Consider the following 115,343-nt stretch of genomic DNA (forward strand, 5'->3'; position numbering starts at 1 on the left):
TCGATGGCCGGATTCTTCGAGCAACCCGACGGCCGACGGCCGGACGAGGCCATGGTTCCGCTCGTCGAGGTCTTCCACCTGGCCTGAGTCGGCCGGGTCTCCTCCTCGGCGGGCGAGCCGGTCCTGCCAGGCCTGCCTCCGTCGGCACTTGCCCCGCCCGCCTGCCTATCCGCTCGCCCGCCCGTTCACCTCACCTCAAGGGGTACGCATGAGACATCGCACGCTTTGCGTCGCCACGCTCGCCACCGCCCTCGCCGCGGTCTGCGCCGCCACCCCGGCCGCAGCGGCCCCGGAACCCGGCCCTGGCCCGGGCTTTGGCACCCTTACGCTCTCCGGCCCCGCCCCCGCAACGCACGCCGGTCTCGACAACTGCACCGCGACGACGGCCCCGGTCGCGGCGGCTCCGGTCACGACGGCCCCCGCCCCGGTCGTCTGCCGCTTCGACGTCGCCCCCGGCGCGTACGACGTGAGCGTCGTCCTCGGCGGGAGCGCGACGGAATCACGGACCTCCGTGCTCGCCGAGTCCCGTCGCGCCGTGCTCCCGGAGACCGTCACCGCCCCCGGCGAGCGGGTCCGGCGCACCTTTACCGTCGACGTCCGCACCCCCGAGGGCGAACCCACCGGGCCGGCCGGCACTCCGGGGCTGAGCCTTACCTTCACCGGCCCGGCCCCCGCTCTCTCCTCCGTCCGGGTCCGCCGCGCGGCGCACGCCCGTCAAGTGCTGCTCCTGGGCGACTCGACGGTCTGCGACCAGCCGGGCGAACCGTACGCGGGCTGGGGGCAGCAGCTCCCGCAGTACCTCAAGAAGGGGGTCTCGACGGCCAACTACGCCGACTCCGGCGAGAGTTCGGTGACGTACCGGGAGAATCCCGCGCTCTTTCCCACCGTGCGCAAGAAGATCCGCCCTGGTGACCTCGCGCTGATCCAGCTCGCGCACAACGACAAGCAGACGGACGCGGCGGCGTACCGGGCGAACCTCACCGCGCTCGTCGACGGGGTCCGTGCCAGGGGCGGCCGGCCGGTCCTGGTCACTCCCGTCGTCCGCCGCTGGTTCAGCCCCGACGGGACACTGAACAACCCCACCGCCCTGTTGGTCAACGGCCTGGGGGTGGACCACCCGGCCGAGATCCGCGCACTGGCCACCGCGTTGCGCACCCCGCTGATCGACCTGACGGCCCTGACCAGGGCGCGCGTCGAGGCGCTGGGGCCCGAGGCGTCCAAGGCGCTCTACCTCACCGCCGAGAAGCGCGACAACACCCACACCTCGGTGCGCGGCGCGACCGAGTACGCGGCTCTGGTCCTCGGCGAACTCCGCGCCCAGCACCTGCTGCCCCGGGGCGCGGTGCGCTGATCCCGGATCAGTACGGCCAGAGCGTGGGCTCGGTGCAGAAGTGCCCGCCGACACGGGTCTGTGCCGGGTCGGCGTCGGACAGCTCGCCGTGTTCGGCGAGCAGCTTCGCCGCGTACGGTTCGGAGTCGTCCCGCGGTACGTAGCCCAGCGCCCGCGCGCTCGAAAGGTCCCACCAGGTGCGGGAGTTGGCGGACGAGCCGTACACCACCGTGTGCCCCACCCCCTTGGCGGTGAGCGCGGCGTGCAACAGCCGGGCGCAGTCGGCGGGGCTCAGCCAGAGCGAGAGCATCCGGACCGAGGTCGGCTCGGGGAAGCACGAGCCGATGCGCACGGAGACGGTCTCCAGGCCGTGCCGGTCCCAGTACAGCTGGGCCAGGTCCTCGCCGAAGCACTTGGAGAGCCCGTAGAAGGTGTCCGGGCGGTGCGGTGCGGCGGCGGGGACCAGGTCGTCGCCCGGCCGCGCCGGGCGCGGGGTGAAGCCGACCGCGTGATTGCTGGAGGCGAACACCACGCGCGGGACGCCGGCTTCACGGGCGGCTTCGTAGAGGTGGTAGGTGCCCTCGATGTTGGCCCGCAGGATCTTCTCGAAGGGGGCTTCCATCGAGATGCCCGCCAGATGGATGATCGCGTCCACGCCCTGGACCGCCTCGCGCAGCGCCGAGCGGTCGCCGGGGTCGGAGAGGTCCGCGACGAGTGCGTCCGGCTCGCCGTCCACGGGGTGCATGTCCAGGAGGCGCAGCCGGTAGCCGTACGCGGGCAGCAGCCCCCGCATCAGCGTGCCGAGACCTCCGGCGGCGCCGGTGAGCAGGACGGTGCGGGGAACGGGCATGAAAGATGCGCTCCTTGGGAGGGGGCGGGGTGCGGGGTGCGTGCCGGGGCCCGACCACGCTAGAAAGCGCTTTCTATGCTTCCTCGGAAGGAGATGTCAACCCCCGTCCACCCCTTCCCTCCCTGCGATCCCCTCCGCACATTCACTCCGCGGTGCTCTACGCGCCGGACCCCGCGCGCTGGGCCGGGCGGGCGCTGCGCCCGTACCTGGCGGGGGAGTGGGCGCCCGGGGAGGCGTACGCCGAAGCAGCCGACGCCCTGCGTGCCGCCGGGCTCGGCGTGCACAGTTGGGTGGTCCTCGCCCACAACTCCCGCCTCGGTGCGGAACACCCCGACACCTCCGTGCGCAACGCCTACGGCGACCGCTACCCCTGGGCCCCGTGCGTCGCCCGCCCCGAAGTCCGCGGGTATCTGACCGCATTGGCGGCCGAAGCGGCGGCGAGACTCGGCGCGTCGGGCACCGAAGCTGCCGCCCTTCGCACCGCACACCAGGTTCCGTGCTCGCCGCCAACCTCCTCGTGGTCGCCTGCATGGGCGGCAGCCCATGACCCTGGCCACCGACGCGGCCCGCGCCGCCGCCCTCGGTGCGAACGAACTGCGGCTCTACCACGCGGGGTTGGCCTCGGACGCGGATCTCGCGGCGGTGCGCGAAGTCCTGCGCGCGGGGACCGCCCGCGAGTGAGGTCCGCGTAACGGCCGGGCAACAACCCGGTTTCGTCAGATCCGTTGACGAATGGCGGCCACCGCCCTAGCTTCACAGCGTCGTACTTCGTACGTCATATATGAGACGCGATACGCGAGATATGAGAGCAGCACGCATGGCCTTCGCCCCCAGCCCGATTCCCTCCCGCACCCAGTTCGTTCAAGAGGCGATCAAGCACGCCATCCTCGCCGGTCGGCTCCCACCGGGCAGCGCACTGGTGGAGGCCGAACTCGCCGCACAGTTCGGGGTGTCGAAGACCCCCGTCAGGGAGGCACTGAAGACCCTCGCCGGGACCGGACTCGTCGTCATGAGCCAGTACAAGGGCGTCACCGTCCGCACCGTCGACGCCGCCATGGCGCACGAGGTGTACGACGTACGGGTGCTGCTCGAACCGCAGGCGCTGCGCCGCTCGGTCGCCCGGCGGGTCTCCCTGGACGGGGCCGCCGAGGCGCTGGTGCGGGCCGACGACGCGACCGACGAGGCCGAACGCTCGCTGGCCAACCGGGACTTCCACCGTGCGCTGTACGCACACTGCGGCAACCCGCTGCTCGTCAGGATGCTGGACGAGGTGCGCGACCAGGCGGCCCTGGTGTCGACCGTGGCCTGGCACGCGGTTCCGTCCTGGCAGCAGGAGGCGGACGAGCACAAGGAGATACTCCGGCTCGCCCGGACCGCGGACGCGGCCGGTGCGGCGCGCGCCCTGCACGCGCACATCGAGTCCTTCGTCCACCGCGCGTTCCCCGAAGGCCCGCCGGGATCCGAAGGCCTGCCGGGACTGGAAGGCGTCCCGGCCGAGCCGGTATTCCCGCAGCCCGAGAAGGGCGCTCCCGGAACGACCGCCCACCCCGAGAAGGACACCCCCGCATGACCGCTCGCTTCGATCACTCCGCCCAGCGCGCCGCCCTCGCCGACGTCGTCGCGATCCCCGTCACTCCGTTCGCCGCCGACGGTTCGGTGGACGCGGTCACCTACCGCGCCCTGCTGCGCCGACTGCTCGACGCGGGCGTGCGGACCCTCACCCCGAACGGCAACACCGGCGAGTTCTACTCGCTCTCCCGGCAGGAGCGCCGCCTCGTCACCGAACTGACCCTCGCGGAGACCGGCGGCGACGGCAGCGCCGTCCTCGTCGGGGTCGGCCACGACCTGCCGACCGCCGTCGCGGCGGCCAGGGAGGCCCGCGCGGCCGGTGCGGGCATGATCATGGTGCACCAGCCGGTGCATCCGTACGTCTCGCAGGGCGGCTGGGTCGACTACCACCGCGACATCGCGGACTCCGTACCGGAGTTGGGGGTGGTTCCCTACCTGCGCGACCCCCTTCTCGAAGGGCGGACCCTCGCGCGTCTCGGCGAGCTGTGCCCCAACGTCATCGGTGTGAAGTACGCCGTCCCCGACGCCTCCCGGTTCGCGGCGGTCGCCCGGGACGCGGGACTCGACCGGTTCGTGTGGGTGGCCGGGCTCGCCGAGCTGTACGCCGCCCCGTACTGGGCGCTGGGCGCCACCGGATTCACCTCGGGCCTGGTCAACGTGGCCCCCGCCGTCTCGCTCGGTCTGCGCGACGCGCTGCGGGCCGGCGACTACCGGTCCGCGCAGAAGACCTGGGAGCGCGTCCGCCCCTTCGAGGAGCTGCGCGCCGCCGAACGGTCCGCGAACAACGTCAGCGTCGTCAAGGAAGCCCTCGCCGCACTGGGCCTGTGCCGCAACGAGGTCCGCCCGCCGAGCGAGGTGCTGCCGGACGCCCTGCGTGCCCGGGTCGCCGCCGCCGTCGAAGGGTGGGAGATATGAACGGCCCCGTGCGGGACGGGAACGGGGCGAAGACGGTCCGCGCGCCCGAGGAGTTGCGCAGCCACCAGTGGTACGGGACCGACGGCCTGCGCTCCTTCAGCCACCGGGCCCGCACCCGCCAGCTCGGCTACCTCCCCGAGGAACACCTCGGCAAGCCCGTCATCGCCGTCCTCAACACCTGGTCGGACATCAACCCCTGCCATGTCCACCTCCGCGACCGCGCCCAGGCGGTCAAGCGCGGGGTGTGGCAGGCGGGCGGCTTCCCCCTGGAATTCCCGGTCGCCACGCTCTCCGAGACCTTCCAGAAGCCGACCCCCATGCTCTACCGCAATCTCCTCGCCATGGAGACCGAGGAGCTGCTGCGTTCGTACCCGGTCGACGGCGCGGTCCTGCTCGGCGGCTGCGACAAGTCGACCCCCGCCCTGCTGATGGGCGCGGCCTCCGTCGACCTGCCGACCGTCTTCGTCCCGGCGGGCCCGATGCTGCCCGGCCACTGGCGGAACGAGGTACTCGGCTCCGGCACCGACATGTGGAAGTACTGGGACGAGAAGCGTGCCGGAACCATCGGCGACTGCGAACTGGCCGAACTCGAAAGCGGGTTGGCGCGCTCGCCGGGACACTGCATGACCATGGGCACGGCCTCCACGCTCACCGCCGCCGCCGAGACCCTGGGCGTCACGATGCCCGGCGCGTCCTCGATCCCCGCCGTCGACTCCGGGCACGACCGGATGGCCGCGGCCTCCGGGATGCGCATCGTGGACCTCGTCCACCAGGACCTGCGGCTCTCCTCGCTCCTGACCCGGGAGGCCTACGAGGACGCGGTGGCCGCGGTGCTGGCGCTCGGTGGCTCCACCAATGCCGTCATCCACCTCATCGCCATGGCCGGGCGTTCCCAAGTCCCGCTCACGCTCGATGACTTCGACCGCATCGCGCGCACCGTCCCCGTCCTGGCGAACCTCCGCCCCGGCGGTCAGCACCTCATGGAGGACTTCCACTTCGCGGGCGGCCTCCCCGCCTTCCTCTCCCGGCTCACCGACGTGCTCCACCTCGACCGGCCGACCGTCGCCCACTGCACCCTGCGCGCCCAGCTCGACGGCGCGCGCGTCCACGACGACGACGTGATCCGCCCGCGCGGCAATCCCCTCGCCACCGAGGGCGGAGTGGCCGTCCTGCGCGGCAACCTCTGCCCGGACGGCGCGGTCATCAAGCACATCGCCGCCGAACCTCACCTGCTCCGGCACACCGGCCCCGCCGTCGTCTTCGACGACTACCGCACCCTGCAACGCACCATCGACGACCCGGAGCTGGGCATCACCGCCGACAGCGTGCTGGTGCTGCGCAACGCCGGACCCAGGGGCGGTCCGGGCATGCCGGAGTACGGGATGCTGCCCATCCCCGCCCACCTCCTGAAGCAGGGGGTGCGGGACATGGTGCGGATCTCGGACGCCCGGATGAGCGGTACGAGCTACGGGGCGTGCGTGCTGCACATCGCCCCCGAGTCGTACGTCGGCGGACCGCTCGCCCTGGTGCGCACCGGTGACCTCATCACCCTGGACGTCGAAGCGAGAAGGCTCGAACTCGACGTAACGGAGGAGGAGTTGGCGCGTCGCCGGGCCGAATGGGTGCCCCCGGCGAGGCGTTACGAGCGTGGATACGGCGCACTCTACGAGGATCAGATCACCCAGGCCGACACCGGCTGCGACTTCGCGTTCCTGTCGGGCGCGGGCGGAGCCCCACAGCCTTACGCGGGCTGACCGCACCCCCGGCGCACCCGCCAAGAATCTTCCCCGGACACGTATGTCCGGTATCTCGAACAGTGTTCGCCATCACCCCTGCCCCCAGAACCTCCCCGATCGGAGATCCGTCATGGCCCAAGCCGCAGCCGTGGCCAAGCCGCCGCCGGCACCCCCGCCGCCCACCGGCCGCCGCCCACGCCCCCGCACCGGCTCCACCCCGCGCCGCCTGCCCTACTTGCTGATCGCCCCCGCCGGGCTGTTGATGCTGGGCTTCATCGCGTACCCGGTGCTCAGCGTCTTCTACTACAGCCTCCAGAACTACAACGTCACCAAGCCCTGGAAGAACGGCTTCGCGGGCCTCGACAACTTCACCCGGCTCTTCTCCGACGACCCGCTCTTCTGGTCCACCCTCGGCTTCAGCGCCAAGTGGGTCATCGTGCAGGTGAGCCTCCAACTCGCGCTGGGCCTGGTGCTCGCACTCCTCGTCAACCAGACCTTCGTCGGCCGAGCCGTTGCCCGCGCCCTGGTCTTCTCCCCGTGGGCCGTCTCCGGCGTCCTGACCACCACCATCTGGATGCTGCTCTACAACCCGTCCACCGGGATGAGCCGCTACCTCGCGGACCTCGGCATCGGCTCGTACGGCACCTCCGTGCTCTCCGACACCGGCACCGTCTTCTGGGCGGCCGTCCTCGCCGAACTCTGGCGCGGCGTCCCCTTCTTCGCGATCCTCATCCTGGCCGACCTCCAGTCCATCCCGAAGGACCTGTACGAGGCGGCCTCGGTCGACGGCGCGGGACGGCTGCGCCAGTTCGTGCACATCACGCTGCCACACCTCAAGGACGCGATCATCCTTTCCACGCTGCTGCGCGCGGTCTGGGAGTTCAACAACGTCGACCTGCTGTACACGCTCACCGGCGGCGGCCCGGCCGGCACCACCACCACCCTCCCGCTGATGATCGCCAACACCGGAATCGAGGGTCACGACTTCGGTTACGCCTCCGCGCTGACCACCGTCGCGTTCGTGATCCTCCTCTTCTGCTCGATCGTCTATCTGCGCCTGAGCAAGTTCGGAGGCGAGCGCACATGAGTGCCGCACTCGTAGAGCCCCGTACTCCGCTGCGGGAGGACCCCGTACCGCCGAACGCCCCGCGCGCCCCGAAACGCGAGCGCGCCTTCGACGACGTCCCGCGCTGGCAGATCTACCTCCCGCTCGGCCTCTACCTCCTGTTCACTCTGGTCCCCTTCTACTGGATGCTGCTCTTCGCGCTGCGCCCCGCCGGGTCCACGTCCCTCGTCCCCTGGCCGGTCACCTTCGAGCACTTCGAGAAGGTGTGGACCGAACGCAGCTTCGGGATGTTCTTCCAGAACAGCATGCTCGTCGGGCTGGCCACGCTGGTCACCACCACTGTCGTGGCCCTCGCGGGCGGCTACGCGCTGGCCCGCTTCAACTTCCGCATCAAGGGCGCCTTCATGCTGGCGCTGCTGTGCTCCCAGTTCATCCCGGGCGCACTGATGCTCGTCCCGCTCTTCGAGATCTTCCGCAACCTCCAGATGATCAATTCGCTCGGAAGCGTCATCATCGCCGAGACCGTCTTCCAGCTCCCCCTCTCCATCATCCTGATCAGCGGCTTCATCAAGAACGTGCCGGTCACCCTGGAAGAAGCCGCCTGGGTCGACGGCTGCTCTCGCTTCCGCGCGTTCTGCGCCGTCGTCCTCCCGCTCCTGCGGCCCGGCCTGATCGCTGTCGGCTCCTTCGCCTTCGTGCACAGCTGGAACCACTTCCTCTTCGCCCTGATGTTCCTCAGCGAACAGGACAAGCAGACGATCCCGGTCGGCCTCAACACCCTGATGGGCGCGGACAGCGTCGACCTGGGCGCACTCGCCGCAGGGGGCGTCATCGCCGCCATCCCGGTGGTCGTCGTCTTCGCGTTCATCCAGAAGTGGCTGGTCACGGGCTTCAGCGCGGGCGCGGTGAAGGGGTGAGGCGCGGGGCGCGCGGTGAGGGCGCGGGGCGGCGGTGGCCGTGCGGCCCCGCGGGCACGGTCGCCGCGCGCGGGGCGTGGACGGCGCGGCGGGCAACGCGCACGACGCGCCGCGTCGCGGAGCGTGCCGCCTGCGCGGGGTGTCCTGTACGGCGTCGCCGCAGCGCCGCTTGCACCCGGCATCCCACACACGGCCTCACCTCCCCACCGGCACCGGCACCGGCTGTTCCTCCGGCCCCGGCCGAGCCGGCCGCACCGGCCGTGCCTCCAGCGCCAGCGCCCGGCGGGCCAACCGCACCGGTCGAGACCACTCCCGTACGACCATCAACCCCGAGGAGTACGTCGCATGAGAGCGAGCCCCCGTCAACGGCTCAGCCGCCGCGCCTGGCGCACCGCCTGCGCGACCGTCCTGGTCACAGCCCTCGCGCTGCCCGGCGCGGCGCAGGCCGACAGTGCTCTGGGGGCCGTCGACCCGTCAGTCCCGGAGGCACCGCACGCCTCCGCCAAGAGCGCCCCCGACGCTCCGCCGGACTCCGCCGGGCCGGCTCCCGGGACAACTCCCGCCCGTGACCTCGGGCGCGAAGTGCTCGGTGCGAAGGACGGCTGGGCGAGTGCGGACGGGGGGACCACCGGAGGATCCGCCGCCGATGCCGCGCACGTCTTCACCGTACGCAACCGGACCGAGCTCGTCCGGGCACTGGACGGCGGCAGCGACACCCCCAGGATCATCCGTATCGCGGGGACCATCGACGCCAACACCGATGACCTCGGACGCCACCTGACCTGCGACGACTACGCCACCGACGGCTACAGTACGCACGCCTACCTCGCCGCCTACGACCCCCGAAGCTGGGGCGGGGCCAAGCCCTCGGGCCCGCAGGAGGAGGCTCGCAGGAAGTCGGCCGCCCGGCAGGCGGAGAGGGTCGTCCTGCCCGTCGGCTCCCGTACGACGATCGTCGGCGTCGGGCGCGACGCCGTGCTCAAGGGCGCGAGCCTCCAGGTCTCGGACGCGGACAACGTCATCATCCGCAACCTCGAACTCCGCGACGCGTACGACTGCTTCCCCGTCTGGCAGCCCAACACCGGCGGGCTCGGCGACTGGAAGACCGCGTACGACACCCTCTGGCTGCGCGGCGCCACCCACGTGTGGATCGACCACGTCACCGCCTCCGACAAGGGCCACCCGGACGACCGCGAGCCCACCCACTTCGGCCGCAACTACCTGCGCCACGACGGTCTGCTGGACATCACAGGCGGCTCGGACCTGATCACCGTCTCCTGGTCGAAGTTCGCCGACCACGACAAGGCCATGCTCATCGGCAACGGCGACAACGTCCCCGCCGACCGGGGCAGACTCCGCGTCACCCTGCACCACAACCACTTCACCTCGGTCGTCCAGCGCGCCCCGCGCGTCCGCTACGGCCAGGTCCACCTCTACAACAACCGCTACGACATCCCCGCAGGGCACAGCGACTACCGCTACTCCCTCGGCGTCTCCACCGAGTCCCACATCCACGCCGAGAACAACTCCTTCACCGCCCCCGGTCACGTCGAGGCCGCCGACCTCGTCAAGAGCTGGAACGGCACCGCCCTCCACCAGCGCGGCACCGAGTTCAACGGTTTCCCCGTCGACCTCCTGGCCGTCAACAACGCCTACAACTCCGGCAGCGAACGCGACCTGACCGACGACGTCGGCTGGAGACCGGCCCTGCACGGCCCCGTGGACCCCGCCGCGAAGGCGGCCCGGGACGTCCTGCGCGGCGCGGGCGCCGGGAGGCTCCGATGAGTACCGGCCCCATGGGATCCGAGCAGCTCGTACGAGTCGTACGGTACGGGGGCCAGTCCGTTCGGCACGGCGACCTCGGCGACGGCACCTACCGCAACCCGGTCCTGCACGCCGACTGGTCCGACCCCGACGTGATCGCCGTCGGCGACGACTTCTACCTCACCGCGTCCAGCTTCGGCCGCGCCCCGGGCCTGCCCCTGCTGCACTCCCGCGACCTGGTCAACTGGACGCTCGTCGGGCACGCCCTCGACCGGCTCGAACCCGCCGCCGAGTTCACCGCACCCCGCCACGACCGAGGCGTCTGGGCTCCCTCCCTGCGCCACGCGAACGGCCGCTTCTGGATCTTCTGGGGCGACCCCGACCACGGCATCCAGCAGATCAACTCGCCCTCGATTCACGGTCCTTGGACCGCCCCGCACCTGGTCAAGCCGGGCAAGGGCCTCATCGACGCCTGTCCCCTCTGGGACGAGGAGAGCGGCGAGGCCTACCTCGTGCACGCGTGGGCCAAGTCCCGCTCCGGGATCAAGAACCGCCTCACCGGCCACCGCATGAGCCCCGACGGCCGCACCCTCCTCGACGAGGGCACGGTGATCGTCGACGGCGACCGCATCCCCGGCTGGTTCACCCTCGAAGGCCCCAAGCTCTACCGGCACGACGGCTGGTTCTGGATCCTCGCCCCGGCCGGGGGAGTGAAGACCGGCTGGCAGGGCGCGTTCCGCTCCCGCGACTTCTTCGGGCCGTACGAGGAGAGGGTCGTCCTCGCCCAGGGCGCCACCGACATCAACGGCCCCCACCAGGGCGGCTGGGTGCGCACCCCGGCGGGCGAGGACTGGTTCCTGCACTTCCAGGCGCGGGGCGCGTACGGGCGGCTGGTCCACCTCCAGCCGATGCGGTGGGGTGCGACGGGGACGGACGACGCGGGCTGGCCGGTCCTCGGGGCCGGCGGGGAGCCCGTACGCCTCCATCGCAAGCCGCTCGCACCGCCGCAGCCGATGGCGTCCCCGGCCACCGACGACACCTTCCCCGGCGGGCGGTACGGGCCCCAGTGGTCCTGGACCGCGAACCCTGCCCCGTCGTGGACCCGTGCCCACGGCGCGAACGGGCTGCGCCTGGCCTGCGTACCCGCACCCGACGCCCATGACCTGCGGCTTCTGCCGCACGTGCTCACCCAGCGGCTGCCGGACGAGACCTTCACCGCGGAGGTGGACCTGGCCCTGGACGCCACTGGACCGGGAGCGCGCGCGGGGTTCGCCGTACTCGGGGACGCCTTCACCTGGATCGGCCTGGAGCGCGGGACGGACGGCGAGGTCCGCCTCGTGCACCGGTTCGCGGAAACCGTCGCCGAGCACGAACGCGACGCGGCGCACCCGCGTCCCGCGCCGGCCGGACGGGCGCGGCTGCGCATCGAGGTCTCCGCGGGGGCCCGCTGCCGGTTCCACGCGAACACGGGGGAGGGGTGGCAGGCCTCCGGGCAGGTCTTCGCCGCCCAGCCGTGGCGGTGGGTCGGGGCGCTGCTGGGCCTGTTCGCGCTCGCGCCGGAAGGAACGCCGGAGCCGGGCACGGACACAGACGCAGGCCCGGCCGCGGACACAGACGCAGGCCCGGGCGCGGACGCAGGCCCGGGCGCGGACGCAGGCCCGGCCGCGGATGCAGGTACAGGCCCGGCCGCGGACATGGGCACGGCCACGTTGACGAACTTCCGCGTCACGGCCCGTACATGCACCGACTGAAGCAACTCACCCAGCCATCAAGCACGTTGGGAGCCGCAATGACACACCGTACGAGCAAACGCTTGCTGCCCAGAGTCCTGGCAGCCGCGACCGCCTTCGCCGCCGGACTCGCCCTCCTGGTCGGCGCGCCGGGGGCGGCGGAGGCCGCACCTCCGGCGGTGAAGGCCCCCGCCTGGTCCGACACCGCCCACGGCTTCGCCTCCCTGGCCGGGGCACCACCGGCGGCCGGGGCGGGAGGGTCGTGACCGTACGCACACAGGCCGACCTGGCGAAGTACGCCGGGGCCGTCGAGCCGTACGTCATCCGCGTGGCCGGGGCGATCACCCACGAGCCCTTCGGCGCGGAGACCGTCGTCGCCTCGAACAAAACCATCGTCGGAGTCGGAACCAGCGGTGAAATCGTCGCGGGCGGACTCCAGTTGAAGCCCGGCACGCACAACGTCATCATCCGCAACCTCACCATCCGCGACGCCTACGTCGAGGGCGACTGGGACGGCAAGACCAACGACTTCGACGGTATCCAGCTGGACACCGTCCACCACGTCTGGATCGACCACAACCGCTTCACGCACATGGGCGACGGCCTGGTCGACCTGCGCAAGGACAGCGACTACGTCACCGTCTCGTACAACAAGTTCGACACCCACAACAAGGCGTTCGGCATCGGCTGGACCCCGAACGTCGTCACCAAGGTCACCATCGACCACAACTGGTTCAACGGCACCAAGCAGCGCAACCCCTCCGCCGACAACTGCGCGTACGCGCACCTCTACAACAACTACCTCACCGCGCAGGCCGACAGCGGCGACCCGGTGTGGACGTACGGTAACTGGGCGCGCGGCAGGACCAGGATGGTCATCGAGAACAGCTACTACCGGGACGTCCAGCACCCCCACCAGGCGGACACCACCGCCGAGTTGGTGCAGCGCGGCTCCATCCTGAAGAACACCACCGGCCGTCATGACGCCTGGGGCAAGGCTTTCGACCCGAAGTCCTTCTACTCCTACCGCCTCGACCCGGCCGCCGCCGTCCCCGCCCTGGTCACCCGCTTCTCCGGCCCGCAGCGCACCCTCGGCACCGACACCGTCCTGAACGTCCCCGCCGACTACCCGACCGTGCAGTCCGCCGTGGACGCGGTCCCGGACGCGAACGACGGCCGGATTACACTGCGGATCGCCCCCGGGACGTACCGCGAGCAGGTCCGCATCCCCAAGGGCAAGCCGCAGCTCGCCCTCGTAGGGGCGGGGCGCGACCGGTCGAAGACCGTGATCGTGCACAACACCCCTGCCGAGTACGGGGGTTCGACCGGCAGTGCCACGGTGCTGATCGCCGCGTCCGACGTCAGCGTCCGCAACCTCACCTTCGTCAACGACTTCGACGAGGCGGCCGTCGAGCTGAAGGGCGAGCAGGCCCTCGCCATGAAGACCACCGGCGACCGCATCACCTTCACCGACACCGCCTTCAAGGGCAACCAGGACACCCTGATGACCGACAGCCCCAAGCTGGACGTCATCAGCCGCGTCTACATCCGCGACTCGTACATCGAGGGCGACGTCGACTTCATCTACGGCCGCGCCACCACGGTCATCGACCGCTCCCTCATCAAGGCGCTCAACCGGGGCTCCGCCACCAACAACGGCTGGATCACCGCCCCTTCGACCTGGTCGGGCAATCCGTACGGCTTCCTGATCAACCGCAGCCGCGTCATCAGTGACGCCCCGCCACAGTCCTTCCACCTCGGCCGGCCCTGGCACCCGGGCGGCCAGCCGGAGGCGATCGGCCAGACGCTGTTCCGCGAGACCCGGCTCCCCGACGCGATCAGGTCCACGCCGTGGACCGACATGAGCGGCTTCTCCTGGAAGGACGCCCGATTCGCCGAGTACCGCACGTACGGGCCCGGCGCGACCGTCACCGCCGACCGCCCGCAGATGTCCCCCGCGGACGCCACCCGGCACGAGGTCGGCGACTACCTGGCCGGACAGGACGGCTGGGCCCCGTACAAGTCTTTCCGCGTTCACGCCAACTGACGTCCCGTCATTCTCAAAGAAGAGAGCACTGACATCATGACGCACACCAACCCCCGCAGAAACAATGGCCGTTCGGTCGCAGCCGTCTCGCTGGCCGCGATGATCGCCCTCACCGCCACCGCCTGCGGTGACGGCGGAACCACCGGCACCGGTGAAGAGGGCGCGGGCAAGGGCGAGATCACCTTCTGGGACAACAACGGCGGTGTCCGCACCGCCGTCTGGCAGGAGATCATCAAGGACTTCGAGTCGAAGAACCCGGACGTCAAGGTCAAGTACGTTCCGGTGCCGAGCGAGGACGTGCAGTCGAAGTACGACACGGCCATCGCGGGCGGCGGCCTGCCGGACGTGGGCGGCGTCGGCGCGGCGTACCTCGCCAACATGGTCGCCCAGGAGGCCCTGGAGCCGGTCGGCGAGCGCATCAAGTCCTCCTCGCTGAACGGCAAGCTGGTCCCCGTCATGGTGGACTCCGTCAAGACGGCCGGCGGACGTGACGACATGTACTCCGTCCCGACCTCCGCGAGCAACGGCACGCTCTACTACCGCACCGACCTGTTCAAGGCGGCGAACCTCCAGCCCCCGACCACCTGGAAGCTGTTCTACGAGGCCGCGGAGAAGCTGACCGACGCCAAGAACAACAAGTTCGGGTACACGATCCGAGGCGGTGCGGGTTCCATCGCGCAGGCACTGGACGCGGCGTACGGACAGTCCGGCATCACCGAGTTCTGGAGCGGCGACAGGACGACGGTCAACGACCCGAAGAACGTCGCGGCGCTGGAGAAGTACGTCGGCCTCTACAAGAGGACCACCCCTGCGGCCGACGTCAACAACGACTTCAAGAAGATGGTCTCCCAGTGGGCCACCGGCACCATCGGCATGCTGAGTCACAACCTCGGCTCGTACACCGACCATGTGAAGGCGCTGGGCGAGGAGAAGTTCAAGGGCATCCCGGGCCCGACCGGTGACAGCGGCACGCGCGTGCAGGTCTCCAATCCGGTCGACGGCCTCGGCCTCTTCAAGGGCAGCAAGAACAAGGCGGCCGCCTGGAAGTTCATCGAGTTCGCCGCCTCCCACGAGTCCAACAGCAAGTGGAACAGGTCGGCGGGCGCGATGCCGGCCAACATCGAGGCGGCCAAGGACCCGTGGGTCGACGCCTCCGAGCCGACCCGCCTCGGCGCGAAGACCTTGACCGACGGCTCGACCAAGCTGGTCCAGCTGCCGTACTACCTGCCCGACTGGAACAAGATCAGCAAGGCTGAGAACGAGCCGAACTTCCAGAAGGTGCTGTTGGGGACGATGCCGGCGAAGGACTTCCTGGACACGCTCGCCAAGCAGCTGAACGAGGCCCAGGCCGAGTGGAAGGAGCAGTCCAAGAAGTAACCCCCACAACGGCCCCACCCCACCACCGGGCTCGCGACGGCCCGCACACTACCGCCCCCGTTCCACCGCCCATCGGGGGCGGCTCCCACCGGAGGTGCCCACCCCGGTTCCGGCCCGCTCGGGTTCCGGGCCGCCCCGGCGGACGTCCCGAACCCTCCGTTCCGGCTGCCCGGCACCGGGCACGACCAGATGAGGCCCCTCCCCGCGTCGGTGCCCCGCGCCGGTGCCGCAGATCCGATGCAGCCCCGTGCCCCTGACGGGGTGGTCCTGGTCGCACCCCGCGTCAGGACCGCAGATCGAGTACAGCCCGCGCCCCAGCCGGGGCGCAGGCCCCCTCCCGCACGGAATGCGAGGCCTGATCCCCATGTCCATAACCCGCCGCACGGCCCTCAAGGCGTCCCTCCTCACCACCCCCCTCGTCCCATCCCTCGCGACGCCCGCGACCGCCCGCACCACGGACGGCCGCCCCACCCTCCACCTCGTGGGCGACTCGACCGCCGCGCAGAAGGCCCCCGCCGCCGCCCCCGAAACCGGCTGGGGCATGGCCCTCCCCTTCTTCCTCCACCCGCACCTCACTGTCGCCAACCACGCCGTGAACGGCCGGAGTTCGAAGAGCTTCATCGACGAAGGAAGGCTCGCGGCGGTCCTCCCGCTCCTTTGCCCCGGAGACCTCCTCCTCATCCAGTTCGGTCACAACGACTCGAAGTCCGCCGACCCCACCCGCTACACCGAGCCCTGGACCACGTACCAGCGGTACCTGCGCCAGTACATCGACGGAGCGAGGGCGCGCGGTGCCCGTCCGGTCCTCCTCACCTCCGTGGAGCGGCGCAAGTTCGACGCCGCGGGCAACGCCGTCCCGAGTCACGGCGACTACCCGGCAGCCGTGCGCGCTCTCGCCGCCGAGGCCCGGGTGCCACTCGTCGACGTACAGGCAGCCTCGCTCAAGCGGTGGCAGGAGGTGGGCGCCGAACCGCTCAAGGCGTACTTCAACTGGCTGGCGCCCGGCGAACACCCCAACTACCCCGACGGGGCGAAGGACAACACCCACTTCCGCCCGCGCGGCGCCATCGAGGTGGCCCGCATGGTCGCCACCGGCCTGCGCAACAACGGCGTCCTGCCCCCGCGCCACCTGCGCCGCCTGAACGCCCCGATCCCCGAAGAGTGGATCACCTGGCCGAAGGGCTGAGGCGCCACCCCGTGCCCCCGCCCACCCACCGAAGGAGCCACCATGAGCCCCCGCAATCGCACCCACACCCGCACCCGCATCCTCGCCACCGCCACAGCCCTCGCCGCCTGCGCCACCCTGGCCACCACCGCAACAGCCCAGGCCCACCCGCACCACCCGACCCACCCCAACCCCTCCCACGATCCCGCCCGCCAGACCCTCCCCGCCGGCGACGGCTGGGCCTCCGAGGGGTCCGGCACCACCGGCGGCTCCCGCGCCGCCGCCGCGCACACGTACACGGTCTCCACCTGGGAGGAGTTCCGTACGGCACTCGCCGCCGCCGGCACCGCCCCCAAGATCATCAAGGTCCGCGGCACGCTCGACGCCACCTCCTCCGGCTGCTCCGCCTTCGAAGCCCCCGGCTACGACTTCAACGCCTACCTCGCTGCCTACGACCCCGAGGTCTGGGGCCACGAGAAGGAGGTCACCGGCCCGCTCGAAGACGCCCGCGCCGCCTCCGCCGTCAACCAGGCCAAGGCGATCAAGGCGTACGTCCCCGCCAACACCACCGTCATCGGCATCGGCCGCAACGCGGGCATCACCGGCGGCAGTCTCCAGATCCAGGGCGTGGACAACGTCATCGTCCGCAACCTCACCGTCGAAAGCCCCCTCGACTGCTTCCCGCAGTGGGACCCGACCGACACGGCGAAGGGCGCGTGGAACTCCGCGTACGACGCCATGGTGATCCACGGCTCCACCCACGTCTGGATCGACCACAACACCTTCACCGACGGCCGCCACCCCGACAGCACCCTCCCCCGCCACTACGGCGAGCTCTACCAGCAGCACGACGGCGAACTCGACATCGTCCGCGGCGCGAACCACGTCACGGCCTCCTGGAACACCTTCGCCGACCACGACAAGACCCTCATGATCGGCAACAGCGACAGCGCGGGCGCCACGGACGCGGGCAAACTCAAGGTCACCCTCCACCACAACCGCTTCACCGGCACCGTCGAACGCGCCCCCCGCGTCCGCTTCGGCCAGGTCGACGCGTACAACAACCACTTCACCGTCACCCGCACCCAGCCCTACGTCTACACCTTCGGCATCGGCCAGGACTCCCGCCTGTACGCCGAGAAGAACGCCTTCACCCTCCCCGCCACCGTCACCCCCGCCACCCTCCTCAAGAAGTGGAAGGACGCCCCCCTCACCGCCACCTCCAACTACGTCAACGGCCGCCCCGTCGACCTGATCGCCGCCCACAACACGGCCAACCCCACCAACCCCCTCCGCTCCGACGCCGGCTGGACCCCGACCCTGCGCACCCGGGTCGACCACCCGGAAGCGGTCCCGTACCTGCTGACGAAGAACGCGGGCGCGGGCAAGCTGCGCTGACACCCTGACGTGCCGTACGTACGGCGAGGGGCGGGTGCTCCGGTGCCGGGAGCGCCCGCCCCTCGCCGTGCCCGGGGCACGGGCTCAGGTCACGTGGTCGAGGACGCGAGGCGCCGCTCGGCGGGGACGGCTGCGTCCAGTGGCACGGCGGAGAGGGTGAAGGGGAGTACCTCGGGCGGGAGTCCGTTGATCCAGCGGTTGTACTGGCTGTTGACGACCAGCGCCCGGCCACGGGCGAGGGAGATGGAGCTGGGGTGGTGGAAGCCGCCGGGTGCGAGCAGTCGACTCGTGTAGCGGCCCCGGGACAGGTCGGGGGACATGGCGATGACGGTGACCTGGGGGGTGAGGCCGGGGACGTTGTTGATGTTGCCCTGGACCACGTACAGCCGCCCGTCACGGTAGGCCAGCCCGTCGCCGTTGGGGAGTTGGTGGCCGCCGAGGTCGACGCGGTGGACCTGCCGAGAGTGCCGGTCGATGCGCCACAGTTGCCCGGTGGAACTGTTGACGGTCAGTAGGTGGCCGCCGACACAGGTGATGCCGTTGAGATTGTGCTTTCCGTCGATCCATTCGACGGGGGTCGCGGTGACGTCGAGCCATCGTTCGAGGTGCGGGCCGCTGCTGGAACCGGTGAGCCGGTAGACGACGGGCCGGAAGGAATCGGTGGCGTACGCACTGCCGTCCGGCGCGACGGCGATCTCGTTGACGAAGCCGCCGTCCACGCCGCGCAGCAGGGCCAGCAGGGCGCCGCGCTCGGTGTCGTACACCCGCAGGGTGCCGGTGTCCGCGCCGCCGACCAGGAGCCGTCCGGCGGAGTCGATCGCCACCCCGGAGGTGGTGGTGCGGCCGTCGGTGCCGTCGGCCGACCACGGGCGCAGCGCGGGCTTGGTCAGGTGACCGCGGTAGAGGGTGCCGTCCGCGGCGCTGCCGACATAGAGGTGTCCGGTGCGCGCGTCGTAGGCGTGTCCGCTGGGGAAGGCCCGGTCCCCGGGGAGGACGTACTCCGTCGGCAGCCGACCGGCACCGGGCGGCGTCGCGCTGCCGCCGGACTGCGTGGTGGTCGGCGCCGTCCGGGTCCAGGCCGTCGCGGACATCGCGGCCGCGGTGCCGAGGGCAGCGGTCAGTATCCTCCGCCGTGACACGGGGTGTTGTCCCATCAGATGCTCCGTCTCGTCGTGAACGACATGTAGGTGAGGGAGATCGCTGAAGTTTCCCCGCCGCCTCGAACCCGTTGTGCCGGTGGCGTCAGGGCGCCGACGGCCGACGCCGGCAGGGTGACAGGCGCGGTTCAGCCTGCGTTTCGAGCCTCGGCGGGGCCGGTACCCGCGCCCGTGGTGGTGATGGCGGCGACGATCTCGTCCACATCGGCGGCGGTCAGTTCCAGATCCCCCGCACCGATCCAGCCGTCGACCTGGGCGGCCGTGCGCGCGCCCACGATGGCGCCGGTCATGCCCGGCCAGGCCAGCACCCAGGCGACGGCCACCTCGGCCACGCTCACCCCTTGCCGGACGGCGATCGGCTTCAGCGCGTCGGCGAGCCGGAGGTTGGCGGCCAGCCCGGTGTTGAAGTCGGCGTGCGCGGACCGCCAGTCGTCGGCGCCCAGCGACGCCGCCCGTTCGGCGGTGAACGCGCCGGTCAGCAGTCCGGACTGCAGGGGCGAGTAGGCGATCACGCCGGTGCCGCTGGCGGCCGCCCACGCGACCTCGGCCGCAGCCGACCGGTTGATCGCCGAGAACGGCGGCTGAATCACGTCCACGTGCGCGATCCTCTCGGCCGCCTCCAGCTGCACCAGGTCATGGTTGGACAGCCCGATCGCACCGACCTTCCCCTCGGCCTTCAGATCGGCCATGACCTGCCAGTACTCCTCCAGCGGCGTGGCGTTGGGCGATACCTGGCCGGAGCCGTCACCGGCGTACTCCAGAGACTCGCCGGTGTCGGGCCAGTGCACCTGATACAGATCGATCCGCTCCACGCCCAGCCGCCGCAGCGAGTCCTCGACCTCGCGGCGCACGCTGGCGGGCTTCATGATCCGCCGAGGCGCGGCCGACGGGTTGTCCCGGTCCCACACCAGACCGGCCTTGGTGAAGACGTACGGCTTCTCGCGAAGGTTCGCGATCGCCTTCCCGACCAGCTCCTCCGCGTGGCCGAGGCCGTACACCGCGGCGGTGTCGATCCAGTTCACGCCCGAGTCGAGCGCGTGCCGGATGGCCGAGATCGACTCGGCGTCGTCGGTGTCGCCCCAGCTGAACCTCCAGCCGGACCCGGCCACCACCCAGGATCCGAACCCCACCCGGGTGATCTCCATCCCGGTACGGCCCAGCGTTTGTTTGGCAAGCATCGCTCTCTCTTTCCATGGCAATGGATGGTGCGGGTGGAATGTGCGGGTGGATGGTGCGGCTGGTGGCGCGTCAGCACTCCAGCTCGTAGCCGCTGAGTTCCAGGTGGTGGAAGTCGCCGACGATGCTGCCCTCGGCCCTGGCGCCGTTGTCGGCGCTCAGGTGGAAGCTCTTCTCGCGGACCACGTAGCTGCCCTTGAAGGCAGCCCGGGTGCCGTTGAGGTCTTCCTCGAAGGTGCCGTCGCGGGTGAGCCGCAGGACGGGTTCGCCGTCCTTGCTGGCCCACGTGCCCACGTGCCCACGAGTTCGGCGGGAATGCCCTCGGTCCCCGGCGTGCCCGAGGTACTCCGCGTGGGCGTGCCCGCCGACGCCGAGGGTTGTGCGACCGAGCCCGTCGGAGTCTCGGCCCCGGCGGTACAGGCGGTAGCAGCAAGGGTGATGAAGGCGACGATCACGAGGGCTTTGTACTTCATGCCGACCACCATCGGCCGGGCCGCACGAGCCGTACCAGGGCAGGTCCATCCTGGGGAAAAGCTCCCCACCCTGGCGGGGCGGTGTGCCGCCCATAATGGGCGGTGTGGACCGACGGACAGAGTTGAGCGAGTTCCTGCGCTCGCGGCGGAACCGGGTGACGCCGCAGGAGGCCGGGCTGACCACGTACGGCCGGCGCCGGGTGCCGGGGCTGCGCAGGGAGGAGCTCGCCCAACTCGCCGGGGTGAGCGTCGATCACTACGTACGGCTGGAGCAGGGACGCAATCCTCACGTGTCCGAGCACGTGCTCGACGCGATCGCCCGAGCCCTGCGGCTCAGCGCCGACGAGACCCGCCACTTGCGCAACCTGGCCCGTCCCGAGTCCCGCCGCGTCCAGCAGGAGCCGGTGGCCGACGTGCGTGCCTCGTTGCGGATGCTGCTGGACACCGTGGCGGGACCGGCCTACATCGTGGGGCCGCGCGCGGAGTTCGTCGCCTGGAACGACCTGGCCAGGGGCGTGTTCGCCGACTTCCCCACGCTGCCGGGAGCCGAACGCAACGCCGCCCGGCTGGTCTTCTTCGACCAGACCTTTCGCGAGCTGTTCGGACAGAGCCTGCCGGGCAAGTGCGCCGACACCGTCGCCTACCTGCGCCTGAACGCCGGTCGGCACGCCGACGACCCGCAACTCATCGAGCTCATCGGCACGTTGTCCATGCACAGCCAGGAGTTCCGCCAGTTGTGGGCGCAGCAGGACGTCCACGACAAGTCGCACGGCCGCTACCGGCTCGACCACCCGCTGGTAGGACCGCTCGACCTGCACTACGAGGCCGTGGACGTGGCCGGGACGGCCGGCTGGAAGCTGATCGCCTACTCGGCCCAGCCCGGCTCCCCGTCCGCCGACGCGCTGCGACTGATCGGCAGCTGGAACTCCGGCTGATCCGACGCACTCGTCCACGCCGTGCGGGATTTCGAACATCGGTCGAGATTCCAGAGAATATCTGCGCAACTCATTGACGCCCCTCAACAGGGAACTTACGGTCCCGTTCGAAGTCACGAGCACCATTCGTAATATCGAACATGAGGGGTGGGGTATGGGACGACCATCCTCCCTGAGCCGCAGGAACGTACTCGCCGGGATCGGTGGAACGGCCGCAAGCGGTGCGCTGGCGGGCGGGGTCGGCGGCTGTGCGGCGCCGCAGGCCATGGGTGCCGGGGCCGGGAAGACGAGGCTGCGCTACTGGCACCTCTTCGGCGGCGGCGACGGCGTCAACATGCAGGCGATGCTGGACGCCTTCCGCGCCGAACACCCGGAGATCGGGCTTGAGGCGGCGACGCTCGCCTGGGGTGCGCCGTACTACACCAAGCTCGGGCTCGCCGGGGCCGGCGGGCGGGCGCCCGAAGTGGCGGCGCTGCACCTGGCACGGCTCGCCGGGTTCGCGCCGGGGCGGCTGCTGGACCCGTTCGATCTGGGGCTGCTGGAAGAGTTCGGGGTGAAGGCCGCGGACTTCCCGGAGGCGATCTGGAAGCGAGGGGCGGTCGGCGGAAAGCAGTACGCGGTGCCGCTCGACACCCACCCCATGGTGCTCTTCTACAACACCGAGGTGTGCAAGAAGGCCGGACTCCTGGACGTCCGGGGCAAGCTCCAACCCATCGAAGGGGCAAAGGAGTTCACCGAGGCGCTGCGGGCCGTGAAGAAGGAGACCGGGAAGCCGGGACTCGTGACGGAGACGCTCGGCCCCGCCGTCGTCGGGCCGTGGCGGCTGTTCTCGACGTTCTACTCGCAGACCGGCGGACGGATTCTGTCGGAGGACGGCAGAACCATGGCGCTCGACGACGCCAAGGCGCTGGTCGCGCTGGAGTACATGCACATGCTGGTCGCCGAGGGGCTGGCGGTGCGACGCGTCGACTACCCCGGCGCGATCGGGGTGTTCAACGGCGGGAAGACCGGGTTCTTCCTGAACGGCGAGTGGGAGGTCAGTTCGTTCCTCACCACCAAGCTGCCGTTCTCCATGGCCAGGGTGCCGAACCTGTTCGGCCGGGCGACGGCGCAGGCCGACTGCCACTCGTTCGTGCTGCCGCACCAGGAGGACCGCGGCGGCGAGAGCAACCGGGCCGCGCACGCCTTCGTCGCGTGGATGCTGAAGCACAGCGTCGAGTGGGGCAAGGGCGGCCACGTACCCGCGTACCTGCCCACGCTCAAGGAGCCCGAGTACCTGTCGCTCACGCCGCAGTCCGAGTACCGCACGGTCATCGACGACGTCGTGCTGGACGAACCCGCGTGGTTCGTGGGGTCCGCCTCGCCGATGTGGATCGAGCTCGGCGCCGTGTTCTCCGGAGTGCTGACCGGATCCCGTACGCCGCAGAACGCGCTGGCCGAGGCCAAGAAGCGGCTGCGGAAGCTGCTCGACACCCCCAACCCCTTCGGAAACTCCGGCAGTTCGCTGGGAGGTGCGTCCGCATGACCGCCGTCGAAACGCCGGCCGTGGCAGCGGGGCCTGCCGCCGCGCCGCCGGCCGTCACCACACCCATGAGGGTCAAGAGGCACTGGTCGGAGCACGGGTTCGTCTTCGTCGCCCCGTTCCTGCTCGTGTACGCGCTGTTCCTGGTCTGGCCGCTGATCTCCGGGCTCGGCATGAGCGTCCGCAGCGAGAACATCACCGGCGCCGGAGCCGGCTTCGTCGGACTCGACAACTACATCGAGGCCGTCCAGGACCCGGACGTCTGGGCCTCGCTGTGGAACACGGTGTGGTTCACCGTCCTGTCGACCGTGCCGCTGGTGCTGGTCGGGCTGGTGCTCGCACTGCTCGCGCACCATCTGCGGGTCGTGCAGTGGCTGTGGCGGTTGAGCTGGTTCGCACCGTTCCTGCTGCCGTCCGGTGTGGTGGGCCTGCTGTTCCTCTGGGTGATCTTCCCGTCGGACTTCGGCTTCGCCGACCAGGCGCTGGCCGCCATCGGGCTTCAACCGGGCATCGGGTGGCTCACCGACGAGCGGTACGCCATGCTCTCGATCGTCCTCACCACGGTCTGGTGGACGGTGGGCTTCAACTTCCTGCTCTATCTGGCCGCCCTTCAGGCGATCCCCCCACACCTCTACGAAGCCGCCGAGTTGGACGGCGCGGGAGCCTGGCAGCGGCTGCGGCACATCACGCTGCCGATGCTCGCCCGCACCACCGGAGTCGTCGTCGTCCTCCAGGTGCTCGCCTCGCTCAAGGTCTTCGACCAGATCTACATCATGACCGGCGGCGGCCCCGACGAATCCACCCGTCCGATCCTCCAGTACGTGTACGACGCCGGATTCACCGGCTACCGCATCGGCTACGCCTCCGCCGTCTCGTACCTCTTCTTCGCCCTGATCCTGATCGTCTCCCTGGTCCAGCTGCGGCTGTCCCGGCGCAACCGCGAGGTGAACTCCCGATGACAGCAGCCGTGTTGGAGGCGAAGAAGGAACGGGCGTCGTCGACCGGGCGCAAGCCCCGCTGGACCCCCGGCCGGATCGTCATGCTGGTCGTGGCGCTCGCGCTCGTCGTCGCGTGGGTGCTGCCGATCGCCTGGGCGGTCGCGACCTCCCTCAAGCCCGAGGGCGAGACCACCAGGACGCCGTTGCAGTGGATCGGCTCCACGCTCACCTTCGACGCGTACCGCGAGGTGTGGAAGTCCGGCGACCTCGGCCAGTGGATGTTCAATTCCGCCTACATATCGGTCATGACGACCCTGCTGACGGTCGTACTGTGCGCGATGGCCGCGTACGGTTTCGCCCGCACTGACTTCAAGGGCCGCAAGGCTCTCTACGGTCTCGTGCTCGCCGGGATCATGGTGCCCCCGCAGGTGCTGATCGCGCCGCTCTTCGCGGAGATGGTCTCGCTCGGCCTCGTCGATACGTACTGGGGTGTGATCCTGCCCCAAGTCGCCGTCCCCGCCATGGTGTTCATCCTGGTGAAGTTCTTCGAGGGGGTGCCGCGCGAACTCGAAGAGGCCGCGTTCGTCGACGGCGCCGGGCGGTGGCGCGTCTTCTGGACCATCGTCATGCCGCTCTCGCGGCCCATCCTCGCCGCCGTCGCGATCTTCACCTTCATCTCCACCTGGAACAACTTCCTCTGGCCGTTCCTCGTGACCACCGACCCGAGCGGCATGACGCTCCCCGTCGGCCTGGTCAACGTCCAGTCCAGCTACGGCCTGCGGTACGCCCAGATGATGGCCTCCGTCGTCATCGCCGGTCTGCCGCTGCTCGTCGTCTTCGCGCTCTTCCAGCGCCAGATCGTACGAGGCGTCGCCCACACCGGCCTCGCCGGACAGTAAGCCGGACTGTAAGCAACTCTCCCCCCGTCCGCGCCATTTGAAAGGCAGCACCATGCCCCACCCCGTCGCCCGCTTCACCCTCGACCCCGCCTTCACCGTCGGCACCGTCGACCCCCGCCTCTTCGGCTCCTTCGTCGAGCACCTCGGCCGCTGCGTCTACACCGGCATCTACGAACCCGGCCACCCCACCGCCGACGAGGCCGGACTCCGCACGGACGTCCTCGACCTCGTCCGCGAACTCGGTACCACCGCCATCCGCTACCCCGGCGGCAACTTCGTGTCCGGCTACAAGTGGGAGGACAGCGTCGGACCCGCCGACGAACGCCCCCGCCGCCTCGACCTCGCCTGGCGCTCCACAGAGACCAACCGCTTCGGCCTCAGCGAGTACATCGACTTCCTCCGCAAGGTCGGCCCGCAGGCCGAGCCCATGATGGCCGTCAACCTCGGCACCCGAGGCGTCGCCGAAGCCCTCGAACTCCAGGAGTACGCCAACCACCCCGCCGGCACCGAACTCTCCGACCGCCGCATCGCCCACGGCGACAAGGAGCCCTTCGGCATCCGCCTGTGGTGCCTGGGCAACGAGCTGGACGGCCCCTGGCAGACCGGCCACAAGACCGCCGCCGAGTACGGCCGCCTCGCCGCCGAAACCGCCCGCGCCATGCGCCAGCTGGACCCCGCCGTCGAGCTCGTCGCCTGCGGCAGCTCCGGCCGCGCCATGGACACCTTCGCCGCCTGGGAGGCGACCGTCCTCAGCGAGACGTACGACCTCGTCGACCACATCTCCCTGCACGCCTACTACGAGGAGATCGACGGCGACCGCGACTCCTTCCTCGCCTCCGCCGTCGACATGGAGACCTTCATCGAGGCCGTCGTCGCCACCTGCGACCACATCGGCGCCCGCCTCAAGTCGTCGAAGAAGATCAACCTCTCCTTCGACGAGTGGAACGTCTGGTACATGAGCCGCTCCTCCGAGGAGGCCGCCGCCGCCCCACGCGACTGGCCCGAGGCCCCCCGCCTGCTCGAAGACAACTACTCCGTCACCGACGCCGTCGTCGTCGGATCGCTCCTCATCGCCCTGCTGCGGCACGCCGACCGGGTGTCCATCGCCTGCCTCGCCCAGCTCGTCAACGTCATCGCCCCGATCATGACCGAGCCCGGCGGCCCCGCCTGGCGGCAGACCACCTTCTTCCCCTTCGCCCAGGCCGCCCACCACGGGCGCGGCCAGGTCCTCGACGTACGGCCCGACTCGCCCACGTACGCGACCAAGGCGTACGGGGAGGTGCCGCTGCTGCACGCGACGGCGGTACGCGGCGAGGACGGCTCGGTCACCCTATTCGCGGTGAACCGCAGCCAGACCGATCCGCTCCCCCTCGAAGTCGCCCTGCACGGACTGGACCTGACGTCCGTCGCCGAGCACAGCGCGCTCTGCGACGAGGACCCGGAGGCCCGCAACACCCTTGAGGACCCGGAGCGCGTCGGCCCGCACCCGATCGACGGCACGACCCTCAAGGACGGCGTGCTGAACGCCGTACTGGAACCGCTCTCCTGGAACGTGATCCGCCTCAGCTGACCGGCCTGCCGGGTGCGCCGTCGCAGCAACCGGCGTACCCGGCAACGGAGTTGCCCCCCAACGGGCCCTCACGGGATCACGCCCCCCACGGCCCTCCCACGGACAAGGAGCACCCACGTGACCCGCACCCCCCGCCGTACCGCACTCCTCGCCCTGCCCGCCGCCCTCCTCCTCGCGCTCGTGCCGACGACCGCCTCCGCGTACCCCAACCCGGGGCACGTCACCGGCGACGTCGTCGTGCACGACCCGACGATGGTCCGCGCACCCAACGGCCAGTACCTGCTCTACTCCACCGGCGACGGCCTCCAGCTGCGCACCTCCACCGACCGCACCGCGTTCGTCCGCAGCGGGTCCGCGTTCCCGACCCGGCCGACCTGGTGGAAGAAGTACTCGCAGACCTCGGACGTCTGGGCGCCCGACATCTCCTACCACCGCGGTCAGTACTGGATGTACTACTCAGTCTCGTCCTTCGGCTCCCACACCTCCGCCATCGGCCTCGCCACCTCGCGCACCGGCCAGGCGGGCAGCTGGACCGACCGCGGACTCGTGTACGCGACGAACTCCGCCAGCGACCACAACGCCATCGACCCCAACCTCTTCGTCGACGACAACGGCAAGTGGTGGATGTCGCTGGGCAGTTGGTGGACCGGCCTCAAGCTGCTCCGGCTCGACCCGAACACCGGAATGCGCCACCCCACCGACACGGCCCTGCACTCCCTCGCCTCCCGGCCGACCGGAACCAAGGCGGTGGAGGCGCCGTTCATCGTCAAGCGCGACGGCTACTACTACCTCTTCGCCGCGTACGACGTCTGCTGCGCGGGCGTCGACTCCACCTACAAGATCAAGGTGGGCCGCTCGACCCGCGTCACCGGCCCGTACAAGGACAAGAGCGGCGTCGACATGATGAGGAACGGCGGCAGCCCGGTCATGGAGACCAACGGCCGCTACATCGGGCCGGGCGGGCAGTCCGTCATGAAGGACGTCGACGGCGACCTGCTCGTCTACCACTACTACGACGGCTCCGACAACGGCACCCCGAAGCTCGGCCTCAACCGCCTCGACTGGAAGGGCGGCTGGCCCACGGCGTTCTGAGCCGCTACCGGATACCGGATGTCGGATGTCGGACATGCGAGCGTCCCGCACCGGGGAAACTCCCGGTGCGGGACGTGTCACCTCTTCCGGCGGCGCAGCGCGGCCGTCCCGGTGCCGGTGGCGAGGAGTCCGCCGCCGAGCAGTGCGACCGAGGCCACGTGCCCGCTGCCGGTCTCGGAGAGCTGGGGGCGGGGCGAGTTCGGTGAGGACGAGGGCATCGCCCGCGGCTTGCCGTGGGGTTTGGCGGTGGGCTTGCCGGTCGGTTTGCCAGTGGGCTTTCCGGAGCCGGGTTCGGTCGGAGGAGGAGTGGGCTTCGGAGAGGGGGGCGGCGGCGGTACGAGGCGGTTGGTCACCGTGCACTGCGTCCCGGGCGCCTTGACGTCCACCGGGAACGACACGGTGCTCGCGCCCGGCGTTGCCGTCACCGCGGCACCGTCGCACTCGGCCCGTACGAACTCCCACCGGCCGGCCGACGTGGCCGCGGGCAGCGTCTCGGTCACGGTGTGGGCACCGAGGGACAGTTGGCGCGTGCCCGCCACGGTGGGGGTGTTCCCCGCCTTGGTCGTGACCGGGGCGAACACCGCCGTCTCTCCCGACGAGCCCTCCTTCGCGGTGAGGGCGAAGGGGCCACCGGCCGCGCCCAGCGTCTGCTTGCGCAGGGTCAGCGGGGCCACGCTGTCGCTCGGCGCGTTGGTGTACGTGCAGGTGACGGTGTCCCCGGCGGCCAGGTCGACCGTGGCCGCGCCCGCCGGCGTGGTGCTGGTCGTGCTGGTCGCCTTCGCCGACGCGCAGGTCAGGTCGGTGAGCGTCCACCCGTCCACGGGCTTCTCCAGGAACGACCACGGCTTCGCGCCGGTTCCCTTGCTCGCCGCCCTGCGGAACCGCATCTCGCCAGGGGCGCCGTCCACGACGTCGAGGGTGAAGTCCTTGTCGGTGGAGTAGGAGATGTCGCCGTTGTAGCCGAAGGACCGGGAGGCCGTGCTGTTTTTCAGCTGTTTGCGGACCACGATCTCACCGGCCCCCGCGGTGGAGGCGACCGTGTAGTAGTAGCAGAAGACGTGCTGGACGCCGGTCGGGTACGCGGCCCGGTCCACGTTGTCGTTCTTCTGGTTGTCGACCGCGCAGCGCAGGGCGCCGAAGGCGTACTTCGCGCCGAGGTCCGCGGTGTTCAGCGGGTCGGCGGGGGTTCCGCCCTGGATCTGCAGACGCCTCCGCTGGGCGACGTCCGTGTCGACCGGGCCCAGTGCCACGGTGACCGCGCCCGCGAGGTCTCGTCCCGTCGGGTCGCCCTGCTCGTCGAGGAGCGGTGTGGTGGCCCGGGTGACCGGCTGCTCCCCGGAGTCGCTGGGCACGACCGTGGCCAGCCCGTCGACGTCCCCGCTGATGCCGCGCCCGAGGGTGAACCGCCAACCGGGCAGTGGACGGCAGTTGGGGTGGTTGGGCTCCTCGACCGCGGGGGACACGGGCCGGCCCGCCGTATAGACGGAGTCCTTGCCGATGTCGCGGAGGGACTGTGCGTGGTTGTCCCGCAAGAGGTTGGCCATGATGTCGGTGTAGTCGTCGCAGACCCGGGCGGCCAGGGTCAGCCGCAGCCCGGGAGCCGCGGCCCGGCCGCGTTGGCCGCCCTGCTCTTCGACCGCGTCCCGGCCTCCGTCGATTTCCCGGCCTCCCCGGTCCGCCGGATTGCCGGGGGTTCCCGCCGTCGCTACCGGGGCGGAAGTGAGGGCAAGGGCCACCAGGGTGGCCGCGCCCGTGCGCAGAAGTGAAGATCGTGTGGTCACCGGCCAAGGGTGGGCCGTACGAGGGCGGGGAGGAATTGTGCCGCTCCCGGCATCCGGCGTTGATCATCTGATTGCAGTAGTGATTGCCCTAGTCGCAGAGGGCGCCCGCACACCGAGGGGGACGGCGAGTCCGACGAGGCGCTGACGGCAACCGCCGCCCCCGAACTTGCGGAGGCCGGGGGCGGCGGTTGCCAGCACGGGGAGGCGGAGTCAGAGAGTCCCGGTCGCGATGCCGGGCCGCCTGCCTACGGGGCCTTCTCGCCCGCGCCGAGGCCCTGGCCCCCTGCCGGAGCCGACGACCTGGTCCACAGCCGGAGTCCCTGCCCCGGCCCCCAGCCGGACACGCGGAACACGGGCGTTCAGGAGGAGAGCAACCTGTCGGGCACCACCTCGGGCCACTCGATCCGCTCGTCCGGCACCACGGCCTCCAGGTCGCCGAGCCATGACCCGGGCACCGAGCCCGTCTCCGCCAGCCCCCTCGCCACCAGCCGCGCCACCTCGATCGCCCCGCGCGGCCGGAAGTGCGTGTCGTCCCGGGTATCCCCGACCCACAGGAAGCACTCCTTCGTGGCCTGTGGGCCGAGTTGCTGCCAGCGGGCCAGGGACAGCGCGGACACGTCCACCAGCGGTACGTGCTCGCGCGCGGCCAGCGCACGCATCGCCTGCGGGTAGTCGCCGTGCGTGGGCACGGCCCGGCCCCCGGCGTCGAACGAACGGCGCTCCACCGGGGTGAGGAGAACGGGGTGTGCGCCCCGGTCCCGGGCGCCCTTCACATGGCGCAACAGGTACTCCTGATAGCTGGACCAGGGGTCGGTGTGCCGTTCGGGCCGGTCGCTCTGATCGTTGTGGCCGTACTGGATCAGCAGGTGGTCGCCCGGACGGAGGGCGGCGAGAACCGTGTCCAGCCGGCCCTCCTCGACGAAGGACCGCGCGCTGCGGGCGTTCATCGCGTGGTTGGCGACGTCCACGTCCTTGGAGAGGAAGAAGGGCAAGGCCATGCCCCAGCCGGCCTCGGGTGCGGCGGCAGCGTCCTTCTGCGCGGCGGTCGAGTCCCCGGCTAGGTAGAGGGTGGGAAGGATGGTCACGTCAGTCTCCCTTCGTCGCGGCGGATACGGCAGCCGCCACGGCTGTGTTCACGTACGCGGACACCGCGTCCCGGTCCGGCCGTCCGTCCGCCACCACCGTCACGACCCGCCGGGTCACCGTCTCCCCGGCTCCCAGCGGCAGGCGTTCCGACCAGGCCAGCGACGAGCCGACCCCCGGGTACTCCGACGTCCGTACGAACCACGGGTCGCGCCGGGTGGCCTCCGTCGCCCCGGCGAAGGCCAGCGTCCAGCCGTGGCCCGCGCCTGCGCCCGTGCCCCCGTCGCCGCCCGCGACCGCCACCCAGGCCGCACGGCTGCCGTGCGCCGACTCCTCCCCGTTCCCGTCGGCCGTGAACGCCTCGGGTGCCGCGGCTTCCTTCGGCGCCCGCCAGAAGAAGCCGCCGTATCCCGCGCCGGGGCGGCCGTTGGTGGCCGGGCTGCCGATCGAGAGGGCCCGGCCGGTGGAGTTGGTGAGGGCGAAGGAGAAGTCCAACGCCCAGGCCCGGGAGTCGAGTTCGCGGGCGGTGACGGTGCGCAGTTCGCGGATCAGCTCCTCGGCGCCCGGTTCCCCGTTGCTTCGCCAGCTCAGCGCCTCGTCGAAGCCGCCCGGCTCCCGGCGCTGCCGGCCCAGGTGCACCTGCACCCCGTGGTTGTCGAGACGGCGCGGGCCCTGGCCGCGTACGTACGTGCTGCCGCCCCAGAAGCTGATGCCGTCCACGTCGGGCACGGCCACGCCGACGCCCAGGTGATGGGGGTGGTCCTCGGGGAGCTCCTCCGTGACCAGGGCGCCGCCGAGCGTGTGCACCGGGTGGAGGTACGGGCGCGGGGACAGCCCCGCCGGAACGTCCGGACGGTGGCGGTAGCGGGCCACCTCCCGGCTCGAACCGCTCAGGATCAGAAGGGAGTTCATCGTGTGCTCAGTTCGGTCGGCCGGGCCCACGGGGCGCCCAGTTCGGAGTAGAGGGAGAGGGTTTCGGCGCTCGCGGCGACCAGGGCCTCCACCCCGTCGACGATCCGGCGCGGCGCCGATTCGCCGACGCCGGTCCGCCAGTGGGTGGCGGGCAGGGCGACGGGGTCGGGGGCGGTGCGAACCGCCTCCACCACCCGCATGAAGGCCCCCGTGCTCTCCGGCGGCACCAGCAGGGGCTCGCCCCGCGTCAGATGGCCCACCAGGTTCTCCAGCAGGTCGTTGCGACCGTACGAGACGTCGTACGGACTCTCCCCGTCGCGCTCCACCCGCACCCGGTCCTCCGTGTACCACAGGGTGATCCGGCCCCGGCTGCCGTGCACGACGACGTACGGCGCACAGGGCTGCGCCGCGCAGAGCGTGGCCGCCACGGTGACCGCGAGGCCGCTCGTGGTGGTCACCCGCACACAGGACGTGTCGTCGGACTCGATGTCGTGCGCGCGGAAGAGTTCCGTCTCGATCGCCGCGACGTCCTGCGCACGCGCACTCCCGGCCAGGGCGAGGGAGGTGGCCACGGCGTGGGCGAGCGGGTTGGTCAGCGCGCCGTCGACCACGTCCACACCGTCGAGCCGACGGCGGCCCGACCACGCGGCGCGGGTGAAGTACGCGGTGTCCCGTGCCCACGCGCCGGCGGCCCCGATGCCGCGCAGCTCACCGACGGCTCCGTCGGAGACCAGCTCGCGCACCGCCGGCAGCGCGTGCGAGCCCAGCGACTGGAAGCCGATCTGGCAGACCGTGCCCGCATCCCGCACCCCGTCCGTCATCCGCGTGAACTCCGCGTACGAAGGAGCGGGCGGCTTTTCGAGCAGTACGTGGACCCCGCGTGCGGCGGCGGCCAGCGCCAGGCCGGTATGGGTGTGCAGCGGTGTGCACAGGACGGCGACGCGCGCGCCCGTGGAGTCCAGGAGTGCGCCGAAGTCCGCCGATTGGGCGGGCTGCCGGGACGGGTCGACGAGTCCGGCCAGCTCCGTCGCGTCCAGCGGCTTCAGCTCGCAGATCCCGGCCAGGCGCACCAGGCCGAGGGCTTCGAGGCTGAGGATGTTCTCCAGGTGCCGGCGGCCGTGGCCCCGGGCTCCGGCCAGGACGACCGGCAGGGGGGCTGTGCTGTTCACGGGCCCTCCACGGGCAGGAAGGTGACGGTGAACTCCGCGTTTTCGACGCGAAGTTGATGGGCGGACAGGACGCCGGGTCCGCAGGACTGCGAGCCGATGCCCTGCTGCCGGTGGTCCAGGTTGATCCAGATGTGGTCGGGGGACGGCAGCAGGTCGCGGCGGTGTGCGGCGGCGTCGAGCTGTTCCGTGGTCCAGCGGCGGGTGGTGAGGGCGAAGTGGGGGCTCCCCGTCATCCGCAACCCGCCGTCCGGGCCGCTGAGTTCGGCCCAGCGGACGTCGGCCCGCGCGCCGTTCTCCTGGGGACGTACGTACGGGGTCTGCATCGCGTCGACCTCCGCCCGCCACAGGCCCGTCATGGACGCGGCCCGGGTGTCGGGGTACGCCTCGCCGGGCCCACCGCCGAACCACCGCACCGACCCGTACGAGGCGGGCACCGCGAAGCGGATGCCGAGGCGGGGGAGGGGTGCCGTCCAGTCCCCTTCCGGGGTGACGGACACGGCGAGTGAGAGCCGGGTTCCGTCGGAGGTCCAGCGGTAGGCGGTGCGCAGGCCCAGGTCGCGGGCGGCGGGCGCGACCCGGCCGCGTACGGTCAGCGCGTCGTCGGTGAACTCCACGTCATCCAGCCGGTGTTGCATACGGTGCAGGCCGAGCTCGCGCCAGAGCGTTCCGTAGCGGGTGTCGGGCTGCCAGGCGGCGCCGGCGTCGTTGTCGGTCGGGGCCCGCCACACGTCCAGGTGCAGGCCGGCGACCTCGGTGCGGCCGACGGTGCGCAGGGCGCCGGTGCGGGCGTCGAAGGAGGCGGGGCCGAGGGTGATCAGCGTGCCGTCGCGCCGTGGCCGGTCACCGGTGGCCGGGGGAGCGGGCCGGGCGGGCCGTTCGGTGAACTGGCCCCAGGCAACGGGGTGTTCGCGCGGGTCCCAGGGGGTGGTGGTGGCGAGCAGGGCCCGTACCGTCCACTGGGTCTCCCCGGCAGGGGAGGCGGGCGCGGGCGGCAGTTTCACCTCCGCCGTCCCGCCCGGCAGGAGCCGGGGCACCAACAGCGGGCCGGAGTCGACCGTCTCGCCGTCCACCTGGTACGACCACGTGAAGGCGAGGTGGGAGAGGTCCGAGAAGTCGTACAGGTTGGTGACGCGGACCGTGTGCGAGGGGGCGTGGCCCTCGATGCGCACCGGCTCGATGACCTTCTTGTACTCGATCAGTCCGGGGGAGGGGGTGCGGTCGGGGAAGAGGAGGCCATCGCAGACGAAGTTGCCGTCGTGGAGTTCCTCGCCGAAGTCGCCGCCGTACGCGTACCCGAGTGCCGGGTGCTCGATGCCGTGGTCGATCCACTCCCAGACGAAGCCGCCCTGGAGGCGGTCATGGGCCTCGAAGAGGCGCTGGTACTCGCTGAGGCCGCCGGGGCCGTTGCCCATGGCGTGCGCGTACTCGCAGAGGATGAGGGGGAGTTGGCGGCGGCGGGCCGGGCCGCCGTCCAGGCCGCGGCCGATCCGTTCGACCTCCTCGTGCGGCGGGTACATCCGCGAGTACACGTCGGTGTCGCGGCAGCTCCGGTCGCCTTCGTAGTGCAGCAGTCGGGAGGAGTCGTGCGAGCGTATCCACTGCGCCATCGCGGTCAGGCCGCGCCCGGTTCCCGCCTCGTTGCCGAGCGACCAGATGACGACCGAGGGGTGGTTCTTGTCGCGTTCGACCATACGGGCGGCGCGGTCGAGCAGGGCGGGCGTCCACCGGTCGTCGTCGGTGGGGTTGTCGCGCCAGAACTGGTCCTCGAAACCGTGGGTTTCGAGGTCGCACTCGTCGATCACCCACAGGCCCAACTCGTCGCAGAGGGAGAGGAATTCCGGATGCGGCGGGTAGTGGGAGGTGCGGACCGCGTTGATGTTGTGCTGCTTCATCAGCTCGATGTCGCGGCGCATCGTCGCGGTGTCCACGGTGCGGCCGGTGCGCGGGTGGAACTCGTGCCGGTTGACGCCCCGGAAGAGCAGTGGGCGGCCGTTGACCCTGATCAGGCCGCTCTCCACGGCGACGGTCCGAAAGCCCGCCCGCAGCGGCACGCGTTCGCCGGGCAGGGCCAGTTCGACGTCGTACAGGCGTGGGGTCTCGGCCGTCCACGGGGACACGGCGACGGTCGCGCTCTCGCCGGTCGCCAGGTCGAGCCCCAGCTCGGGGACCGTCACCCGGCCGGGCACGTCCGAGTCGACGCGCAGGGTGCCGGTGCCGGTGGTGTGGTCGTACGAGGCGTGGACGAAGAAGTCGCCCGCGCATCCGGCGGGCCGGTGCAGCAGTGTCACCTCGCGGAAGATGCCGGGCAGCCACCACTGGTCCTGGTCCTCCAGGTAGGTGCCCGACGACCACTGGTGCACCCGTACGGCAAGGACGTTGCCGGAGGGCTTGAGGAGGTGGCCGACGGTGAACTCGTGGGGGAGGCGGCTGCCCTTGAAGTCCCCGAGCTCCTCGCCGTTGAGCCAGACGCGGGCGCAGGACTCGACGCCTTCGAAGCGCAGGACGGTGTCGCTGCCGTCGTCGAAGTCGTCGCCCGCGGGCCAGGTGTCCGGCAGGTCGAAGGTGTGCAGGTGGTCGCCGGTCGGGTTGGCGGTCGGCAGGTGCGGCGGGTCGACCGGGAAGGGGTACGCGACGTTGGTGTAGGCCGGGGCGCCGAACGCGCCGTCGCCCTGGAGGACCCAGTGCCCCGGCACCTCGACGCGGTCCCAGCCGGACGTGTCGTGGCCCTGTGCGGCGAAGGAGTCGTCGTGCGCGTCGGCCGTCGCGGACAGCCGGAAGCGCCAACTTCCGTTCAGGGAGAGGCGAGTGGCGTCCGAGGTGGCGTACCAGGCGCGCGGGGGGAGGGCGCCGGTCCCCGGGCCGGGGTCTTCGACGTACGTGAGGGGCAGCGTGGACATCGGGCTCCTTGATCGGGGGACGGAGAACAGCCTCCGTTCCGGCAGAGGCTTCGGCAAGAGGGTTGGATAAGGTTCGTTCGAAGTGCGGTTCGGCGTTCGGGATATCGAATGACACCTGCGGGTGGCCGCTATGAGGGGAGCGTTCGAATCGTTTCAATAGATCGCTGCGCAAACCGTTGACGCTTCAGATGCGCACTCGTACATTTCCTCGGCAAGCGCTTCCTTAAAACGATTCAACCATGCGGCGAGGGGTTCAACCATGGGTACGCACAGGCACGTTGACCGGCGGACCGTCCTGAAGGCGGCCGGTGCCACTCTGGGTTCCCTGGGTGTCGGCGCGACGCTGGCCGGCTGCGGGGGCGCCGCCGGGTCCGGCGGCTCCGGCGGCGGGGCGGTCACCATCCGGTACGCCTGGTGGGGTGCCGACGACCGGGCCAAGAGGATCAACCAGGCGGTCGCGCTCTTCGAGAAGAAGTACCCGAAGATCAAGGTCAAGACGGACTTCCAGCCCTACCCCGACTTCTGGAAGAAGTTCAACACCCAGGCGGCGGGCGGCAACCCGCCGGACGTCATCCAGAACGCCGTCACCTTCCTGCGCAAGTACGAGGCCCGCAACGTACTCCTCGACCTCAAGCCCCAGGTGCGGGAGGGCAACCTCAGCACCGACGGATTCCGGGCCGGACTGGAGAAGTTCGCCGAGATCGACGGCAAGCTCCTCGGCCTGCCGGTCGGCTCCAACTCGATGGGCTACATCATCGACGAGAAGCTGTACGAGAAGGCGGGCGTCACCCCGGAGTTCGGCTGGACCTGGACACAGTGGCTGGCCGGCCTGGAGAAGATCAAGGACAGGACGGGCGTCGCGGGCGACTCGGGACCCGGCGGGATCATGTACTACTACGACCTGGTGCTGCGTCAGAAGGGCAAGGCGTTCTTCACCGACAAGGGCCTCGGTTTCGACGAGAGCGACCTCGTCGCCGAGTGGACCGAGGGGATGAAGCGCACCCGCTCCGGCCTCTACGCCAACCCCAAGCGCGTCGAGCAGCTCAAGCCCAAGTCGGCGACGGCGGCCGGAATTTCGGCGGGCGAGTTCACCTGGGACAACTTCACCGTCCGGTACGCGGCCGAGGGCAGGAGCGCGTACGGCATCGCCCCCGTCCCCACCACCGACGGCAGGAAGACCGGCCAGTACCTGGGCTCGCTCATGCTCAGCGGCACCCGCCGCACCAAGCACCCCAAGGAGGTCGCGACCTTCATCAACTTCATGGTCCACGACCCCGAGGTCGGCCGGATCATGGGCTACGACCGGGGCGTACCCGCCACCGAGAAGCAGTTCGAGGCGTTCCAGCCGACGGACAAGGTGAGCAAGCAGATCGCCGCGTACGAGACGAAGATCGCCGGGAGCGGTCTGCTGGAACCCATCACCCCGCACCCCGCCGGGGCCGACGTGGTCGAGACGACCTTCAGCCGCCTGGCCACCGAACTGGCCCTCGGCAAGGCGTCGCCCGGCGAAGCCGCACAGAAGTTCTTCGCCGAGGCGAAGACCGCGCTCACCTCCAACGGCTGAGACCGCACCTCCCTGCCGCCGGGGCCGCTGTGGCCCGTGGGGCCGCCCGGTCGGCCGGGCCGCCTCGGTCCCCGAGGCCGTTGTGACGTCGTAGAAGAAAGCCCGAGAGGTACGGCAAGTGACCCACACCCTGGAGACGCGGCAACCCCGCCCCTCCCCACCCGGAGCCCCCGCTTCCGGCACGGCAGCGCAAAGGTCCGGCCGTCGCCGGGAGAACCTGGCCGGCTACCTGTTCATGTCCCCCTGGCTGGCCGGCTTCCTGCTGCTCACGGCGGGCCCCATGGCGGTCTCGCTCTATTTCGCCTTCACCGACTACGACCTGTTCGACGCCCCGCGGTGGATCGGCCTGAGCAACTTCCAGGAGATGTTCTCCGACCCCCGCTGGCAGAAGTCGGTGGAGGTGACGGCCAAGTACGTCGTCATCGGCACCCCCCTGAAACTGGCGGCAGCCCTCGGCGTCGCCCTGCTCCTCGCGCAGAGCCGCCGCGGTCAGGGCTTCTACCGGGCGGCGTTCTACGCGCCCTCACTGATCGGTGCGAGCGTCTCCATCGCCATCGTGTGGCGGGCCCTGTTCAGCGACGGGGCGGTCGTCGACCGCGCCCAGCGAGGGCTCTTCGGCCTGAACATCGGCGGCTGGGTCGGCGACCCGGACTGGATTCTGTACTCCCTGGTCGCCCTGACCGTCTGGCAGTTCGGCGCACCCATGGTCATCTTCCTGGCCGGCCTCAAGCAGGTGCCGCGCGAACTGTACGAGGCCGCTGAGGTGGACGGGGCGGGGCCGCTGCGCCGCTTCTGGAGCATCACACTTCCGATGATCTCGCCGGTCCTCTTCTTCAACGTACTGCTCGAAACCATCCACTCCTTCCAGGTGTTCGGCTCCGCGTACATCCTCGGCGGGCAGGGCAACCCCTGCGGTCCCGCCGACGCCACGCTCGTCTACACCTGCTACCTCTACCAACAGGGCTTCGAGAACAGCCGGATGGGCTTCGCCTCCGCCATGGCCTGGATGCTGCTCATCGCGGTCGGCCTGGTGACAGCGGTGCTGTTCTGGTCGCAGAAGCGCTGGGTGCACTACGAGGAGAACGCCCGGTGACCGTGACCCACATACCCCGAGAAGCCCCGACTTCCCTCCCCGCAGGCCCCGCAGGCCCGGCCCCGGCCGTGGCCGGCCCGCGTGCTCCGCGCCGCCGCACCGGCTCGCTGCTCTGGCACTTCGGGGCGCTCGCCGTCCTCGCCGTCGTCCTCTACCCGGTGATCTGGGTGATCGGCGGATCGCTCAAGCCGAGCGAGGAGATCGTCGGCAGCCCGGACCTCTTCCCCACCGACCCGATCTTCTCGAACTACACCCGCCTGAGCGAGGGAATCGCCGACATCCCGGTGTCGACCTTCTTCGTCAACTCGACCGTACTGGCGGTCGGTTCGGTGGTGGGCGTCGTCCTCTCCTGCTCACTCGCCGCGTACGCCTTCGCCAAGATCCGCTTCGCCGGGCGGAACCTGCTCTTCGCGCTGATGATCGGCACGCTGCTGCTGCCCTTCCACGTACTGATGATTCCGCAGTACGTGCTCTTCCAGAAGCTCGAACTCATCAACACCATGGTGCCGTTGCTGCTCGGCAAGTACCTGGCGGTGGACGCCTTCTTCGTCTTCCTGATGGTGCAGTTCATGCGCGGCCTGCCGAAGGAACTGGACGAGGCGGCCCGGCTCGACGGCTGCGGACACCTGCGCATCTACTGGTCGATCGTGCTGCCGTTGTGCCGTCCCGCCCTGATCACCAGCGCGATCTTCACCTTCATCCACGCCTGGAACGACTTCATGGGCCCCCTGCTCTACCTCAACGACCCGGAGAAGTACACCGTGTCGCTGGGCCTGAAGATGTTCGTCGACCAGGACGCGGTCGCCGACTACGGCGGCATGATCGCGATGTCGCTGGTGGCGCTGCTGCCGGTGCTGGCTTTCTTCCTCGCCTTCCAGCGCTACCTGATCGACGGCATGGCGACCTCGGGCCTGAAGGGATGAGCGCGGCGGAGGGCCGGGCGGCCCTGCGGTTCCCGGGCTTCGCCGCCCGGTTCGCGGTCTTCGCGGAATGCCTGTGGGTGGGGGTGTGGGTGGTGGTCGCCTCGGTGCCGGTCGTCACGTATCCGGCGGCGCTCGCGGCGGGCGGGCGACACCTGCGCCGCCACATCGACCAGGAGAAGGGCGGCGTACGGGAGTTCCTCGGCGACTTCCGGACCGCCCTGCGCCGGGGATGGGCGGTCGGGGTCGCCGGATGGATCGCGGTGTGGCTGCTCTGGCTCGACCTGGCGGCGGTCCGGGCCGGGCTGCCGGGCGGCGCGTTCGTCGGCACGGTCGGGGTGCTGGCCTTCCTGGGGTCCCTGGTCGCCGGGGTCCGGGCGGCGGTGAGCTGGCAGCCGGGGGAGTCCTGGCGGGCCCTGTTGGGCGCGGCGGCCCGCCGTACGGTCCGGGACCCGGCGGGGTCGCTGCTGGTGATCGCGGGCTTCATGGTGATCGCCGTGTCCGGCCGACTGGTACTGCCGTTGGCGGTGCCGGTCGTGGGCGCGGTGCTGGCGGGCGCGATCGCGGCGGAACGCAGGTGGGAGGGGCGCGACCCGAGCTGAGCCGAGCCGCCCCGGACCCGGGCCGGAGCCGACGCTCCGGCCGACCCGGAGCCGGGCGGTGCGGGCCGGGGTGGGCCGGGGGAGGCCCGGGCGCGGGGCGGGGGCCGTTCCGGAATGGGCCGGGGGGAGCCCGTTCCGGGGCGGGCCGGGGAGGGGGTGCGGGGCCGGTCGGGTCCTGTGCGTTGCCTTTGGGCTTCCGGCCTTGGTTACGGGTCGGGGTGCGGGTCCGGTCGGGGCCCGTGCGTCACCCGCCGCCTTCCGCCCTGCGTTACCCGTTGCCTTCCCTCCCGCGTCTCGCATTGCTTTCCGTCCCGCACCACCCGCCCCTGCTGCCCACGTCACCCGCCCCTGCTGCCCGCACCACCCGTCGTCTCCCACCCACGTCACGCGTCGCCCCCCACCCCGCCGTGCGACCCACCGTCACCCGGCCCACCTCCAGGCAGCCCACCGCGCCCCACACTTCACGGAAGGAATCCCCATGCCCACCCACCCACGCCGCACCGTTCTCAAGGCCGCAGCCGTAGCCGGGGCCGCCGCGCACCTCGGGCCCCTGCTCGGCGGCGCGCACGCCCAAGCCGCCCAGGGAGCCCGGACAGCCGCAGCCGCCCCCGACTCCGGCCCCGTCGACCTCACGTGGCTGGAGCCCGGAGGACTCGGCGCCGCACCCGGGTCCACCCTCGGCGTCCCCTGGCCCAAGGGCGCGTACCCCAAGGACCAGACCTTCGCTCTGGCCACCGCCGACGGCACACAGGTCCCCGTGCAGACCTGGCCGATCGCCCAGTGGCCCGACGGCTCCCTCAAGTGGAGCGCGCACGCCGTCGGCCCCGGTGTGAGCAGCGAGAAGTACACCCTCACCGCCGGCACCCCCGCCGCACCCCGGCAGCGGATCACCGTCGCGGCCAGGGGCGGCGCCGTCGAGGTGTCGACCGGTGTCATCACCGCCCGCATCGGCACCTCCGGGTCCGCTCTCGTGAAGTCCGTCGTGCGCGGCCGTACCGAGATCGCCAAGAACGGCCGGCTCGTTCTCCTGCGGCAGGGCGAGATCGAGGACGGCGACCAGGGCCGCACCTCGTACGAACGTTTCGAGAGCGTCATCGGGAAGACGGAGGTCGAGCAGAACGGCCCCGTCCGCGCCGTCGTCCGCATCGACGGCAAGCACCGGCGCGGCAGCCGCAGCTGGATGCCCTTCTCCGTCCGGCTGTACTTCTACGCCGGCGGCGAGTCCTTCCGCATGGTCCACACCCTGACGTACGACGGGACGCAGGAGCCCGGCAGAGCGAGCGGCGACTTCGTGCGCGGGCTCGGGGTGCGCTTCACCGTGCCGATGCGCGACGCCTCGTACGACCGGCACGTCCGCCTCGGCGGCGACGGGACCGGGCTCCTGCGCGAAGCCGTGAAGGGGATCACCGGACTGCGCCGTGACCCCGGGACCACCGTGCAGAACGCCCAGTTCGAGGGGCAGAAGCTCGCCGATCCCGCTACCTGGGACCAGCGCGTGACCAGCCGCCTGCACCTGATTCCCGAGTGGGGCGACTACACCCTCAGCCAGCTCTCCGCCGACGGCTTCACCCTGCGGAAGCGGACGAAGCAGGGACACGGGTGGATCGCCGCAGGAGGCGGGCGACGGGCTTCCGGTTACGGGTACGTCGGTGGGCCGAGCGGCGGGCTCTCCTTCGGGCTGCGCGACTTCTGGGAGAAGCACCCCGCCGGCCTCGACGTCCGCGACGCGCACACCGACGAGGCCGAGGTCACCCTGTGGCTGTGGTCGCCCGAGGCCCCGCCCATGGACCTGCGCTTCTACCACGACGGCCTCGGCCAGGACACGTACGCCGAGCAGCTCGAAGGCCTCAACATCACGTACGAGGACTACGAGCCCGGCTTCGGCACCCCGTACGGCATCGCCCGCACCAGCGAACTCCTCTTCTGGGCCCATGAGTCCACCCCGAGCGCCGCCGCCCACGCCCGCGAGACCCAGGCGGTCCGCACGCCGCCCCAACTGGCCGCGCCGCCCGCGCAGTTGATAAGAGCGAAGGTCTTCGGCGGGCTCTTCTCCGAACCCGACCGGTCCGACCCCGCGAAGGCGAAGATCGAGGACCACCTCGACTTCCTCTTAACGTACTACCGCGACCAGGTCGACATGCGCCGCTGGTACGGCTTCTGGGACTACGGCGACATCATGCACAGCTACGACCCGGTGCGCCACCAGTGGCGCTACGACGTCGGCGGGTACGCCTGGGACAACTCCGAACTCTCCCCGGACCTCTGGCTCTGGTACGCCTACCTGCGCTCCGGCCGCGCCGACATCTTCCGCTTCGCCGAGGCCATGACCCGGCACACCGGCGAGGTCGACGTCTACCACCTGGGGAAATGGGCGGGCCTCGGTACCCGGCACGGCATCCAGCACTACGCCGACAGCGCCAAGCAGCAGCGCATCGCCAACACCACGTACCGCCGCATCCACTACTTCCTCACCGCCGACGAGCGCACCGGCGACCTCATGCACGCCAACGTCGACTCCGACGAGACCTTCCTCGTCCTCGATCCGATCCGGAAGATCCGCACCGAGCCGTACACCCCCGACCGGCACGCCCTCTCCGTCGGTTTCGGCACGGACTGGAGCGGCCTGGTGTCGGCCTGGCTGACGGAGTGGGAGCGCGGCGGCCCCAAGGCCGAGAAGGCGAAGGCGCGGGTGCTCTCCACGATGGAGACGATCGCCGCGCAGCCCAACGGCTTCGTACAGGGGACGGGACTGTACGACCTGGACACCGGGCGCTTCGCGATCGAGAAGGAGGCCAAGGTGGGGGTGTCGCACCTGTCTGCCGTCTTCGGGCTGGGCGAGCTGTGCGCCGAGCTGATCCACCTGGTGGACATGCCGAAGTTCAAGGAGGCGTACCTCGACTACTGCCGCTACTTCAACGCGACCAAGGCCGAGCAGCGGGCGCGCTACGGCAAGGACTTCGGCTCGCTGATCCTCTTCCAGGGGCATTCGCGTCTGGACGCGTACGCCGCCGCCCAGACCGGGGACGCCAAGCTGGCCGCGCGGGCGTGGGAGAAGTTCTACCGGAGCGACGGGTACAAGGAATCGGCCCCCTGGAAGACGGAGAAGGTCGAGGGGCCGACCGCGCTCGTGCCGGGCAGCGAGGCGAACTGGGTCTACACGAACGACACCGCCCTCTACGGCCTCGCCGCCATCGAGAACCTGGCGCTGATCGGCGACCGCATGCCGTAGGCCCCTGCGACGTACCTCCCGCCCGCCCTCCACCAGTACGATTCCGGTGACCGCACGCCGCCCGGCGCCGCGCGGTCACCGGCACCACACCGCCCCAGGAGTTCGGACCCGATGGCAGACACGGTAGGCATCAAGGACGTGGCCCGAGCCGCGGGAGTGTCCGTCGGCACGGTCTCCAACGTCATCAACCGGCCCGCCTCCGTCGCCGAGGCCACCCGCGCCCGCGTCCTCTCGGCGATCGAGAGCCTGGGCTACGTACGCAGTGAATCCGCCCGTCAGCTCCGGGCCGGGAGCAGCCGCATGATCTCGCTGCTCGTCCTCGACATGGGCAACCCCTTCTTCGTGGACGTCGCCCGGGGCGCCGAACGCACCGCCCGTGCCGCGGGCCTCGGCGTCATGCTCTGCAACAGCGCCCAGGACCCCGCGGAGGAGGCCATGTACCTCTCCCTGTTCGCCGAACAGCGGGTGCGCGGCGTCCTGCTGACCCCGGCCGACGCCACCGGCGGCACCGTGGAGGCGTTCCGCCGCCACCGCATCCCGTTCGTCCTGGTCGACCGGGTCGCCGACGACACCACGGGGTGCTCGGTGTCCGTGGACGACGTGACCGGCGGCACGCTCGCCGTCCGCCACCTCCTCGCCGCCGGGCACCGCGACATCGCCTACGTGGGCGGTCCTGCCGTGCTCCGGCAGGTGCAGGACCGCCGCGAGGGCGCGCACGCGGCGCTGGCCGCCGCCGGCCTGCCGCCCGCGGCTCTGCGCGAGATCCCCACCGAACGGCTCGACGTCGCGGCCGGCCGCGACGCGGGCGCCCGTCTGCTCGGGCTCGCCGAGCGTCCCACCGCCGTCTTCTGCGCCAACGACCTGCTGGCGCTCGGTCTGCTCCAGGCGATGTACGCGGCAGGTGTCGTCGTACCCGACGAGCTGGCGATCGTCGGCTACGACGACATCGAGTTCGCGGCGGCGGCCGCCGTGCCGCTGACGTCCGTACGCCAGCCGGCCGTACAACTCGGCACGCTGGCAGCCGAGTTGCTCCTTGCCGAACTCGCGGACGCGGATCACGAGCACCGCCGCATGGTGCTCCAGCCGGAGCTGGTGGTACGCCGCTCCACCTTCGCCGCGCACTGACCGCGCCGCGCACCCCATCGCGCCGAGAAGCTGTGCACCGGGGCGTCGTTGACGGAGAGCTGGTGCGGCGTGCCGTCCAGGGTCCTGCGGTCGACGCGGGTGCCGTAAGTATTTCGTCCTCCAGGGCAACCCCTTCACCGGTGGCGGCAACAACGGCATGACGACCGGCACACCGCCGGTCCCGTCCCCCACCCACGAACGGGAAATCTGCATGTCCCACACTCCCCAGTCCCCCCAGTCCCCCCGGGCTCCCCACTCGCACCGCAGGCGCACCGCGCGCCGCCGTGCCGTCCTCGCCCTCTCCGGTGTCGGCGCGCTCACCGCGGGCGCGCTCCTGACCACCAGCCTGCTGCCCACCGCGGGCGCGGCGAAGGCCCCCGCCACGCCCCGGGCCGCGGACGTCAAAGCCCCGCCCGCCTGGCCCACCCCCAACGGCAGCAAGCCCGTCACCGCGACCGTCAAGGTCACCGGCACCTACGACGGCAAGCTGAAGCGCCACTTCGGCAGCGGCGACCTGGGTGACGGCGGCCAGGGCGAGGGCCAGGCCCCGGTCTTCGAGCTCGCGGACGGCGCCGTCCTCAAGAACATCGTCATCGGCTCGCCCGCAGCCGACGGCGTGCACTGTCTGGGCAGTTGCACCATTCAGAACGTCTGGTGGGAGGACGTCGGCGAGGACGCCGCCAGCTTCAAGGGCAAGTCCGCCGGATCCGTGTACAAGGTGTACGGCGGCGGCGCCCGCAAGGCGTCCGACAAGGTCCTCCAGTTCAACGGCGCGGGCAAGCTGGTCGTCTCCAAGTTCCAGGTCGCCGACTTCGGCAAGCTGGTCCGCTCCTGCGGCAACTGCAAGACCCAGTACAAGCGCACCCTCATCGTCAACGACATCGACGTGACCGCCCCCGGCAAGTCCCTGATCGGCATCAACACCAACTACGGCGACACGGCTTCGCTGCGCGACGTCCGCATCCACGGCGACACCAAGAAGAAGATCCAGCCGTGCGTGCGCTTCACCGGCAACAACACCGGCAAGGAGCCCACGCAGACCGGCAGCGGCCCGGACGGCACGCACTGCCGCTACCAGGCCTCGGACATCAGCCACCAGTAGAAGCAGCCGAACGTCGGGCGGCCCGGTCCTCCCCCTGCGCGAGGGGGAGGGCCGGGCCGCCTTCGTCACTCCTTGATGCGCAGGAACGTCACCGAGTACGCCGGGAAGGTGTACGAGAACCGGGCGCCGACCCCCGCCAGGGTCGACTGCCGCGGCCGTACGGGCTGTGCCTCGGCGCTGTTCTCCGCGTCCGGTGCGCCCTGGAGGGTGGTCACGCGGGCGGTCGGCGCGCCCGGCGCCCGGCCGAGATCGACGGCCGTACGGGCAGGGCTCGCCTGCGCGTTGACCACCTTGACGATCAGCTCACCGGTCTTGGTGTCCCGCGTCACCACCTGCCGGAACGGCTCCGCCACCTTGTCGTCGGTGAAGCGGCCCCACTCCTTCCCGTCCAGGAAGAGCGCCACGTCCCGCCCCCTGACCTGCACCTTCACGTCGTATGTGCGGCCGGTCTCGATCGTGGCCGGCTTCTCGATCAAGGTCTGCTTGCCGCCGCCGACGGTCTTCTCCACGGCCGACCGGGTGTTGCCCCAGCCGCCCAGGTTCCACCAGTAGTGGTTGCCGGTGTCGCGCACTCCGAAGGCGACCAGGAAGCCTTCCTGTCCGGCCTTCTTCGTGGCCTTCACCTGAAGGTCGTAGTTCTGCCAGGAGGGGTCTCCTGCCGTGACGAGGGTGTCCTCGGCGGTCGCGTCCGACTGGGTGTACGCGCCGTCCTCGACGGCCCAACTCCCCCTGCCGGAAGCCTTCTTCCAGTTGCCGTCGCCACCGGAGAAGTCGTCACTCAGCAGCGCGCGGCCGTCGGCTCCGGTCACGTGCACGTCGTCGTACGAAGCACTGGTCGCCCAGGTGGACAGGCCGACCGCACCGGTGATCGGACCGGACGTCGCGGGCGTTCCGTCGGCCCGGCTCGGCACGACGCGGTCGCCGGTGTTGGTCATGAACAGCTTCTGCACCTCGTAACTGGTGGAGCCCCAGGAGCGCTTGTTGTCGAACCAGATCATGTCCGGCCGCCACTGCACCGCGTCCGTGTGGGCGAGCAGCGGTGCGTAGCTCGCCAGTTTCACCACGTCGGCGTTGCGTTCGAGGCCGGTCATGAAGGCGGCCTCGGACAGGGCGTTGGAGAACTTGTTGCCCTGGGAGGCGTACTCCCCGAGGAAGACCTTCGGGCCCTTCCGGTCGTAGGAGTCGTAGCGGTCGTTGTTCTCCAGGAACCACTGCGGGCTGTTGTAGTAGTGCTCGTCGACCATCGCGACGTTCGCGTCCCGGTTCAGCTTCCAGGCCCGGTCGAAGACGGAACCGCTGTCGTCGGGACCCGAGTTGCTGATCACCTCGATGCCGGGGTGCTTGGCCTCGATGGCCTCGCGGAAGGCGGTGAAGCGGGTGAAGAAGTCCTCGGGGAGGTTCTCCTCGTTGCCGACTTCGAGCCGCTGCAGCCCGAACGGCTTCGGGTGGCCCATCCGGGCACGCAGGCCGCCCCAGGTGGACGTCACGGGCCCGTTCGCGAACTCGACGAGGTCGAGGGTGTCCTGGATGTGCCGCTTCAGCAGCGCCGGGTCGTCGGTCACCTTGTTCTCGCCGCAGCCGGTGACCAGCGCGGGCACCACGGGCAGGGCCTCGGCCCCGATGTCCTCGGCGAACTGGAAGTACTCGAAGTAACCGAGGCCGTAACTCTGGTTGTATCCCCAGAAGTTGGCGTTCGTCGGCCGCTGCTCGACGGGTCCGACGGTGTCCTTCCACTGGTAGGAGCGCCGCCGGTCGAAGTGCGGGGCCTCGTACGCCCGGTGGCTGCCGGTGTTCACCAGGCACCCGCCCGGGAAGCGCAGGAACCCGGGCTCCAGGGCGGCGATCTTCTCGGCGAGGTCCTTGCGCAGGCCGTTCGGCCGGTTCTTGTACGTGTCCCGGGGGAACAGCGAGACCATGTCGAGCCCGAGCGTCCCGGTGCCGCCGGCGGTCACGGAGAGCCGCCCCGTCGCACTGTCGGCCCCGGCGGTGAACCGTGCCGTGTACTTCGCCCAGCGGTCTCCGCGCACCGTCACCGGCCGCGCCTCGGCGAGGGTGGCTCCGGCGGCGTCGCGCAGGGCGACGGCAAGGGGGGTGCCGCGCGGTCGGTCGGTACGGGCCCAGACAGAGAACTCGTACGCCGATCCCTTCCGGACGGAAATCCCCTGGCTGTAGCCGGAGTTGGTGACACCGAAGCGGGTGTCGCGGTCCTTGTTCTCCAGCTTCAGTCGCAGATAGCGGCGGTTCCTCTCGTTCATCCGTCCGGCGTCGTCCACGACCTGCGCGCTGCCGGTGGTGCCCTCGGGGGTCCAGGCGGTCATCGGGGTGTACGCGACGTTGTCGGCGCGGTCGAACTCGAAGGAGCGGTTCTGGACGAGCTCCGCGTAGAGACCGCCGTCGGCGGCCCGGTTGATGTCCTCGTAGAAGACGCCGTACATCGAGTCGGCGATCTCGGGACCGGGCCGGGAACGGTCGAGGGAGAGGGTGTAGTCGACGGGCTCGGCGGCGGGTACCGGCGCCGCCCCGGAGGGCGGGGCGAGGACGAGGGCGGCAGCCGTCAGCAGGCCCAGCGCGAGGGCGGACCTGCGCCGGTGGGGGGACGACGGGTGTCGAGCGGACATGGGCGGCTCCTGAAAGCGTTCGAGATCTCGGACGATGTACGGGATTTCGCTCGCAGAGGATCCATGTTCGAGTGGTGGCCGTCAACACCTGTGACAGGAAAGAGAGTTGGTGCGCGTGAGGGGCGGGGTCGGAAGGGCGCGCGGGGACCGGCGCACCCCGTGCCCGCCGTTTCAGCGGTGCCGGAACCACCCCGCCGCAGGCAGCGCCCGGTTGTCGTAGCCGAACAGGGCCTGGTTCTCCCAGCCGTTGCCCGAGACCGGATCGGCGGGGTCCCAGCCGTTGCCGGGGACCGCCGTCCAGGTGGCCTCCCAGTGGAAGACGCCCAGGCCACGGCCGTTCGGCACGGCCTCGACGACGCTCGTGATGTCCCGCATCCACGCCGCCTGACCGGCCGGCGTCGCGGGGTATCCGGCGACCAGCTCGGCGGGCGTGTCGATGATGTTGGTGTGCGCGTCCTTGCTGTCCAGCCGGAACGGGTACGCGGTCTCGGCGACGAACACCGGTCTGGCGTAGCGGGCCGCCGCGTCGTCGAGGGTGGTCTGGAGCTCGGCGAGCGAGCCGTGCCAGTACCCGTAGAAGGACAGCCCGATCGCGTCGAAGCGGACCCTGGCCGCCACCGCGCTGTCGAACCACCAGCGGGTGCCCGTCAGGTCGCCGCCCTTGGCGAGGTGCAGGGCGACGGTGGTGGAGGCGGAGACCTTCTTGGCCGCCTCGTACCCGGAGTTGAGCAGCCCGGCCAACTGCGGCCAGTTCTCCGTCGACCCTTCCGGCCAGAGCATGCCGCCGTTGATCTCGTTGCCGATCTGCACCATGTCGGCCGTGGTGCCCTGCGCCTTCAGCGCGTTCAGGACCTCGTACGTGTGGTCGTGGACGTCCTGCTTGAGCCGGCTGTACGAGTGTCCCGCCCAGGCGGCGGGCCTGCTCTGGGCGCCCGGGTCGGCCCAGGTGTCGGAGTAGTGGAAGTCGACGAGCAGCTTCATGCCCTGCGCCTTGACACGCTTGGCCATGGCGAGGACGTGGGCCTTGTCGTGGTAGCCGTCCGCCGGGTTCACCCACACCTTGAGACGGGCGTAGTTCATGCCGGAGGACTTGAGGAGGGCGAGCGCGTCCCCGCTCGCGCCCGAGACGCTGCGGTAACCGCCGCCGAGTGCCTCGCTCTTGGGGAGCGAGGAGACATCGGCGCCCCTGGCGCTCACACCGGTGCCGCCCGGTGTGAAGGCCAGGTCGTCGACGTTCAGCCAATTGCCCGCCTTCGCATCGGAGTTGACGCTCACGGTGCACCGGCCGCCGGTGACCTCGACCGAGGTGACGATCCGTACCCAGGAGCCGCCCGACACCGGAAGTCCGGTGCGCTGCTCGGCACTGCCGCAGTTCCTGAGCGCGAGGTAAGCGGAGTTCTGGCCACCGCCGGAGCGGACCTGGGCGGTCAGGGTGTACTTGCCGTCGGTGAGGCCGGACAGGTACTGGTACGTCTCCACCTGGTAGGCCGAGGCCGCGTAGTGGCTGAGCCGGTGACCGCCGCCACGGCCGCCGGCCTCGGTGAAGGAGGCCGCGTTCTGGCCCGTGGCGGAGTACGTCGACCAGCCGACGGGCCCGGCGGTGCCCGTGCCGTCCGACTCGAAGCCGCCGTTGACGAGCGCGGCGGCGGCCTGGGCGGGCGGGGCGGCGAGGAGGGGCCCGGTCAGACCTGCGAGCAGGAGCAGCGTCAGGACCGCGTACGGACGCCACCGGCCCCTGCGGCTGGTGGTGGCTGTGGGGCCGGTAGAGGCTGTGAGGTGGGGCGGAGGCTCGGACATCGTCGTTGCTGTCCCTTCGGGGCGGATCGGTCGGGGCGGTCGGCCGGGTGGGATCGGCCGGGGGCGGTCGGCCGGGGACTTCAGTCGTTCAGGCGGACGACCCGGACCGCGCCCGCGGGCACCGCGAGATGGCCCGCGTGACGCTCGCCGGTGAGCAGTTCGGTGCCGGGCGCGTCCAGCGGCACCTTCACCTCGACGGCGGTGTGGTTGATGACGAACAGGTGGTCGCCCCCCGCGCCCTCGCGGCGCACCACCTCGACGTCGCGGGGCAGTTCGGGGCGCGGCGCGAGACCGGCGTCCGCGCAGACCGGGTCGAGGAGGGTGCCGAGCCCGGTCGCGTCCAGCCGGGTGGAGACGTACCAGGCAGTGCCCTTGCCGAGCCGGTGCCGGGTCACGGCGGGGTGTCCGGCGGCGATGCCGTCCGCGTACGTCCACAGGGTCTCGGCGCCGTCCGGCACGACGAACTCGCTCCACACGTCACCGGTCAGCCCGGCGCCGTCGGGGCCCGTGATGCGTACGGTGTCGCCCGCCAGCAGCGGCGAGAACTCCTCCACCGTCAGGCCAAGCACCTCGCGCAGGGCGCCGGGGACGGGCCCCGGGTGCACCGCGTCGTGCTCGTCGACCACCCCGGAGAAGTACGAGACGAGCAGCGTGCCGCCGCCCTCCACGTAGGTGCGCAGATTGGCGGCCGCGGCGTCCGTCATCAGGTACAGGGCGGGCACGACGACCAGGGGATAGGCCGACAGGTCCGCCTCGGGGTGGGCGAAGTCGAGGGTGAGGTGCCGGTCGTACAGCGCCTCGTAGTACGAGTCGGCTCGCTCGCGGGCGTCGTGGTCCTCGCTGGGACGCCACTCCAGGGACTGCGCCCACCAGGAGTGCCAGTCCCACAGCACGGCCGCGTCGGGGACGGTACGGGCGCCCCGTACGGATCCGAGGGCGCCGACGGCCGCGCCGAGAGCGGTTACCTCGCGCCACACCCGGGAGTCCGTTCCCGCGTGCGGCAGCATCGACGAGTGGAACTTCTCCGCACCGCGCCGTGACTGCCGCCACTGGAAGAACATCGCGCCCTCGGAGCCGCGCGCCACATGGGCGAGGGAGTTGCGGGCCATCTCGCCGGGGGACTTCGCGGGGTTCCGGGGCTGCCAGCTGACACCGGACGTGGAGTGTTCGAGCAGCAGCCAGGGGGCGCCGCCCGCCACCGAGCGCGTCAGGTCCGCGGCCATCGCGAGGTTGACGTGGGTGCGGCGGCCGTCGGTGATCAGATAGTGGTCGTTGGTGACCAGGTCCACCTCGCGGCCCCAGGCCCAGTAGTCGATGGTGTCGCACTGGCTGAGTGCCGTCATGAAGTTGGTGGTGACGGGGGCGGCGGGTGCGAGGCGGTGCAGGATGTCGCGCTCGCGCACGAAGTTCTCGCGCAGGGTGGCGTCGGCGAACCTGCGGTGGTCCAGGGCCTGGGCGGGATTGCCGACGGTCGGCGTCGTACGGGGCGGGTCGATCTCGTCGAAGGAGCCGTAGCGCTGGCCCCAGAAGGCCGTTCCCCAGGCCTCGTTGAGGGCGTCGATACTGACGTACGTGGTGCGCAGCCAGCGCCGGAAGTGCTCGGCGCAGCCCTCGCAGTAGCAGGCGGCGACGGGCACCCCGTACTCGTTGTGGACGTGCCACAGCGCCAGCGCCGGATGGCTGCCGTAGCGGCGGGCGAGCTGTTCGGTGATCCGCGAGGAGGCCTCGCGGTAGGCGGCGTTGCTGTGACAGATGGCGCCGCGCGAGCCGAAGGCGAGACGGGTGCCGTCGGCGGTGACGGGCAGTGCGTCGGGGTGCGCGCGGTAGAACCAGGCGGGCGGCGCGACGGTCGGGGTGCCCAGGTCGACCCGGATGCCGTTCTCGTGCAGCAGGTCCAGGACGCGGTCCAGCCAGCCGAACTCGTATACGCCCGGGGCCGGTTCGAGCAGCGCCCAGGAGAAGATCCCGACGCTCACCATCGTGACGCCGGCCTCCCGCATGAGCGCCACGTCCTCGTGCCAGACGGATTCAGGCCACTGCTCGGGGTTGTAGTCCCCGCCGAAGGCGAGTCCGGTGAGACCGCTCGGGGCTCTCAGGGGGCCGTTCTGGGTGGGCTCCGGCATGTAAATCTCCCCTGGGGATCGATCAATTGGGAACGTGCACACACGCATGGGGCGGTGGCGAGCCCACATAACCGCACAGCAACGACCATTGACAAGTGTCCGGGAAGTTTCTCTACTGTGAACGCTCACAGACGCTAGGCAGCCTGCCCGCACAGGCGGCGTCCGTCCAACCGGGAGACTTCGATGGCTTTCACACAGGGCCGATTCACACAGGGGCAATCCACGAAGGGCCACTTCGCGCCGGGCCGTTCCGTGCGGGGCGGACGCCTCGCGTCCGTCTCGCTCGCCCTCACCCTCGGCACGGCCGTCCTCACGGCCTGTGGATCCACGGGCGACGGTACGGACTCCGCCGCGGGCCCGGTCTCACTGACGTACTGGACCTGGACGCCCGGCATGGACAAGGTCGTCGACCTGTGGAACAAGGGCCCCGGCAAGCAGGAACAGATCCAGGTCACGGTCAAGAAGCAGGCGTCCGGCGACACCCTGGTCACCAAGATCCTCACCGCCCACAAGGCGAAGAAGGCCCCCGACCTGGTCCAGGCCGAGTACCAGGCGCTGCCGACCCTGGTCAGCAACGACGCCCTCGCCGACATATCCGGGCAGGTGAACGGCATCAAGGGCAAGTTCGCCGACGGTGTGTGGCAGCAGATCACCCTCGGCACGGACGCCGCCTACGCGGTCCCGCAGGACTCGGGGCCGATGATGTTCTACTACCGCGCCGACCTCTTCAAGAAGTACGGCCTGACGGTCCCCACCACCTGGGACGAGTTCGCCACGACCGCCCGCACCCTGAAGAAGAAGGCGCCCGAGGCCGACCTCACCACCTTCTCCGCCAACGACTCCGGGCTCTTCGCGGGCCTCGCCCAGCAGGCGGGCGCCAAGTGGTGGACCAACAAGGGCGACAAGTGGCAGGTCGGCATCGACGACGCCGCGACGCGCAAGGTCGCCGACTTCTGGGGCGGCCTGGTCAAGGAGGGCGCCATCGACAACCAGCCGATGTACACCCCCGCCTGGAACAAGAAGATCAACACCGGTGGGCAGATCGCCTGGGTCAGCGCCGTCTGGGCCCCCGGCACCCTCACCACCGCCGCACCCGACACCAAGGGCAAGTGGGCCATGGCGCCGCTCCCGCAGTGGACCAAGTCCGAGCATGTGACGGGAAGTTGGGGAGGCTCGTCCACGGCGGTGACCACCGACAGCAAGCACCAGGAAGCCGCCGCGAAGTTCGCCGCCTGGCTGAACACCGACGAGAAGGCACTCACCGCGCTCGCCGAGAACGGCGGCATCTACCCGGCCGCGACGGCCGCCCAGACCGGCGGGGCCTTCGCCAAGCCGCCGGCGTTCCTCTCCCAGCAGGCCGACTTCTACACCAGGGCCGCCGAGATCTCGAAGACCACCGCCCCCGCCGCCTGGGGCCCGAACGTCAACGTCGCCTACACCTCCTTCAAGGACGCCTTCGCCCGGGCGGCCAAGAACAAGTCCGACTTCGGCGCCGCCCTGAAGACCATGCAGGACGCCACCGTCGCCGACCTGAAGAAGCAGGGCTTCGGGGTCGCACAGTGAGCGAGGTGCGCGCCGCGAGTGCGGCGGTCGCCGAGGGCGCGGAGGCAGGTCCCGAGGGTGCGGGGGTAGGTCCCGTGGGCGCCGCGCCCCGTGCCCTGCCCGGCGGCCGGGGTCCGTCCGGGCGCGGCAGTCGGGGTCCGTCCGGGCGCAGCAGTCGGGAGCCGTCCGGGCGCAGCGGCCGGAGATCGTACGGTCACAAGAGCGCCCCGTACGCCTTCCTGCTGCCCGCCGCAGCCCTGTTCGCCCTCTTCTTCGCCCTGCCCATCGGCTATGCCCTCTGGCTCAGCCTGCACGAGGTCGAGGTCAAGGGCCTCGGCCTCGGCAAGGGCGCCCGCAGCGAGGTCTGGTCGGGCCTCGGCAATTACGCCGACTCGCTCACCGACCCCGAACTCCTGGGCGGCGCCCTGCGCGTGCTCGGCTACGGCGCCCTCGTCATCCCGGTGATGCTCGGCCTCGCCCTGCTCTTCGCGCTGCTCCTGGACACCGACCGGGTGAGGTCCACCCGCTTCACCCGGCTCGCGATCTTCCTGCCGTACGCCGTGCCCGGCGTCATCGCCGCACTTCTGTGGGGCTTCCTCTACCTCCCCGACGTCAGCCCCTTCTACTTCGCCCTCGACAAGCTCGGCCTCCCGCAGCCCGACCTGCTCGACGGCGGACCGCTCTACCTGGCGCTCTCCAACATCGCCGTCTGGGGCGGCACCGGCTTCAACATGATCGTCATCTACACCGCGCTGCGCGCCATTCCGCTGGAGGTGTACGAGGCGGCGAAACTGGACGGCTGCTCGCAGTTCCAGATCGCGCTGCGCATCAAGATCCCGATGGTGTGGCCCTCGCTGGTCCTCACCTTCTTCTTCTCGATCATCGCGACGCTCCAGGTGTTCAGCGAACCCACCACCCTCAAACCGCTCACCAACTCCGTCTCCACCACCTGGAGTCCACTGATGAAGGTCTACCAGGACGCCTTCGGCAAGGGCGACATCCACTCCGCGGCCGCCACCGCCGTCCTCATCGCCGTCGTCACGCTCGCCCTCTCCTTCGGCTTCCTGCGCGTCGCCAACTCCCGTACGAAGCAGGAGGCCGCGCGATGACCGCCACCCCCGCCGTCCGCAGGTCCGCACCGGCCGCGGGCAGCACGCCCGGCACCGCACAGGGGCCGCCGGCGCGCCCCCGCCGCATCGCCCTGCTGCCCACCGCCGCGCTGCTCCTCGGCGCCCTTTACTGCCTGCTTCCCGTGCTGTGGGTGGTGATCGCCTCCACCAAGTCGGGCAGCGAGCTCTTCTCCACCTTCACGTTCTGGCCGGGCACCGGATTCACCGACAACGTCCGTGACCTGTCCGCCTACCGCGACGGCGTCTACTGGCAGTGGATGGCCAACTCGGCCCTTTACGCGGGCCTGGGCGCCCTGCTCTCCACCGCCGTCTCCGCGGTCAGCGGCTACGCGCTGGCCGTCTACCGCTTCCGGGGCCGCGAGAGCGTCTTCAACATCCTGCTGGCGGGCGTCCTGATGCCGCCGGTGATCCTCGCCGTACCGCAGTACCTGCTGCTGGCCGAGGCCGACCTGACGGACTCCTACGCCTCGGTGCTGCTGCCGCTGATCCTCTCCCCGTACGGCGTCTACCTCTCGCGGGTCTACGCGGCCGCGGCCGTGCCCGCCGACGTGGTCGAGGCCGGGCGCATGGACGGGGCGGGGGAGTGGCGGATCTTCACCCGGATCGCGCTGCCGATGATGGTGCCGGGGCTGGTGACGGTGTTCCTCTTCCAGTTCGTCACGGTGTGGAACAACTTCCTGCTGCCGTACATCATGCTCAGCGACGACGAGAAGTTCCCGATCACGCTCGGTCTGTTCACCCTCCTCGAACAGGGCTCCAACACCCCCGCGCTGTACACCCTCGTCATCACCGGCGCACTCCTCGCGGTGGTCCCGCTGATCGCGCTGTTCCTGGTCATCCAGCGCTTCTGGAGCCTGGACCTGCTGTCGGGAGCCGTAAAGTCATGACCATGAGTCAGACGGGGCGGCCGGGCCGGGCGGGTGCGGCGAAAGGCAGGCGCAGGGCGCCGACGATCAATGACGTGGCGCGCGAGGCCGAGGTCTCCCGGGGCACGGTCTCCCGCGTCCTGAACGGCGGCCACTATGTGAGCCCGGCCGCCCAGCAGGCCGTCGACGCCGCGATCCGCAAGACCGGTTACGTCGTCAACCGGGCCGCCCGCTCCCTGATCACCGGCCGCTCGGGCTCGGTGGGCTTCCTGCTCACCGAGCCGCAGGAGCGGTTCTTCGAGGACCCCAACTTCAACGTCCTGCTGCGCGGCTGCACCCAGGCGCTCGCCGCGCACGACATCCCGCTGCTGCTGATGATCGCGGGTACGCCCGACGAGCGGCGCCGCATCATCCGGTACATCGGCGCGGGCCACGTCGACGGAGTGCTCCTGGTCTCCAGTCACTCCGGCGACCCGGTCACCGCCGAACTGCACGGGGCCGGGGTGCCGGTGGTGGCCTGCGGAAAGCCCATCGGGCAGGGGGCGAAGGTGAGTTACGTCGCCGCCGACGACCGGGACGGCGCCCGCGACATGGTGCGTCACCTGCTGGCCCTGGGGCGGCGCCGCATCGCCACGGTCACCGGACCCCAGGACACCCCCGGCGGTGTCGAACGCCTCGCGGGCTACCGCGAGGTGCTCGCCGAGGCGGGCGTCGAGGCGGACGAACGCCTGGTCGTGCAGGGCGACTACAGCAGGGCCGGCGGTCAGGCGGCGGCCGAGGAACTGCTGCGCCGGGCCCCGGACATGGACGCCGTGTTCGTCGCCTCCGACCTGATGGCGCAGGGTGTCCTCACCGCCCTCCAGCGCTCGGGGCGGCGGGTCCCCGAGGACATCGCCGTCGGCGGCTTCGACGACTCGCCCGCCGCGATCGCCGCGGACCCGGCCCTCACCACCATCCGCCAGCCCTGGGACCGCATCAGCGCCGAGATGGTACGGGTGCTGCTCGCGCGGATCGGCGGCGAGGACCCGGCAGCGGTGATCCTGCCGACGGAGCTGGTGCGCCGCGAGTCCGCCTGACCCTACGTGTCACACCCCGCCGCGTCCGGCACGTACACGTAGTGGCCAAGTGGCGTGACGGCGCGGGTGAGTTGGCGGAAGACCGTCCATCCCCCGAAGTGCCTGGGTTAGGGTTGCCTAACTTGCACGCGCCGGCCCGTACGGCGTGCCGTGGCGCGCGCACCGTCCGGAGCGAAGGGGAACACCTGTGGCGAACGACGACGAGATCCGAGCAGCCGGCATCGAGGACCGCGGACACGTGGTGAAGCTCCTGTTCGGCAGCATGGTGTCCCAGACCGTGCGTGCGGCGACCCGGTTGCGGGTCTTCGAGGTGCTCGGCGAGAAGGAGCGGTCCGCCACCGAGGTGGCCGCGGAGACCGGGGCGCACGAGCAGGCCACGTACCGGCTGCTGCGGGCCCTGGCGAGTCTGGGACTGCTGGAGGAGCGTGCCGCGGGCACCTTCCGCGCGACGCCCGCGGGAACCCTCCTCGACCCCGGGCGCGCGGACTCGCTCGTGGACATGGCGGGCATGTTCACCGAGCCGGAGATGCAGCGCGGCTGGGAGCTGCTCGACGACGGCGTACGGACCGGGGCGACCACCTTCGACACGGTCTTCGGCAAGGACTTCTTCGCCCACCTCAAGGACCGTCCTGAGCTTTCGGCGCGCTTCAACGCGGCGATGAGCCAGGCCTCCTCCGAGACCGCCGCCAGGCTGCCGCACGCCTACGACTTCGGCCGCTTCCGTCGGGTCGCCGACATCGGCGGAGGCGACGGCACGCTCCTCAGCGCGGTGCTCCAGGAGTACCCGGAGCTGGCCGGAATCCTGTACGACACGGCGGAGGGGCTGGCCCAGGCCCCGGAGCGGCTGCGCAGGCTCGGGCTCACCGAGCGGTGCGCCCTGGTGCCCGGGGACTTCTTCCGGTCGGTCCCCGAGGGGGCCGACCTCTACCTGATCAAGAGCATCCTGCACGACTGGAACGACGAGCAGTGCGTCACCATCCTGGGCCACTGCCGCGCGGTGCTGCCGCCCGAAGGGCGCGTCCTGATCGTGGAGCCCGTACTGCCCGAGCTGGTCGACCCGGACAACCCCGGGCTCACCTACCTCAGCGATCTGAACATGCTGGTGAACGTGGGCGGCAGGGAACGCACCCGCGCGGACTTCGAAGAGGTGTGCGGCAGGGCGGGCCTCTCGGTCGTGTCGGTCACCCCGCTGGGTGCCCCGCACGCGTTCAGCCTCATCGAGGCCGAGGCAGCCTGACAGCGGTACGACGGCAACCTTCGTCTTCCGGGCGGCGCACCCGCACCGGAAACCACGGCCGCACCTGCCGCCGTACCGTGCTGCCCGTGGCCGCCGCCATCGGACTCGGCACCGCCCTGCCCACCCTGGCCACCGCCGGCCCCGCACCGCGGCAGGCCTCCGCCGAGACCTCCCCGGTCGGCTCCGGCGAACGCACCACCGGTGGGGGGCGGTGCCACCCCCGTCACCGTCACCACACCGGGCACCCTCAAGTCCGGACCCCTTCAATGGCTCCCTCGTCGGCCACAGCGAGTGGGGCGTTGCCCTGGCTGAGCGCCATGCGGATCTGCTCGCCCTCCGCCGTGCCCTCGCCGGAATGAGCGGCCGATACTCATTCGGCGGGAACCCGGCGTGAAGACCCGTGAATCGAAGAGGTAAATCCGGATGCTCCTGCCATTCGGCACCCCGAACGTGACCGCAATTCCGAACGTGAATCCGGTCGAAATGCTTCAGAGATTTCCGCGATGCCGCAGGGGTTCCCGCGCGGTCGCGGCAACCTGTCAGGCTCCCGGCGGCAACTGACACGCGTACGGAACGCACCCGCCAACAAGCAAGGCAGATGAGAAAATTGACCGGAAATCAGCACAAGCCGCAGCACCGCAGGCGCAGGCCGGTCCTGACCTTCGGCGTACCGCTGGCCGTGGCGTCCGCCGGGGTACTGGCGTACGGCGCGGTCTTCGGGGTCTTCGGCGAGGAGGCGCAGCCCAGGGCGTCGGCGGCGGGCGCCCCCGGGTGGGCCGACGACGTGGCCGACGGGTTCGCCTCCGTCAACGCGCTCGGCCAGAACGGCACGTACGGCGGACGGGGCGGCCGGACGGTCACCGTCCGCACGTTCGCCGAGCTCGAAAGGTACGCGACCGCTCCGGAGCCGTACGTCATCGTGGTCGCGGGGACCATCGCCGTGAACCCGGTGGGCAAGGAGATCAAGGTTGCCTCCGACAAGACCGTCGTCGGCGCCGGAACCTCCGGCCACATCGTCGGCGGCGGCTTCTTCCTCGGCCGCGGCGTGCACAACGTCATCCTCCGCAATCTGACGATCCGGGACTCCTACCAGGGCACCTGGAACGACAAGGAGCACGACTTCGACGCCGTGCAGATGGATGGTGCCCACCACGTCTGGATCGACCACAACGACCTGCGGCACATGGCCGACGGGCTGATCGACGTACGCAAGGACAGCACCAATGTGACGGTGTCCTGGAACAGGCTCGGCGACAACAACAAGTCGTTCGGGATCGGCTGGACGGAGAACGTCGTCACCGACATCACCGTCCACCACAACTGGCTGCGCGAGAGCGAACAGCGCAACCCCTCCACGGACAACGCCGCGCACGCGCACCTCTACAACAACTTCCTCGAAGACGTCCCGGGCACCGGCATCACCACGTCGTACGGCAACTACGCGCGCGGCGGCACGAGGATGGTCCTGGAGAACAGCTACTTCCAGGGCCTGAACAACCCCGTCATCAAGGATGCGAGCGCCGCCCTGGTCCAGCGCGGCAACGTCTTCAAGAACACCCGGGGACGCAACGAGAGCGGCGGAAAGGCCTTCGATCCGAAGGCGTACTACGTCTACACGCCCGACCGGGCGGCGGACGTACCGGCACTGCTGAAGTCCGGTGCCGGGCCCAGGAGTTCGCTGGGCTCGCAGACCGGCACCCCGCCGGGGGCGGCCACCGTCCTCACCGTCGCCAAGGACGGCAGCGGCCGGTTCGCCGGCGTGCAGCAGGCAGTGAACGCCGTGCCCGCCGGGAACGGCTCGCGCGTGGTGATCCGGGTCGCCCCCGGTACGTACCGCGAGACGGTCAAGGTGCCCGCGGACAAGCCGCACATCACGATCCAGGGCACCGGGGCCGGCCGCAAGGACACCGTCATCGTCCACGGCAACGCCGCGGGCACCCCGAAGCCCGACGGCTCGGGCACCTACGGCACCGCGGGCAGCGCCACCCTCGCGGTGGAGGCCGACGACTTCCAGGCCCGTAACCTCACCGTCTCCAACGACTTCGACGAGAAGGCCCACCAGGACCTCGTCGGACACCAGGCCGTCGCCCTGCGCACCGCGGCCGACAGAGCGGTACTCGACTCCGTGATCGTCACCGGCGACCAGGACACCCTGCTCCTGGACACCGCCGCCAGGGACAGGACCGGCCGGGTCTACGTCAAGAACTCCTACATCGTGGGCAACGTCGACTTCATCTTCGGACGGGGCACCGCCGTCGTCGACCGCTCGGTGATCACCTTGAAGAAGCGCTGGAACGGCACGTCACAGGGGTACGTCACCGCGCCGAGAACCCCCGCCGGCCGCAAGGGCTTCCTGATCACCCGCTCCACGGTCAACGGCGAGGTCTCCGCGGACAGCTTCCACCTCGGGCGGCCCTGGCACGCGGGCGGCGACGCCTCCCTCGACCCGCAGGCCACGGTCCGCGACAGCACCCTCGGCGCCGCGGTCAAGCGCGCCCCGTGGACCGACATGGGCGGCTTCTCCTGGAAGGACGACCGCTTCGCGGAGTACCGCAACACCGGCCCCGGCGCGGGTGCGGCGGGACCCGACCGCCCGCACCTGACCGACGCACAGGCCGCCGCTCAGGAGATCGCTGACTGGCTCGGCGACTGGACGCCGGGCTCCTGACCCGGGGCGCCGTACGCGGGCTTCGTCCACGGGGTCGCGTGCGCGGACGAAGCCCGCGCGAGCCCCTTGCCGCGGCGGTGGTCGCCGAGCCCGGCGAAGACTCGTCCCGGCAGACCCGTTGACCTCCTGACCGCACGCCCTTACCGTTTCGCCGTTCGGTATTACAGATGATGTTCGAGATATCGAATCGTCGATATCGCACCGAAAGCGTGAAAGCAGGCATGTCGATGACGCCAACGAGCCGGGGCGGGCAACTGCCCAGCCGTAGAGTCCTGTTGAAGAGCGCGGCCGCCGCGGGCGCGCTGGTCGCGATACCCGTCGGCGCCGCACACGCCGCCACCCCCAGGGCCGCCTCGCCGTACGCCAACCCCCTTGTCCGGCAGCGTGCCGACCCGCACATCCACCGCCACTCCGACGGCCGTTACTACTTCACGGCCACCGCTCCCGAGTACGACCGCATCATCCTGCGCCGCTCGCGCACCCTGCGCGGCATCGGGACCGCCGAGGAGTCCGTCGTCTGGCGCAAGCATGCGAGCGGCGACATGGCCGCGCACATCTGGGCGCCGGAGATCCACCACATCGACGGCAAGTGGTACATCTACTTCGCCGCGGCCCCCGCCGACGACGTGTGGAAGATCCGCATGTGGGTCCTGGAGAACGCGAACCGCGACCCGTTCAAGGGGAGTTGGGTCGAGAAGGGGCAGATCGCCACCGCCTGGGACACCTTCTCACTGGACGCCACCACCTTCCGTTACGAGGGATCGCGCTATCTCGCCTGGGCGCAGCACGAGCCGGGCACGGACAGCAACACCGGCGTGTTCCTCTCCAGGATGGCGAACCCCTGGACTCTGACGGGGCATCAGATCCGGCTCACCACACCCGAGTACGACTGGGAACGCATCGGCTTCAAGGTGAACGAGGGGGCCTCGTTCCTCCAGCGCAACGGGCGCGTCTTCATGACGTACTCCGCGAGCGCCACCGATGCCAACTACTGCATGGGGCTGCTCACCGCCCGCGCGGGCAGCGACCTGCTCGACCCGGCCTCCTGGACCAAGTCACCGAGGCCGGTCTTCACCAGCAACGAGACGACCAGGCAGTACGGTCCCGGGCACAACTCCTTCACCGTCGCCGAGGACGGCAGGACCGACGTCCTCGTCTACCACGCGCGGCAGTACAAGGACATCACCGGCGACCCGCTGAACGACCCCAACCGGCATACCCGCATCCAGCGCCTCGGCTGGAAGCCGGACGGCACCCCGGACTTCGGCATCCCGGTCGCCGACGCGCCCGCCGCCGGGCGGCCCCCCGGCTGACGGCACCAGCCGACGGCCGTCGGCCCGCGGCCGGAATCCCGCTTGCCCGCGCACGCGCCCCACGCCTCTGGAACGTCCCGCCGCCGACGAGGGGGCGCATGGTCATGGGGCGGGTGCGTGAAGAACTGCTGAGGGCACGCCTGCCGCTTCCCGTGCCTGCCTGGCGCTGTTGTGGTTCTTGGCTGGTTGCCCGTCCGGGAGATCATCGACCTCATCGGGCGTCCCCCGCCGGAGTGTTGCGCCAGGGTTGGATCCGGCATTCGGTTCCGGGGCTGTCGAGTCGGCGTGGGCGGCCCTGTGGGAGACCTGAACGGCTTACCCGCAAAGTACGGACCTAGCGTGCGAGCGCGTGGAGCAGGCGTACGTACGGAGACCAGCGGGCGGGGCGGGCCACCGTCTCCGTGCAGGCGAGCTCGGCACGGTCCAGGCTGTCCTCCAGGCAGGCGTCGTGCATCCAGCGGAATGCCAGCGGCCAGCTCAGGCGTGCCAGGCCGCTGGTCTTCATCGCGAGGGTGTGCCGCAGCACGGTGCGCTCTTCATCGACGGGCAGCACCGTGAACTCGTGGAAGCCGTGGAATCCGCGCGGCCCGCTGAAGGTGAAGCGGACCCAGGTCCCGGGCACGTACGCGGTGACCGTGTAGCGGACCGGGCCGTGGCCGCCGGTCGCGCCGACCGCCAGTGGGCGGTCGAACTCCATCGCAGGCCAATTCGGGTGCGGCCAGAGCCGGTCCGCTGCGCCGCCGGACAGACTGTCGATGAGCGCGCCCGCCTCACTCCCCTTGGCGGCCAGCAGGCGCTCGTGCACGTTGTAGACGCCCATGCGTCCTCCCCTCCAGATTATTAGAGACCAGTCTCTAATAATCTGGAGGGTACTCTCTGATTCATGGCGAGACCACCCCGCTTCGACACCGAACAGATCCTCGACGCGGCCGTCCGGCTGGCCGCCACCGCCGGACCGGCAGGCGTGACCATGTCCGCCGTCGCCCAGGCCATCGGCGCGCCGAGCGGGTCCGTGTACCACCGCTTTCCCGGCCGTACGGCCCTGCTCGCCGAGGTGTGGCTGCGCACCGTAGGACGCTTCCAGGAGGGGTACTTCGCCGCGCTCGACAGCTCCCCCGACCCCCTCCCGGCCGCCCGCGCGGCCGCCCGGCATGTCGTCTCCTGGAGCCGCACCCACCCGCAGGAAGCCTCGCTCCTCCTCTACGGCGCCGAAGAGTTCGGCCGCGCCGACTGGTCCGAGGGGCACAAGGAGCGCGCGGACTTGGGCAACCAGCGCGTGTTCGGCTCCCTCGGCTCTCTCGCCGAAGCCCTCGGCGCGGTGAGCCCACAGGACCACGAGCGCATCACCCTGGCCCTGGTCGACCTGCCCCTGTCCGTGGTCCGCCGCCACCTACGCGCCGGGCAGCCACTGCCGCCGTACTCGGAGGACCTCATCGAGGAATGCGCGGCGACTCTGCTGGCTACCGCGGCTGCCGCCGAAACGGACACCGGCCAGATCGCAGCTCCACCTGAATCGGTCACCCGCGGAGTACGGAGCTAAAGGGCGTTGCACAAGGCCGCGAACCGGTCATCTCCCATGTATGGCAGCGCTGTTGAGGGCTGAGGCGTTGTGGGTGGAGACGTTCACCGGGCGTGCATGTGAATGTAGATGGGGTGGCTCGGCCTCGCGTGCTCGATCTCGGCCGTCGGCCGCTGGTGCGCCGGGATCTACAGCCGTCGGCCGTCAGCCGTACCGTGGTGACGGTGATCAGCCTATCGGCGCGTACAGCACCCCCAGCTTGTCGATCTCGGTGCCGGCCCGTCCCGTGAAGCCGACGATCTGCCAGCCGGACGGTGCCGTGAAGGTCTTGGAGTCCGCCGTCGCCGTACCGGCGGACAGAGTGCGGCCCTTGTCCGTGGTGAAGGACGCTGAGAAGATCCGTGTACGGCCGTCCTTCTGGCCCTGCGTCAGCTTTACGGCGGTGAGGTGCTCGCCGGAGGCCAGCGTCAGGGACGTCGCCATGCCGCCCGTGCCGCCGTGGGTGAGGGCCGTGCCGCCGTCGTGTGTCAGGGCCACCGCGTCCAGGCGGGAGCTGCCGCGCAGGGTCAGGGTGCGCGGGGACCCCGACGCCGGCAGGTCGTCCGCGTCGTTGAAGGCCGTGCCGTGCGGGCCGCCGAAGAAGTCGCTCGCCTTAAGCCGGGAGTTGAGCGTGTAGGAGAAGTCGACCGTGTGCGGGAAGTGGTCGGAGAGGTTGCCGCCCGCCGAGTCCAGGAACGACGCCCAGTCGTTGTTGTAGCGGGTGGCGTCGAGCGTCAGGAGCTTGCTGCCGCGGTAGAGGACCTTGTCGACGACCTCGCAGCCGTTCGGCGGCGCCGTCGTCGGGCACAGCAGCGGATCCGCACCCTGCGTCGGCCGGACCCCGTTCCTGGCCAGCTGCACCCACGCGTCCGTCAGGCCGTTCTCGTCGGCGAGGGTGCGGATGTTGTCACCGCTGCGGGTGTACCGGGTGTTCGTGTCACCCATGACGATGACCGCATTGCCGGACGAGTTCGCCTGGATGAAGTCCGACAGCTGCTCGACGTTGGCGCGGCGGGCGGCCAGTGCGTCGTCCGTGGAGTCGGCGTTGGTGTGGACGTTGTAGAGGTCCACGAAGACGCCCTCGGCGAGGCGGACCCGGGCCAGCGAGAAGCCTTTGGGTGTCAGGCAGTTGGTGCCGGTGCACTTGTTCCACTTCACCCGCTGGAAGTCCTCGAAGGCGTAGTCCGAGAGGGTGTTGAGACCGTCACCGAAGGGCACGCCACCGCTGGTCGCGGTGCGGTGCGGGTGGTTGTCGCCCGCGTACAGGGCCGTGTGGTAGTTGAAGTCCTCCTGGACGTTCACGATGTCGTACGCCGCCAGAAGCGGTGAGATCAACGGGGTGTTCTTCTCCGGGTTGCCGGAGCTGATGCCCTCCGGAAGGCCCGCGACGTTGTAGGTGAGGACGTTGAAGGTGCCGGTGGTGGCCGCCACCGCGGGGGTCGAGCCGGTGGTGGTGAGGCCGGTCAGGGCCAGGGCGGTGGCCGCGAGCGTGCCGATCAGTCTTCTCATGGTGGGGGCGTCTCCGATGGGTGGCGAAGAAGATGAGTGCTGTTCAGGTTCTCCGTCAATCAGGGAGATGTGCAAGGGCAGTTGGGAACACGGTGAGGGAAGCGGCGTTCCGCCGAATCCAGGGTGCCCGGCCGCCAGTCGCTGCTTGGCAGCGCCGCAGGAGGCAGCCGCAGACGGCAGCGGCGTCAGGAGGGGCACGGCACATGGGACACGGGCGCGCGCACGGTCATCCCCACCACGGTCATCATCACCACGACGGACACGATCACGGCCATGACCACTCGCACGCTGCGGCGGCAGCCGCCTGTCCGCCGCCTTCGACACCTCCGTACCCGACGAGGCCCTGAGCCCCCAGCAGCAGTCGCGCCGCACGCTGCTGCGCCGGGCGGGACTGCTGGGCGCGGGAATGGCCGCCGGCAGTGTCGTCGCCGTACGAGGACACCCTCGTCTTCCTGGGCCTGGAATGGAACATCCCGGCCGCCGAGCACGGCACGGTCTTCGTGCACCCCGGCAAGCCTGACGGAGCGGCTTGGCGTGCTGGGTGGGCTGAGGGCTGTGGTGTGGTGCCTTCCTCAGAAGTAGCGAGTGAACGGCGTGGCATCGACGGCCAGCAAGCCGCTGAATGGTTCGTCCAGCTGGTGAATGAGGAGCACCATGAAGGTGATGAGTCCCGAGAGGCCCATGGCCATCACCACGTGTGCGAAGTTCCGTTGCACTCCGAAAAGAAACATGAAGGAGACGGTGAGCACCCCTCCGGCAACCAGCCCCAGCCACAGGATCGGAGAGAGGTGCTCGCCCAGGTCCGCCTCGCGCCCGCGCCGGGCACCGTCCAGCAGGCCCAGCTGAACGAGCGACTCCTCGGCGATGGTCTGTTCTGCGCGGGGCGCCCCCTCGGGGCTCTGCGCGGCGGCACGCACTTCCCGCAACAGACGCCAGCCCTCCGGAGGGAGTGGTCTGCCCGCGGCCATGTTCGGCCACTCGACCTCGGTCACGTGCCGTACATAGGTCTTCACCCGTGTCTGCAGTCGCATGCGTTGCTCTACGGGCAGCCCTTCGGCCAGCAGGTGGATCTGGTGCGTGGCACCGGCCTCGGTCTGGACGTGCTCTTCGGCGCTTGCGTTTGTCTCCCAGGCCGTGACCAGCGCCAGTCCCAGTACCAGGGCGTAGAGGACGCCGACCATCATGGAGATGTACTCGGCGACGTCTTCGCGTGGTTCGTCGTCGGGTCCCATCGGCCAGAAGCGGTGCTTGACCAGGACGACAAGGGCGGCGAGCATCGCGACGCCCAGGACGATCGCCAGGGTTTCTGTCATGGGTGGTTCCCGCTCTCTTGTCAGGGAGTGTTCAGTGCTTGCGGGCTCCCAGGACCGCGGCTGCCACAACGGCGGGGATCAGGACGAGGAACAGGGCGGTGAGCAGGCTGAGGCGCGCCGAGTGGTGACCGTGCCGTGAACTGCGGCTCAGCAGTGGACGGCCCGCCTGATCTGGTTGAAGGGCCGTTTTCAGGGGGGTGGCGGGGGGCCTTGCGGAAGCACCGGGTACGACCGATTGCGCGGGAGGCCTCAGGGCGAGAGGGACCGGTGGGACCGGTGGGACCGGTGGGACTGGCAGGCCATCGGGAGGCACCACGCCCAGCGGCGGCGGCCTGACCGCTTGCCGGGCGCGCGCGGCAGGTGGGGCAAGGCGTCCGCCGGGCCTCGGCGGAGTGGTGGCGTCGCGTGGATCTTGAGGCTGTGTTTCCCGTGCGGGTGGGGGCAGGGACGGCATGGGGCGGGGGGCCCGTTCGGGAACGGTGAAGCGAATGGATGCCCGTGCTGTCAGCCGGGGTGCGGCGACACGGTTGCCGTGCCGTCCGAGGGTACTGATCCGGTCGCTGCCTTCCGCGCGGCCCGCAGCGGTGTACAGGCCGGGGCCGCGTCGGACGGAAGTGGCACAGAAGACTGAGGAACCCGGGGTGAGCCGGGTGATGGTGGGGAGCCCGTTCGCGCATGTGATGCGAGGACTGCCCAGCACGGAATCCGTGACTTTCACGGCATGCACTGCACGGTTGCCCGTGTTGCGTACTTCGTAGCGGAGCACCACGAGCCCAGTGCTGGTGACGCGTGCTCTCTGCGTCAGCTCCAGTGCGCCGCCGACACCGGTGTAACCGGACTTCGCCGTGGCCCGGACCGCGGTGTGGAGAGAGGGGATGCGACCGCGTGCCACCACCTCGCGGATCTGGGTGCCCGGGCGGGCGACACCCTCCGCTTCACAAGTGATCCCGCGGAGGCCAGTGAGCCTCCGGACGTGATCGCTGCCGCCGGGGCATCGGATACGGGCTCCGAACAGCCCGGGATCCGTCACCTTCACGTCGTAGAGGTCCGCCCCGCCGCGATTGAACAACCGGTACGTTTTGGCCAGAGGTGCGTGGGCCCGGACACCTGGCCGCAATGCTCCCAGCCCCGGCTGCGCATTCACCGACACCTGCAATGTCAGACCCATGCTGTTCGCACCGTCCGCCACGGCCGCCTGCGGGCCTGCTGCGCCAACGGCCGTGACGCAAAGACACTGCATGAGCAGCCACGTCAGCCTTCGCACGCTCGCGGTCCGGCCGTGGGGCCTGCGACGTGATGTTCTGATCATAGGGAGACGATCTGGAGTTTCCGCTGCCGCACGTCCCGGACGCGCCGTATGCCGTTCGCGGTTCACCCCAATGCTGCCCGGTTCCCCTGCTGCCGCCTGCTGAGCGCATCGCAGATCGGACCGTCCTGGGTGGCCTCAGCGGTGGGCGCGAGGGGCAAGGCGGCCCGCGTCGTGCGGGGGCCGGCCAAAACGTCCGCAGCCGACGTTGTGTCAGGCAGCGCGCAGGAATGGTCACGGAGCGAGAATGCCGAACACCAGGAGGATCCGGGGACCGCCCGGTGCACGAGCCGCTGGGTGCCCTGACCCGCGCCTCACGGGTGTGTCGCCGCTTTGCGTGCCAGCCGTGGCGACATGTCCCCTTGATACCGCCGGACGGGATGGCGTCCGCTTCAGCCCTGGAGCGGCAACCGCTGAGCGATCTGGGCCGACACGAAGAGGAGCCGTTCTTGCTGCGGAGTCTGCGCTACAAGCTGGACAACGTCATGGCGCGTGGTACCCCTGCCCTGATTGGTGTCCTGGCCGTTGCTTGCTGCCTGTTCACGCTGGTCAACGGTGCGCTGCTACTGCTGTTGGCCCCTGTGGGCATTCATCACGGGGACGTGGGATCCTCCCTCTGGTCGGGGTTTCTGCGGGTGCTGAGTCCGACCGCCCTGATGCGGGACAGAGGGCCGGCGCCCTTTCTCGCGTCGGCCGTATTCATGGCCTTCGGCGGCATCCTGCTGATGAGCACCCTCATTCCGGTGATCAGCGCGGGCCTGCAGAATCAGTTGACTCGACTGCGTCAGGGACGGACGCCGGTGGTCGAATCGGGTCACGTAGTCCTGCTCGGCTGGTCACCTCAGGTGCACGTGCTGGTGTCGGAGCTGGTGGAAGCCAACCGCAGCAGGCGCCGGGCCTGCGTGGTCATCCTCGCCGAACGGGCCCGCACCGAGATGGAGGCCGAGATCCGTGAGCGAGTCGGCGATCTGGCGAGTACCCGCGTCGTCTGCCGGACCGGAGACCCGGCGGACGCCCTCGACATTGCTCTGGTGTGCCCCGAGCGTGCCCGGTCGGTGATCATCGTGGCACCGGAGGAGGACGAGCCCGACTTCGCGGTCATCAAATGCCTTCTCGCCGTCTCCTCGACCCGGCGGAAGGACGGAACCGGGCCGGCCATCGTGGCGGGAATCAAGAACGAGGAGAATCTGCCCGCAGCGAGGCTCGCAGGGGGCACGAACTGTCGTCTCGTCAGTGTGCAGGGATTCATTGCCCGGCTGTTGGTGCAGACGAGTCTGCATACCGGGCTGTCCTCGGTGTACACCGACCTCCTGGACTTCGCCGGAGACGAGATCTACGTCCGAGCCCAGCCCGAACTGGAAGGCCGGACTTTCGCCGACGCCCTGCTCGCCTACCGGACCTCCTGCGTGATCGGACTGATGGAGCAGGACGGCCGCATCCTGCTCAACCCGCCCGGCGCGACCCGTATCGAGGCCACACACCGGATCGTCGCCATCAGCGAAGACGACAGCACCATCCACATGGCACCGGTTCCAGGGGTACTGCCGGAACCGGCAGTACCCCTGGAACCGGTGCGTGCGGTACCCGCAGAGCGGGCGGTGCTGATCCTGGGCAGCAACCAGCGGCTTCCCGATATCATCGGACAGCTTCGCGCACATCTGGCCGCCGGCTCTCGGATCGACGTCGTGGCCGACCAGGGCCCTCCGCCAACAGTCGAAACGTCCGACTGCGGCATGGTCAGTTTCCGCCGTGCGGACGTCACTCGCCGTGACGTCCTCACGGCACTCGCTCTGGAAACGTACGACCATGTACTGGTCATCAGCCCCGATGCCTGCAACGTCGAGAGCGCTGACGCCCGTGCCCTCACCGTCCTGCTGAACCTCCGTGACCTCTTCGAGTCGCGCGGTTGCAGCTTCTCGATGGTCACCGAACTGGCTGACGACCGCCATCGTGCTCTTGCCCAGGCCGCCAAACCCGACGACTTCGTGGTGAGCGGCAACCTGCTGAGCCTCCGGCTCGCCCAAGTATCCGAAAACCCCCCACTGGACGCGGTTTTCGAGGAGCTCTTCTCCCCGGAAGGCTGCCGCATCGCCCTTCACCCGGCAGGCGACTACGTGCCCTTGGGCGAGAAGGCCGACTTCTACACCGTCGTCAACACAGCCCGCCACCGAGGAGAAATCGCCATCGGGCAGCACATTCATGCCCAGGCCCACCTGGCACCCCGCTTCGGGAACATCCTGAACCCGGACAAGCAGTCGAAGGTCGTGTACGAAGCCCTGGACAGAATCATCGTACTCACCCGTTGACGGCGGCAGCGGCCCGCCGGACGTCGCAGCACCGGGCTACCCGGCGAGGTGCACTCCGACGCCCCACCAGCAAGGTGAGGGGTGTGGTGCACAGCCCTCGTCCTTGACGCTCCGAGTCGGTGAAAATGCGCGGAACCCGGCACCCGGCGAAACTCGGTTCCATGCGTATTACGGTGTGCACCAAGCGAGACCTGCCTGGTTGTGTGGCTCTCAACCATTTGCTCCCCGGTTTGGCCGGACACCGGGTTCAGGTGCTGATGTCCGAGGTGGACCGCGCGGGGGAGCACAGGGTGCCGGAGCTGGCACGGCTGAAGCGCTTCGAACGAGACGTGCCGAACCGGGCACTCTTCCCGAAGCTCGACGCACTGGACACGCCGCCCGGCCGGCTTTTGAGCTTCGGACATCTCGGTCGCCGGTACGGGATGACGTGCCGGTCGGTCCAGGAGATCAACCGTGGAGACGGCCTGTGGTGCCTGCGGCAGTTCGAGCCGGACCTGATCATCTCCGTACGCTTCAGCCACATCTTCCGGGACGAGGTGCTGGCCATGCCCCGGCTCGGCATTCTCAACGTCCATCCCGGTGAACTGCCCCGCTATGCCGGGCTCTTCTCACCGTTCTGGGGTCTCCTGGAGGAACAGAGATACCTCGGCTGCACCGTGCACTGGATCGACGCGGGCATCGACACCGGGCCGGTGCTCGCTGCCGGACGCCTGCCGGCCGATCCCACGCGCTCGCTGGCATGGCACGTCACCCAGATCTACCCCACGGGCATCGCCGCACTGGTGGATGTCCTTCCGCAGGTGCTCGCCGGAGAGCCCGTCCCCAGCCTGCGCCAGGACGGACGGAAGCGCTGCTACCGGTCGCTGCCCGGTGCCCAGGACTTTGCCGCGTTTCATGAGCGGGGGCTGCGCCTTGTCGCCCCTGGCGACCACCGGGAACTGTTCGGCCCTTTCGCCGCCCCTGCGCCCTTTCGCGCTGATGAGCACAGCGTCGGACCGTCGGACAGCGCCCCGGTACGGGCATCGCGCTGAAGCGAAGTCAAGCACCACCGGTGACGGAGAGCGAACCCGTCAGCGGGCCGTAGCCCAACCGGCGACCGGCCACCGTCCATGCGATGGTCGGGCGCCCCCGGTACCGGGGGTCCGCGGTCTGCGCAACCAGCCCGAAGGGCAGTTCCTCCTGCGCCCGGCCGTCCGCGAAACGGCCGATGCCCGTCAGCGCCGCCCAGTCCGTGCCTGCCCGCAGGCAACCCGGCCCGGACATCGTGAAGACCCGGCCCTCGGTGGTGTGCAACACGGCACTGCCCTGGAAATCGAGTCCATGCCCCGGCCCGTGCACGTCGATCGTGCAGTCACCCGCCGTGCTGTTGCCCCTTGCCCGAACTCGAACGAGGCTCTGACGCGGTCCCGGCGGCACTCCTGTGTCGGGGTCGCTGACCGCATACGGTGGGCGGCGCAGTACGCGTCCCGCCCGGGCGCCTGTCAGCACCCCGTCGCGCATCGCGAAGACCCCGGCGAGCAGGACGGCGCTCACCCCTTCGGCGTACTGGCGGGGCCGCTCGTAGGTGGCGCGGTCACGAACGGACGAAGGATCGAACAGGACGAGGTCGGCGACCATACCGGGCGCGATGAGACCGCGGTCGGTCATGCCCAGCACGGAGGCGGGCAGGCCCGTCATCCGGCGTACCGCCTGCGGCAGAGTCAGCAGGTGCCGGTCGCGGACGTAACGTGCCAGCACCCGGGGCTGGGTGCCGTAGTTGCGGGGATGGGTGCGCGCGTCGAGACAGGCCCCGCCGTCCGAGGCCACAGCGACGAACGGCTCACGCAGAATGCGCTCCAGATCCGCCTCGTGACCGAAGTCGTAAACGGCCATGGCCTGAGGCTTCTGTTCCAGCAGATCCATCACCGCCTCTCCCAGCCCGACCGCCCTCTCGGAGCAGTACTGGCCAAGAGTCACTCCGCTGTCCTCCAGGTGGACGCTGCGCGCGTCCGCAACCCGGGAGTACAGCATTCGCTCGATGCCCTCCGCCACGTGCGGTCGCTGCTGCGGGTCGGTGAACCGCCCGACCATCGCCGTGTCGCCCCCCGAACGGAACTCGGCCGGAACCAGCACGCTCAGTCCGGTCCGGCTGGAAAGGTACGGGTATACCTCCCCGGCGGCGCGCAGCCCCCGGGCGCGGGCGTCAGCGACGGCCTTCAGCGTGCCTGTGGTGGCGCCCCAGTTGGCCGGACCCATTGACTTCATATGCGCGATGACGCCTACCAGACCGGCCCGCTCCGCGATCTCCAGGCTTTCCTCCGTGGCCGCCAGCACGGACGCCCCCTCATTGCGGACGTGGTTGCTGAAGGGCGCACACCACGGCGCGGCCGCGGACACCGCCGCCACCACCTCCTGCGTCGTTCCGTACGCGCTGGGCGGGTAGTAGAGGCCGGCCGAAACCCCCCATGCCCCCTCCTTCATCGCCCGCAGCACCAATTCCTTCATCCGCTGCAGGGCCCGCTCGCCAGGGCGCTCGTCGGCCGTGCCCGCAGCCGCCGTCCAGACGGCGCCGAGGCCGACATAGGCACCGATGTTCACGGCAATGCCCGGGGCCTGTTCCGCGAAGGCCAGCGTCGCGTTGATGTCCGGTGTCTCCATGGTGTCCACCCAGGGCGCGCCCCGGGTTCCGAAGCCGTCCGGATTGAGGATCTCCGTGGTCACGCCCTGACGGAGCGAGCTCTCCGCCTCCCGCAGCGCCAACGGGTCCCCGTGACTGTGGAGTTCGATGAACCCGGGGGCGAGCACCAGCCCGGCCGCCTCCACCCGGTCCCGCGCCCCGCAGGAACCGGCCGACGGGCCGACAGCGACCACGTGCCCGTCACGGACACCGACGTCGGCCACAAAGCCCTCGCGACCGGTTCCGTCGAGCACCGAGGCCCCCGTGATCAGTACGTCCAACGGGGTGGTGGTCGAGGCGGGCTCCGCATCCACAGGAAGGTCTCCGTTGCCGCTGGTAGGCGTGCGCCGCTCGTTCCGGGGCTCAGGGCCCGGCCCGTCCGGACTTCCGGGGCGGCTTCCGACGCTAGCGGCCCGCCCCCTCCTGCCGGATCCCCGACGCGCTGGCTGTCACCTGATCGGAGCGGCCCGCCTGGTGTGTTCGACGGCTCGCCCCACTCCGCCGCTGGATACGCTGAGGCCCGGCCACCTTGCAGAGCGGAGACCAAGCGGACCATGACGGAAGAGAGTCAACTGCTGCGGCGCAAGATCGACCTCTGCTTCGGTTATGCGGACCAGAACAGGGACGGCGTCCTGGACGCCGGAGACGCACTGACCCTTGCCTCACGGCTGATCGCCGCCGTCGGAGAGCCCTTCGACTCCCCGAAGTCCGTAGCGCTCCTGCGCGCGAGCGACCTCTGGTGGCGAGGGCTCTGCGCACTACTGGACACTGATCACAACGGCCGCGTCGACGCCGGGGAGTTCCGCACGGGCATGCTTCGGCTTTCGGCCCCCCAGCCCACCAGCCAGGACGACGAAGCGCTCGATGCCGCCTGCGCACTGATCTGGGCTCTCTGCGACAGAGACGATGACGGACTGGTGACAGCATCGGAGTTCGGCCGCTTCCAAGGCGCTCTCGGCGTCTCACCCGAAGCGCGGAACATGGCCTTCGACCACCTCGACCTGGACGGCGACGGCTGCCTCTCCGTCGAGGAACTCAGCAGTGCACTGCGAGAGTTCGTCACGAGCACGGATACCGCCGCTGCGGGGAACTGGCTCTTCGGCGACTCCTTCCTGACAGCTGTCAACTGACCGCGCACCATGCCCTGACGCAGGCGCTCCGGCGTGCGGCGCCGCTGGCCTTCGAAGGCGATCCCGAAGGCGTTCAGCGGGGCCTGCCAGCGCATGGCCCACTTTGCGGCGGCCCTTGCCGTGAGCAGCGAGGGACACGTCAACCGGATCAAGGTGCCGAAGCGACAGATGTACGGACGCGCCGGACTTCCCCTGCTCCGCAAGCGAGTCCTCCTCGCATGACCATCCTCACCCTGGGTCACTCCGTCACGGAAATCTTGACTGAGCCCAGCGACTGCCCTGACTCGTCCTCGAAGACCAGCCACGCACCGTGCTCCCTCACCTTCTCTTCACGCGCGGCCAGGTCTCCTTTCGCCACGAGGGGCTGCTCGGCTCACCGGCGGTCGCGCAGCGTCCGGGCTTGCCCCCGTGCTGCCGTTCGACGTGGCGGAGGCGCCCCGTGTTCTGCGGTCGAATCGTGCATGGGTTGAGATGCGAGCGATGTGCCGGGTGCACGACGGGCACGTCGGTGGCGTCTCAGGTGCCCTCACGGACGCCCGGCGGACTGGACGCGGGTCAGGCCGGGCGGAATGCCAGGACGGTATTGTGCCCGCCGAACCCGAAGGAATTGCTCAGGGCCAGGCCGATGCCCTGTGCGCGGGAGGCACCTGACACCAGGTCCAGCGGCGGGGCCCCGGCCTCGGGTTGGTCGAAGTTGGCGGTGGGCGGGACGAGACCGTGCTCGACCGACAGCACGGTGAGGGCGGCCTCGATGGCTCCCGCGGCGCCCATGGTGTGCCCCAGCACCCCCTTGGCCGAGGTGACGGAGGGCCGATGGGTGCCGAAGAGGGTGTGCAGGGCCGACGCCTCGGCGCGGTCGTTGAGCGGGGTGCTGGTTCCGTGCGCGTTGACATGATCCACTTCGTGCGCCGAGGCCCCCGCGGTGCGCAGGGCTTCCCGGGTGGCGCGGCGAATGCCGTCGCCGGTGGGGTCGGGGGCGACAGGATGGTGCGCGTCGGCCGATGCCCCGTATCCGGCCAGCCTTGCCCGGACCGGGGCGCAGCGGGCGTGGGCGTCCGGTGCGCGCTCCAGGACGAGGACGCCCGCCCCCTCCGCCAGCACGAAGCCGTCCCGCCCGCGGTCGAAGGGGCGGGAGGCGGCCGCCGGGTCTGCGTGACGTCTGGAGAGGGCGCCCATCTTGGCGAACGCGGCGGCGCACAGCGGGGTGACCATGGCGTCGCTGCCGCCCGCCACGGCGATGTCGCAGGAGCCGCTGCGCAGCAGCAGGGCCGCGGTGATGAGGGCGGTGGCCCCCGAGGCGCACGCGGTGGCGGTGTGCAGCACCGGTCCTCGCGCGCCCAGTGCGATGGCTGCCTGCCCGGCGGCCATGTTGGCCAGGAATGAGGGCAGCGCCATGGGAGACACCGTTGTGCCGCCTCCGTGCAGGAACTTGCGGTGCTGTGCCTCGTACGTCGTCACACCGCCGGCGGCCGATCCGAGGACGACCGCGACCCGTGTGCCGTCCCAGGTGTCGGGGCAGAGCCCGGCGTCGGCCACCGCCTCGTGGGCCGCGGCGAGTGCGAACTGGGTGAAGCGGTCGAACCGCCAGGACCCGGGGCCGGGATCGAAGCCGGAGACCCGGCAGGACAGGGTGACGGGGAGCCCGGCGAGTTCCGGATCGGTGGCCGCGGTCGGTGTGCCCGCACAGACACGTGCCCAGGTCTCCTTGACGTTCGTACCCGCCGGGGTGATCAGGCCGATGCCGGTGACGGCGAGGTCTGCACCGGTCGTGCCGGGCGTCATGTACGGTCCTGCGCATCGTGCGCCGGGTGGCCTGCGGGCAGTTGCGCCTGTACGTACTCGGCGAGCCGGCGCACGGTCAGCTCGCCCGCGGCCTCACCCTCGTCCAGAGCGACCTGCCAGTGGTCCTGGAGCGTCACGAACAGTTCCACCACGGCGAGCGAGTCCAGCTCAAGTGTGTTCAGAGAGACATCGGGGCCGATGAGAGCGGCATCGGCTTCGAACTTGTTCTCCAGTACGGTCACGAGGTGGTCGTAGACGGGCTGCATGGCTTCCTCCAGGAGGGGGTGCGGGCTGCGGACGGGACGGAGCGGGGTTCGGGATCGGCGGTGAGCGGGAGGGCGGACGGCCACCTCAGTGCGACCGATCCCCAGGTGAGACCGCCCCCGAAGGCGGTCAGCAGGCTGCGGGTTCCGGGACGCACCGCGCGGCGTGCGGCGGTCTGGGCAAGGGCGAGCGGTACGGATGCCGCCGCGGTGTTGCCGACTTCGCGGATGTTGCCGAAGCAGTTCCGCGAGGGAACGGCGAGGCGCTCGGCGACGGAGTCGAGGATGCGCTGGTTGGCCTGGTGGCCGATGAAGGCCCCCAGTTCGGACGCTTCCCAGCCCGCGCCGGCGAGGACGGCGCGGGAGGACTCCGTCATCCGCTGCACCGCCTGCGCGTACACCGCCCGGCCGTTCATGCGGAAGTAGCGTGCGTCGCGCCCCAGTTGCGGGGAGGTGTCGGGGCAGCGCGAGCCGCCGGCGGCGATGGCGATGAGGTCGCCGCCCGAGCCGTCCGCACCCAGGTCGACGGCCTCGATCGCACCGGGTTCACCTTTCTCGCCGGGGCGCAGCAGAACCGCGCCCGCGCCGTCCCCGAAGATCACCGCAGTGTCCCGGTCGAGTGGGTCGATGATCGTCGAGTATGTTTCGGCGCCGATCACCAGCGGGTGCTCGCAGACGTCGCTGCGGATCAGTGCGGTGGCGACCGTGAGGCCGTAGAGGAAGCCCGAGCAGACCGCAGCCAGGTCGAACGCGGGTACGGTGCCCAGGCCGAGCCGGTGGGCGACCTCCGGTGCGGTGGCCGGGCAGCGGCGGTCGGGGGTGGTGGTCGCGACCAGGACGAGGTCCGCGGTGGCGCCCGCGGACAGGAGAGCGGCCCGGCCGGCCGCGACCGCGAGGTCCCCGGTACTGGTGCCGGCTTTTACCTGGCGACGGCGTGCGATGCCGGTGCGCGAGCGGATCCATTCGTCGGTCGTTTCCAGGCCGCCGCGGTGTGCGATCTCCTCGTTGGAGACAACACGCGGTGGCAGGCAACTGCCGATGCCGCTGATTGCGGCGGTGGGGCTGGGGGGCGTCATCCGGCTGTCCTGCTCTCTTGGTGCGACCGGCTCTTCGCCGGGCGGGCGGTCAGGCCGTGGCGAACGGGGAGGGCGGCTTGGCGATGCCCGCGAGTCCGCAGTCGGGCACCGAGGCGCCGCCGTCCAGGAGCAGGGCGTGGCCGGTGAGGTAGGAAGCGGCGGGAGAGACGAGGAAGAGCGCCGCGTGTGCCACCTCCTGCGGTTCGGCCCACCGGCCCATCGGGACGTGCGCCATCAGCCAGTCGGAGAGTGGTCCGGTGGTGTGCACCGTGGCTGTCATGTCGGTCCTGGTCCAGCCGGGGCACAGGGCGTTGACGCGGATGCCCGCGCGGGCCCAGCCGACGGCGAGGGAGCGCACGAGGGAGATCTGTGCCGCCTTGGTCGCGGCGTAGGCCTCCATGAGCGGTGCACCGACCACTCCGGCCAGTGAGGACATCAGCACGACGCTTGCCCGCGGGGAGGCGCTGAGGTGGCGGTGAGCGTGCCGGCACAGTGCGGCTGTGGCATTGAGGTTGACGGAGACCACCTGGTCCCAGCCTTCCTGGTCCGAGTTCTGGAGGGGGACCATGGCAGGGGTGCCGTTGGGCTGGGTGGGGAGGATGCCCGCGTTGTGTACGAGGACGTCGAGGCCGCCCAGCACGGCCGCGGCCCCGTCCACGACGGCGGCAGCCGAGCCCGGTTCGGCGAGGTCCCCGGGTACGAGGACGGCGTCGTGCCCGTGCTTCGAGACCATCGCGGCGGTCTGTGCCAGTGCGTCCGTGGTGCGGGCGGAAAGGGCGAGCCGGGCGCCGGCCTGTGCCAGTGTGACGGCCACCGAGTGGCCGATGCCTCGGGAGGCCCCGGTGACCAGGACACGCGCTCCGTCGAGGCGGAAGGGGGCGTCGGCGGGGGTGGTGGGGGCGGTGTTCATGCAGAACTCCTCTGGAGAGGTGGTGTGTTCGCTCAGTGCCGGTCGGCGGGCGGGAGCAGGGCAGTGCGGGTGGTGGCGTTGCGGGGGTGGGTACCGGGGGGCGGGGGAGATGCCGTCAGCGTGGTGGGGGCCAGCCGGATGGAGGAGGCTCCTGTCCAGGTCATCAGGGCTCCGCCCCAGGTCAGTCCTGCTCCGAAGACGGCGATCAGAACCCGGCCGCCGACCGGCAGGAGCTTTTTGGCGGCAGCGCTGGCCAGGGCGTAGGGGGCGCTCGCGGCACCGATGTTGCCGACCTCGTCGCCGACGATGAGCATCCGGTCGCGGTGAATACCGATCCGGTCGCCCAGGGTGCGCAGCAGCACCGGGTTGGGCTGGTGGACGATGAAGGCGTCGATGTCGTCCAGCTTGATGCTGTTGCGGGCCAGCGTCTCGCTGACGATGACGGGGAAGATGTCGGCGATGAAGTCGCGTACTGCCCTTCCGTCCATGTGGATGCGGTGGCGGCGGCTGCCGAGCGTCTCCGTACTGGCCGGTGCGCGGCTTCCGCCGGCCGGGATGAGCACGTGGTGCGCCCCGGTCCCGTCGGAGCCCAGGCGGATGTCGTCGAACCCGCCGCGGGCGGGCACCGGGCCCATGATCGACGCAGCCGCGCCGTCGGCGAAGAGGACGGCGGTGCCCCGGTCCGCCGGGTCCAGGAATTTCGAGTAGACCTCGACGCCGACGACGGCCGCGTACCGGGCCGTAGGAGTGGCGGTGAGCCAGTTGTGCGCCACCTGGGTGGCGAACAGCCATCCCGAGCAGGCGGCGCCGACATCGAGCGCCACGGCGTTGCGCGCTCCGGTGAGCGCCTGCACCCGGCAGGCCGTGGACGGGCCGAGTTCGTCGGGCGTGGAGGTGGCGACGAGCAGCAGGTCCAGCTGTTCGATGTCGATCCCCGCCGCGGCGACGGCGGCCCGCAGGGCGGCGGCAGACAGGTCGGAGGCGGCCTCGTCGGGCGTTGCGGTGTGCCGGTTGCGTACTCCCGTACGTTCGCGGATCCAGTCGGCGCTCACGCCGGCGCCGCGGGCGACCTCGGCGTTGCTGCGGATGTGCCGGGGCAGGTAACTGCCCATGCCCAGCACGCCGATCCGCCGCTGCTCGGCGGGTTGTGCCGCACGTGCCCGGCGGGCGCGCGACGTGCCGTTCGTGGGTGTGCGTGCGGTCATGCGCGTGCTCCTTGCTTCGCGGAATGCCAGGTGAGGGACGCGACCAGCGCCGCGGTGTAGTCCTCGTCGGCGAGGGGCGCGCGGACGAGGTTTGGATGGTGTCCGAATGCCTCCTCCAGGGCGGTGAGCCGGGGGAGCAGCCGGTCGCACAGGGCCGTGGCGACGTCCTCCAGCGCGTCGAGGTCCTCGGGGCGCACGGTTGCCTCCGTCAGCAGGGACCCGGCCCACTGGCGGGCGGCTGTGACACCGCTGAGCGCGGCGAGCGCGGCCATCGTGTCGCGGACTTCCGGTTCGGTGATCTTGGTGAGGGCGTGGAGGACGTCCTGGGCGGCGAGCCTGGCGGCGTAGACCTCTCCGAGCTCGCCGGCCCGCAGCAGCAGCGGGTTCCAGAGCGCGAAGCCCCGGGCGCCGGCGGCGGCCCGCTCGTCGTGGATGCGGCGCAACCGGTGGGCGAGGCGCCGCTCGTGCGCCTGGACGACCGTGGGCCACCACGCCGGGTCGCCGGTGTCCGCGGCGGCGGTGGCGGGCGGGGGCGGCGGAGCCGCAGCGTCGGCTTCGGCGGTCAGTGACCGGCCGAGGTCGTAGAAGATCAGCTGGCTGTCGCCGCCCGCCGGGTCGAAGGCGTGGTGAAAGCCGTGGTAGCCCGCCAGCCGGTTGGCATCGAGGTGCCCCGAATAGCCGCACAGACGCTGGCAGGTGGCGGTGATGCGGGCGGCCGCGCGGACGGAGTGCGCCTTGTACGCCGACAGCGGGCGGCTCACGGACGCCCAGGGCGCGAACGTCATCGGGTTGTTGCTGCCGCCGTGGTCCGCGCCACTGGTTGTGCCTTCTCCGGTCCCGGCAGCCGGCTTTGGGGCGTGGGCGTGCCGCAGCAGTGTCCGGGCGCGGGAGGCCGCGCAGGTCAGACCGAACGCCTCGGCGAACGCCGCCAGCAGCGCGTACTGGTGGCTGCGGTAGGACAGCAGCGGCGCGCCGGGAGCCAGCCGTGCCTGGGTGGGGCGTCGGCGGGCGTAGCGCAGGGCGAGCACCGCAGACTGGCGGGAGACCGCCGCAGCCACCGAGGGCAGCGTTCCCCACAGTTCCTGGCCGACGCACAGCGTGCGTCCCAGACGTGCGTCCGGGCTCGGCAGCGGGTCGTGGAACGTGCCTGCGGCGGAGATCGTGGCGTCGTCGCGCAGCCACCTTTCGTAGGGAAGCCGGTGCCCGTCGAAGCGGACGAGGGCGTAGTCCAGGGGCAGGGCGCTCAGTTCGAGCGGTGAGGAGATCTCGACGCCGGGCAGTGGTCCGTCGGCGTCGGTGAGGTTCACGACGAAGGAGAAGACCCCGCAGTCCTGCCCCTGCACGCGCAGTCGGGCCAGGACGACCACGGTGCGCGGGACGCCGTGGGCGGTCGTGCCGCAGAACTTCGCCGCACCGTCGTCGGGGGAGTGCAGCAGGAACTCGCGGGTCCGCGGCTGGTAGACGGCTTCCGTACGGGTGGCGAGATGGCTGTTGGCCTGGCCGGCCTCCGTGATCAGATAGCCGCCCCTGGCCCGCCCCGACTCCAGTTCCTCGAACTCCGGCGCCAGTTCCTCGTGACGTGGGGAGAGCCGTGTCATCGACCCCAGGCACAGCAGGTGATGGGTGATCAGGGCCATGCACAGGGCGGGGTCGCTGACGGCCGCCCAGGAGAGGACCGCGGCAAGCCGGTCGGGTTCTGCGAGCAGACTGCGGGCAGGTGGCGCGGCCTCGCACAGGGACCGCAGCCGCTCGTTCAGCTGCTGTTCGCGTGGAGATGGGGGCGCTCCCGGGGGCGGCGGGTCCATCGCGAGCGCATCGCCGAGCAGGTGCAGGAACCGCGGCGGGCAACTGCCGTGGAGGAGCTGCTCCAGTTGCCGCGACAGCGGGGCATCGGGGCCGGGGGGAGGTTCAGTGGGCACGAGAGGTCTCCGAGGGGTGGGCCGGCGCGGGGACGGGGTGCGTGCGTACGCCGGGGGAGGCGTGGGCCGGCGGCCGTGGGGCGGTGACTGCGGGGGCCCAGCTGAAGTCCGTGTCGGCGAGTGGTGCGCTGACGACCGGCCGGGAGAGGGCCAGTACCCGGCCGACGCTGCGGGTGAGGGCCGCGCCGGTGCCGGCCTCGTAGAAGTGCGCGCTGCGCAGCTCTCCCATCCGGCCCAGAACGCCGGGCAGGCGCACGGGACGCGTCAGGCAGTCGGCCAGCCTCTGTGCGAGGTCTTCGTCGGCCCGGTAGCGTCTGCCGGCCACCGCTGAGAAGACGGCGGTGGGGGGTCCGGCGATCCGGTAGCGGCGTACGGCGTCGGCGAAGCGGTCTGCCTGGGCGGTGAGGGAAGGGTGGTGGGACCCGAAGGGCAGGCGCAGGCGCACCGCCGTGGTCCCCGCGCGCAGTGCCGTCTCCTCCAGTCGGCCGAGCTGGGGGAGCGGGCCGCCCACCAGCGTTTCGCGGTCGTCGTTCACACAGGCCACCACCACGTCCGGCGTCCGCGCGCGGTCGATCAGGTGGGTGGCGCGGCTTTCCCCGCAGGGCAGGAGCGTCAGCCCTCCGGGGCAGGAACCGAGCACCACGGCGAGGTCGTGGGCGATGCCCGCACCGTCGGCGACGGAGTAGGTCCCGGCGGCGGTCAGGGCGGCGATCTCGCCGAAGCTGACACCCAGGACCGCCGTCGGCGTGCCGTGCCGGACGCTCAGTGCCCGGTGTACGCAGACGCTCGCACCGAAGTGCGCGAGTTGCAGTGTGCCCGGTGCCGCGTGCGCGAGGTCCCTGCCGCTGGGCGGGTGCTCGCCGAACAGCCAGGGCCGCAAAGGCCGCAGCCCTCGCGTGGTGGCCGTCGCGTCGATCTCCTCGAACACGGATTCACAGGCCCGGCGAAGGGAGAGCCGCGCGTGGGCCGCGTGCAGGAACGTGCTGAGGGTGAAGTCCCCCTGACCTGGGAACAGATGTACTGCACCAGCCATGTCTTCCTCCCATACGCAGCGGGTCGTCGTGGGCCCGTCGCACCCACGCGGTGACGGATCGAGCCACAGGGCGAGGGGCTCGTTGCGGCCCCCTTGAGTGAGTAGTGCTCTGTTACGAGCACCCCAGCCGCTTCCACACCGCGCAACGTGTTGAAAGGAGGCGGGTGTTGAAACCCCGTTCGCACCGACGCCGCCCGTGGGCGGAACGCCTGTGGGCGGAACGCCTGTGAAGGAGCCTTCGTGAGACCACATCGCCCGCCCAATACGGCCCTGCGGGCCCTGCTGGACGAGGCCCGCTGGAGCGGCGCCCGGCTGGCCCGTGAGGTCAACGCACTGGCCGTCGAACAGGGATTGAGCTTCCACTACGACCGCACCGCGGTCAGCCACTGGCTGAGCGGTACCAGGCCGCGCCGTCCCATCGGTGAACTCGTCGCGGAAGCCCTGTCCCGGCATCTGGGCAGGAAGGTCTCGCTGCTGGACACTGGACTGGCCGCACCGCAACGCCGCCATGACGGGAACGAGGGGTCACCCGGAGGTGGAGACGTCATCGCCGAGATCGAACGGCTCGCGGTCGTCACCGGCCGCCGCAGCGTCACGCGCAACGGCGTCTTCTCCCTGGCCGCTCTGGTGCTGCCCGGCTGGGACGCGTCAGCGGGCCGGGCGTCCGTCCCGCCTCCGACCGGGCACCCGGGACGCGAGGCGCCGCCCGATGCGGCCGCCGCGCGTCTGCTGCTCGCCCTTTTCTCCCAGCACGACACGGCATTCGGCGCGGGCCGGATGCGCGACCCTCTGCGCGCCTATCTCGCCACCACGGTCGCTCCCTGGCTGCGGCAGGACGTACCGCCGCGACTGCGCAGTGAACTGTGCACCGTGGCGGCTCAGTTGACGTACCTGTGCGCGTTCGCCCACTTCGACGGAAACTTTCAGGAACGGGCCCAGCGGTACTACCTCGCCTCCATCAGCCTGGCGCGCGAGGCAGGAGACCGGACCGCCTTCGCTCTGGGGGCCAGGGGAATGAGCGTCCAGGCGCTGTCTCTGGGGCACGTGCGGGAGGCCGACCGGCTGGCCGAACTTGCCGTCCGCGTCGGGGTGCTCCGGGCGCCCGCCCACCAGCAGGCTCTGCTGCTGGGACAACTGGCCGTCACCAAAGCCCACTTGGGGGAGCCCGGCACTGCCTCCCGCCTCCTGGCCGACGCCGATAAGCGGCTGGAGCGATCGGACAGCGCACCCACTCCGGTGGGTGCCTTTCATTCCAGTTCATTGGCGTTGCACCATGCGGCCGTCGCCCGCGCCCAGCAGGACCACACGGTGGAGGTCCGTCACCTCCAGGCCTCACTCCGCGGGCGCCCCAAGGAGGAGATCCGTGCGCGATCCATCAGCCTGGCCACGCTCGCGGAAGCCCAGTTGAACTCGGGACACCTGGATCTCGCGTGCCGGACCTGGGGCACCTTCCTCGATCTGTGTCCGCACGTCAGTAGCGCCCGCGCCCACGACCGGCTGCTGACCCTGCTCGCCCGCCTCCGCCCGTACGCGGCCCACGCAGCTGTTCCGGCCCTCCTCGACCGGGCCCGGCCCCTGGCCGCACGGCGCGCTGCCCGGTAGCGGGGCGACCGCAGCGATTGGCTGGAACCGGTGGTAGTCCATCGGGGTGAGGAAAGCATTCTGCATCTCCGTGCGGTCAAGGACGCTGGATCAGCACCAGGGCGGCCCATGCCCCGGGCAACGTACACGGCCCCTCGTCCGTCCCGCACTCCATCGGAGAACCATGAACCGAAGCGTCCTGCTGGAAGAGTTCCCCTGCGTGCTCCCCCTGCCGGCCCGGCTGACCGTCGCGACCTCCTGGACGCATCCGCGAAGAGGAGACGTGCACAGTCCCGCACACCCCCTGCTCACCGCCGCCGCCCACCGGGAGCGCATCCCGGTACGGGAGGCGGCCCTGGGCGGCGGAGTCCTGCGTACGGAACCGTGCGAGGACCTCCTGATCGCGCTCTCCTACCAAGACCCGGACGGAACCACGAGAGGACTCGCCTTGGTCACACGAGCCGACGACGAAGCGGCGCTCCGCTTCGCGCGGGAGCAGATCCTGAGGTGGCGTGCCGTCCTGCGCACCCGTCGGATCATGCTGCCCGAGGGGCCCTGGAAGCTCCCGGTGAGTGGCGCCCGTCGCCCGGTCCCGGCCCAGCACACCGCACGCTGGTCGGCGTGCGGATGCCCTGCCTCAGCCCACTGCCCCGCGGTCACGGAGGCCACCGAGTCGGTGCGTGCGTTCCAGGGCCGCGGAGACGAGGTACTGCTGGTGGGACTGCCTCTCCTGGCGCACTGGGAGGGCCTGCAGCTCGGCCGGGAAGAGCGTGCGTCCCTCATCCCTGTCACCACCCGGGAAGAGGCGGCGGCGCTCTCGGTGGGCGACCCGGAACGCCTGGCGTTCGTCGTCGCGCCGGGCACCGCGACGCCACAGCTGAATCCTGTCCTGGCAGTGCTTCGTGAGAGGGAGCCGGGCCTGCGCGGACAGCACCCGCACCAGTGGTGCTACACCATGACCGACTGGTGGCTGGCCGCGGAGGGCGCCGCGCGCGAGAGCGACCGGATTCTCCTCCTCGGCAACGGCCGCAGCCCTGGTGACGCCGCGTTCCGGATGGCAACGGCGCACGCAGGTGCGCAGAACCTCCACACGGTCACGTCCTTGGCGGCGTTGGGTCCCGAACACGTGAATGCTTCCACCCTCGCCCTGGTGGACAGCGAACCCGATGGCACGCTCTCCCGCGTACTCGTCGCACTTCTCCAAGGACTCGGACCGTGCGACACGGTCCGCCGGAGTGTCACCTCGCAGCGCGACACGGCTGATCCGCGCAATCCCGGACGGAGTGACCGCTACCGCGGTCGGCCTTCGCGGCACGGGCACGCAGACCGGGACCAGCAAGGGCGCTGAAGCACGCGGCTGCCCGGACCGCCACCTCGCCCGAACACCTCGTTCTCATCGCCGCCGCCCACCAGAGGGAACTCTCCGCGAAGGTCAACCACACCGCCCTGGGCGAGCCGGTGCCACCCACCGTCGAGCTCACCGAGCTCACCGATGCCTGGTCCACCGGTCCAACTCGCAGGAGAAGCACCGTGACGGACCCACCCTGGCCCCTTACGGCTTCAGCCGGATGCCTTTCTTTGCCTTGCGCGGTGTGGTTGGCGCTCTCCTCTGCAGCCACGGATGCCGCGCGAAACTTGGCTCTTGCTGCGTGGGCGGTCCTGGCCCACACCGCCCGCCGGTACGGGCTGCGCCGCATCATCGCCTTCTGCCAGCGACTGGACACCGCGCACGAGTTCGTCCGCACCCTGCCCGTCCGCACCCTGCCCTCGACCCTGGCCCGCCTCGACCCCGCCAAAAGGCCGGCGGGACCCGTGCACGCCGAGCGGGTCACCGGGGAGCACACCCAAGCCCAGCGGGAACGCATCCTCGACGCACTGCGCGAACCCCCCGACGACTGGACCGTGGTGGCCAACGTCCGCTGCCTGTCCGAAGGCGTCGACGTACCGGCCGTCGACGGCGTCCTGTTCGCCCACCCCAAACGCTCCCAGGTCGACATCGTCCAAGCTGTCGGCCGCGCCCTGCGCCGCACCGGCACCGCCCAGAGCACCGCCACCGTGATCGTGCCCCTCGTGGTCCCCGGCTCCACCGAGGAGATCGGCGACCTGGGACCGGGCGAATTCGGCGACAAGGGTGTCCCGTCAGGGCGGGGCGTCACGGGGCCGCGCGCCCTGGGTTTTCGTGCCCTGGCGCGCGGCGCGGCGCCGGGCCCTGAGCTGTCGGAGGAAGTACGCCACCTCGCCGCTGACGCTGACTCCCGTGGCCAGGATGATCAGCATGGCCGCCGCCTGCACCATGTGGGTGAGCCCTTGCGGTACGCGATCGAGTGCCAGCTCGCTCAGGGCGCGGTAGAGCATGCTGCCGGGCAGCAGGGGGGTGACGGCGGGGATGACCAGGGGAAGAGCGGACGCCCGCGCCCTGTGCGCCAGGTACTGGCCGATCGCGCCGATGGTCCCGGCGATGATGCCGGTGGTCGAAAGCCGCAAGAAGCCCGCGTTGCGCAGGGCGATGTAGCCGAGGGCACCGGCGACCCCGAGAAGGGCCACGACGATCTGTTTGCGGCGGGGCACGCGCATCCGCGAAGCGATCGCCACAGTGAACATCGCGGCGCCGAGCACTCGCCAGGAGAAGTAGTTCAGGGAGGTGGCCTGCGGCAGAATCGGCAGGCTGTAGCCGGTCTTCGCCGCGATCGCCATGACCGCCCCCGTCCCGGAGACGATCGCCAGGAACACGAGCAGCGCCTCCATGAGCCGGGCGTACGCCGTCACATAGTGACCGGTCAGCGCGTCCTGGACGGCGCTGATGATGGTGAGTGCGGGCAACAGGGCCAGTACGCCGCCGACGATGATGGCCGGGGCGTTTTCGCCGTGACCGATGTTGTCGGCCACGATGGCGAACAGCGCCGCGGGCAGTACGGCGAGTGCGATCCGGTAGAAGAGGGGCACGCCGTAGGTGGCGAGCACGGTGGAGACGCGTCCGGCGACGGTGGCCGCGACGAAGGACGGGATCACGACCGGCAGGTCACCGCCGGCGAGCAGGCTTCCGGAAGCGGCGACCAGGCCCGCGTGCGCGGATTCCTTGGCCCAGAGGGCGGCGCGCCCCCGGTCGGCCCCGGTTTCGGGCTCGGTACAGAGGGCGATGGCGCGTGTACGTGCTTCGACGGCGTTCACGCGGCCGTCGCTGATGTCCTGGACGAGCTGGTGGGTGCGTTCCAGTGTGGTGAAGTCCTGGGTGCGGCGTCGGATGACCCGGTGTTCGGAGGTGGGTTCCGCGTCGTCGGCCATCCGGCCCGCGAGCGACACCACCCACAGCGTCACATCGGGCTCGCACCATTGGAGTCCGTACGACTCCGCCGTCACCAGCATGCCCGCGACCGTCTCCTCGGCAGCCGCGCCGTTGGCCATCAGGGAATCGCCGATCAGCAGCGCGAGGGCGACGACGAACGCGGCGTCCGGGTGCTCGGGGTCGGCGGGCGGGGCCATGAACGGGTCGGGCGTGGCCTCCAGACCACGCAGCCGCCCGAGGCTCCGCTGGAGCCAGGGCAGGGACTTGCTGGGCAACGGGGCCCTCCAGCAGGGGGGTTGACGAGTGCGCTCCGAACGGGTGCGGACGGATTCTTGGATCTGCCGTGCAGGGGTGGGGTGTGGAGAGTCGCGAGGGATGTACGTCGGTCAGGGTGTGCGTGGTGCGGCGTCGCGGCGGTACGAGGCCGTGGGCCCTGGCCCGGTTGAACCGGGCCAGGGCCCACGCTTCGAGTACGGCCTAGCAGTAGGGCTCTACCGCGCCGACGTTGGTGGCCCAGCCCGCCGGGATCCAGCCGCGACCGTCCGAGAGCTTGTACCAGCGGGGGTTGCCACGGACGCGGTCGGAGTTGACCTTGCAGCGGATGTTCACGATCCGGCCCTTGGGCAGGGAGCCCACCGGCTTGTGGCCGAGGCCCGGGCCGCTACGGATGTACAGGCTGCCGGGGATGATCCGTACCCGGTAGGGGCTGGTCTTCTGGCAGCAGTCCCCGTCTCCCTTGCCACAGCACGCCGCATCTCCCTTGGGCCCCCGGGGCCCCCGCTCGCCCTTCGGCCCTGCGGGGCCACGCCCGCCCGCGGGACCTGCCGAGCCGGTACTGCCCTTCGCCCCGGCGGGACCCTGCGGCCCGGCGGGTCCGGCCGGCCCCGCGGGACCCGCATCACCCTTCACGCCCGCTGCGCCGGTATCACCCTTCACGCCAGCGGGTCCTGGGGGACCGTCAGCTCCGGTGTCACCCTTCACACCCTCGGGCCCTGCCGGTCCTGCCGGTCCTGCCGGTCCAGGGGGACCGTCGGCTCCGGTGTCGCCCTTCACACCCGCAGGTCCTGCGGGTCCTTCCGGTCCTGCGGGACCGTCGGCTCCGGTGTCACCCTTCACACCCTCGGGTCCTGCCGGTCCAGGGGGACCGTCGGCTCCGGTGTCGCCCTTCACACCCGCAGGTCCTGCGGGTCCTGTCGGACCTGCGGGTCCTACCGGCCCTTCTGTCCCCGTTTCGCCTTGCGCACCTGCGGGGCCAGCCGGTCCCTGGGGGCCTGCCGGGCCTGCGGGTCCTTCGGCCCCCGTGTCGCCCTTGCGCCCCGCCGGGCCCTCAGCACCTGAGTCGCCCTTTGGACCAGCAGGGCCTTCGGCCCCTGTATCGCCCTGGGGGCCGGCCGGTCCCTCGGGGCCTACCGGCCCTTCTGTCCCCGTTTCGCCCTGCGGGCCTGCGGGGCCGGCCGGTCCCTGGGGGCCTGCCGGGCCGTCGGCTCCAGGGTCGCCCTTCGGACCGGCAGGGCCTTCGGCCCCCGTATCGCCCTGGGGACCTGCCGGTCCGACCGGTCCGACCGGTCCAGCGGGGCCTGCCGGGCCTTCGGCTCCCGTATCGCCCTTCGGGCCGGGAGGACCTTGCTTGGTGATCGGTGCGTCGAACGTTGAGTCGGTCAGGTCGGCCGTGACGGGGCCGTTGTTGGTGGTGTCGGGGTCGGACGTGGTGGCGTTGACCCAGGCCTGGTTCACCGGCAGGTTCGTCGCGGTGGAGGTCATGGTGCCGTTCACGGCGATCGTGACGGAGCCGCCCGCGGGGATGGAGGGGACCGGGCAGTCGAGCTGCGTCCCGGCACCCGCCGACAGGGGGGTGGTCGTACAGGGGCCGCCCCCTTGAATGACCGAGGCCTGCGGGTTGACGACGGTCGGGGGGAGGCGGTCGTGCACCACCACTCCGCGCGCGGTGCTCGGGCCCGCGTTCTGGACGGTGATCTGCCAGGCGACCCCACCACTGGGGCTGACGGTCTTGGTCGTCATCCTCTTGGTGATGCCCAGGTCCGCGGCCGGGGGTTCCTGGGTGACCCGGACGTTGGCGAGCATGGCGCCGCAGGCCGCGCTGGCCCGGGTCTCCGTCGAAGTGAAGGTGAGCGTCGGGTCGGCCGTACCGGCGGTGAACGTGTACGTGCTGTCGCGCCAGTTGCCGGTGTTCCGGGTGGCGACGCCCAGGGTGGTGAAGGAGGTGGTCGGGCCCCCGGTGCCGGAGACGGTGAAGGGCTGGCCGTTCGCCAGCTGTGTCAGGGTGCAGCCGTTCCAGGTGTTCGGGCTGTTGCCGAAGGTCACGACGACCGTGGCGCCCTGCGCGATGCCGGTGAGCTGCTGGCTGAGGCTGACCGCGGATCCGCCGTTGAGGTCCACCGCCTGGAGCCCGTCGGAGCGTTTGGCCATGGCCGCGGAGTAGACCTCTGTCGTGGCGTTCCAGTTCGGCACCGCGGTCGTGGTGAAGGTCTGGTCGCCGTTGGTCACCGCGGGGCTGGCGAAGGTTCCGTTCGCGACGGTGACGGGGAGGGGATCGCGGTAGGCGGCATGCGCCGCCATCGGCAACGATGCCGCCTGGAGAGCGAGGAGCACGGGGGTCAACACTGCGGTGCGTCTCCCCAGCCGTCGCGACGTGCGTCTCTGACTGTGCATGTCATTCTCCACGGTCGGGGCGGGGGAGGAAGAGGGGAAGACACCCGCGGGGTGCGGTCGATCAGGCGTCCGCCTCGTGGGCGTCGCGCAGCAGCATGGAATCTGATAGGGGGTCATACGGTGCTGCGACACGCCGCCGTACGCCGTACGCACCGCGCCTTTGGCCCTTCGGTTCCCCTGAGCCCGCATCCCCGCGGGAGCCCGGGTCTCCACCGACGACCGGGTCCGGACCGGTGCCCCGGCCCGCGCCGCCGGAAAAGAGGCCGACGGCTACTGCCCCGCCGACCGCCACCTGTCCCGCCGTCCCGCCCCGCGGCCGACGTCGCCCTCCTCCCGCTCGTACGTCGCGATGTCGACTGGCCTGCCCTGCGGAAGGTCGGCAAAGGGTGCGGCTCCCCGCTCGCGTCGCTTGCTCCGGTTCAGGGCGAGCACCTGGTGGCGCTGGAGCATGTCGGTCGGATCGCCTGGCGGTCAGCCGCACGGGACGAGCCCGGCTTCCCGATGCCAAAAGTCCCCCGGGTGCACGACACCGGGGGACTTCTGATGGAGGCAGTGCTCGGGGGCACCGTCCCTTTCAACGACCTTCCCGTCGGCCGGGTCACGGCCCACGTGCCCCCAACCAACAGTCAGCGGCCCTCTGTGAGGAGGCAGAGGAAGGCCAAATCTTCAAAGTCGGCCATGAAGCCAAGTCAGTTGGTGGGGGGCTCGGTGCCTGCTGCACCCAGCAGCAACAACCGCTCTGGCCTCAGGGCGAGCCAGAGATTTAGCCTCGGGGCGCACGTCCTACGGCACCAGAGGGTTCGGCGGAAACAACCCGCCTGGACGACGTGTACCGGCCGGGCCCCGGGAGCATTGCAACGTCTGGGAGGCTGCACAGGTACGCCCTTCCCCACACGCCCCGTACTTCCGCGGACAAGCCGCACCACGATTTCGCGCAGCCCATCCCTTGAACTCAGTCATCTGGCGTTCGGTGCGAGACGGTTCGCGATTCGAATGGCAGGTGTGTCCGCGGTGGGGTGTCGTCACGCCCAGTCTTCCGGTTCCCAGGCGTAGAGCTGGTCGAGCAGCCCCGGGTCCCCGTCGAGTTGCAGGGAGTCCAGCGAAATGCGGTCGTACCGCCAGAGGACCAGGTCATTGGCCGTGCCGCGTATGGAGAGGCCTGCGGCTTCCGGGGCCTCGCCGGTGGCGGGCAGCCGGGTGGTCCGTGCACCGTCGCCGTCGACAGTGAGGCGCCAGGAGCGGCCCTCGGTGGCATGGAAGTCGAACGCGGTGGGCTTGTGCGGCCAGGCACTCCTGGTGAAGCTGGCGATGAACAGGCTGTCCTCGACGCCGTCGAGTGCCACTTCGACAGGAAGGGAGGCCGGCTCGCCCACGGTGAGCTGGGCGTCGTAGGTGTGCACGGCGACTTCGTGGACCTGGTGCCGGGCGACGCCGCCGGCGGTGTGCGGCGTCTGTGTGACACCCCAGCCGGTGAAGCAGCCCTGGTCCGGTCCGGCCTCCCGGAGGGCCGCCAGCATCAGCTCGGTCGAGGCGGCCAGCCAGGCCAGCACGTCCTCGCGCTCCTGAGGTGCGACGGCGTTGCCCTGGGCCGGGGTCCTGGACGTTGCGTCCGGTCCGGCGGCGACGGTGGCAGCCCAGCGGCGGCGGCCCTCGCCGATGTGCTGCACCAGGTCGTACAGCGTCCACTCGGGGCAGGTCGGCACGGGCAGGCCGAGGCTGGGCGCGGCGGCGATGGCAGCGCGGAAGGCGGTTGAACGGTCGTCGATCAGCCGCAGCAGATCGGGAAACTCCAGAGTCTCGTGCACGGCGATAGTCCTATCATCTTGATCCGTTTGCCCGACAGCGGTTTTCTCAGCCGCTACGGCGGGGAACTCCGGCGCAGGCAAGCCCAAGCTCAGGCTTCGGCTGTGCCACAGCAGAGCCCCGCGTAGCAGGCGACAGAGCCACGATCCAGATGAGGAGGGCCTGCTGCGGGCGGTGGTGACACGGGGAGCGGTGGACTGCGGGGTGGAGAGCGCCGACGACGGACGCTGTCGGGGGGCGCTGCTCGATCTCACCGTGCGGCCCCTTCCCGTGTGCGGGCCCGGGGGCTCGCGGAACGGACAGCATCCTCTGTTCTTTCGCGTACCGGCGGCGGCGTTTCCGTTACCGGCTGCGGGCGGGCCGCCCGCATGTCACCGGCACGCCAGGCCACTTCGGCAGCGGTCGGTTCGGCTGGAGTGTTCGTGGCTGGGGGAACGGTGCTGCACGGCTCGGTCGCACGGCGCGCCGGGAGGTGGTGGCTCCAGCCGTTGCGCCGCAGCATCTGGGCGATTCGGACAGCGTGAAACTCTTGTGGAACCGGAGTCCGATGAGGGTCTTGATCCGCGCCAGGGGCCAGGTCTGGTCCGGCCAGCCGTGCGCGACCGGTCCCTTGTCCAACTCCCGCTCCAACGAAGCGAACAACTCCTTGCTCACCTTCGGCCGAGATGGCTGCCCCTTCGAACGCAGTGCAGGCCGACCACCGGTCTCCCAGGCCCGACGCCACCGCTGGACCGACCTGACACCGACCCTCATTTCCTTCGCGACCACGGCGTTCGGCACCCCCTCGGCAAACAACCCTGCCGCCAACAGACGGATCCGTTCACGAAAAGCCTGACGCTCGGCAGTCACCCGCCACCCTGCGGATACCTCATTCGACCGACATACCGCGACGATCAGCCGACGTCACCCCCAACGACACCGCGCCTACAGGCTCAGTAACCGAGTTCTTGCGCAGGGGGCGGACTCCATCGACACGTGGTTCGTCGTGACCCAGGCGGTTTCAGCCCTATGCGTGTCGGTCGGTGGGGGGGGCACGTGATTGGTTTTTCGGATCGTGCGGGTCTTCTTCGAAAGCCTTGGCGGCTTTGCGCTCGCTCTCCGCCGGGCGGGGAGGAGGCGCTCGAGGGGGGCGGGCCGCGGCCCGGTGTCCGGCGTGGCGCACACCGTCATGGCACCGGAAATGGTCCCTCCCGGTGCGGACGCCGCCTCGGATGCTGATGCCAGTGTCCGGCCCGCTACAGGTATGGGCGTGGCGGGCGCGGCCGCGTCCGGCAGGGGCAGCGAGCGCACTTCCGCTGTGGGCTGCGGTGCAGTGGCGGGTGTGAAGAGATCCAGCAGTGCTTCGGGGGCCGGGCGCCGCGCGGGCTCCTTGGCCAGGCAGACTTCGACCACCGGCCGCAGGGACGCGGGCACCGCGGAGAGGTCCGCCTGCTCGTGCACCGCCCGGTACATCAGCCCCAGCGGGGTGCCCTCGCCGAACGCCTTGCCTCCCGCCGCCGTGACCAGCACCGCACCCAAAGCGAACACATCCGCAGCTGCGCCGACTTCGAGCCCCTGCGCCTGCTCGGGTGCCAGGAAGCCGGGGGTGCCCAAGGCGGCTCCGGTGGAGGTGAGCCGGGTCGATTCCAGGGCGCGGGCAATGCCGAAGTCGAGCTCCCGCGGCCCGTCCTGGGCCATGATGATGTTGCCCGGCTTCAGGTCGCGGTGCACGAGGCCGCAGGCGTGGACGGCCTGCAGTGCCTCGGCCGGCGCGGCACCGAGCAGCCGCGCAGTGCGGCCTCGTCCATCGGCCCTCGGTTGGCGAGCAGGTGGGACAGCGTCGGCTCCTCGATGTAGGCGCTCGTCGGCCAGGGCGCTGCCGCGTCGGGGTCGGCGTCGACCACCTGTGCCGTATGGAAGCCGCCGACCCTGCGCGCCGCGTCGACCTCGGCGGGGAACCTGGCCCGGAAGTGCGGATCAGTAGCCAGCTCCGGACGGGCCACCTTTACGGCGACGGTGCGTCCGCCCCGGGAGCGGGCCAGATACACCGTGCCCATGCCACCCGCCCCCAGCTCACGCTCCACCGTGTAACTGCCCACGAGCTCCGGCAGATTCACACGCCCGACCCCGTCCCGCCCATGTACCCCACGCTCCCCTTTGCCAAGACCACGCGGCGCCCAAGCTCCGGATAGGCCCGGCCTGCTCTGGCCCGTGGCTCACAACATCACAGGCAAGGCGGCGCGACGAAGGACGACCCGGGCTTCCGAACGCAACGGGAAACATAAGGCGGCCGGCAAGCAAATCACTCCTCCGAGAGCTCGGGGTAGTAGCCGCGCTCGTAGTACTGCAATGTGGCCGCGCGCTTCTCACCGGCCCCACGGCAAATCGGACACACCCGGTCCTGGTGGCACTCCGAACAGCTGCGGCGCCCCCGTTCGACGTCCGGCACCCAGGCACGCCCCCAGCAGGACGCACACCAGCCCAGACCCTCGCACTCGTAGCACAGCACGTACCCGGGAGAGAGGGTGTCAGCGGTCCGCACGGATTCGGGCTTGACGAGAGCCTCAGGCGTGTGAAGGGCCATCGACGGGGTTTCTGCCTGGTAGAGCACCACGTCGGAGATCTTGGAGATCCGCACCCGGATGACGACGCCGTCGCGTCTGCCAGTGACGAAGTGGGCCTCGGTGACCTCTTCCTCCACGCTCCAGCCCGCGGCGGCCAACAATTCGGCTGCTCGCCGCCCCATCTCCGCCGGAGCCACGGTTTCCGTCCGGGCACCACGGAAGGTCATCGTGTGGTGAAACCGGAGTGGCTCATGCCAGTCAGAAACCGAGGGCACCCCCAACTCCTGCGGAAACACCTTGGCCCCCGGCGTCAGCCGTGTCACCAACGCGCGGACCTGCGTGTGCATGAAGCGGCCCAGCCGCTCCAGTTCCTCGCGCGCACCCGGTATCTCTGCCATCAGCCCCCTGCAGAACGCTAACTCAAGCGCAGCAGCGTGCCCAGACCGAGCACCTGAACTTCCTTTCCTCTGGCGTCCAGTGGGATCAGCGCCGAGGCTGGGCCTACTCCGCCGTCCAGGAGGACCGGTCCACGTTCGTCGAGCGAGCACCCCGCGCCAGCTCCAGGCATTGGGGCTCCCACCGCCAGGATTTCCCTACTGGACTCCGGAGACTCTGGCCGGGAGGCAGGTACACTCCCGCTCCACAGCAGCGTGTCCACGCCCGGTGGCATACACGAGGTAGACCGCCACCAGCGCCTTCTCGACCTTGCCCGCCGTGCCGGTGTACGGCGCCCACGTGGTCGACGACGTACTCACGCTGATCGTCATGAACTGCGTCCGCGTCCCACTTCGCCCGCTCCAGAAGATGCTGCATTCCATCCGGTGTGGCCTCACCGGCCCACTCCGCGATCGTCCAGCAGCCCTCGGACGAACTTCCCCATCCGGCGGCGGGGTTCGGCACGCGCGGACCGTCCGGCTGTGCGCCGCATCAGCCCTGCGAAGTCATCGTCCCAACGGCCCGGGTCTACGCTGTGACCAGCGGCCACCGCCTGATCTTCAGTCTTCACACACCGATGATCGCCGGTGGCCGCAGGGCTGCCCCCATCTGGTGCTGTTAGCGGCGTACTTGGTGCTGACGGTCACCCCCTGGCGGCACCGGTTCTCGCCCCGGGGTATCTGCTGCTCAGCCCCGGGATCAGTGCCGCCGCCACCGCCAGGTGCATCAGAGCGAGGGAGGCCCGGGTGCCGCCGTCCATGCCGTCGCCGATGAGCGGCAGGAAGGACACGGCCAGTACGGCGCCGGCCACCCCGGTCCAGATGGTGCGGGCACGCCGTACCCCGAACCGCTCCAGGACGGCCAGGAGTCCCCAGCCGGAGAGCGACGCGTGCAGTGCGACAACCGCCACGGGCGCGGCGCCGATGTCGAGTGTCTGCTCACCGTCGGCGATCCGCAGCCGGTGCCTCAGCAGTGGGTCCGCGACCAGCCACACCAGGACTGGGGCCAGGACGGCCAGGGCCGTAACCCTCAGGCGCCTTCTCCGCGCGCTCACTTGGCGCCCCCCGAGAGCGCCCCGTGCAGGAAGACCTCCACGAGTTCCTGCGAGGTCAGGTCGGGCTCGTCCTCCGTACGCGGCTGGGTGAAGAGCAGCCCGATGAAGAGGGCCGCGATCTGCTCCGGCGGCCGACGCAGGGCGGCCTTGTCGGGCTCCAGCAGCTCCGTGAGGGCCGCGCGGATACGGGTCGTCGACTCTTCGCGGCCCGCGCCGCGCACCGTGCCAGGGTGCTTGCCACCGCCGTGCCCGAGCGAGCCGATGATCGCGCCAAGCCGGTCCATGTGCGCCTGGAGCGCCTCGGCCGCCTCCGCGAGCCGGTCGGGCAGCGGCTGGGACACGTCGATCGCGCCCAGCTCGCGGATCGCGTGCTCGGGGGAGAGCGCCTCCGCAATGCAGGCTTGCAACAGCTCGTCCTTGTCGGCGAAGACGCGGAAGATCGTGCCCTCTCCGATGCCCGCGGCGCGGGCGATCTTGGCGGTCGTCACGGCGGAGCCGTACTCGGTGATCAGCGGGATCGCGGTCTGCATGATCATTTGGCGGCGCTGCTCCGGTGACATGCCGGGGGCACGGCGGCGAGTGGTCTGGTTCTCCTTGGGTGCTGTCATGGCCACGAGTGTACGGAGTGAGTACTCACTCCGTCAATGAATGAGTGAGTACTCACTCCGCTTACTTACTGCGGCTGGAGTATTAGCCCTGATGGGCGTGCGGCACGACGGCCCGACGGCGCACCCCCGGAGTTCGCCCGTCCTGCGAGCGAGGGGTGCGCCTGCGGGCAGGGCCAGCCGCCGGATCATGCCCGGCGGTCACTCACCGGGTGGTGTAGCCCCCGTTGGCGAAGATGGTCTGGCCGGTGATCCACCAGCCGTCCGTGGCGAGGAAGAAGACCAGCGGGACGATGTCCTCGATCTTGGTGAGCTGGTTGCCGAGCGCCTGGGACTTGTGGAACTCCACGCGCTCGGGGGTCTCCTGGCCGTAGAAGAAGGGGGTGTCCATCGGGCCGGGGGCGATGTTGTTGACGGAGATGCCCCGGGCGGCGAACTCCTTGGCTGCGGCCCGCGTGTAGTGCTCGACCGGGGCCTTGCTTCCGGCGTACGTCGAGTAGCCGTCCGTGAACGCGGCCAGCAGCGCGGTGACGATCGTGATCAGCTTGCCGTTGTCGTTGAGGTGCTTGCCCGCCTCGCGCATGAAGAAGTAGGCGGCCTTGGAGTTCACCGCCGCCATCCGGTCGTACTCCTCCTCGGAGGTCTCCACGATCGGCTTGCGCAGCACCATGCCCGCGGTGTTCACCGCGACGTCGATACCACCGAACTCCTCCTTGGCCGACGTGAACAGCCGCTCCGCGACGTCCACCTGGGACAGGTCTCCCTGGACGGTGAGGGACTTGCCGCCGGCCGCCTCCACGGCCTTGGCGGTCTCCTCGGCGTCGGGCCTGGTCGCGTCCGAGTGGTAGTGGATCACCACGTTCGCACCCTGTTCCGCAGCGGTACGACTGATCAGGCCGCCCAGGTTCTTCGCTCCGGCACCGACAAGCACGGTCTTGCCGGACAAGGTGCTGCTGCTCATGTGGGTGCCTTTCTCACTGGGCGGAGCCCGGGAAACCGGTCCTGGACATTGGGAACCCTTCCCCCGCCCCCACAAGATCGCAACCGCACGACGCGGCGTGAACGTGAAAAGGGGCGGCGCCGACCGCCCTGGGCCCACAGTTCCTCTGCATACGCGGGCCCGATCCGGACGATCCGCCGGTGGTGCCCTTGCGGGGGACACCGGCAGGGCGAATCGGCTCGGTGGACCAGACCGTAAGGACACTTTGTCTCCATGTAGTCCACACAATTCGCACATGTCCGGAGGAACCCGAATGAAGCGCCTCCCCGGCTTCCCCCAGACGGTCCGCCGCCCGTGGCTCCCGCGCCAGGACGCGCCTGCTCGCGTGGTCCCTGCCGGCCGTACTGCTCGCTTCCTTGGCGCAGACGGTCATCGCGCATCCCGCAGCCGCGGCCACCCCGCCCACGGGCGACCGCTGGATGGGCCGCGACTCCCCTTCCGAGGGGGAGCCACCGCTCGCCTTCCGCGTCTCCAGCGGCGACCCGGGCTTCGGGCCCCACGACTGGACCGTGCCGCGCCTCGCCGTGATGCCGCTCGGCGACTCGATCACCCAGGGCGTCGGCAGCACCACCCGCTCCGGCTACCGGGCCGAGCTGTGGAACCTGCTCCGGAACCGCGCACCCGTGCTGGACTTCGTCGGGTCGCAGAAGCACGGGCAACTGCCCGACACCGACCACGAGGGCCACTCCGGCCGGCTGATCGACCAGATCGTCGCCGCGTCCCCGGACACCGCGATCTCCGTCGCCTCCCTCGTGCCGTCCGCCTCCCCGGCGGTCCAGACGAGGATCAACGCGTACAACGCCACCATCCCCGGCATCGTGGCGGCCCGGCAGTGCCAGGGCCACAAGGTGTCGTACGTCGGCATGTCGACAGCCCTGATCACGGCCGACCTCAACGACCGCCTGCACCCGAACGACGCGGGCTACCTGAAGATGGCCCGCGTGTTCGCCGACGGCATCTCCCGGATCGCGCGGTCGGGCCAGATCGTGCCGGGGGTCGCCGTCAGGCCCGCCACGCCGCGAACCTCCCACAGTGCCATCGCATCCGGCCCCGGCATCCGGACGGCCGATGAGCGCGTGCCGTCACTTCTTGCCGATGCGCACCACGTCCCCCGCCCCGCCGCCCGCGAGGACCTCGATGCTGACCCCGGTGGCGGGGTCCGTGAAGCTCTGGCCCGGTGTGTGGGCGGCCATGTCCAGCGGGGTGCAGCCGGCGGGCGGGGTGGCGGTGGGGTTCGCGTTCACGACCCTGACCGGGCCCTCACCGGTCGGGGTCGAGGAGTTGACCCGGTAGACCAGGACTCCGGTGGAGCAGGCGGAGGAGTCGCTGCCCTCGGCCCTGCGGGACTCCGCCACGTACGCCGTCGTCGGGCCGGTGCGCACGACGGCGATCTTGGTGCCGCCGGGGCGTTCCACCGGAGTGAGGCGGACCGTGCGCCGTCCGGGCGCGGACAGGCAGGTGACCTGGTCGTCGCGGATCCAGCCGAGCTTCCAGGAGTGCCAGCCGAGGTACTGCGGGGCGGCGCCCGCGATGTTGCCCATGACGTCCCAGCCGCCCACGTACTGGTGGGTGGCTCCGGTGAAGGAGTACAGGTCCGGCAGGCCGAAGGTGTGGGCGGTCTCGTGGGCGACGACCTTGTGGCCCCAGCGCCACATGTCCTGGCCGAAGGTGACGGCCCACTTCAGCCGGGTGCCGTCGGCGGTGATGCCGGGGGTGGCCGGGTCGTAGAGGTACGTCGGCGAGAACGGGATCGCGGTCGCCGCCCTGGCGGGGACGACCCGGACCATGTCGTACCGGGAGAAGTCCGTGTACGGGTCGGCGGCGCGGACCGCGTCGCGCAGGTACTTCTCGTGGGTCTCGAAGGTGAGGCCGCGCTCGAAGCCGTACGAGGTGGAGTCGGCGGGCATCCGTGTCCAGCGGTCCGGCGAATCGGTGTCGAGCCGGAGTCGGCCGTAACTGGCCCTGGCCAACCATTCGGCGGAAGGAGCGAGTTGGGCCGCGTACGCGTCCGTGGAGCCGGTGGCCGGCGCGTCCGGGAAGTCGACGAAGAGGGTCAGGACACGGCGGGTTCCGGTGGACGGCTGGAACTGGTTCCGGTCCGTGTCGTGCCCCTCGTCGGTCCAGCCGGTCGCCCCCTTGATCGCGCAGGTGGAGGCGGCGGAGGAGGGGGCTGCGGAGGAGGAGGCGCCGGAGGAGGCGGCGCCGGAGGACGGGGCGGCGGAAGCGGGCGCGCCGAGCGTGAGATACGGGACAAGAACGAGCGCCGGCACGAGGTGGCACAGCCGGATCGGCAGAACAGGCATGTCTCTCCTGGGAGCGAGAAGGGCACGCCCCACAGGGGCGCGGGACTGTACGGAATATGCGGCTCCGCCGCGCGGGCACGACCAGCCACGCTGCCGCCGCAGATGAACGACAACACCTCGGAGGGCACTTCGGAGGCCACACCGCGAACCCGAGCGGAGCGCTCAGCTCCGGCCCGCCGCCATGTCCATCAGGCGTGCGAGCACCCTCCCGCCCGACGCGGAGACGCCGTCGTGTTCCCATTCGTTGGTGACCCACGTGCGGGTGGCGCCCACCTCGCGGGCCGTGCGCAGGGAGAGTCCGGCGTCCACGTACATGTCGTCGTGGTAGACGATCGCGGCCAGCGGCACCCGGTTGGCGGCGAGGCGGTCCGGGTCGTACAGGGCCGGCCAGTCGGTGCGGGCGGCCAGCAGGTCGGCGGCGTCCGCGAAGGGGCGCAGGCCCGCGATCTCCCGGACCATCCAGGGGTACATCATCTCCCCGGTGAGCAGCAGCGGGTCCGCGTCCTCGGCGAACTCCGGGAAGCCGGCCAGCGCACGGTCGGCCGCCCAGCCGGTCGCGCTCGCGGCACCCTGTGCGAACAGCGACTCCTGCAGGACGACGAACAGCGGGTTGTCGGTGAAGCCGGTGAGGCCCCGCACCTGGTGGAGGAAGGTGTCGGTCAACTCGCCCGCCGCGTCCAGCGCTTCGTCGAGCAGCCAGTGGATCCGCTCGAAGCCGTCGCCCATGCCGAGGGCGAGACCGAGGGTGCGCAGCCGGCGGACGGTGAGCCGGTCCCCGTCGGGCAGCCGGACGTCCCTCGACGCGAGCAGGTCCGCGATCCTGCGCAGGAGCGGCGCGTCGTCCGGGTAGCGGGCGTAGAAGTCGAGGACGCGGTCGCGGACGCGCGGGTAGGTGCGGGCGTACACGTCGTCGGCGGTGGCCGCGAGGCCGGGCAGGCCGCCCGTCACGTAACAGGCCCGCAGCCCTTCGGGTGCCCGGGAGAGATAGGTGAGGGTGATGAACCCGCCATAGCTCTGGCCGAGCGTCTCCCAGGGCTCGTCGCCGCAGAGCCGGCGGCGGACCAGCTCGGCGTCCGCGACGATCGCGTCGGCGCGGAAGTGGCCGAGGTACGAGGCGAGTTGCTCGGGGGAGGCGAAGCGGGACGCCGCCCGAGCGGTGACGGGGGTGGAGCGGCCGGTGCCGCGCTGGTCGAGCAGGAGCACCCGGTGGGTCTTGAGCGCGTGGGCGAGCCAGCCGGGCGAACCGGCCGACGGGCGGGGCGACTTGCCGCCGGGTCCGCCCTGCAGATAGAGGAGCCAGGGGAGTTGCTCGTGCGCCCGTGCGGGGTCGACCACCTCACGGGCGAAGACCTGGAGGGTCGGGCCGTGCGGGACGGCGTGGTCCAGGGGGACGGTGAAGACGTGGTCGACGGTCGCGTGGGCGGGGTTCATGGATCATCTCTTTCGTGGTCGCTTTCTGGCGGGTCCCTTCGGGTCCTCGCCCCTGGCCCAGAGGGAACGGACATGGCCCAGGTGCTCGGCCATGCACTCCTCGGCACCCCGCGCGTCACCCGCCAGCATCAGATCGAGGAGCTCCAGGTGCTCCTCGGCCGAGGGGATCAGCTCGCCGCGCTCGTCCAGCGCGGTCAGCCCGTACAGGCGCGACCGCTTGCGCAGGTCACCGACCGTCTCCACCAGGCGCTCGTTGCCGGAGAGTGCGAGCAGGGAGAGGTGGAAGAGGCGGTCGGCCTCCAGATAGCCGATGAGGTCGTGGTCGCGGGCCGCGCGAACGATCTCGTCGGCGACCGGCCGCAGCGCCTCCAGGTCCTCGCGGGCGGCGGACCTGGTGATGCGTCCGACGAGGGGAATCTCGATCAGGGCGCGGATCTCGGTGTACTGGTCCAGGTCGCGCTCGTTGACCTCGGTGACCCGGAAGCCCTTGTTGCGGACGGGCTCGACCAGGCCCTCCCGGGCCAGGTCGAGCATCGCCTCGCGCACCGGGGTCGCCGAGATCCCGAAGTCCTCGGCGAGGGCCGGTGCCGAGTACACCTCGCCCGGCTGCAGCTCGCCGGAGACCAGGGCCGCCCGCAGTGCGTGGGCGACCTGGTCGCGCAGCCGTTCCCTGGTGGCGTTGAGGTCGCGCTGTTTCAGATGCCCCATGTCGTTGGTGATCCCTTCGTACCGGAATGGATCACCAGCGTACAATTTCACATTGCTTTCGCAGGTGAGAGGGTGTAGGTGCGGCTGGAGGTGTAGAACTCCAGGGCCGCGTGGCCCTGTTCGCGGGGCCCGTAGCTGGAGGACTTGGTGCCGCCGAAGGGCAGGTGGAAGTCGACGCCGCTGGACGGCGCGTTGATCCTGATCATTCCGGTGTCGATCCGGTCAAGACCGCCCAGGGCCGTGTCCAGGTCGGTGGTGTGCACCGAGGTGACCAGGCCGTACGGCACCGAGTTGGTGATCCTGACCGCGTGGGCCAGATCGTCGGCCGGCAGCAGGGCCGCCACCGGTCCGAAGACCTCCTCGCGCAGCAGCCGGTGCCCCGGGGACACCCCGTCGACCAGGGTCGGGGCCGCGTACCAGCCGGGGCCGTGGGGCACGGAACCGCCGGCGAGTGTGCGCAGGCCGTGCCAGGCGCCGCTGACCTGTTCGCGGGCGTACTCGCTGATGAGCGGCCCGCACACGGTGGTGGGGTCGGCCGGGTCGCCCACCGGGACGGCCCGCAGCGCCTCGGCGAGGGCCTCCCGCAGCGGGTCGAGCGCGGCGCCGACCGCGATGACGCGGCTGGTGGCGGTGCACTTCTGGCCGGCGTACCCGGCGATCGCGGCGGCGATGTGGGAGGCGGCCTGCTCGATGTCGGCGTCCGGCAGGACGAGGGCCGCGTTCAGTCCGCCCATCTCGCACTGGACCGGGACGCCCCGGCCGGTGGCGACACGGACGACGGCCTGACCGACGGCCGTCGAGCCGGTGAAGGAGACGGCGTCGGCGGCGGTGACCAGGGCGTTGCCTTCAGTGGCGCCACCGGGCAGGAGGGTGAACACCCCCGCGGGCAGGGCCTGTTGGATGATTTCGGTCAGGCGCTGGGCACAGGCCGTGGCCTCGGGGGCGGGCTTGAGGACGACCGCGTTGCCAGCGGCGAGCGCCGGGGCGGCCTTCCACGTCGGGATGGCGAAGGGGAAGTTCCAGGGCGTGATGAGCCCGGCGACCCCGTGCGGGCGGCGGCGGGTCAGCAGCAGCCCCGGGCCCGCCGCCGGTTCGTGGACGGCGCCGGTGGGCTCGTAGGGGGCCTGGGCGTAGTACCGCCAGATCGCGGCGGTACGCGCCACCTCGCCCCGGGCCTCGGTGAGCGGCTTGCCCACTTCGCGTACGGCGAGAGCGGCCAGCTCCTCCGCGGCGGCCTCGACGGCCGCGGCGACCGCGCCGAGCGCCGCCGACCGGGCCGCGGCCCCGCCGGCCAGCCAGCCGGGCTGGGCCACGCGGGCCCGCTCCACGGTGTCCACCGCGGCGAACGCCCCGGGGGCCGGGAGATGGACCAGTACGTCGTCGGGGTCTGCCGGGTTGCGGGAGGTGAAGGTGGTTACGGCGGTGGTCACAGGAGGAAGCCTCCGGGGAAGGGGTCGTCCGGGTCGAGGAAGTACTGGGCGGTACCGGTGATCCAGGCACGCCCCGTGATGGTCGGTACGACGGCGGGAAGCCCGCCGACCTCCGTCTCGGCGACGAGCCGGCCGGTGAACTCCGTACCGATGAAGGACTCGTTGACGAAGTCGCGGTCCAGTGGCAGTTCGCCGCGGGCGTGCAGCTGGGCCATCCGGGCCGAGGTGCCCGTACCGCAGGGCGAACGGTCGAACCAGCCGGGGTGGATGGCCATCGCGTGCCGCGAGCGGTGGGCGTCGGAGCCGGGAGCGGCGAGGTAGACGTGCTTCACCCCGGCGATCTCCGGCTGCTCCGGGTGGACCGGGCGGTCGGGCGAGGCGTTGATCGCGTCCATGATGGCCAGGCCGGCGTCCCGCAGGTCGTCCTTGCGGGCCCGGTCGAAGGGCAGGCCGAGCGCGTCGAGTTCGACGAAGGCGTAGAAGTTGCCGCCGAAGGCGAGGTCGTAGGTGACCGTTCCGTACCCGGGGACCTCCGCCTTGCGGTCCAGGCCGACGCAGAAGGCGGGCACATTGGTGAACGTGACCGACTTCGCGGCACCGTCCTTCACCTGTACGTCGACGCTGACCAGCCCGGCCGGGGTGTCGAGCCGCACGGTGGTGACGGGCTCGGTCACGGGCACCATGCCCGTCTCGACGAGGACGGTGGCCACGCCGATCGTGCCGTGCCCGCACATCGGCAGCAGCCCGGACACCTCGATGTAGAGGACTCCGAAGTCGGCGTCGGGGCGGGTGGGCGGCTGGAGGATGGCCCCGCTCATGGCGGAGTGCCCCCGGGGCTCGTACATCAACAGCGTACGGAGATGGTCGAGTTGGTCGATGAAGTGCAGCCGACGCTCGGCCATGGTGGCGCCGGGGACCGTCCCGACGCCACCGGTGATCACGCGGGTGGGCATGCCTTCGGTGTGCGAGTCGACCGCATGGAAGACATGACGAGTACGCACGGAGATTCGTCCTTTCAGCTCTGTGTCAGCAGGGGCAGGGGGTCCGACCGGGTCAGCGGTGGCCTTCTGCCGCGGCCTTCTCGGTGGCCTCGCGCACCCCTGCCTCGATCGCCCCGGTGAGCGGGTGGCGCGGCGGGCGGGTGGGGCCGCCGCGGCGGCCGACGATGTCCATCGACAGCTTGATGGACTGTACGAACTCCGTCTTGGAGTCCCAGCGCAACAGGGAGTGGAGGGACTTGTAGAGCGGCAGGGCCTTCGAGAGGTCACCGGCGACGGCGGCGTGGTACAGCTCGGAGCAGGCGGCGGGGAAGGCATTGGGGTATCCGGCGATCCAGCCGACGGCCCCGGCCAGGGCGAGCTCCAGGAGCACGTCGTCGGCGCCGATCAACAGGTCGAGCTCCGGGGCGAGTTCGCCGATCTCGTACGCCCGGCGCACATCGCCGCTGAACTCCTTGACTGCGACGATGCTGCCCTCGGCGTGCAGAGCGGCGAGCAGGGCCGGGGTCAGGTCGACCTTGGTGTCGATGGGGTTGTTGTATGCCACCACCGGCACTCCGGCCTTCGCCACCTCGGCGTAGTGGGCGCGGACGGCCTGCTCGTCGGCGCGGAAGGCGTTCGGCGGCAGCAGCAGGACCGAACCGCAGCCGGCCTCGCCCGCCTGATCGGTCCAGCGGCGGGCCTCGGCGCTGCCGTACGCGGCGACGCCGGGCATCACGCGCGCCCCGTCGCCCGCCGCCTCGACGGCGGTGCGGACCACTTGGGCGCGCTCCTCGTCGGTGAGGGTCTGGTACTCGCCGAGGGAGCCGTTCGGGACGACGCCGTCACAGCCGTTGTCGAGGAGCCATCGGACGTGCTCGGCGTACGCGTCGTGGTCGACGGAGAGGTCGTCGCGGAACGGCAGCGTGGTGGCGACCATGATGCCGCGCCAGGGGCGGGTGGGGTTCCAGGTGGCAGTCATGCGAGGGGCCCTTCTGTGGTGTGTGACATGTTACTCAGTGGAGTGCGGCACCCCCGAAGGGGTGTGCGCGGGGGATCAGCTGGGGATCAGCTGGTGGTTCTGGGTGATGTGGCGGGGGAGCCGCCCGGCTCCGGGAGTGCGCCGAGTGCGGCGAGCGTGACCGGCACGGCGATCGGGCGGCGTTCGGCGAGGGGTTCCACCGCGCCGCGGTTCACCGCGCCGCCGTTCGTCGCACCCCGGTCCGCCGCACCGCCGTCGGCCGAGCCGCCGTCCGCGGTGCTTCCGTCCGCGGCGTCTGCGCCCGCCGCGAGGCAGGCCACGGCCGTTCCGCAGGTCCGCCCCTGGCACCAGCCCATGCCGGCCCTGGTGAGGAGCTTGACGCTGCGCGCGTCGCGGGCCCCCAGTTCGGTGACCGCCTCATGGATGCATCCCGCGGTCACCTCCTCGCAGCGGCACACCTCGGTGTCGTCGGCCAGCCAGCGTGGCCAGCCGGATCCGGGTGCGTGGGCGGCGGTCATGACATCGGCGAACCTGCGCATACGGCCCCGGCTGCGAAGGAGTTTGCCGGCCCGGCCGCTGTGCGTGGGCCGCAGCCCCAGCCGCGCGGCGATCGCAAGAGCGGCCAACTCGCCCTCGGTGCAGGCAAGTTGGACTCCGCCGATGCCACCGGTCTCGCCCGCGGCCCACAGGTTCCGTACCGAGGTCTCCTGGCGGTCGTCCAGGACCAGGGCGGAAGTGCGGTCGGACAGCGGGCGGGTGGCGCAGCCGAGCGTGGTGGCCAGCTCGATCTGCGGGACGAGCCCGTGCCCCACGGCCAGCGCGTCGCACGCGATCCGGCGGCCCGACCTCCGTACGGGCCGCCAGTCGGCGTCGAGCCGGCTGACGGTGACGGCCTCCACCCGGTCGGTGCCGTGCACCTCGGTGACCGCGCTGCGCAGCCGCAGCGGGACCCGGTGCCGCAGCAGCGCGCTGCCGTGCACGGCAGCTTCGACGAGCTTGTGCGGGTTGGCCGCGAGGGCGACGGGGTGGCGGGCGTAGCGCAGATAGCCGGCCGCCTCGACCACGGCGGGCACCCGCGCTCCGGCCGCGGCGAGCGAGGAGGCGACCGCGAGCAGCAGCGGACCGCTCCCGGCCACGACGACGCGTTTGCCGGGCAGTACGAGCCCCGACTTGAGCATGGCCTGGGCGCCGCCCGCGCCCACCACCCCGGGCAAGGTCCAGCCCGGGAAGGGGAGTTGGCGTTCGTACGCCCCCGTCGCGAGCAGGACAGTCCTGGCGCGCACCTGGACCGGCTGCTCCCCGTTGCCGTCGTCGCCGGTGACGGCGTGGACCGTCCACAGGCCGTCGGTCTCCTTGGTCACGGTCCAGACATGGTGTCCCGCGAGGTGGGTGACGTCGCTCGCCGCCAGCCGACGGTACAGCCCGGCGAAGGTGGACCAGTCGTGGTGCAGCGCTTCGGGGCGCACCGCCCCCATGGCCGGTGCGGGGTGCCGGTAGAACTGCCCGCCGCTCTGCGGTGCGGCGTCCAACAGAGCGACGCTCACGCCGAGTTCGGCCGCGGTGACGGCTCCCGCGAGACCGGCGGGGCCCGCTCCGATCACCGCGAGGCCGTACGGTTCAGCTGCCGGTGCGGTCATGGCCGTGTCCCTCCTGGGTGGTGATCGCGTCGCCGGGGCGTGCCGGTACCAGGCAGGCCCTGCGGTTGGGTTCGCCGTTGACGGTGGCCAGGCAGTCGTAGCACTGCCCGATGCCGCAGAACGCGCCGCGCGGGCGGCCGCCGTTGCGGGTGGTGCGCCAGGCGAGGATGCCCGCGTCCCAGAGCGCGGCGGCGATGCTCTGTCCCGGCAGGCCGGTGACGGGGCGGCCGTCGAAGGTGATCTCGAACTCGGCTCCGGGCTCGGCGCCCACGAGGCCGGCGGGGGTGCGCTCACGCGCCATCGTGCGGGTCCTTCCGGGGGGAGGGGTCGGGAGAAGTGTGCGGGGACGGGTCCGCGAACCGGTCCGGCCTGAACGGCTCCAGGGGCAGCGGGGGTTCCTCGCCCGTCAGCACCCGCGCGACGAGCAGCCCCGTCACCGGAGCCAGTCCGACCCCCGCACCCTCGTGACCGCAGGCGTGCAGCAGCCCGGGGGTCCTGGGGTCGGCGCCGATCGCCGGGAGGTGGTCGGGCAGATACGGGCGGAAGCCCGCGTACGTCCGCATCACCCGGACCCCGGCCAGGACCGGGAAGAGCGCGGTGGCCTGGGACGCCAGCCGGCGCAGCACCTCGGTCGAGAGCGTGCGGTCGAAGCCGACGCGCTCCCGGCTCGCGCCGATCAGGACCGGGCCCGCCGGGGTGCCCTCGACCACCCCCGAGGTCTGCAGCGCCGCCGAACCGCTGGCGACGTCGGCGACATAGTCCGCCGCGTACACCTTGTGCCGCACGAGGCGGGGCAGCGGTTCGGTGACCAGGACGAAGCCCCGGCGGGGCAGGACCGGGAGGTCCACGCCCGCGAACCCGGCGAGCTCGCCGCCCCAGGTGCCCGCGGCGTTCACCACGGCACCGGCGTGGATCTCGCCGGTGGCGGTGCGTACGCCCCGTACCCTCCCGCCCTCGTCCGTGAGCAGCCCGGTGACCTCCTCGCCCAACCTCGGACGCACCCGGTCGCCCGCGGCCCGCAACAGATGTGCGGCGGCCAGGGCGGGCATGACCTGGGCGTCCTGCCGGTAGTGGAAGCCACCCGCCAGGCCGGGAGCCAGGTGCGGCTCCAGTTCCTTCAGCCGGTCGGACGGAACCTCGTCGGCCCGTACGCCGGCCTTTTGCTGGCCGGCCGCGAAGACGCGCAGGGCGTCCATCCCGGCCTCGTCCGATGCGACGACGAGACCGCCCTTGGCCTCGTACTCGACCTGGGGGAGCAGCTCGGCGAGCTCCTCCCACAACCCGGCGGAGAGCAGCGCGAGTTCGAGCTCGGGGCCGGGCTCCTTGTCGGAGACCAGGAGGTTTCCCTCACCCGCACCCGTGGTGCCGCCCGCGACGGGGCCGCGGTCGACCACGGTGACGGAGAGGCCTGCGAGCGCGGCGTAGTAGGCGCAGGCGGCGCCGACCACTCCCGCCCCGACGACGATGACATCCGAAGTTTTTCTCGTGGGCACCTCAGTAATATTTCACATGGCACAGTCGATGCCAAGGGTTCGGGGCGGGGGGTTTCGGGCGGGGGTCCGGAGGTTCGGACACGGGTGGATAACGGACCCGCCAATGCCTTGTCAGTACAATTTCACATTACTATGTTACGGGTCACATTCCAGCCAACTCCTGTGCTGGCCAACTGTTCTCGGAGTGACCACTGATGAACAAGCGCACCCTCGCCGTCCTCTCCACCGCTCTGGTGGCGTCCTTCACCCTCGGCACGACCGGCTGCTCCAGCCCGGACAAGTCCGGCGCGCGAGACGGCGGCGCCAAGAACCCCGCGACCGCCAACGCGGGCACCATGGTCGGCGGCACCCCGAAGAAGGGCGGCACCCTGACGGTCCTGTCCAACCAGGACTTCGAGCACCTCGACCCGGCCCGCAACTGGGTGGTGAACGCCATGGAGTTCGGCACCCGGACCCTCTACCGCACCCTGGTCACCTACAAGGCCGCCCCCGGCACCGCGGGCGGCGAGCTCGTACCGGACCTGGCGACCGACCTCGGCACCGCGTCCAACGGGGCCAAGACCTGGACGTTCCGCCTGAAGAAGGGGGTCAAGTACGAGGACGGGACCCCCGTCACCGCCAAGGACGTCAAGTACAACATCGAGCGGTCCTTCTCGCCCGACCTGCCGGGCGGCGCCGACTACGCGGCCCGCTACCTCAAGGGCGCCGAGGGCTACCAGGGCCCCGCCCAGGGCAAGCACCTCGACTCCATCAAAACGCCCGACGACCACACGATCGTCTTCGAACTCCGCAAGCCCTTCGCCGAGTTCCCCAACGCCACCGTGATGCCGACGTTCTCCCCGGTGCCGCAGGCCAAGGACAAGGGACCGCAGTACGACAACCGGCCGTTCTCCTCCGGCCCGTACAAGATCGAGTCCTACCAGCGCGGCAAGAAGCTGGTCCTGGTGCGCAACACCCACTGGGACGTCTCGACCGACCAGGTGCGCAAGGCGTACCCCGACAAGCTGGTCATGGTGATGGGGCTCAAGCCCAACCAGATCGACGACCGGCTGATCGCCAGCCAGGGCGCGGACGCGTCCGCCGTCTCCTGGGGTGCGCTGCGGCCGGAGAGCGCGGCCAAGGTGCTGCCCAACGCGGAGGTGCGGGGGCGGCTGATCGCCGAGTCCACCAACTGCACCGACATGGTCCAGATGCACACCGGGCGCGCCCCGTTCGACCAGGTGAAGGTCCGTCAGGCCGTGCAGTACGCGCTCGACAAGGAGCTGGTGCTCACCGCATCCGGCGGGCCCGCGTTCAACGACCTGTCCACCGCTTACATGCCCGCCACCCTCTTCAACGGCAAGCAGCCGGACACCCTGAAGATCCCGGCGGCCGGCAATGCGGAGAAGGCGAAGCAGCTGCTGAAGGAGGCGGGCAAGGAGGGCGGGTTCACCACCAAGATGACCGTCTCCAACGGTGACAAGGGGCGCGCCGAGGCGATCCAGCAGGCACTCGGCAAGGTGGGGATCAAGGTCACCATCGAGACCGTCGACCCGTCCGCGTTCTACGGGACGATCGGCGACACCAAGAACCGTACCGACATGATCTACACGGGCTGGTGCCCCGACTACCCGTCCGGGTCCACCTTCCTCCCCTTCGTCTTCGACGGCCGGTACATCAAGGAGAAGGGCAACTCCGGCAACCACTCGCTCTTCCGCGACGCCCCGACCATGAAGCGGATGGACGAGATCGCCGCCCTGACGGACGCCAAGCAGGCGGCCGCCGCCTGGCAGCAGCTGGACGGCGAGATCCTCACCAAGGCCCCGACCGTCCCGGTCCTGGTGCGCCGCTGGCCGCTGGTGCTCGGCACCAACATCGCGGGCGCCTACGGCCAGACCTCCTTCGGCGGTCAGCTCGACTACGCCACGGTCGGCCTCAAGGACCCCTCGAAGAGCCAGGGCTGAGGATCCATCAGATCATGACTCTCACTCCCGTCCCCGAAGCCAAGGACACCGCGGCGGCCCCGGCCGGCCGCGGCCCCTGGCAGCTGGCCCGCGCACAACTGCGCCACCGCACCTCCGTCAAGATCTCCCTCGTCGTGGTCGCGCTCTTCCTCGTCATGGCCGCCGCGGCCCCGCTGCTGAGCGCGCTCGGCGGCTGGTCCCCCGAGGAGTTCGACAAGAGCGCCGTCGACCCGTACCTGGGCGGTCAGCCCATCGGCGCGCTCGGCGGGATCTCCGCCGACCACTGGCTCGGCGTCGAACCCGTCACCGGGCGCGACCTGTTCGCCCGCGTCGTGCACGGCGCGCAGGTCTCCCTCCTGATCGCCCTCACCGCGACCGCGATCGTGGTGATCGCCGGCACGGCGGCCGGGATCGCGGCCGGCTACTTCGGTGGCCGCATCGACACGGTCCTCAGCAGGCTCATGGACCTGACCATGTCCTTCCCCTCCCTCATCTTCATGATCGCGATGATGTCGGTGGCCAAGGACGTCAACCGGATCCTCCTGATGACCGCCGTCATCGGCCTGTTCGGCTGGCCCGGCATCGCCCGCGTCGTACGCGGCCAGACCCTCTCGCTCAAACACCGCGAATACGTCGACGCCGCCCGCGTCGGCGGCTCGGGACCCTGGCGCATCCTCACCCGCGACGTTCTGCCGGGCGTCGCGGGGCCCGTCATCGCGTACACCACCCTGATCGTCCCCGGCATGATCGCCACCGAGGCGGCCCTCAGCTATCTGGGGGTCGGCGTGCGCCCGCCCACCCCGTCCTGGGGCCAGATGATCGCCGAGAGCGTCGCCTTTTACGACACGGACCCCATGTACTTCGTCATCCCGAGCGTCTGCCTCTTCCTCACGGTGCTCGCGTTCACCCTGCTCGGCGACGCCCTGCGCGACGTCCTCGACCCGAGAGGAAGCCGTACGTGACCCTCTACCTCGGCCGCAGGCTGCTCGGCGTCATCGGCGTGCTCATCGCGATCGCCGCCGTCACCTTCACCATCTTCTACGTCCTCCCGTCCGACCCGGCCGCCACGGCCTGCGGCAAGTCGTGCAGCGCCGAGCGACTGGCGGCGATCCGCGTCCACATGGGCCTCGACCAGCCGATCTGGCAGCAGTTCTGGGAATTCCTCTCCGGCATCTTCACCGGCCGCACCGTCGGCAGCGGCAAGTACGCCCTGCACTGCGACTTCCCGTGCCTGGGCTACTCGTACGAGAACAGCGAATCCGTCTGGGACCTCCTCATGGACCGGCTGCCGGTCTCCGCCTCGCTCGCCCTCGGCGCGGCGGTGCTGTGGCTGACGCTCGGCCTGTCCGCGGGAGTCCTCGCCGCCCTGCGCAAGAACACCCTCACCGACCGGATCCTGATGGTCGGCGCGGTCGGCGCGGCCTCCATGCCGGTGTACTTCACCTCGATGATGCTGATCTACGGCCTCATCCGGGTCGCCGGACTGCTCCCGTACCCGACCTACGTCGCCTTCGGTGCGGACCCCGTCCACTGGGCGAGCAACCTGCTGCTGCCCTGGGTGGCGCTCGCCGTGCTGTACGCGGCCATGTACGCGCGCCAGAGCCGCAGTTCGATGATCGAGACGATGGCGGAGCCGTTCATCCGCACCGCCCGCGCCAAGGGGCTGCCGCGTCGCACGGTCGTCGTCAAGCACGGGTTGCGGGCGGGCATGACCCCCATCCTGACCCTCTTCGGCATGGACCTCGGCGGTCTGCTCGCGGGCGCCGTCATCACCGAGTCCATCTTCGGCCTGCCGGGCATCGGACGGCTCTTCTACGGAGCCCTGTCCACCGGCGACCAGCCGGTCATCCTCGGGGTGACCCTGCTCGCCGCCACCTTCATCGTCGTCGCCAACCTCGCCGTCGACCTGCTCTACGCGGTCGTCGACCCGAGAGTGAGGCTGTCATGACCGTACAGAAGCAACCCCTGCTGTCCGCGGACAGGCAACCCTCCCGGGCCGGGGACCGGCAACCCCTGCTGTCCGCGCGGGACCTGACTGTCACCTTCCCCACCAGGCACGGCCCCGTCCGCGCGGTGGACCAGCTCAGCTTTGACGTCCACCGCGGCCGCACCCTCGGCATCGTCGGCGAGTCGGGATCCGGGAAGTCCGTCACCTCGATGGCCGTCCTCGGCCTGCACACCAGCGCCGAGGTCACCGGCTCCCTCACCCTCGAAGGGCAGGAGCTGATCGGCCGCACCGAGCGCGAACTGAACCGGCTGCGCGGCCGCCGGATGGCGATGATCTTCCAGGACCCGCTCTCCAGCCTGCACCCCTACTACACGGTCGGCGAGCAGATAGCCGAGCACCACCGCGTCCACTTCAACTCCCGGCGAGGGGCGGCCCGCCGGATGGCCGTGGAGATGCTCGGCGAGGTCGGTATCCCCGAGCCTGCGCGCAGGGCGGGCGAGTACCCGCACCAGTTCTCCGGCGGCATGCGCCAGCGCGTGATGATCGCGATGGCACTGGCCTGCGAACCGGAGCTGCTCATCGCGGACGAGCCGACCACCGCCCTCGACGTCACCGTCCAGGCCCAGATCCTGGAACTGATCGCCCGGCTCCAGGAGCAGCGCGGACTCGCCGTCGTCATGATCACCCATGATCTCGGGGTGGTCGCCCGGGTCGCCCACGAGGTACTGGTGATGTACGGCGGCCGGGCCGTCGAACAGGCCACGGTGGACACCCTGTTCGCCGCCCCCGCCCACCCCTACACCCGGGGGCTGCTCGACTCGCTGCCCCGGCTCGACGACCCCGACGACGTACCGCTGCGGGCGATCCCCGGCAGCCCGCCGTCGCTGCTCACCCCCGCACCCGGCTGCGCGTTCGCGCCCCGCTGCGCCCGCGCCGCGAGCGCGACGGGCAGTGAGCGGCTGCGCTGCGGGACCGAACGGCCCCTGCTCACCGGACCGGCCGGCCATCCGGCCGCCTGCCACTTCCCCGCGTACGAAGGCATCACCTCATGACCACACATGCCCAACCGCTCCTGCACGTACGGGACTTGACGGTCGCCTTCCCCGGCAAGCGGCGCAGCGCGCCACCCGTGCGGGCCGTCGACGGCATCACCTTCGAGGTGGCCCAGGGGGAGACCCTCGGCCTGGTCGGGGAGTCCGGCTGCGGCAAGTCCACCACCGGACGCGCGATCGTCAGGCTCCTCGAACCCACCACAGGGTCGGTCACCTACGACGGCCGCGACATCAGCCACCTCTCGCAGCGCGAGCTCAAGCCGCTGCGGCGCGAACTCCAGATGGTCTTCCAGGACCCGCACTCCTCCCTCAACCCCCGCCAGACGGTCGCCCGGATCATCTCCGACCCCCTTCTGGTGCAGGGGAGTTCGGCGGCCGACGCCCACAAACGCGCGGTCGAGCTGATGGAACTCGTCGGGCTCATCCCCGAGCACGTCGACCGCTATCCGCACGAGTTCTCCGGCGGGCAGGCCCAGCGCATCGGCATCGCCCGCGCGCTCGCCACCGGACCCCGCCTCATCGTTGCCGACGAACCGGTCTCGGCCCTCGACGTCTCCGTACAGGCCCAGATCGTCAACCTCATGGAACGCCTCCAGCAGGAGCTGGGCCTCGCCTACCTCTTCATCGCCCACGACCTGTCGGTGGTCAAGCGGGTCTGCGACCGGGTCGCCGTGATGTACCTCGGCCGGATCGTCGAGATCGGCGCCAAGGAACGGGTGTACGCGGCCCCCGCCCACCCCTACACCCGCGCCCTGCTCTCCGCCGTACCCCTGCCCGACCCGGCGGCCGAACGGGCCCGCGAGCGCATCATGCTCCTCGGCGACCCGCCCAGCCCCGCGGCGCCGCCGCCCGGCTGCACCTTCCACCCCCGCTGCCCGAAGGCGCAGGACGTGTGCCGCACCGAGGCACCGCTGCTGCGGATCGCCGCGCCGGGCGAGGCGCGGCAGGTCGCCTGCCACTTCCCCGAGGCGGCCTGAACGAGAGGTGGGTGTGCCCCGGAACCGCGTGCGGTTCCGGGGCACACCCGTGTCTGCGGGACTGCTCCTTACTCGGCGGCGGCCGGCAGCCGGCCGCATTCGCCGCCGGCGCACTTGCTCAGCCAGTCGGCGAAGTCGGCGTCGTACCTGGTGCCGATGGTGTCGCGGAGCAGGCTGTAGGCCGCCTCGTACTCGCCCGCACGGTAGTGGCCGAGCAGGGTGGCCACGTCCTGGGGGTGCGACTGGAGCAGGTAGCGGACGCCCAGGTAGCCCCACTGGTAGATGCGGGTGGTGTCGGCGTTCTCGTAGGTGGTCCCGAAGAGCTGGCTGAGCTTGTACGTGTTCTTGCCCGCCTCCTCGATCGCCCTGTCGTAGGTCAGGCCGCGGTACGAGTAGGAGAGGTACTCGGCGAAGCCCTCGATCCACATCACCGCGGGGACGGCCTGCCCGGCGGCGAAGTCGCCGTGCATGTCGTAGCGGCCGTCGAGGTAGTGGGTGTACTCGTGGTTGAGGTTCCAGATCTGGAAGGCGCCGTCCTGGGCCGCCTGCTCGTAGGCGATGAAGCGCGGCTGGTTGCCCGCGGCGGCCGGGTCGCCCTCCAGGTACATGCCGCCGTTGTTGGTGTCGATGCCGAAGACGACACCGGCGTAGGTCTTGTAGTCGGTACTGGAGTTGAAGGCGACGATCTCGATGTTGGTGTTGTTGTCGTCCTTGACGGGACCGCTGTCCTTGACGATGTTGTGGAAGACCGGGTCCTGCTTGAGGACGCTCTCGCAGGTGGCCGCCAGTTCGGCCGCGGTCAGCTGCTGTGCGAGGACCTTCGCGCTCGGACCGCAGCTGTGCTTGACCGTCAGGACGGTGTCGCGCACCCGGTCCTGCAAGTCACAGGTGCCGTAGTCGGCGCAGTTCTCCTTGTCGAACTCGGCCGTCATCTCGGCGAGTCCGACCCACAGGGGAGCGGTCCGCCCGGTGATCTGGCTGCGCCCGAGCAGCTCCTTGACCAGCGGCTTGACCGTGTCCTTGAGCTCGCCATGACGCAGGAACCGGGCGAGTTCGCGCCCGGCGTTGGAGGTCAGGTAGGACTTGTCGGTGCCGAGCAGGCCGTCGTGGGCGACGGCGAAGTCACGCAGGCCGGTGAGGACGCTCGGGTCGGCCTTCACCGCTGCCACGAACTCCGGCACCTGGTGGCCGCGGAAGAGCACGGTGTAGGTGTTGTTGACCGCCGAGAGCATCCAGTAGAACGCGTCGTAGGAGGAGTCGTAGTCCTTCAGCAGGCGCTTGACGACGTTGAGGTAGCGGGCGTTCTCCTCGGCGCTGTCGATCAGGGTGACCGCCTCGGCCAGGGTCTCGCCGTTGGCCTCGGTGACTTCGAAGGCGCGGGACGAGCCGAAGAAGGCGTCCAGGGCGCCCTGAATGGAGCTCTTCAGGGTCGGCCCGTACTCGCCGACGTTGTCCGGCTGGTTGTACTGGATGTAGTAGCCGGCCCGCAGGTAGAGCACCAGCTGGGCGGCGGAGGTGCTGTTGTTCCCCGGGTAGTCGGCGGCGACCTCCTTGAAGGCGTTGGCCACCGTGACCATCTGTTCCTCACGGAAGAGGGCCTTGGAGTCCGAACCGGCCACGCCGAACAGCGTGTTGATACAGGTGGTTTCCGACTGCTTGATCTGCTCGACCAGTGCGGCGCCGGTCTTCGAGGTGAAGTCACTGACCCTGCACTCGGCCGCGGCCTTCGCCGTGGAGCGGGCCTTCTTGCGCTGCGCGGCGTTCTGGGTCGCGGGGAGCGGTGCGCGGTGCACGGAGTTCGCGGCCCTGGCTGCCGACCGCGTGGGGGCGGTGGCATGTCCGGGTGCGAGGTCGGCGTCGAGCACGGTGGCGCTGGCGGGCTGCGGCGCGAGCCTGGGCGCCTGGGTGTTGGCCTTGGTCTTGGCGTTTGCCTGGGCCTGGGCCTTGGGCGCCTCGGCACCAGTCGGTGCCGCCGGGGCGGCCGCGCCGTGGGGGGCGAGCAGGGTGAGCCCGAGGCCGGCGGCGGTCACGGTGGGTATCAGCAGCCGG

The 115,343-nt window shown here is 70.8% G+C and carries 87 protein-coding genes and 7 pseudogenes (2 of these 94 cut by a window edge); 48 read left to right on the forward strand and 46 right to left on the reverse strand.

Annotation, left to right across the window (positions count from 1 at the left end):
• Positions 1 to 87: the 3' end of an L-rhamnose mutarotase gene (locus ACZ5PB_RS08705; protein WP_468689091.1), read on the forward strand. Its footprint begins 234 nt before the window's first position; 87 of the gene's 321 nt are visible here — the last part of the coding sequence; the start codon falls outside the window, past its left edge; the stop codon is at positions 85 to 87.
• A gap of 121 nt (positions 88 to 208) precedes the next feature.
• Positions 209 to 1,351 carry a rhamnogalacturonan acetylesterase gene (locus tag ACZ5PB_RS08710; RefSeq protein WP_468689092.1) on the forward strand — a complete coding sequence of 381 codons (1,143 nt, stop codon included), beginning with the start codon at positions 209 to 211 and terminating at the stop codon, positions 1,349 to 1,351.
• Positions 1,352 to 1,358: 7 nt separating this feature from the next.
• Here the strand turns inward: ACZ5PB_RS08710 and ACZ5PB_RS08715 are convergent, their stop codons facing one another.
• Positions 1,359 to 2,180 carry an NAD-dependent epimerase/dehydratase family protein gene (locus ACZ5PB_RS08715; RefSeq protein ID WP_468689094.1) on the reverse strand — a complete coding sequence of 274 codons (822 nt, stop codon included), beginning with the start codon at positions 2,178 to 2,180 and terminating at the stop codon, positions 1,359 to 1,361.
• A gap of 5 nt (positions 2,181 to 2,185) precedes the next feature.
• On the opposite strand from ACZ5PB_RS08715, the pseudogene ACZ5PB_RS08720 reads away from it, so the two are divergent.
• The 13 genes and pseudogenes from ACZ5PB_RS08720 to ACZ5PB_RS08780 form a co-directional block, all read left to right on the forward strand.
• Positions 2,186 to 2,656, forward strand: a pseudogene (locus tag ACZ5PB_RS08720) (hypothetical protein); the annotation flags it as partial.
• Positions 2,657 to 2,723: 67 nt separating this feature from the next.
• Positions 2,724 to 2,861 carry a hypothetical protein gene (locus tag ACZ5PB_RS08725; protein WP_468689574.1) on the forward strand — a complete coding sequence of 46 codons (138 nt, stop codon included), beginning with the start codon at positions 2,724 to 2,726 and terminating at the stop codon, positions 2,859 to 2,861.
• 136 nt (positions 2,862 to 2,997) lie between these two features.
• Positions 2,998 to 3,639, forward strand: a pseudogene (locus tag ACZ5PB_RS08730) (GntR family transcriptional regulator); the annotation flags it as partial.
• A gap of 107 nt (positions 3,640 to 3,746) precedes the next feature.
• Positions 3,747 to 4,664 (forward strand): dihydrodipicolinate synthase family protein, encoded by a 918-nt coding sequence (locus ACZ5PB_RS08735; protein ID WP_468689095.1) that lies wholly within the window; start codon positions 3,747 to 3,749, stop codon positions 4,662 to 4,664.
• Positions 4,661 to 6,418, forward strand: coding sequence for an L-arabinonate dehydratase (gene araD / locus ACZ5PB_RS08740; protein ID WP_468689097.1), 1,758 nt, complete (start codon positions 4,661 to 4,663; stop codon positions 6,416 to 6,418). Before ACZ5PB_RS08735 ends, araD begins: the two co-directional genes overlap by 4 nt.
• Positions 6,419 to 6,530: 112 nt before the next feature.
• Positions 6,531 to 7,487 carry a carbohydrate ABC transporter permease gene (locus ACZ5PB_RS08745; protein WP_468689098.1) on the forward strand — a complete coding sequence of 319 codons (957 nt, stop codon included), beginning with the start codon at positions 6,531 to 6,533 and terminating at the stop codon, positions 7,485 to 7,487.
• Positions 7,484 to 8,383 (forward strand): carbohydrate ABC transporter permease, encoded by a 900-nt coding sequence (locus ACZ5PB_RS08750; protein ID WP_468689100.1) that lies wholly within the window; start codon positions 7,484 to 7,486, stop codon positions 8,381 to 8,383. The genes ACZ5PB_RS08745 and ACZ5PB_RS08750 overlap by 4 nt, the downstream gene beginning before the upstream one ends.
• Before the next feature lie 345 nt (positions 8,384 to 8,728).
• Positions 8,729 to 10,168 (forward strand): pectate lyase family protein, encoded by a 1,440-nt coding sequence (locus ACZ5PB_RS08755; protein WP_468689102.1) that lies wholly within the window; start codon positions 8,729 to 8,731, stop codon positions 10,166 to 10,168.
• Positions 10,169 to 10,179: 11 nt separating this feature from the next.
• Entirely contained in the window at positions 10,180 to 11,898 is a 1,719-nt protein-coding gene (locus tag ACZ5PB_RS08760) for a glycoside hydrolase family 43 protein (RefSeq protein ID WP_468689555.1), read from the forward strand.
• Positions 11,899 to 11,936: 38 nt separating this feature from the next.
• A pseudogene (locus tag ACZ5PB_RS08765) lies at positions 11,937 to 13,924 on the forward strand (pectinesterase family protein).
• 36 nt (positions 13,925 to 13,960) lie between these two features.
• Positions 13,961 to 15,301, forward strand: a complete 1,341-nt coding sequence (locus tag ACZ5PB_RS08770; protein WP_468689103.1) for an ABC transporter substrate-binding protein — start codon at positions 13,961 to 13,963, stop codon at positions 15,299 to 15,301.
• 364 nt (positions 15,302 to 15,665) lie between these two features.
• On the forward strand, positions 15,666 to 16,487 hold the full coding sequence (locus tag ACZ5PB_RS08775) for a rhamnogalacturonan acetylesterase (RefSeq protein ID WP_468689105.1): 822 nt from the start codon (positions 15,666 to 15,668) through the stop codon (positions 16,485 to 16,487).
• Between the two features lie 42 nt (positions 16,488 to 16,529).
• Positions 16,530 to 17,864, forward strand: coding sequence for a pectate lyase family protein (locus ACZ5PB_RS08780; RefSeq protein ID WP_468689106.1), 1,335 nt, complete (start codon positions 16,530 to 16,532; stop codon positions 17,862 to 17,864).
• 89 nt (positions 17,865 to 17,953) lie between these two features.
• Here the strand turns inward: ACZ5PB_RS08780 and ACZ5PB_RS08785 are convergent, their stop codons facing one another.
• The 3 genes from ACZ5PB_RS08785 to ACZ5PB_RS08795 form a co-directional block, all read right to left on the reverse strand.
• A complete protein-coding gene (locus tag ACZ5PB_RS08785) occupies positions 17,954 to 19,018 on the reverse strand; it encodes an SMP-30/gluconolactonase/LRE family protein (RefSeq protein ID WP_468689108.1) in 1,065 nt (354 codons plus the stop codon).
• Between the two features lie 131 nt (positions 19,019 to 19,149).
• Positions 19,150 to 20,199: an aldo/keto reductase gene (locus ACZ5PB_RS08790; protein ID WP_468689110.1), complete on the reverse strand. Its 1,050-nt coding sequence runs from the start codon at positions 20,197 to 20,199 to the stop codon at positions 19,150 to 19,152.
• A 70-nt stretch (positions 20,200 to 20,269) separates the two neighbouring features.
• Positions 20,270 to 20,491, reverse strand: a complete 222-nt coding sequence (locus tag ACZ5PB_RS08795; RefSeq protein WP_468689111.1) for an Atu4866 domain-containing protein — start codon at positions 20,489 to 20,491, stop codon at positions 20,270 to 20,272.
• Positions 20,492 to 20,765: 274 nt separating this feature from the next.
• On the opposite strand from ACZ5PB_RS08795, the gene ACZ5PB_RS08800 reads away from it, so the two are divergent.
• The 6 genes from ACZ5PB_RS08800 (at position 20,766) to ACZ5PB_RS08825 (ending at position 27,626) form a co-directional block, all read left to right on the forward strand.
• Positions 20,766 to 21,605 (forward strand): helix-turn-helix transcriptional regulator, encoded by an 840-nt coding sequence (locus ACZ5PB_RS08800; protein WP_468689113.1) that lies wholly within the window; start codon positions 20,766 to 20,768, stop codon positions 21,603 to 21,605.
• A gap of 154 nt (positions 21,606 to 21,759) precedes the next feature.
• Positions 21,760 to 23,130: an extracellular solute-binding protein gene (locus tag ACZ5PB_RS08805; RefSeq protein WP_468689115.1), complete on the forward strand. Its 1,371-nt coding sequence runs from the start codon at positions 21,760 to 21,762 to the stop codon at positions 23,128 to 23,130.
• Positions 23,127 to 24,086 carry a carbohydrate ABC transporter permease gene (locus tag ACZ5PB_RS08810; protein WP_468689116.1) on the forward strand — a complete coding sequence of 320 codons (960 nt, stop codon included), beginning with the start codon at positions 23,127 to 23,129 and terminating at the stop codon, positions 24,084 to 24,086. Before ACZ5PB_RS08805 ends, ACZ5PB_RS08810 begins: the two co-directional genes overlap by 4 nt.
• Positions 24,083 to 24,964, forward strand: a complete 882-nt coding sequence (locus ACZ5PB_RS08815; protein ID WP_468689117.1) for a carbohydrate ABC transporter permease — start codon at positions 24,083 to 24,085, stop codon at positions 24,962 to 24,964. Before ACZ5PB_RS08810 ends, ACZ5PB_RS08815 begins: the two co-directional genes overlap by 4 nt.
• Positions 24,965 to 25,016: 52 nt before the next feature.
• Complete coding sequence (arfA, locus tag ACZ5PB_RS08820) at positions 25,017 to 26,534, forward strand: arabinosylfuranosidase ArfA (protein WP_468689119.1); 1,518 nt, start codon at positions 25,017 to 25,019, stop codon at positions 26,532 to 26,534.
• Between the two features lie 117 nt (positions 26,535 to 26,651).
• On the forward strand, positions 26,652 to 27,626 hold the full coding sequence (locus tag ACZ5PB_RS08825; protein WP_468689121.1) for an arabinan endo-1,5-alpha-L-arabinosidase: 975 nt from the start codon (positions 26,652 to 26,654) through the stop codon (positions 27,624 to 27,626).
• A 77-nt stretch (positions 27,627 to 27,703) separates the two neighbouring features.
• Here the strand turns inward: ACZ5PB_RS08825 and ACZ5PB_RS08830 are convergent, their stop codons facing one another.
• The 5 genes from ACZ5PB_RS08830 to ACZ5PB_RS08850 form a co-directional block, all read right to left on the reverse strand.
• On the reverse strand, positions 27,704 to 29,407 hold the full coding sequence (locus tag ACZ5PB_RS08830; RefSeq protein WP_468689123.1) for a prealbumin-like fold domain-containing protein: 1,704 nt from the start codon (positions 29,405 to 29,407) through the stop codon (positions 27,704 to 27,706).
• 359 nt (positions 29,408 to 29,766) lie between these two features.
• On the reverse strand, positions 29,767 to 30,492 hold the full coding sequence (locus tag ACZ5PB_RS08835; RefSeq protein ID WP_468689125.1) for a rhamnogalacturonan acetylesterase: 726 nt from the start codon (positions 30,490 to 30,492) through the stop codon (positions 29,767 to 29,769).
• A gap of 1 nt (position 30,493) precedes the next feature.
• On the reverse strand, positions 30,494 to 31,402 hold the full coding sequence (locus ACZ5PB_RS08840) for a DUF6807 domain-containing protein (protein ID WP_468689127.1): 909 nt from the start codon (positions 31,400 to 31,402) through the stop codon (positions 30,494 to 30,496).
• Positions 31,399 to 32,571: a Gfo/Idh/MocA family protein gene (locus tag ACZ5PB_RS08845; RefSeq protein WP_468689129.1), complete on the reverse strand. Its 1,173-nt coding sequence runs from the start codon at positions 32,569 to 32,571 to the stop codon at positions 31,399 to 31,401. Before ACZ5PB_RS08845 ends, ACZ5PB_RS08840 begins: the two co-directional genes overlap by 4 nt.
• The gene (locus ACZ5PB_RS08850; RefSeq protein ID WP_468689131.1) at positions 32,568 to 35,468 is read right to left on the reverse strand and encodes a glycoside hydrolase family 2 TIM barrel-domain containing protein; all 2,901 of its coding nucleotides are present in this window, start codon (positions 35,466 to 35,468) and stop codon (positions 32,568 to 32,570) included. Before ACZ5PB_RS08850 ends, ACZ5PB_RS08845 begins: the two co-directional genes overlap by 4 nt.
• Before the next feature lie 259 nt (positions 35,469 to 35,727).
• On the opposite strand from ACZ5PB_RS08850, the gene ACZ5PB_RS08855 reads away from it, so the two are divergent.
• The 7 genes from ACZ5PB_RS08855 (at position 35,728) to ACZ5PB_RS08885 (ending at position 45,103) form a co-directional block, all read left to right on the forward strand.
• Positions 35,728 to 37,032 (forward strand): ABC transporter substrate-binding protein, encoded by a 1,305-nt coding sequence (locus tag ACZ5PB_RS08855; protein WP_468689133.1) that lies wholly within the window; start codon positions 35,728 to 35,730, stop codon positions 37,030 to 37,032.
• Positions 37,033 to 37,150: 118 nt separating this feature from the next.
• On the forward strand, positions 37,151 to 38,125 hold the full coding sequence (locus tag ACZ5PB_RS08860) for a carbohydrate ABC transporter permease (RefSeq protein WP_468689135.1): 975 nt from the start codon (positions 37,151 to 37,153) through the stop codon (positions 38,123 to 38,125).
• 68 nt (positions 38,126 to 38,193) lie between these two features.
• Positions 38,194 to 39,048: a carbohydrate ABC transporter permease gene (locus ACZ5PB_RS08865; RefSeq protein ID WP_468689557.1), complete on the forward strand. Its 855-nt coding sequence runs from the start codon at positions 38,194 to 38,196 to the stop codon at positions 39,046 to 39,048.
• Positions 39,045 to 39,647, forward strand: a complete 603-nt coding sequence (locus ACZ5PB_RS08870) for a hypothetical protein (protein WP_468689137.1) — start codon at positions 39,045 to 39,047, stop codon at positions 39,645 to 39,647. Before ACZ5PB_RS08865 ends, ACZ5PB_RS08870 begins: the two co-directional genes overlap by 4 nt.
• A 478-nt stretch (positions 39,648 to 40,125) precedes the next feature.
• On the forward strand, positions 40,126 to 42,876 hold the full coding sequence (locus ACZ5PB_RS08875) for an exo-rhamnogalacturonan lyase family protein (RefSeq protein ID WP_468689138.1): 2,751 nt from the start codon (positions 40,126 to 40,128) through the stop codon (positions 42,874 to 42,876).
• Positions 42,877 to 42,987: 111 nt separating this feature from the next.
• On the forward strand, positions 42,988 to 44,001 hold the full coding sequence (locus tag ACZ5PB_RS08880) for a LacI family DNA-binding transcriptional regulator (RefSeq protein WP_468689140.1): 1,014 nt from the start codon (positions 42,988 to 42,990) through the stop codon (positions 43,999 to 44,001).
• A gap of 211 nt (positions 44,002 to 44,212) precedes the next feature.
• The gene (locus ACZ5PB_RS08885; RefSeq protein ID WP_468689142.1) at positions 44,213 to 45,103 is read left to right on the forward strand and encodes a pectate lyase; all 891 of its coding nucleotides are present in this window, start codon (positions 44,213 to 44,215) and stop codon (positions 45,101 to 45,103) included.
• A 65-nt stretch (positions 45,104 to 45,168) separates the two neighbouring features.
• Here ACZ5PB_RS08885 and ACZ5PB_RS08890 read toward each other — a convergent pair whose 3' ends face one another.
• From ACZ5PB_RS08890 to ACZ5PB_RS08900, 3 genes are all read right to left on the reverse strand, one after another.
• A complete protein-coding gene (locus ACZ5PB_RS08890; protein ID WP_468689144.1) occupies positions 45,169 to 47,721 on the reverse strand; it encodes an alpha-L-arabinofuranosidase C-terminal domain-containing protein in 2,553 nt (850 codons plus the stop codon).
• A gap of 171 nt (positions 47,722 to 47,892) precedes the next feature.
• Positions 47,893 to 49,518: a glycoside hydrolase family 53 protein gene (locus ACZ5PB_RS08895; protein WP_468689146.1), complete on the reverse strand. Its 1,626-nt coding sequence runs from the start codon at positions 49,516 to 49,518 to the stop codon at positions 47,893 to 47,895.
• A gap of 80 nt (positions 49,519 to 49,598) precedes the next feature.
• Entirely contained in the window at positions 49,599 to 51,641 is a 2,043-nt protein-coding gene (locus ACZ5PB_RS08900) for a beta-galactosidase (protein WP_468689147.1), read from the reverse strand.
• Between the two features lie 183 nt (positions 51,642 to 51,824).
• Between ACZ5PB_RS08900 and ACZ5PB_RS08905 the strand changes: the two genes are divergently transcribed.
• From ACZ5PB_RS08905 to ACZ5PB_RS08935, 7 genes are all read left to right on the forward strand, one after another.
• The gene (locus ACZ5PB_RS08905) at positions 51,825 to 53,204 is read left to right on the forward strand and encodes an ABC transporter substrate-binding protein (protein ID WP_468689149.1); all 1,380 of its coding nucleotides are present in this window, start codon (positions 51,825 to 51,827) and stop codon (positions 53,202 to 53,204) included.
• 218 nt (positions 53,205 to 53,422) lie between these two features.
• Positions 53,423 to 54,292 carry a carbohydrate ABC transporter permease gene (locus ACZ5PB_RS08910; protein WP_468689560.1) on the forward strand — a complete coding sequence of 290 codons (870 nt, stop codon included), beginning with the start codon at positions 53,423 to 53,425 and terminating at the stop codon, positions 54,290 to 54,292.
• On the forward strand, positions 54,289 to 55,200 hold the full coding sequence (locus ACZ5PB_RS08915) for a carbohydrate ABC transporter permease (protein WP_468689151.1): 912 nt from the start codon (positions 54,289 to 54,291) through the stop codon (positions 55,198 to 55,200). The genes ACZ5PB_RS08910 and ACZ5PB_RS08915 overlap by 4 nt, the downstream gene beginning before the upstream one ends.
• On the forward strand, positions 55,197 to 56,255 hold the full coding sequence (locus ACZ5PB_RS08920; RefSeq protein WP_468689152.1) for a LacI family DNA-binding transcriptional regulator: 1,059 nt from the start codon (positions 55,197 to 55,199) through the stop codon (positions 56,253 to 56,255). Before ACZ5PB_RS08915 ends, ACZ5PB_RS08920 begins: the two co-directional genes overlap by 4 nt.
• Positions 56,256 to 56,442: 187 nt before the next feature.
• Complete coding sequence (locus ACZ5PB_RS08925; protein ID WP_468689154.1) at positions 56,443 to 57,492, forward strand: methyltransferase; 1,050 nt, start codon at positions 56,443 to 56,445, stop codon at positions 57,490 to 57,492.
• A gap of 607 nt (positions 57,493 to 58,099) precedes the next feature.
• Positions 58,100 to 60,160 carry a pectinesterase family protein gene (locus ACZ5PB_RS08930; protein WP_468689156.1) on the forward strand — a complete coding sequence of 687 codons (2,061 nt, stop codon included), beginning with the start codon at positions 58,100 to 58,102 and terminating at the stop codon, positions 60,158 to 60,160.
• Between the two features lie 227 nt (positions 60,161 to 60,387).
• A complete protein-coding gene (locus tag ACZ5PB_RS08935) occupies positions 60,388 to 61,473 on the forward strand; it encodes a glycoside hydrolase family 43 protein (protein WP_468689562.1) in 1,086 nt (361 codons plus the stop codon).
• 334 nt (positions 61,474 to 61,807) lie between these two features.
• Here the strand turns inward: ACZ5PB_RS08935 and ACZ5PB_RS08940 are convergent, their stop codons facing one another.
• Positions 61,808 to 62,293, reverse strand: coding sequence for an SRPBCC family protein (locus ACZ5PB_RS08940; protein WP_468689158.1), 486 nt, complete (start codon positions 62,291 to 62,293; stop codon positions 61,808 to 61,810).
• A 63-nt stretch (positions 62,294 to 62,356) separates the two neighbouring features.
• Between ACZ5PB_RS08940 and ACZ5PB_RS08945 the strand changes: the two genes are divergently transcribed.
• Entirely contained in the window at positions 62,357 to 63,013 is a 657-nt protein-coding gene (locus ACZ5PB_RS08945; RefSeq protein ID WP_468689160.1) for a TetR/AcrR family transcriptional regulator, read from the forward strand.
• Positions 63,014 to 63,220: 207 nt separating this feature from the next.
• Here ACZ5PB_RS08945 and ACZ5PB_RS08950 read toward each other — a convergent pair whose 3' ends face one another.
• The gene (locus ACZ5PB_RS08950; RefSeq protein ID WP_468689161.1) at positions 63,221 to 64,540 is read right to left on the reverse strand and encodes a jacalin-like lectin; all 1,320 of its coding nucleotides are present in this window, start codon (positions 64,538 to 64,540) and stop codon (positions 63,221 to 63,223) included.
• A gap of 203 nt (positions 64,541 to 64,743) precedes the next feature.
• Here ACZ5PB_RS08950 and ACZ5PB_RS08955 point away from each other — a divergent pair.
• A pseudogene (locus ACZ5PB_RS08955) lies at positions 64,744 to 65,055 on the forward strand (twin-arginine translocation signal domain-containing protein); the annotation flags it as partial.
• Positions 65,056 to 65,112: 57 nt separating this feature from the next.
• Here the strand turns inward: ACZ5PB_RS08955 and ACZ5PB_RS08960 are convergent.
• Entirely contained in the window at positions 65,113 to 65,853 is a 741-nt protein-coding gene (locus ACZ5PB_RS08960; protein ID WP_468689163.1) for a bestrophin-like domain, read from the reverse strand.
• 1,686 nt (positions 65,854 to 67,539) lie between these two features.
• Between ACZ5PB_RS08960 and ACZ5PB_RS08965 the strand changes: the two genes are divergently transcribed.
• Together ACZ5PB_RS08965 and ACZ5PB_RS08970 are read left to right on the forward strand one after the other, a co-directional pair.
• On the forward strand, positions 67,540 to 69,465 hold the full coding sequence (locus tag ACZ5PB_RS08965) for a CASTOR/POLLUX-related putative ion channel (RefSeq protein WP_468689165.1): 1,926 nt from the start codon (positions 67,540 to 67,542) through the stop codon (positions 69,463 to 69,465).
• 161 nt (positions 69,466 to 69,626) lie between these two features.
• The gene (locus ACZ5PB_RS08970; RefSeq protein WP_468689167.1) at positions 69,627 to 70,496 is read left to right on the forward strand and encodes a formyl transferase; all 870 of its coding nucleotides are present in this window, start codon (positions 69,627 to 69,629) and stop codon (positions 70,494 to 70,496) included.
• 7 nt (positions 70,497 to 70,503) lie between these two features.
• Here the strand turns inward: ACZ5PB_RS08970 and ACZ5PB_RS08975 are convergent, their stop codons facing one another.
• Positions 70,504 to 72,435 (reverse strand): N-acyl-D-amino-acid deacylase family protein, encoded by a 1,932-nt coding sequence (locus ACZ5PB_RS08975; protein WP_468689169.1) that lies wholly within the window; start codon positions 72,433 to 72,435, stop codon positions 70,504 to 70,506.
• A gap of 240 nt (positions 72,436 to 72,675) precedes the next feature.
• On the opposite strand from ACZ5PB_RS08975, the gene ACZ5PB_RS08980 reads away from it, so the two are divergent.
• Positions 72,676 to 73,251 (forward strand): EF-hand domain-containing protein, encoded by a 576-nt coding sequence (locus ACZ5PB_RS08980; RefSeq protein WP_468689171.1) that lies wholly within the window; start codon positions 72,676 to 72,678, stop codon positions 73,249 to 73,251.
• A gap of 555 nt (positions 73,252 to 73,806) precedes the next feature.
• On the opposite strand, the gene ACZ5PB_RS08985 is transcribed toward ACZ5PB_RS08980, so the two are convergent.
• The 7 genes from ACZ5PB_RS08985 to ACZ5PB_RS09015 are packed head-to-tail and all read right to left on the reverse strand — an operon-like array spanning position 73,807 to position 81,439.
• Positions 73,807 to 75,033 carry a beta-ketoacyl-[acyl-carrier-protein] synthase family protein gene (locus ACZ5PB_RS08985; RefSeq protein ID WP_468689172.1) on the reverse strand — a complete coding sequence of 409 codons (1,227 nt, stop codon included), beginning with the start codon at positions 75,031 to 75,033 and terminating at the stop codon, positions 73,807 to 73,809.
• Entirely contained in the window at positions 75,030 to 75,299 is a 270-nt protein-coding gene (locus tag ACZ5PB_RS08990; RefSeq protein ID WP_468689173.1) for an acyl carrier protein, read from the reverse strand. Before ACZ5PB_RS08990 ends, ACZ5PB_RS08985 begins: the two co-directional genes overlap by 4 nt.
• Positions 75,272 to 76,372, reverse strand: a complete 1,101-nt coding sequence (locus tag ACZ5PB_RS08995; RefSeq protein ID WP_468689175.1) for a beta-ketoacyl-ACP synthase III — start codon at positions 76,370 to 76,372, stop codon at positions 75,272 to 75,274. Before ACZ5PB_RS08995 ends, ACZ5PB_RS08990 begins: the two co-directional genes overlap by 28 nt.
• A gap of 49 nt (positions 76,373 to 76,421) precedes the next feature.
• Positions 76,422 to 77,282, reverse strand: a complete 861-nt coding sequence (locus ACZ5PB_RS09000; protein WP_468689176.1) for an SDR family NAD(P)-dependent oxidoreductase — start codon at positions 77,280 to 77,282, stop codon at positions 76,422 to 76,424.
• 32 nt (positions 77,283 to 77,314) lie between these two features.
• Positions 77,315 to 78,487 carry a 3-oxoacyl-ACP synthase III family protein gene (locus ACZ5PB_RS09005; RefSeq protein WP_468689177.1) on the reverse strand — a complete coding sequence of 391 codons (1,173 nt, stop codon included), beginning with the start codon at positions 78,485 to 78,487 and terminating at the stop codon, positions 77,315 to 77,317.
• Positions 78,484 to 80,406, reverse strand: coding sequence for an acyl-CoA dehydrogenase (locus ACZ5PB_RS09010; protein ID WP_468689179.1), 1,923 nt, complete (start codon positions 80,404 to 80,406; stop codon positions 78,484 to 78,486). Before ACZ5PB_RS09010 ends, ACZ5PB_RS09005 begins: the two co-directional genes overlap by 4 nt.
• Positions 80,396 to 81,439, reverse strand: coding sequence for an acyltransferase domain-containing protein (locus ACZ5PB_RS09015; protein WP_468689181.1), 1,044 nt, complete (start codon positions 81,437 to 81,439; stop codon positions 80,396 to 80,398). The genes ACZ5PB_RS09010 and ACZ5PB_RS09015 overlap by 11 nt, the downstream gene beginning before the upstream one ends.
• Positions 81,440 to 81,679: 240 nt before the next feature.
• On the opposite strand from ACZ5PB_RS09015, the gene ACZ5PB_RS09020 reads away from it, so the two are divergent.
• The 3 genes and pseudogenes from ACZ5PB_RS09020 to ACZ5PB_RS09030 all read left to right on the forward strand — a co-directional run.
• Positions 81,680 to 83,041, forward strand: coding sequence for a hypothetical protein (locus ACZ5PB_RS09020; protein WP_468689183.1), 1,362 nt, complete (start codon positions 81,680 to 81,682; stop codon positions 83,039 to 83,041).
• A 163-nt stretch (positions 83,042 to 83,204) separates the two neighbouring features.
• The gene (locus ACZ5PB_RS09025) at positions 83,205 to 84,368 is read left to right on the forward strand and encodes a hypothetical protein (RefSeq protein WP_468689184.1); all 1,164 of its coding nucleotides are present in this window, start codon (positions 83,205 to 83,207) and stop codon (positions 84,366 to 84,368) included.
• Between the two features lie 242 nt (positions 84,369 to 84,610).
• Positions 84,611 to 84,988 (forward strand): annotated as a pseudogene (locus tag ACZ5PB_RS09030) (helicase-related protein); the annotation flags it as partial.
• A gap of 171 nt (positions 84,989 to 85,159) precedes the next feature.
• On the opposite strand, the gene ACZ5PB_RS09035 reads toward ACZ5PB_RS09030, so the two are convergent.
• From ACZ5PB_RS09035 to ACZ5PB_RS09140, 22 genes and pseudogenes are all read right to left on the reverse strand, one after another.
• Positions 85,160 to 86,578 carry a threonine/serine exporter family protein gene (locus ACZ5PB_RS09035; protein WP_468689185.1) on the reverse strand — a complete coding sequence of 473 codons (1,419 nt, stop codon included), beginning with the start codon at positions 86,576 to 86,578 and terminating at the stop codon, positions 85,160 to 85,162.
• Between the two features lie 202 nt (positions 86,579 to 86,780).
• Entirely contained in the window at positions 86,781 to 88,925 is a 2,145-nt protein-coding gene (locus ACZ5PB_RS09040; RefSeq protein ID WP_468689187.1) for an SH3 domain-containing protein, read from the reverse strand.
• A gap of 318 nt (positions 88,926 to 89,243) precedes the next feature.
• The gene (locus ACZ5PB_RS09045; RefSeq protein ID WP_468689189.1) at positions 89,244 to 89,423 is read right to left on the reverse strand and encodes a hypothetical protein; all 180 of its coding nucleotides are present in this window, start codon (positions 89,421 to 89,423) and stop codon (positions 89,244 to 89,246) included.
• Positions 89,424 to 89,995: 572 nt separating this feature from the next.
• A complete protein-coding gene (locus ACZ5PB_RS09050) occupies positions 89,996 to 90,778 on the reverse strand; it encodes a maleylpyruvate isomerase family mycothiol-dependent enzyme (RefSeq protein WP_468689190.1) in 783 nt (260 codons plus the stop codon).
• 446 nt (positions 90,779 to 91,224) lie between these two features.
• Positions 91,225 to 91,648 (reverse strand): annotated as a pseudogene (locus ACZ5PB_RS09055) (helix-turn-helix domain-containing protein); the annotation flags it as partial.
• 52 nt (positions 91,649 to 91,700) lie between these two features.
• Positions 91,701 to 92,486 (reverse strand): protein kinase domain-containing protein, encoded by a 786-nt coding sequence (locus tag ACZ5PB_RS09060; protein WP_468689191.1) that lies wholly within the window; start codon positions 92,484 to 92,486, stop codon positions 91,701 to 91,703.
• Positions 92,471 to 92,872 carry a protein kinase family protein gene (locus ACZ5PB_RS09065; RefSeq protein WP_468689192.1) on the reverse strand — a complete coding sequence of 134 codons (402 nt, stop codon included), beginning with the start codon at positions 92,870 to 92,872 and terminating at the stop codon, positions 92,471 to 92,473. Before ACZ5PB_RS09065 ends, ACZ5PB_RS09060 begins: the two co-directional genes overlap by 16 nt.
• Positions 92,873 to 93,057: 185 nt before the next feature.
• Positions 93,058 to 93,717 carry a hypothetical protein gene (locus ACZ5PB_RS09070; protein ID WP_468689193.1) on the reverse strand — a complete coding sequence of 220 codons (660 nt, stop codon included), beginning with the start codon at positions 93,715 to 93,717 and terminating at the stop codon, positions 93,058 to 93,060.
• Between the two features lie 234 nt (positions 93,718 to 93,951).
• A pseudogene (locus tag ACZ5PB_RS09075) lies at positions 93,952 to 94,247 on the reverse strand (IS701 family transposase); the annotation flags it as partial.
• 150 nt (positions 94,248 to 94,397) lie between these two features.
• A complete protein-coding gene (locus ACZ5PB_RS09080) occupies positions 94,398 to 94,808 on the reverse strand; it encodes a DUF6069 family protein (protein WP_468689195.1) in 411 nt (136 codons plus the stop codon).
• Positions 94,805 to 95,416 carry a TetR/AcrR family transcriptional regulator gene (locus ACZ5PB_RS09085; RefSeq protein ID WP_468689197.1) on the reverse strand — a complete coding sequence of 204 codons (612 nt, stop codon included), beginning with the start codon at positions 95,414 to 95,416 and terminating at the stop codon, positions 94,805 to 94,807. Before ACZ5PB_RS09085 ends, ACZ5PB_RS09080 begins: the two co-directional genes overlap by 4 nt.
• A 202-nt stretch (positions 95,417 to 95,618) precedes the next feature.
• Entirely contained in the window at positions 95,619 to 96,374 is a 756-nt protein-coding gene (locus ACZ5PB_RS09090; protein WP_468689200.1) for an SDR family oxidoreductase, read from the reverse strand.
• A 619-nt stretch (positions 96,375 to 96,993) separates the two neighbouring features.
• Positions 96,994 to 97,296, reverse strand: coding sequence for a hypothetical protein (locus tag ACZ5PB_RS09095; RefSeq protein ID WP_468689202.1), 303 nt, complete (start codon positions 97,294 to 97,296; stop codon positions 96,994 to 96,996).
• 199 nt (positions 97,297 to 97,495) lie between these two features.
• Positions 97,496 to 98,716 carry a M6 family metalloprotease domain-containing protein gene (locus tag ACZ5PB_RS09100; RefSeq protein WP_468689204.1) on the reverse strand — a complete coding sequence of 407 codons (1,221 nt, stop codon included), beginning with the start codon at positions 98,714 to 98,716 and terminating at the stop codon, positions 97,496 to 97,498.
• Between the two features lie 162 nt (positions 98,717 to 98,878).
• Positions 98,879 to 100,147 (reverse strand): alpha/beta fold hydrolase, encoded by a 1,269-nt coding sequence (locus ACZ5PB_RS09105; RefSeq protein WP_468689206.1) that lies wholly within the window; start codon positions 100,145 to 100,147, stop codon positions 98,879 to 98,881.
• A gap of 3 nt (positions 100,148 to 100,150) precedes the next feature.
• Entirely contained in the window at positions 100,151 to 100,855 is a 705-nt protein-coding gene (locus ACZ5PB_RS09110) for a GntR family transcriptional regulator (protein ID WP_468689208.1), read from the reverse strand.
• 47 nt (positions 100,856 to 100,902) lie between these two features.
• Positions 100,903 to 102,285, reverse strand: a complete 1,383-nt coding sequence (locus ACZ5PB_RS09115) for an aldehyde dehydrogenase family protein (protein ID WP_468689209.1) — start codon at positions 102,283 to 102,285, stop codon at positions 100,903 to 100,905.
• Positions 102,282 to 103,286 (reverse strand): proline racemase family protein, encoded by a 1,005-nt coding sequence (locus ACZ5PB_RS09120; RefSeq protein ID WP_468689210.1) that lies wholly within the window; start codon positions 103,284 to 103,286, stop codon positions 102,282 to 102,284. The genes ACZ5PB_RS09115 and ACZ5PB_RS09120 overlap by 4 nt, the downstream gene beginning before the upstream one ends.
• Before the next feature lie 52 nt (positions 103,287 to 103,338).
• A complete protein-coding gene (locus ACZ5PB_RS09125; RefSeq protein ID WP_468689212.1) occupies positions 103,339 to 104,244 on the reverse strand; it encodes a dihydrodipicolinate synthase family protein in 906 nt (301 codons plus the stop codon).
• An 86-nt stretch (positions 104,245 to 104,330) separates the two neighbouring features.
• Positions 104,331 to 105,881: an FAD-dependent oxidoreductase gene (locus ACZ5PB_RS09130; RefSeq protein WP_468689214.1), complete on the reverse strand. Its 1,551-nt coding sequence runs from the start codon at positions 105,879 to 105,881 to the stop codon at positions 104,331 to 104,333.
• Positions 105,862 to 106,182: a (2Fe-2S)-binding protein gene (locus tag ACZ5PB_RS09135; RefSeq protein WP_468689216.1), complete on the reverse strand. Its 321-nt coding sequence runs from the start codon at positions 106,180 to 106,182 to the stop codon at positions 105,862 to 105,864. The genes ACZ5PB_RS09130 and ACZ5PB_RS09135 overlap by 20 nt, the downstream gene beginning before the upstream one ends.
• On the reverse strand, positions 106,172 to 107,374 hold the full coding sequence (locus ACZ5PB_RS09140; RefSeq protein ID WP_468689219.1) for an NAD(P)/FAD-dependent oxidoreductase: 1,203 nt from the start codon (positions 107,372 to 107,374) through the stop codon (positions 106,172 to 106,174). The genes ACZ5PB_RS09135 and ACZ5PB_RS09140 overlap by 11 nt, the downstream gene beginning before the upstream one ends.
• A gap of 194 nt (positions 107,375 to 107,568) precedes the next feature.
• Between ACZ5PB_RS09140 and ACZ5PB_RS09145 the strand changes: the two genes are divergently transcribed.
• Genes ACZ5PB_RS09145 through ACZ5PB_RS09165 form a run of 5 tightly spaced genes read left to right on the forward strand, consistent with a single transcriptional unit; the run spans position 107,569 to position 113,294 of the window.
• Positions 107,569 to 109,317 carry an ABC transporter substrate-binding protein gene (locus ACZ5PB_RS09145; RefSeq protein WP_468689220.1) on the forward strand — a complete coding sequence of 583 codons (1,749 nt, stop codon included), beginning with the start codon at positions 107,569 to 107,571 and terminating at the stop codon, positions 109,315 to 109,317.
• A 14-nt stretch (positions 109,318 to 109,331) separates the two neighbouring features.
• Positions 109,332 to 110,279, forward strand: coding sequence for an ABC transporter permease (locus ACZ5PB_RS09150; RefSeq protein WP_468689222.1), 948 nt, complete (start codon positions 109,332 to 109,334; stop codon positions 110,277 to 110,279).
• Positions 110,276 to 111,265, forward strand: a complete 990-nt coding sequence (locus tag ACZ5PB_RS09155; RefSeq protein WP_468689223.1) for an ABC transporter permease — start codon at positions 110,276 to 110,278, stop codon at positions 111,263 to 111,265. The genes ACZ5PB_RS09150 and ACZ5PB_RS09155 overlap by 4 nt, the downstream gene beginning before the upstream one ends.
• Positions 111,262 to 112,317, forward strand: a complete 1,056-nt coding sequence (locus tag ACZ5PB_RS09160) for an ABC transporter ATP-binding protein (RefSeq protein ID WP_468689225.1) — start codon at positions 111,262 to 111,264, stop codon at positions 112,315 to 112,317. Before ACZ5PB_RS09155 ends, ACZ5PB_RS09160 begins: the two co-directional genes overlap by 4 nt.
• On the forward strand, positions 112,314 to 113,294 hold the full coding sequence (locus ACZ5PB_RS09165; RefSeq protein ID WP_468689227.1) for an ABC transporter ATP-binding protein: 981 nt from the start codon (positions 112,314 to 112,316) through the stop codon (positions 113,292 to 113,294). Before ACZ5PB_RS09160 ends, ACZ5PB_RS09165 begins: the two co-directional genes overlap by 4 nt.
• 68 nt (positions 113,295 to 113,362) lie before the next feature.
• Here ACZ5PB_RS09165 and ACZ5PB_RS09170 read toward each other — a convergent pair whose 3' ends face one another.
• Positions 113,363 to 115,343, reverse strand: partial view of a collagenase gene (locus ACZ5PB_RS09170; RefSeq protein ID WP_468689228.1) — the 3' portion only. The gene runs 32 nt beyond the window's last position; 1,981 of the gene's 2,013 nt are visible here — the last part of the coding sequence; the start codon falls outside the window, past its right edge — the gene reads right to left on this strand; the stop codon is at positions 113,363 to 113,365.

This window comes from Streptomyces sp. NPDC032721 (genome assembly GCF_055579625.1).

What these genes read in the sequence shown, in the direction of transcription:
- ACZ5PB_RS08750 (WP_468689100.1), top strand. Translation starts at nt 7,484, where the DNA reads ATGAGTGCCGCACTCGTAGAGCCCCGTACTCCGCTGCGGGAGGACCCC.
- ACZ5PB_RS08945 (WP_468689160.1), top strand. Translation starts at nt 62,357, where the DNA reads ATGGCGAGACCACCCCGCTTCGACACCGAACAGATCCTCGACGCGGCC.
- ACZ5PB_RS09100 (WP_468689204.1), bottom strand. Translation starts at nt 98,716, where the DNA reads ATGCCTGTTCTGCCGATCCGGCTGTGCCACCTCGTGCCGGCGCTCGTT.
- ACZ5PB_RS08785 (WP_468689108.1), bottom strand. Translation starts at nt 19,018, where the DNA reads ATGGGACAACACCCCGTGTCACGGCGGAGGATACTGACCGCTGCCCTC.
- ACZ5PB_RS08920 (WP_468689152.1), top strand. Translation starts at nt 55,197, where the DNA reads ATGACCATGAGTCAGACGGGGCGGCCGGGCCGGGCGGGTGCGGCGAAA.
- ACZ5PB_RS08915 (WP_468689151.1), top strand. Translation starts at nt 54,289, where the DNA reads ATGACCGCCACCCCCGCCGTCCGCAGGTCCGCACCGGCCGCGGGCAGC.
- ACZ5PB_RS08870 (WP_468689137.1), top strand. Translation starts at nt 39,045, where the DNA reads ATGAGCGCGGCGGAGGGCCGGGCGGCCCTGCGGTTCCCGGGCTTCGCC.
- ACZ5PB_RS09105 (WP_468689206.1), bottom strand. Translation starts at nt 100,147, where the DNA reads ATGAACCCCGCCCACGCGACCGTCGACCACGTCTTCACCGTCCCCCTG.
- ACZ5PB_RS08880 (WP_468689140.1), top strand. Translation starts at nt 42,988, where the DNA reads ATGGCAGACACGGTAGGCATCAAGGACGTGGCCCGAGCCGCGGGAGTG.
- ACZ5PB_RS08960 (WP_468689163.1), bottom strand. Translation starts at nt 65,853, where the DNA reads ATGACAGAAACCCTGGCGATCGTCCTGGGCGTCGCGATGCTCGCCGCC.
- ACZ5PB_RS09070 (WP_468689193.1), bottom strand. Translation starts at nt 93,717, where the DNA reads ATGGCAGAGATACCGGGTGCGCGCGAGGAACTGGAGCGGCTGGGCCGC.
- ACZ5PB_RS08780 (WP_468689106.1), top strand. Translation starts at nt 16,530, where the DNA reads ATGAGCCCCCGCAATCGCACCCACACCCGCACCCGCATCCTCGCCACC.
- ACZ5PB_RS08735 (WP_468689095.1), top strand. Translation starts at nt 3,747, where the DNA reads ATGACCGCTCGCTTCGATCACTCCGCCCAGCGCGCCGCCCTCGCCGAC.
- ACZ5PB_RS08935 (WP_468689562.1), top strand. Translation starts at nt 60,388, where the DNA reads ATGACGCCAACGAGCCGGGGCGGGCAACTGCCCAGCCGTAGAGTCCTG.
- ACZ5PB_RS09150 (WP_468689222.1), top strand. Translation starts at nt 109,332, where the DNA reads ATGACTCTCACTCCCGTCCCCGAAGCCAAGGACACCGCGGCGGCCCCG.
- ACZ5PB_RS08815 (WP_468689117.1), top strand. Translation starts at nt 24,083, where the DNA reads ATGACAGCAGCCGTGTTGGAGGCGAAGAAGGAACGGGCGTCGTCGACC.
- ACZ5PB_RS08725 (WP_468689574.1), top strand. Translation starts at nt 2,724, where the DNA reads ATGACCCTGGCCACCGACGCGGCCCGCGCCGCCGCCCTCGGTGCGAAC.
- ACZ5PB_RS09045 (WP_468689189.1), bottom strand. Translation starts at nt 89,423, where the DNA reads ATGCTCCAGCGCCACCAGGTGCTCGCCCTGAACCGGAGCAAGCGACGC.
- ACZ5PB_RS09025 (WP_468689184.1), top strand. Translation starts at nt 83,205, where the DNA reads ATGAACCGAAGCGTCCTGCTGGAAGAGTTCCCCTGCGTGCTCCCCCTG.
- ACZ5PB_RS08710 (WP_468689092.1), top strand. Translation starts at nt 209, where the DNA reads ATGAGACATCGCACGCTTTGCGTCGCCACGCTCGCCACCGCCCTCGCC.
- ACZ5PB_RS09090 (WP_468689200.1), bottom strand. Translation starts at nt 96,374, where the DNA reads ATGAGCAGCAGCACCTTGTCCGGCAAGACCGTGCTTGTCGGTGCCGGA.
- ACZ5PB_RS08950 (WP_468689161.1), bottom strand. Translation starts at nt 64,540, where the DNA reads ATGAGAAGACTGATCGGCACGCTCGCGGCCACCGCCCTGGCCCTGACC.
- ACZ5PB_RS09015 (WP_468689181.1), bottom strand. Translation starts at nt 81,439, where the DNA reads ATGGCTGGTGCAGTACATCTGTTCCCAGGTCAGGGGGACTTCACCCTC.
- ACZ5PB_RS08760 (WP_468689555.1), top strand. Translation starts at nt 10,180, where the DNA reads ATGGGATCCGAGCAGCTCGTACGAGTCGTACGGTACGGGGGCCAGTCC.
- ACZ5PB_RS08755 (WP_468689102.1), top strand. Translation starts at nt 8,729, where the DNA reads ATGAGAGCGAGCCCCCGTCAACGGCTCAGCCGCCGCGCCTGGCGCACC.
- ACZ5PB_RS08855 (WP_468689133.1), top strand. Translation starts at nt 35,728, where the DNA reads ATGGGTACGCACAGGCACGTTGACCGGCGGACCGTCCTGAAGGCGGCC.
- ACZ5PB_RS08890 (WP_468689144.1), bottom strand. Translation starts at nt 47,721, where the DNA reads ATGTCCGCTCGACACCCGTCGTCCCCCCACCGGCGCAGGTCCGCCCTC.
- ACZ5PB_RS08715 (WP_468689094.1), bottom strand. Translation starts at nt 2,180, where the DNA reads ATGCCCGTTCCCCGCACCGTCCTGCTCACCGGCGCCGCCGGAGGTCTC.
- ACZ5PB_RS08810 (WP_468689116.1), top strand. Translation starts at nt 23,127, where the DNA reads ATGACCGCCGTCGAAACGCCGGCCGTGGCAGCGGGGCCTGCCGCCGCG.
- ACZ5PB_RS09130 (WP_468689214.1), bottom strand. Translation starts at nt 105,881, where the DNA reads ATGACCGCACCGGCAGCTGAACCGTACGGCCTCGCGGTGATCGGAGCG.
- ACZ5PB_RS09125 (WP_468689212.1), bottom strand. Translation starts at nt 104,244, where the DNA reads ATGACTGCCACCTGGAACCCCACCCGCCCCTGGCGCGGCATCATGGTC.
- ACZ5PB_RS08895 (WP_468689146.1), bottom strand. Translation starts at nt 49,518, where the DNA reads ATGTCCGAGCCTCCGCCCCACCTCACAGCCTCTACCGGCCCCACAGCC.
- ACZ5PB_RS08800 (WP_468689113.1), top strand. Translation starts at nt 20,766, where the DNA reads ATGGGCGGTGTGGACCGACGGACAGAGTTGAGCGAGTTCCTGCGCTCG.
- ACZ5PB_RS08980 (WP_468689171.1), top strand. Translation starts at nt 72,676, where the DNA reads ATGACGGAAGAGAGTCAACTGCTGCGGCGCAAGATCGACCTCTGCTTC.
- ACZ5PB_RS08745 (WP_468689098.1), top strand. Translation starts at nt 6,531, where the DNA reads ATGGCCCAAGCCGCAGCCGTGGCCAAGCCGCCGCCGGCACCCCCGCCG.
- ACZ5PB_RS08970 (WP_468689167.1), top strand. Translation starts at nt 69,627, where the DNA reads ATGCGTATTACGGTGTGCACCAAGCGAGACCTGCCTGGTTGTGTGGCT.
- ACZ5PB_RS09165 (WP_468689227.1), top strand. Translation starts at nt 112,314, where the DNA reads ATGACCACACATGCCCAACCGCTCCTGCACGTACGGGACTTGACGGTC.
- ACZ5PB_RS08885 (WP_468689142.1), top strand. Translation starts at nt 44,213, where the DNA reads ATGTCCCACACTCCCCAGTCCCCCCAGTCCCCCCGGGCTCCCCACTCG.
- ACZ5PB_RS08770 (WP_468689103.1), top strand. Translation starts at nt 13,961, where the DNA reads ATGACGCACACCAACCCCCGCAGAAACAATGGCCGTTCGGTCGCAGCC.
- ACZ5PB_RS08805 (WP_468689115.1), top strand. Translation starts at nt 21,760, where the DNA reads ATGGGACGACCATCCTCCCTGAGCCGCAGGAACGTACTCGCCGGGATC.
- ACZ5PB_RS08990 (WP_468689173.1), bottom strand. Translation starts at nt 75,299, where the DNA reads ATGCAGCCCGTCTACGACCACCTCGTGACCGTACTGGAGAACAAGTTC.
- araD (WP_468689097.1), top strand. Translation starts at nt 4,661, where the DNA reads ATGAACGGCCCCGTGCGGGACGGGAACGGGGCGAAGACGGTCCGCGCG.
- ACZ5PB_RS08985 (WP_468689172.1), bottom strand. Translation starts at nt 75,033, where the DNA reads ATGACGCCCGGCACGACCGGTGCAGACCTCGCCGTCACCGGCATCGGC.
- ACZ5PB_RS08850 (WP_468689131.1), bottom strand. Translation starts at nt 35,468, where the DNA reads ATGTCCACGCTGCCCCTCACGTACGTCGAAGACCCCGGCCCGGGGACC.
- ACZ5PB_RS09135 (WP_468689216.1), bottom strand. Translation starts at nt 106,182, where the DNA reads ATGGCGCGTGAGCGCACCCCCGCCGGCCTCGTGGGCGCCGAGCCCGGA.
- ACZ5PB_RS08790 (WP_468689110.1), bottom strand. Translation starts at nt 20,199, where the DNA reads ATGCTTGCCAAACAAACGCTGGGCCGTACCGGGATGGAGATCACCCGG.
- ACZ5PB_RS08775 (WP_468689105.1), top strand. Translation starts at nt 15,666, where the DNA reads ATGTCCATAACCCGCCGCACGGCCCTCAAGGCGTCCCTCCTCACCACC.
- ACZ5PB_RS09145 (WP_468689220.1), top strand. Translation starts at nt 107,569, where the DNA reads ATGAACAAGCGCACCCTCGCCGTCCTCTCCACCGCTCTGGTGGCGTCC.
- ACZ5PB_RS09005 (WP_468689177.1), bottom strand. Translation starts at nt 78,487, where the DNA reads ATGACCGCACGCACACCCACGAACGGCACGTCGCGCGCCCGCCGGGCA.
- ACZ5PB_RS08940 (WP_468689158.1), bottom strand. Translation starts at nt 62,293, where the DNA reads ATGGGCGTCTACAACGTGCACGAGCGCCTGCTGGCCGCCAAGGGGAGT.
- ACZ5PB_RS09000 (WP_468689176.1), bottom strand. Translation starts at nt 77,282, where the DNA reads ATGAACACCGCCCCCACCACCCCCGCCGACGCCCCCTTCCGCCTCGAC.
- ACZ5PB_RS09160 (WP_468689225.1), top strand. Translation starts at nt 111,262, where the DNA reads ATGACCGTACAGAAGCAACCCCTGCTGTCCGCGGACAGGCAACCCTCC.
- ACZ5PB_RS09110 (WP_468689208.1), bottom strand. Translation starts at nt 100,855, where the DNA reads ATGGGGCATCTGAAACAGCGCGACCTCAACGCCACCAGGGAACGGCTG.
- arfA (WP_468689119.1), top strand. Translation starts at nt 25,017, where the DNA reads ATGCCCCACCCCGTCGCCCGCTTCACCCTCGACCCCGCCTTCACCGTC.
- ACZ5PB_RS08965 (WP_468689165.1), top strand. Translation starts at nt 67,540, where the DNA reads ATGGCGTCCGCTTCAGCCCTGGAGCGGCAACCGCTGAGCGATCTGGGC.
- ACZ5PB_RS08905 (WP_468689149.1), top strand. Translation starts at nt 51,825, where the DNA reads ATGGCTTTCACACAGGGCCGATTCACACAGGGGCAATCCACGAAGGGC.
- ACZ5PB_RS08900 (WP_468689147.1), bottom strand. Translation starts at nt 51,641, where the DNA reads ATGCCGGAGCCCACCCAGAACGGCCCCCTGAGAGCCCCGAGCGGTCTC.
- ACZ5PB_RS08875 (WP_468689138.1), top strand. Translation starts at nt 40,126, where the DNA reads ATGCCCACCCACCCACGCCGCACCGTTCTCAAGGCCGCAGCCGTAGCC.
- ACZ5PB_RS08840 (WP_468689127.1), bottom strand. Translation starts at nt 31,402, where the DNA reads ATGAACTCCCTTCTGATCCTGAGCGGTTCGAGCCGGGAGGTGGCCCGC.
- ACZ5PB_RS09085 (WP_468689197.1), bottom strand. Translation starts at nt 95,416, where the DNA reads ATGACAGCACCCAAGGAGAACCAGACCACTCGCCGCCGTGCCCCCGGC.
- ACZ5PB_RS08995 (WP_468689175.1), bottom strand. Translation starts at nt 76,372, where the DNA reads ATGACGCCCCCCAGCCCCACCGCCGCAATCAGCGGCATCGGCAGTTGC.